102 protein-coding genes, 1 tRNA gene and 1 pseudogene (1 of these 104 only partly in view) are annotated in these 113,283 nt (G+C 72.9%); 54 read left to right on the forward strand and 50 right to left on the reverse strand.

The genetic code is table 11. The features are described from left to right. Positions 1–48: 48 nt before the first annotated feature. A complete protein-coding gene (locus ACL02R_RS13625) occupies positions 49–282 on the reverse strand; it encodes a hypothetical protein (protein ID WP_412797145.1) in 234 nt (77 codons plus the stop codon). 116 nt (positions 283–398) lie between these two features. On the opposite strand from ACL02R_RS13625, the gene ACL02R_RS13630 reads away from it, so the two are divergent. Further along, complete coding sequence (locus ACL02R_RS13630) at positions 399–977, forward strand: TetR family transcriptional regulator (protein WP_412797146.1); 579 nt, start codon at positions 399–401, stop codon at positions 975–977. A 191-nt stretch (positions 978–1,168) separates the two neighbouring features. On the opposite strand, the gene ACL02R_RS13635 is transcribed toward ACL02R_RS13630, so the two are convergent. Together ACL02R_RS13635 and ACL02R_RS13640 are read right to left on the reverse strand one after the other, a co-directional pair. Then, complete coding sequence (locus ACL02R_RS13635; protein ID WP_412797147.1) at positions 1,169–2,557, reverse strand: polysialyltransferase family glycosyltransferase; 1,389 nt, start codon at positions 2,555–2,557, stop codon at positions 1,169–1,171. Next, the gene (locus ACL02R_RS13640; protein ID WP_412797148.1) at positions 2,554–3,528 is read right to left on the reverse strand and encodes a glycosyltransferase family 2 protein; all 975 of its coding nucleotides are present in this window, start codon (positions 3,526–3,528) and stop codon (positions 2,554–2,556) included. The genes ACL02R_RS13635 and ACL02R_RS13640 overlap by 4 nt, the downstream gene beginning before the upstream one ends. Positions 3,529–3,692: 164 nt before the next feature. Between ACL02R_RS13640 and ACL02R_RS13645 the strand changes: the two genes are divergently transcribed. Further along, positions 3,693–4,688, forward strand: a complete 996-nt coding sequence (locus tag ACL02R_RS13645; RefSeq protein WP_412797149.1) for a glutathione S-transferase family protein — start codon at positions 3,693–3,695, stop codon at positions 4,686–4,688. A 56-nt stretch (positions 4,689–4,744) separates the two neighbouring features. After that, positions 4,745–5,326: a YdeI/OmpD-associated family protein gene (locus ACL02R_RS13650; RefSeq protein WP_412797150.1), complete on the forward strand. Its 582-nt coding sequence runs from the start codon at positions 4,745–4,747 to the stop codon at positions 5,324–5,326. Between the two features lie 3 nt (positions 5,327–5,329). Here ACL02R_RS13650 and ACL02R_RS13655 read toward each other — a convergent pair whose 3' ends face one another. Further along, a complete protein-coding gene (locus ACL02R_RS13655; RefSeq protein WP_412797151.1) occupies positions 5,330–5,695 on the reverse strand; it encodes a PH domain-containing protein in 366 nt (121 codons plus the stop codon). Between the two features lie 103 nt (positions 5,696–5,798). Here ACL02R_RS13655 and ACL02R_RS13660 point away from each other — a divergent pair, with 103 nt between their 5' ends. Further along, entirely contained in the window at positions 5,799–6,269 is a 471-nt protein-coding gene (locus tag ACL02R_RS13660; RefSeq protein ID WP_412797152.1) for a DIP1984 family protein, read from the forward strand. Positions 6,270–6,531: 262 nt separating this feature from the next. Continuing rightward, positions 6,532–7,026 carry a hypothetical protein gene (locus tag ACL02R_RS13665; protein ID WP_412797153.1) on the forward strand — a complete coding sequence of 165 codons (495 nt, stop codon included), beginning with the start codon at positions 6,532–6,534 and terminating at the stop codon, positions 7,024–7,026. A 491-nt stretch (positions 7,027–7,517) separates the two neighbouring features. Here ACL02R_RS13665 and ACL02R_RS13670 read toward each other — a convergent pair whose 3' ends face one another. Next, complete coding sequence (locus ACL02R_RS13670; RefSeq protein WP_412797154.1) at positions 7,518–8,117, reverse strand: TetR/AcrR family transcriptional regulator; 600 nt, start codon at positions 8,115–8,117, stop codon at positions 7,518–7,520. 139 nt (positions 8,118–8,256) lie between these two features. On the opposite strand from ACL02R_RS13670, the gene ACL02R_RS13675 reads away from it, so the two are divergent. Next, entirely contained in the window at positions 8,257–9,045 is a 789-nt protein-coding gene (locus ACL02R_RS13675) for an SDR family NAD(P)-dependent oxidoreductase (protein WP_412797155.1), read from the forward strand. Between the two features lie 320 nt (positions 9,046–9,365). After that, positions 9,366–10,055, forward strand: a complete 690-nt coding sequence (locus ACL02R_RS13680; protein WP_412797156.1) for a glycoside hydrolase family 11 protein — start codon at positions 9,366–9,368, stop codon at positions 10,053–10,055. 349 nt (positions 10,056–10,404) lie between these two features. Here ACL02R_RS13680 and ACL02R_RS13685 read toward each other — a convergent pair whose 3' ends face one another. From ACL02R_RS13685 to ACL02R_RS13700, 4 genes are all read right to left on the reverse strand, one after another. After that, complete coding sequence (locus ACL02R_RS13685) at positions 10,405–10,848, reverse strand: SUKH-3 domain-containing protein (protein ID WP_412797157.1); 444 nt, start codon at positions 10,846–10,848, stop codon at positions 10,405–10,407. 69 nt (positions 10,849–10,917) lie between these two features. Next, positions 10,918–11,361 (reverse strand): SUKH-3 domain-containing protein, encoded by a 444-nt coding sequence (locus ACL02R_RS13690; RefSeq protein ID WP_398841959.1) that lies wholly within the window; start codon positions 11,359–11,361, stop codon positions 10,918–10,920. Positions 11,362–11,363: 2 nt separating this feature from the next. Beyond that, positions 11,364–13,187, reverse strand: a complete 1,824-nt coding sequence (locus tag ACL02R_RS13695) for an RHS repeat-associated core domain-containing protein (protein WP_412797158.1) — start codon at positions 13,185–13,187, stop codon at positions 11,364–11,366. 93 nt (positions 13,188–13,280) lie between these two features. Next, positions 13,281–15,869 (reverse strand): DUF6531 domain-containing protein, encoded by a 2,589-nt coding sequence (locus tag ACL02R_RS13700; protein WP_412797159.1) that lies wholly within the window; start codon positions 15,867–15,869, stop codon positions 13,281–13,283. A 163-nt stretch (positions 15,870–16,032) separates the two neighbouring features. Here ACL02R_RS13700 and ACL02R_RS13705 point away from each other — a divergent pair, with 163 nt between their 5' ends. Beyond that, a complete protein-coding gene (locus ACL02R_RS13705; RefSeq protein ID WP_412797160.1) occupies positions 16,033–16,986 on the forward strand; it encodes a TIGR03621 family F420-dependent LLM class oxidoreductase in 954 nt (317 codons plus the stop codon). 92 nt (positions 16,987–17,078) lie between these two features. Here the strand turns inward: ACL02R_RS13705 and ACL02R_RS13710 are convergent, their stop codons facing one another. After that, on the reverse strand, positions 17,079–17,897 hold the full coding sequence (locus tag ACL02R_RS13710) for a hypothetical protein (protein ID WP_412797161.1): 819 nt from the start codon (positions 17,895–17,897) through the stop codon (positions 17,079–17,081). A gap of 341 nt (positions 17,898–18,238) precedes the next feature. Here ACL02R_RS13710 and ACL02R_RS13715 point away from each other — a divergent pair, with 341 nt between their 5' ends. Genes ACL02R_RS13715 through ACL02R_RS13730 form a run of 4 tightly spaced genes read left to right on the forward strand, consistent with a single transcriptional unit; the run spans position 18,239 to position 22,377 of the window. Further along, complete coding sequence (locus ACL02R_RS13715) at positions 18,239–18,988, forward strand: (5-formylfuran-3-yl)methyl phosphate synthase (RefSeq protein WP_412797162.1); 750 nt, start codon at positions 18,239–18,241, stop codon at positions 18,986–18,988. 13 nt (positions 18,989–19,001) lie between these two features. Then, positions 19,002–20,399, forward strand: coding sequence for an aldehyde dehydrogenase family protein (locus ACL02R_RS13720; protein WP_412797163.1), 1,398 nt, complete (start codon positions 19,002–19,004; stop codon positions 20,397–20,399). After that, entirely contained in the window at positions 20,396–21,502 is a 1,107-nt protein-coding gene (locus tag ACL02R_RS13725; protein ID WP_412797164.1) for an NAD(P)-dependent alcohol dehydrogenase, read from the forward strand. Before ACL02R_RS13720 ends, ACL02R_RS13725 begins: the two co-directional genes overlap by 4 nt. Continuing rightward, positions 21,499–22,377, forward strand: a complete 879-nt coding sequence (locus tag ACL02R_RS13730; protein WP_412797165.1) for a class I SAM-dependent methyltransferase — start codon at positions 21,499–21,501, stop codon at positions 22,375–22,377. The genes ACL02R_RS13725 and ACL02R_RS13730 overlap by 4 nt, the downstream gene beginning before the upstream one ends. Before the next feature lie 71 nt (positions 22,378–22,448). Here ACL02R_RS13730 and ppdK read toward each other — a convergent pair whose 3' ends face one another. The 4 genes from ppdK to ACL02R_RS13750 all read right to left on the reverse strand — a co-directional run bounded on the left by ppdK (position 22,449) and on the right by ACL02R_RS13750 (position 29,869). Then, complete coding sequence (gene ppdK / locus ACL02R_RS13735; protein ID WP_412797166.1) at positions 22,449–25,193, reverse strand: pyruvate, phosphate dikinase; 2,745 nt, start codon at positions 25,191–25,193, stop codon at positions 22,449–22,451. A 660-nt stretch (positions 25,194–25,853) separates the two neighbouring features. After that, positions 25,854–27,380 carry an ABC transporter substrate-binding protein gene (locus tag ACL02R_RS13740; RefSeq protein ID WP_412797167.1) on the reverse strand — a complete coding sequence of 509 codons (1,527 nt, stop codon included), beginning with the start codon at positions 27,378–27,380 and terminating at the stop codon, positions 25,854–25,856. Between the two features lie 22 nt (positions 27,381–27,402). Beyond that, positions 27,403–29,271 (reverse strand): hypothetical protein, encoded by a 1,869-nt coding sequence (locus ACL02R_RS13745; RefSeq protein WP_412797168.1) that lies wholly within the window; start codon positions 29,269–29,271, stop codon positions 27,403–27,405. A gap of 524 nt (positions 29,272–29,795) precedes the next feature. Next, positions 29,796–29,869, reverse strand: a tRNA-Gly gene (locus tag ACL02R_RS13750). A 137-nt stretch (positions 29,870–30,006) separates the two neighbouring features. Between ACL02R_RS13750 and ACL02R_RS13755 the strand changes: the two genes are divergently transcribed. Further along, entirely contained in the window at positions 30,007–30,204 is a 198-nt protein-coding gene (locus ACL02R_RS13755; RefSeq protein ID WP_412797169.1) for a hypothetical protein, read from the forward strand. Here ACL02R_RS13755 and dcd read toward each other — a convergent pair. From dcd to ACL02R_RS13770, 3 genes are read right to left on the reverse strand one after another with little or no spacing between them, the layout of a single operon-like run. Next, positions 30,158–30,733, reverse strand: coding sequence for a dCTP deaminase (gene dcd, locus ACL02R_RS13760; protein WP_412797170.1), 576 nt, complete (start codon positions 30,731–30,733; stop codon positions 30,158–30,160). The genes ACL02R_RS13755 and dcd overlap by 47 nt on opposite strands. A 33-nt stretch (positions 30,734–30,766) precedes the next feature. Further along, entirely contained in the window at positions 30,767–31,444 is a 678-nt protein-coding gene (locus ACL02R_RS13765) for a YIP1 family protein (RefSeq protein WP_412797171.1), read from the reverse strand. Positions 31,445–31,446: 2 nt separating this feature from the next. Further along, complete coding sequence (locus ACL02R_RS13770; protein WP_412797172.1) at positions 31,447–33,642, reverse strand: (Fe-S)-binding protein; 2,196 nt, start codon at positions 33,640–33,642, stop codon at positions 31,447–31,449. Positions 33,643–33,843: 201 nt separating this feature from the next. Between ACL02R_RS13770 and ACL02R_RS13775 the strand changes: the two genes are divergently transcribed. The 9 genes from ACL02R_RS13775 to ACL02R_RS13815 all read left to right on the forward strand — a co-directional run bounded on the left by ACL02R_RS13775 (position 33,844) and on the right by ACL02R_RS13815 (position 42,972). Then, complete coding sequence (locus tag ACL02R_RS13775; protein ID WP_412797173.1) at positions 33,844–34,824, forward strand: LCP family protein; 981 nt, start codon at positions 33,844–33,846, stop codon at positions 34,822–34,824. A 106-nt stretch (positions 34,825–34,930) separates the two neighbouring features. Further along, positions 34,931–35,575 (forward strand): NADPH-dependent F420 reductase, encoded by a 645-nt coding sequence (locus tag ACL02R_RS13780; protein WP_412797174.1) that lies wholly within the window; start codon positions 34,931–34,933, stop codon positions 35,573–35,575. A gap of 25 nt (positions 35,576–35,600) precedes the next feature. Then, a complete protein-coding gene (locus ACL02R_RS13785) occupies positions 35,601–36,368 on the forward strand; it encodes a peptidoglycan recognition protein (RefSeq protein WP_412797175.1) in 768 nt (255 codons plus the stop codon). Continuing rightward, positions 36,365–37,615: a PP2C family protein-serine/threonine phosphatase gene (locus ACL02R_RS13790; protein WP_412797176.1), complete on the forward strand. Its 1,251-nt coding sequence runs from the start codon at positions 36,365–36,367 to the stop codon at positions 37,613–37,615. The genes ACL02R_RS13785 and ACL02R_RS13790 overlap by 4 nt, the downstream gene beginning before the upstream one ends. Before the next feature lie 114 nt (positions 37,616–37,729). Next, on the forward strand, positions 37,730–39,595 hold the full coding sequence (dnaK, locus tag ACL02R_RS13795; RefSeq protein ID WP_362957314.1) for a molecular chaperone DnaK: 1,866 nt from the start codon (positions 37,730–37,732) through the stop codon (positions 39,593–39,595). Continuing rightward, on the forward strand, positions 39,592–40,359 hold the full coding sequence (grpE, locus tag ACL02R_RS13800; RefSeq protein ID WP_412797177.1) for a nucleotide exchange factor GrpE: 768 nt from the start codon (positions 39,592–39,594) through the stop codon (positions 40,357–40,359). Before dnaK ends, grpE begins: the two co-directional genes overlap by 4 nt. 42 nt (positions 40,360–40,401) lie before the next feature. Further along, positions 40,402–41,595 (forward strand): molecular chaperone DnaJ, encoded by a 1,194-nt coding sequence (dnaJ, locus tag ACL02R_RS13805; RefSeq protein WP_412797178.1) that lies wholly within the window; start codon positions 40,402–40,404, stop codon positions 41,593–41,595. A 4-nt stretch (positions 41,596–41,599) separates the two neighbouring features. Next, on the forward strand, positions 41,600–42,052 hold the full coding sequence (locus tag ACL02R_RS13810) for a heat shock protein transcriptional repressor HspR (protein WP_362957323.1): 453 nt from the start codon (positions 41,600–41,602) through the stop codon (positions 42,050–42,052). A gap of 92 nt (positions 42,053–42,144) precedes the next feature. Continuing rightward, on the forward strand, positions 42,145–42,972 hold the full coding sequence (locus tag ACL02R_RS13815) for an alpha/beta hydrolase fold domain-containing protein (RefSeq protein WP_412797179.1): 828 nt from the start codon (positions 42,145–42,147) through the stop codon (positions 42,970–42,972). A 268-nt stretch (positions 42,973–43,240) separates the two neighbouring features. Here the strand turns inward: ACL02R_RS13815 and ACL02R_RS13820 are convergent, their stop codons facing one another. Next, positions 43,241–44,443 (reverse strand): hypothetical protein, encoded by a 1,203-nt coding sequence (locus tag ACL02R_RS13820; protein WP_412797180.1) that lies wholly within the window; start codon positions 44,441–44,443, stop codon positions 43,241–43,243. Positions 44,444–44,526: 83 nt separating this feature from the next. Between ACL02R_RS13820 and ACL02R_RS13825 the strand changes: the two genes are divergently transcribed. The 3 genes from ACL02R_RS13825 (at position 44,527) to ACL02R_RS13835 (ending at position 47,741) form a co-directional block, all read left to right on the forward strand. Further along, positions 44,527–45,546 carry a LacI family DNA-binding transcriptional regulator gene (locus ACL02R_RS13825; RefSeq protein ID WP_412797181.1) on the forward strand — a complete coding sequence of 340 codons (1,020 nt, stop codon included), beginning with the start codon at positions 44,527–44,529 and terminating at the stop codon, positions 45,544–45,546. 243 nt (positions 45,547–45,789) lie between these two features. After that, complete coding sequence (locus ACL02R_RS13830) at positions 45,790–47,220, forward strand: glycosyl hydrolase (RefSeq protein ID WP_412797182.1); 1,431 nt, start codon at positions 45,790–45,792, stop codon at positions 47,218–47,220. 131 nt (positions 47,221–47,351) lie between these two features. Continuing rightward, the gene (locus tag ACL02R_RS13835) at positions 47,352–47,741 is read left to right on the forward strand and encodes a hypothetical protein (RefSeq protein ID WP_412797183.1); all 390 of its coding nucleotides are present in this window, start codon (positions 47,352–47,354) and stop codon (positions 47,739–47,741) included. Positions 47,742–47,760: 19 nt separating this feature from the next. Here ACL02R_RS13835 and ACL02R_RS13840 read toward each other — a convergent pair whose 3' ends face one another. The 4 genes from ACL02R_RS13840 to ACL02R_RS13855 all read right to left on the reverse strand — a co-directional run bounded on the left by ACL02R_RS13840 (position 47,761) and on the right by ACL02R_RS13855 (position 51,725). Then, positions 47,761–48,423, reverse strand: coding sequence for a phosphatase PAP2 family protein (locus ACL02R_RS13840; protein WP_412797184.1), 663 nt, complete (start codon positions 48,421–48,423; stop codon positions 47,761–47,763). A 62-nt stretch (positions 48,424–48,485) separates the two neighbouring features. Further along, positions 48,486–49,238, reverse strand: a complete 753-nt coding sequence (locus tag ACL02R_RS13845) for an SDR family NAD(P)-dependent oxidoreductase (protein WP_412797185.1) — start codon at positions 49,236–49,238, stop codon at positions 48,486–48,488. Next, positions 49,235–49,660, reverse strand: coding sequence for a VOC family protein (locus tag ACL02R_RS13850; protein ID WP_412797186.1), 426 nt, complete (start codon positions 49,658–49,660; stop codon positions 49,235–49,237). The genes ACL02R_RS13845 and ACL02R_RS13850 overlap by 4 nt, the downstream gene beginning before the upstream one ends. Before the next feature lie 64 nt (positions 49,661–49,724). Next, positions 49,725–51,725 (reverse strand): N-acetylmuramoyl-L-alanine amidase, encoded by a 2,001-nt coding sequence (locus ACL02R_RS13855; RefSeq protein ID WP_412797292.1) that lies wholly within the window; start codon positions 51,723–51,725, stop codon positions 49,725–49,727. 315 nt (positions 51,726–52,040) lie between these two features. Between ACL02R_RS13855 and ACL02R_RS13860 the strand changes: the two genes are divergently transcribed. After that, positions 52,041–52,850, forward strand: coding sequence for a trypsin-like serine peptidase (locus ACL02R_RS13860; RefSeq protein ID WP_412797187.1), 810 nt, complete (start codon positions 52,041–52,043; stop codon positions 52,848–52,850). On the opposite strand, the gene ACL02R_RS13865 is transcribed toward ACL02R_RS13860, so the two are convergent. After that, entirely contained in the window at positions 52,756–53,553 is a 798-nt protein-coding gene (locus ACL02R_RS13865; protein WP_412797188.1) for an alpha/beta fold hydrolase, read from the reverse strand. The genes ACL02R_RS13860 and ACL02R_RS13865 overlap by 95 nt on opposite strands. After that, positions 53,550–54,356, reverse strand: a complete 807-nt coding sequence (locus tag ACL02R_RS13870) for a nucleotidyltransferase (RefSeq protein ID WP_412797189.1) — start codon at positions 54,354–54,356, stop codon at positions 53,550–53,552. Before ACL02R_RS13870 ends, ACL02R_RS13865 begins: the two co-directional genes overlap by 4 nt. Before the next feature lie 158 nt (positions 54,357–54,514). Between ACL02R_RS13870 and clpB the strand changes: the two genes are divergently transcribed. From clpB to ACL02R_RS13885, 3 genes are read left to right on the forward strand one after another with little or no spacing between them, the layout of a single operon-like run. Continuing rightward, positions 54,515–57,112: an ATP-dependent chaperone ClpB gene (gene clpB, locus ACL02R_RS13875; RefSeq protein ID WP_412797293.1), complete on the forward strand. Its 2,598-nt coding sequence runs from the start codon at positions 54,515–54,517 to the stop codon at positions 57,110–57,112. Between the two features lie 46 nt (positions 57,113–57,158). Next, entirely contained in the window at positions 57,159–57,719 is a 561-nt protein-coding gene (locus ACL02R_RS13880) for a YbjN domain-containing protein (protein ID WP_412797190.1), read from the forward strand. Continuing rightward, on the forward strand, positions 57,716–58,006 hold the full coding sequence (locus ACL02R_RS13885; RefSeq protein WP_362957371.1) for an MTH1187 family thiamine-binding protein: 291 nt from the start codon (positions 57,716–57,718) through the stop codon (positions 58,004–58,006). Before ACL02R_RS13880 ends, ACL02R_RS13885 begins: the two co-directional genes overlap by 4 nt. Before the next feature lie 121 nt (positions 58,007–58,127). Here ACL02R_RS13885 and ACL02R_RS13890 read toward each other — a convergent pair whose 3' ends face one another. From ACL02R_RS13890 to ACL02R_RS13905, 4 genes are all read right to left on the reverse strand, one after another. After that, entirely contained in the window at positions 58,128–58,310 is a 183-nt protein-coding gene (locus ACL02R_RS13890) for a hypothetical protein (protein ID WP_412797191.1), read from the reverse strand. 383 nt (positions 58,311–58,693) lie between these two features. Beyond that, complete coding sequence (locus ACL02R_RS13895) at positions 58,694–59,041, reverse strand: hypothetical protein (RefSeq protein WP_412797192.1); 348 nt, start codon at positions 59,039–59,041, stop codon at positions 58,694–58,696. An 18-nt stretch (positions 59,042–59,059) separates the two neighbouring features. Further along, a complete protein-coding gene (locus tag ACL02R_RS13900; RefSeq protein ID WP_412797193.1) occupies positions 59,060–63,535 on the reverse strand; it encodes a polymorphic toxin type 30 domain-containing protein in 4,476 nt (1,491 codons plus the stop codon). Between the two features lie 321 nt (positions 63,536–63,856). Next, positions 63,857–64,252, reverse strand: coding sequence for a hypothetical protein (locus ACL02R_RS13905; protein WP_412797194.1), 396 nt, complete (start codon positions 64,250–64,252; stop codon positions 63,857–63,859). Between the two features lie 622 nt (positions 64,253–64,874). On the opposite strand from ACL02R_RS13905, the gene ACL02R_RS13910 reads away from it, so the two are divergent. The 3 genes from ACL02R_RS13910 (at position 64,875) to ACL02R_RS13920 (ending at position 66,267) form a co-directional block, all read left to right on the forward strand. Continuing rightward, positions 64,875–65,756 (forward strand): helix-turn-helix domain-containing protein, encoded by an 882-nt coding sequence (locus ACL02R_RS13910; RefSeq protein WP_412797195.1) that lies wholly within the window; start codon positions 64,875–64,877, stop codon positions 65,754–65,756. Further along, entirely contained in the window at positions 65,740–65,943 is a 204-nt protein-coding gene (locus tag ACL02R_RS13915) for a DUF397 domain-containing protein (RefSeq protein ID WP_412797196.1), read from the forward strand. Before ACL02R_RS13910 ends, ACL02R_RS13915 begins: the two co-directional genes overlap by 17 nt. 123 nt (positions 65,944–66,066) lie before the next feature. Continuing rightward, entirely contained in the window at positions 66,067–66,267 is a 201-nt protein-coding gene (locus tag ACL02R_RS13920; RefSeq protein ID WP_412797197.1) for a DUF397 domain-containing protein, read from the forward strand. Positions 66,268–66,294: 27 nt separating this feature from the next. Here the strand turns inward: ACL02R_RS13920 and ACL02R_RS13925 are convergent, their stop codons facing one another. After that, a complete protein-coding gene (locus ACL02R_RS13925; RefSeq protein ID WP_412797198.1) occupies positions 66,295–67,500 on the reverse strand; it encodes a helix-turn-helix domain-containing protein in 1,206 nt (401 codons plus the stop codon). Positions 67,501–67,725: 225 nt separating this feature from the next. Next, entirely contained in the window at positions 67,726–68,598 is an 873-nt protein-coding gene (locus ACL02R_RS13930) for an alpha/beta fold hydrolase (protein ID WP_412797199.1), read from the reverse strand. Positions 68,599–68,723: 125 nt separating this feature from the next. Between ACL02R_RS13930 and ACL02R_RS13935 the strand changes: the two genes are divergently transcribed. Then, on the forward strand, positions 68,724–69,152 hold the full coding sequence (locus ACL02R_RS13935) for a MarR family transcriptional regulator (RefSeq protein ID WP_412797294.1): 429 nt from the start codon (positions 68,724–68,726) through the stop codon (positions 69,150–69,152). A 64-nt stretch (positions 69,153–69,216) separates the two neighbouring features. Here the strand turns inward: ACL02R_RS13935 and ACL02R_RS13940 are convergent, their stop codons facing one another. The 5 genes from ACL02R_RS13940 to ACL02R_RS13960 form a co-directional block, all read right to left on the reverse strand. Next, positions 69,217–69,816 (reverse strand): DUF1707 SHOCT-like domain-containing protein, encoded by a 600-nt coding sequence (locus ACL02R_RS13940; RefSeq protein WP_412797200.1) that lies wholly within the window; start codon positions 69,814–69,816, stop codon positions 69,217–69,219. 98 nt (positions 69,817–69,914) lie between these two features. Beyond that, positions 69,915–72,038 carry an MvdC/MvdD family ATP grasp protein gene (locus ACL02R_RS13945; protein WP_412797201.1) on the reverse strand — a complete coding sequence of 708 codons (2,124 nt, stop codon included), beginning with the start codon at positions 72,036–72,038 and terminating at the stop codon, positions 69,915–69,917. Position 72,039: 1 nt separating this feature from the next. Continuing rightward, complete coding sequence (gene tgmA, locus ACL02R_RS13950; RefSeq protein ID WP_412797202.1) at positions 72,040–72,294, reverse strand: putative ATP-grasp-modified RiPP; 255 nt, start codon at positions 72,292–72,294, stop codon at positions 72,040–72,042. 59 nt (positions 72,295–72,353) lie between these two features. Continuing rightward, the gene (locus ACL02R_RS13955) at positions 72,354–73,448 is read right to left on the reverse strand and encodes a methyltransferase domain-containing protein (RefSeq protein WP_412797203.1); all 1,095 of its coding nucleotides are present in this window, start codon (positions 73,446–73,448) and stop codon (positions 72,354–72,356) included. Next, positions 73,449–73,604, reverse strand: coding sequence for a hypothetical protein (locus tag ACL02R_RS13960; protein WP_412797204.1), 156 nt, complete (start codon positions 73,602–73,604; stop codon positions 73,449–73,451). It abuts the gene before it with no gap. Positions 73,605–73,885: 281 nt separating this feature from the next. On the opposite strand from ACL02R_RS13960, the gene ACL02R_RS13965 reads away from it, so the two are divergent. Together ACL02R_RS13965 and ACL02R_RS13970 are read left to right on the forward strand one after the other, a co-directional pair. After that, complete coding sequence (locus ACL02R_RS13965) at positions 73,886–75,055, forward strand: serine hydrolase domain-containing protein (protein WP_412797205.1); 1,170 nt, start codon at positions 73,886–73,888, stop codon at positions 75,053–75,055. Between the two features lie 144 nt (positions 75,056–75,199). Further along, positions 75,200–75,877 carry a hypothetical protein gene (locus ACL02R_RS13970; protein WP_412797206.1) on the forward strand — a complete coding sequence of 226 codons (678 nt, stop codon included), beginning with the start codon at positions 75,200–75,202 and terminating at the stop codon, positions 75,875–75,877. A 7-nt stretch (positions 75,878–75,884) separates the two neighbouring features. On the opposite strand, the gene ACL02R_RS13975 is transcribed toward ACL02R_RS13970, so the two are convergent. Further along, positions 75,885–76,466 (reverse strand): TetR family transcriptional regulator, encoded by a 582-nt coding sequence (locus ACL02R_RS13975; RefSeq protein ID WP_412797207.1) that lies wholly within the window; start codon positions 76,464–76,466, stop codon positions 75,885–75,887. Positions 76,467–76,566: 100 nt separating this feature from the next. Between ACL02R_RS13975 and ACL02R_RS13980 the strand changes: the two genes are divergently transcribed. Further along, entirely contained in the window at positions 76,567–77,466 is a 900-nt protein-coding gene (locus ACL02R_RS13980) for an SDR family oxidoreductase (protein WP_412797208.1), read from the forward strand. A gap of 51 nt (positions 77,467–77,517) precedes the next feature. On the opposite strand, the gene ACL02R_RS13985 is transcribed toward ACL02R_RS13980, so the two are convergent. Then, positions 77,518–78,225 (reverse strand): DUF4232 domain-containing protein, encoded by a 708-nt coding sequence (locus ACL02R_RS13985; RefSeq protein ID WP_412797209.1) that lies wholly within the window; start codon positions 78,223–78,225, stop codon positions 77,518–77,520. Between the two features lie 198 nt (positions 78,226–78,423). Further along, on the reverse strand, positions 78,424–79,002 hold the full coding sequence (locus ACL02R_RS13990; protein WP_412797210.1) for a TetR/AcrR family transcriptional regulator: 579 nt from the start codon (positions 79,000–79,002) through the stop codon (positions 78,424–78,426). 52 nt (positions 79,003–79,054) lie between these two features. On the opposite strand from ACL02R_RS13990, the gene ACL02R_RS13995 reads away from it, so the two are divergent. Both ACL02R_RS13995 and ACL02R_RS14000 read left to right on the forward strand, forming a co-directional pair. Beyond that, positions 79,055–79,861 (forward strand): class I SAM-dependent methyltransferase, encoded by an 807-nt coding sequence (locus ACL02R_RS13995; protein WP_412797211.1) that lies wholly within the window; start codon positions 79,055–79,057, stop codon positions 79,859–79,861. Positions 79,862–79,895: 34 nt separating this feature from the next. Beyond that, the gene (locus ACL02R_RS14000; protein WP_412797212.1) at positions 79,896–80,372 is read left to right on the forward strand and encodes a MarR family transcriptional regulator; all 477 of its coding nucleotides are present in this window, start codon (positions 79,896–79,898) and stop codon (positions 80,370–80,372) included. A 93-nt stretch (positions 80,373–80,465) separates the two neighbouring features. Here the strand turns inward: ACL02R_RS14000 and ACL02R_RS14005 are convergent, their stop codons facing one another. The 5 genes from ACL02R_RS14005 to ACL02R_RS14025 form a co-directional block, all read right to left on the reverse strand. Further along, a complete protein-coding gene (locus ACL02R_RS14005) occupies positions 80,466–81,485 on the reverse strand; it encodes an ABC transporter ATP-binding protein (RefSeq protein WP_362957455.1) in 1,020 nt (339 codons plus the stop codon). After that, positions 81,482–82,624: an ABC transporter ATP-binding protein gene (locus tag ACL02R_RS14010; RefSeq protein WP_412797213.1), complete on the reverse strand. Its 1,143-nt coding sequence runs from the start codon at positions 82,622–82,624 to the stop codon at positions 81,482–81,484. Before ACL02R_RS14010 ends, ACL02R_RS14005 begins: the two co-directional genes overlap by 4 nt. Beyond that, positions 82,624–83,631 carry an ABC transporter permease gene (locus ACL02R_RS14015; RefSeq protein WP_412797214.1) on the reverse strand — a complete coding sequence of 336 codons (1,008 nt, stop codon included), beginning with the start codon at positions 83,629–83,631 and terminating at the stop codon, positions 82,624–82,626. Before ACL02R_RS14015 ends, ACL02R_RS14010 begins: the two co-directional genes overlap by 1 nt. Before the next feature lie 12 nt (positions 83,632–83,643). After that, complete coding sequence (locus ACL02R_RS14020; protein WP_412797215.1) at positions 83,644–85,155, reverse strand: ABC transporter permease; 1,512 nt, start codon at positions 85,153–85,155, stop codon at positions 83,644–83,646. A 216-nt stretch (positions 85,156–85,371) separates the two neighbouring features. Then, a complete protein-coding gene (locus tag ACL02R_RS14025; RefSeq protein WP_412797216.1) occupies positions 85,372–87,135 on the reverse strand; it encodes an ABC transporter family substrate-binding protein in 1,764 nt (587 codons plus the stop codon). 399 nt (positions 87,136–87,534) lie between these two features. Between ACL02R_RS14025 and ACL02R_RS14030 the strand changes: the two genes are divergently transcribed. The 10 genes and pseudogenes from ACL02R_RS14030 to ACL02R_RS14075 all read left to right on the forward strand — a co-directional run bounded on the left by ACL02R_RS14030 (position 87,535) and on the right by ACL02R_RS14075 (position 96,228). Then, entirely contained in the window at positions 87,535–88,107 is a 573-nt protein-coding gene (locus ACL02R_RS14030; RefSeq protein ID WP_412797217.1) for a DUF2617 family protein, read from the forward strand. After that, positions 88,104–88,856, forward strand: a pseudogene (locus tag ACL02R_RS14035) (spermidine synthase); the annotation flags it as partial. The gene ACL02R_RS14030 and the pseudogene ACL02R_RS14035, both read left to right, overlap by 4 nt. A 94-nt stretch (positions 88,857–88,950) precedes the next feature. Continuing rightward, the gene (locus ACL02R_RS14040; protein WP_412797218.1) at positions 88,951–90,006 is read left to right on the forward strand and encodes an SRPBCC domain-containing protein; all 1,056 of its coding nucleotides are present in this window, start codon (positions 88,951–88,953) and stop codon (positions 90,004–90,006) included. 149 nt (positions 90,007–90,155) lie between these two features. Then, positions 90,156–90,947, forward strand: coding sequence for an aldose 1-epimerase (locus ACL02R_RS14045; RefSeq protein WP_412797295.1), 792 nt, complete (start codon positions 90,156–90,158; stop codon positions 90,945–90,947). 48 nt (positions 90,948–90,995) lie between these two features. Then, the gene (gene pyrE / locus ACL02R_RS14050; RefSeq protein ID WP_362957475.1) at positions 90,996–91,532 is read left to right on the forward strand and encodes an orotate phosphoribosyltransferase; all 537 of its coding nucleotides are present in this window, start codon (positions 90,996–90,998) and stop codon (positions 91,530–91,532) included. 206 nt (positions 91,533–91,738) lie between these two features. After that, on the forward strand, positions 91,739–92,761 hold the full coding sequence (gene fbaA / locus ACL02R_RS14055) for a class II fructose-bisphosphate aldolase (RefSeq protein WP_412797219.1): 1,023 nt from the start codon (positions 91,739–91,741) through the stop codon (positions 92,759–92,761). A gap of 64 nt (positions 92,762–92,825) precedes the next feature. Further along, positions 92,826–93,239, forward strand: a complete 414-nt coding sequence (locus tag ACL02R_RS14060) for a DUF3151 domain-containing protein (protein WP_362957481.1) — start codon at positions 92,826–92,828, stop codon at positions 93,237–93,239. A 96-nt stretch (positions 93,240–93,335) separates the two neighbouring features. Continuing rightward, entirely contained in the window at positions 93,336–94,187 is an 852-nt protein-coding gene (locus tag ACL02R_RS14065) for a tryptophan 2,3-dioxygenase (RefSeq protein ID WP_412797220.1), read from the forward strand. A 14-nt stretch (positions 94,188–94,201) separates the two neighbouring features. Continuing rightward, positions 94,202–95,452: a kynureninase gene (gene kynU, locus ACL02R_RS14070; protein WP_412797221.1), complete on the forward strand. Its 1,251-nt coding sequence runs from the start codon at positions 94,202–94,204 to the stop codon at positions 95,450–95,452. Between the two features lie 11 nt (positions 95,453–95,463). Then, the gene (locus tag ACL02R_RS14075; RefSeq protein WP_412797222.1) at positions 95,464–96,228 is read left to right on the forward strand and encodes an alpha/beta hydrolase family protein; all 765 of its coding nucleotides are present in this window, start codon (positions 95,464–95,466) and stop codon (positions 96,226–96,228) included. Here ACL02R_RS14075 and ACL02R_RS14080 read toward each other — a convergent pair. The 4 genes from ACL02R_RS14080 to ACL02R_RS14095 all read right to left on the reverse strand — a co-directional run bounded on the left by ACL02R_RS14080 (position 96,138) and on the right by ACL02R_RS14095 (position 102,054). Further along, the gene (locus tag ACL02R_RS14080; RefSeq protein ID WP_412797223.1) at positions 96,138–98,048 is read right to left on the reverse strand and encodes a class F sortase; all 1,911 of its coding nucleotides are present in this window, start codon (positions 98,046–98,048) and stop codon (positions 96,138–96,140) included. The genes ACL02R_RS14075 and ACL02R_RS14080 overlap by 91 nt on opposite strands. Before the next feature lie 686 nt (positions 98,049–98,734). Next, the gene (locus ACL02R_RS14085; RefSeq protein WP_412797224.1) at positions 98,735–99,295 is read right to left on the reverse strand and encodes an LPXTG cell wall anchor domain-containing protein; all 561 of its coding nucleotides are present in this window, start codon (positions 99,293–99,295) and stop codon (positions 98,735–98,737) included. 171 nt (positions 99,296–99,466) lie between these two features. Beyond that, positions 99,467–101,137, reverse strand: coding sequence for an ABC transporter permease (locus ACL02R_RS14090; protein WP_412797225.1), 1,671 nt, complete (start codon positions 101,135–101,137; stop codon positions 99,467–99,469). Continuing rightward, positions 101,134–102,054: an ATP-binding cassette domain-containing protein gene (locus ACL02R_RS14095; protein ID WP_412797226.1), complete on the reverse strand. Its 921-nt coding sequence runs from the start codon at positions 102,052–102,054 to the stop codon at positions 101,134–101,136. Before ACL02R_RS14095 ends, ACL02R_RS14090 begins: the two co-directional genes overlap by 4 nt. Positions 102,055–102,145: 91 nt before the next feature. On the opposite strand from ACL02R_RS14095, the gene ACL02R_RS14100 reads away from it, so the two are divergent. Then, positions 102,146–102,670 carry a GbsR/MarR family transcriptional regulator gene (locus ACL02R_RS14100; RefSeq protein ID WP_412797296.1) on the forward strand — a complete coding sequence of 175 codons (525 nt, stop codon included), beginning with the start codon at positions 102,146–102,148 and terminating at the stop codon, positions 102,668–102,670. A 51-nt stretch (positions 102,671–102,721) separates the two neighbouring features. Here ACL02R_RS14100 and ACL02R_RS14105 read toward each other — a convergent pair whose 3' ends face one another. Continuing rightward, entirely contained in the window at positions 102,722–103,489 is a 768-nt protein-coding gene (locus ACL02R_RS14105) for a diacylglycerol kinase family protein (RefSeq protein WP_412797227.1), read from the reverse strand. 132 nt (positions 103,490–103,621) lie between these two features. Here ACL02R_RS14105 and ACL02R_RS14110 point away from each other — a divergent pair, with 132 nt between their 5' ends. Next, a complete protein-coding gene (locus ACL02R_RS14110) occupies positions 103,622–104,908 on the forward strand; it encodes an adenylosuccinate synthase (RefSeq protein WP_412797228.1) in 1,287 nt (428 codons plus the stop codon). Positions 104,909–104,997: 89 nt separating this feature from the next. On the opposite strand, the gene ACL02R_RS14115 is transcribed toward ACL02R_RS14110, so the two are convergent. Further along, a complete protein-coding gene (locus ACL02R_RS14115) occupies positions 104,998–107,214 on the reverse strand; it encodes a serine/threonine-protein kinase (RefSeq protein WP_412797229.1) in 2,217 nt (738 codons plus the stop codon). A gap of 181 nt (positions 107,215–107,395) precedes the next feature. Then, positions 107,396–109,342, reverse strand: a complete 1,947-nt coding sequence (locus ACL02R_RS14120; protein WP_412797230.1) for a protein kinase domain-containing protein — start codon at positions 109,340–109,342, stop codon at positions 107,396–107,398. 226 nt (positions 109,343–109,568) lie between these two features. On the opposite strand from ACL02R_RS14120, the gene ACL02R_RS14125 reads away from it, so the two are divergent. The 4 genes from ACL02R_RS14125 to ACL02R_RS14140 form a co-directional block, all read left to right on the forward strand. Further along, positions 109,569–110,237, forward strand: a complete 669-nt coding sequence (locus ACL02R_RS14125) for a GntR family transcriptional regulator (protein WP_412797231.1) — start codon at positions 109,569–109,571, stop codon at positions 110,235–110,237. Between the two features lie 82 nt (positions 110,238–110,319). Further along, the gene (locus tag ACL02R_RS14130) at positions 110,320–110,970 is read left to right on the forward strand and encodes a hypothetical protein (protein WP_412797232.1); all 651 of its coding nucleotides are present in this window, start codon (positions 110,320–110,322) and stop codon (positions 110,968–110,970) included. A gap of 208 nt (positions 110,971–111,178) precedes the next feature. Continuing rightward, the gene (gene purD / locus ACL02R_RS14135; RefSeq protein ID WP_412797233.1) at positions 111,179–112,429 is read left to right on the forward strand and encodes a phosphoribosylamine--glycine ligase; all 1,251 of its coding nucleotides are present in this window, start codon (positions 111,179–111,181) and stop codon (positions 112,427–112,429) included. A gap of 253 nt (positions 112,430–112,682) precedes the next feature. Then, positions 112,683–113,283 carry the beginning of a hypothetical protein gene (locus ACL02R_RS14140; RefSeq protein ID WP_412797234.1) on the forward strand. It continues 968 nt past the right edge of the window, so 601 of the gene's 1,569 nt are visible here — the first part of the coding sequence; the start codon lies at positions 112,683–112,685; its stop codon lies beyond the right edge, outside the window.

A 113,283-nucleotide genomic window follows, 5' to 3' on the forward strand; every position in this document is an offset into this window, starting at 1 on the left:
TGACCGGCGAGGTCCGACGGGTCGCGGCCGGGCGGGCTCCGTGAGTGGTCACCGGAAGAGCCGTTGGCGGGCGTCGGCCTTCATCAGTACCGGGACGAGACCGTAAACGGCCGTGGGGACGACGATCGCGGTGAGGACCAGGGTCTCCAGCGGCAGCGGCAGGCCGCCGAGGACCGAGCCGAGCAGGCCGAGCGCGACAGTGATGGTCGGGTAGACGGCCAGCCACGTGATCAGCGCACGGCGGTGGACGGACGGGGCGGCGGGAGCGGTGTTCGCGGACATGCGTGCGTCCTGTTCGGAGGGGCCGGATTCCTGATATCCAACCGTTGAGTTGGGAGTCTGGCACATGGTCGCGCCGATGTCCAACCGTACGGTTGGGGATGGGGTAGTCTCGGAGCATGGCCTGGGACACAGCACGCACCCGACAGCTTCTGCTCGACGCCGCGGTCGGCGAATTCGCGGAACACGGCCCCGAGGGAGCCCGCGTCGCCCGTGTGGCCACCCGGGCAGGTGTCAACAAGGAGCGGATCTACCAGTACTTCGGCAGCAAGGAGAAGCTGTTCGGCGCGGTACTGGAAGCCGAGCTGGCGAAGATCGCGGCCGCCGTGCCGCTGACCGCTGACCAGGGCGCCGACCTCGGCGACTACGCGGGTCGGCTCTTCGACTACCACCGCCGGCACCCGCACTTCGTGCGCCTGCTGGCCTGGGAGGGCCTACAGAGCCGGGGCCCCGTGGCCGCCGAGGCCGAGCGCACCGGGCACTACGTCGAGAAGGCGGCCGCCCTGGCCGAAGCCCAGGAGGCCGGCACCCTGGCCCGGGACATCCCGCCGGGCCAGCTGGTACACGCGGTCATCTCGCTGGTCGCGTCCTGGTTCACCATGCCCCAGCTCGCCCGCATGCTGGTCCCCGCCGCCGGCGAGGACGAGGACGCCCAGCGGGAAGCCCTCGTCACCCTGGTGCGCCGCCTCGCCGCCTGAACCCTCGGGGAACACCTGTACGCAGGGCGACGCCAGGCCGGTGGCCGTAGCACCCAGGTACCGTCCGCGAAGAGACCACCCTGTTCACGCCCCCTGTGACGACGGACCCTGGTGCCCTCGCACGGCGGCGCCCGCTGCGTGTCCTTCCCGGCGAACTCCGGCCCGCGCCCGGCGCCCGGCGGGCGCCCCCGTCAGCTCTTCCCCACCGTCCTGGCCCGTACCTTCCGCACCAGCCGCAGCGCCGCCCGGCGCCCCGGCATCTGACCGGCGACACCCGACGCGAAGCCCCCCGGCAGCGCCAGTGCCGTCAGCTTGCTCCGCCTGACGTACCGCGCCGCCAGACCGCCCTGATGCTCCGCCAGCCACTGCTCCGCCCCGCCCCGCAGCGGCGCGTGCATCCGGGGCTGCATGGTGTACCCCAGTACGCGCACCAGCGCCCCGAGCGCCGCGCCCGCGTCCTCCGGCGTCCCCGGCAGGGTCTCCAGTCCGCCCGTCAGCGCCTCGATGTCCGGCACGTACGCGTCCACGAGCGAGACGGGCACCCGGTTGCTGTTCTGGAACGGCCGCAGCCGCCCGAGCACCAGGTCCGTGCCCACCCGCGCGATGGGAATCCCGTAGTACACCGACGCCGTCAGCATCGCCGTCGAGAAGCAGCCCACGACCAGGTCGGGACCGACCCGGTCGAACACCGTCTCCGCCAGCATCGGCGTGTCCAGCACCGTCAGCCGTACGCCCGCGTCCGCCGCCGCCTTCTCCAGCGCCTTCGAGTACTGCGCAGGCGCCGTCGGGTGCGGCTTGAACACCACGTGCGCGCACCCCGCCCGCGCCGCCCCGCGCAGCATCCGCTCGTGCAACCCCTCCTCCTGCGCAGCCGAGAGGATGTTCAGCGCCGCCAGATACTGCCCGAGGATCACTGCGGTCCGTTCACCCGGTACGCGCCGCGCCACGGCCGGTTCCGCGCACGCGCCGCTGATCTCGTCCAGCACCGCCCGGAACGCCGCGTCCGGCACGATCTCCGCGGGCGCGCCGAACTCCGACAGCAGCAGCGGCGTCAGCCCCGGCAGCAGGTCGAGGTGCAGCAGCCGTTGCACGCGGCAGGCCGTGGGCCACAGCAGCCGCTCCCGCGTGGGCCCGTAGCTCATCAGCCCGTCCGCGTACACGTGCACGTCCGCGTCGGCGAAGATCTCGGCGAGCGCCGCCGCCGGTTTCGCGTGCACCGACTCCACGACCAGGTCGAGCGGCCCGTTGCCCAGGTCCCACGCCACGCGCAGCAGCCGCTGCCACGCCGCGGTGTCCGTCTCGGGGGGCGCCCACAGGGACGGGTGGTTGGGGAAGACCGTCTCGTTCCAGTCGACCACGGTGTCGAAACGCGCCGCGATCGCGGCCCAGCCGGTCATCTCGTCCAGCGTGGCCGCCGCCTCGGGGACGGCCGCGTTGTTCGTCACGAGCAGGACGCGCCGCCCCGGCTCGAACATGCCCGCGTCCAGCGCCGCGGCGAGCGTCGCGGCGCCGTATAGCGTCGAGACCTCGAAGACCTGGGTGCGCCCGGTCCGCCCTGTCAGCCCTGCCCCCGCGTTCACGCCGCCGCCGCCTTCCGCGTCGCCCGACCGGCGAGCCGCCGCAGGACGCGCCCGCGCTCGTCGCCCATCGCCGTCAGCACCGGATCGAGCAGGTCGGGCGGCATCCGCCGCAGCGCCGCCGTCGCCTCCCGGCGCAGCCGCTTGGCGGCCTCCGGCTCGTACCCGGACGCGTTCGCCGTGTGGAAGGCGATCATCGCGCAGTACGTCCGTACGATCTTCGGCATGAAGCGGTCGGCGGCCGGGTGCGCCGCGACCTCCGCCATGATCAGGTCGTGCGCCGGGAGGAAGTCGAGCTGCCGCTCGTCCCGGATCTGCGTCAGCGACCCGCCGACCCCCCGCCGGTAGAACACCCCCAGCAGCCCCACCGCCGCGAAGCTCCGCGCCCGCAGGTGCAGCTGCCAGCCGAACACCCGGTCCTCCGCCGTCCGCAGCTCCGGCGCGAAGCGCAGCCCGTCGTCGAAGACCCCCCGCCGGTAGATCCCCGCCCAGACGAACGGGTAGTCCACCATCGTCTTCGCGTTGGCCGGGAGCACGCCGTCCAGCGGGTCGAGCGGCACGTCGCGGCGCGGCGCGGGCGCCCGTACGACGAGCCGCTCGCGGCCCGTTGCCTGGACGTGGTCGGTGCGCACGAAGTCCACGCCGAGCCGCTCGGCCGCCGCCAGCAGCCGCGCCAGGTAGCCGGGCGCGTACCAGTCGTCGCCGTCGAGGAAGGCGAGGTACGCGCCCTCCGCCGCGTCGATGCCGGTGTTGCGCGCCCGCGAGATGCCGCCGTTGGCCGCGTGCCGGACGACCCGGCTGCGCGGCGGGAGCGCGTCCGCCCGGCCGAGGATGCCGGCGGTTGCGTCGGTGGAGTGGTCGTCGACGAAGATGAACTCGATGTCATCCGTCGCGTTGCGGGCGAGGCTCCGCAGCGTGGTGGACAGGAAGTCCTGCACGTTGTGGCAGGTCACGACGACGGAGAGCTTCGGCACCACGCGACGGTAGACGCCGCCGCGCCACGGCGGGGCAATCCGGGGTGACCGCGAGGTGAACCATGCGTGCACACTCGGGTGTGAACCCACCGGGAACGGGCACCCGCACTGCCCTGACCGGCGGACCTCGACCGACCGACCGACGACGCGGGGAGCACACGGCGATGGGCGACACGGAGGACGGCGTCGGCAACGCCGCGTACGGCCGGAAGAAGTTCAACCGCTCCCGCAGCCACTTCACCGACCGCGTCACCGCCGACAGCCGCGACGGCTGGCCCGTCGAGGCGGGCCGCTACCGGCTCGTCGTCAGCCGCGCCTGCCCCTGGGCGAGCCGCGCCCTCGTCTCCCGCCGCCTCCTCGGCCTGGAGGACGCCCTCTCCCTCGCCGTCGCCGACCCGATCCAGGACGACCGCAGCTGGCGCTTCACGCTCGACCCCGACGGCCGCGACCCCGTCCTCGGCATCCACCACCTCAGCGAGGCGTACGACGCGCGCGAGACGGACCACCCCGGCGGCGTCAGCGTCCCCGCGCTCGTGGACATCCCGTCCGGCCGCCTGGTCACCAACGACTACCAGCGCCTCACGCTCGACCTCGCCACCGAGTGGACGGACCTCCACCGCCCCGGCGCCCCCGACCTCTACCCGGAGCCGCTGCGCGCCGAGATCGACGAGCTGATGGAGGGCGTCTACCAGGACCTCAACAACGGCGTCTACCGCGCGGGCTTCGCGACGGAGCAGGACGAGTACGAGGCCGCGTACGCCGACGTGTTCCGCCGCCTCGACCTGCTGTCCGTACGCCTCGCCGACCGCCGCTACCTGGTCGGCGACACGATCACCGAGGCCGACATCCGCGCGTTCACCACCCTCGTGCGCTTCGACGCGGTCTACCACGGCCACTTCAAGTGCAACCGCAACAAGCTCACCGAGGACCCGGTGCTGTGGGCCTACGCGCGCGACCTCTACCAGACGCCCGGCTTCGGCGACACGGTCGACTTCGACCACATCAAGCGGCACTACTACCAGGTCCACACGGGCATCAACCCCGGCGCCATCGTCCCCGCCGGGCCCGACCTGTCGGGCTGGCTCACGCCGCACCACCGCGAGGACCTCGGCGGACGCCCCTTCGGCGACGGCACCCCGCCTGGCCCGCCGCCCGCGTGACACGGCGCGGGTGATGAGGACAGAAGTCGTCCTGGTCCGGGCGTAGCGTCGTGGGCATGAGCGCTGATGACGACGAGACCGCCGAGTTCGCCTCGGCCACCGAGTTCGACGCCTGGCTGGAGGAGCACCACGCGTCCTCGTCAGGCGTCTGGCTGCGGCTCCGCAAGAAGAAGCCGGGCGCGGCGCCCGCGTTCGACTACGCGCAGGCACTCGAAGTCGCCCTGTGCCACGGCTGGATCGACGGGCACAAACGCTCCGTCGACGACACATACTGGGTCCAGCGCTTCACGCCCCGCCGCCCCCGCAGCAGGTGGTCGAAGGTGAACCGCGAGAAGGCCACGGCCCTGCTCGCGGCGGGCCGCGTACGCCCCTGGGGCCTCGCCGAGATCGAGCGCGCCAAGGCCGACGGCCGCTGGGACGCCGCGTACCAGGGCATGAAGGACGTCACCGTCCCCGACGACCTGGCCGCGGCCCTCGCCGCGAACCCGGCCGCCGCCGAGTTCTTCGCCGGCCTCGACAAGCAGAACCGCTACGCGGTGCTGCACCGCGTCGAGGAGGCGAAGAGACCGGAGACCCGCGCCCGCCGCATCACGACCTACGTCGAGATGCTGGCGGACGGCAGGAAGCTCCACCCCTGAGCGTCAGCGGGCGACGTACTTCGTGAGGATCGCCTGGACCTCGTAGATGTCGACGCCCTTGGTGAACTTCTTCGTGATCGGCGTCGGGTTGCTGGAGATCCAGAGCTTCAGCTCCGCGTCCAGGTCGAACGTCCCGGCGGTCTCCACCGCGAAGTGGGAGATGCTGCGGTACGGGTACGAGTGGTACTCCACCTTCCGGCCCGTCACGCCCTGCTTGTCCACGAGGATCAGCCGCCGGTCCGTGAACAGCAGCGTGTCCCGGATCAGCACGAACGCGGCGTGCACCTGCTCGTCCTCGCCCAGCAGCCGCGCGTACTCCTCCCGCGCCGCGACCGGGTCGACCGTGTGCGCGTTTCCGAACAGTGCCATTCCTGCCCCCACCTCTCAAGTCGTACGTCTGTGCTCTTTATACCGCGCGCCGAAGCCCGTGGTCTGCCATGATGCCGGGCATGCGACGAAGGGGGGAGGGCGCGTGAAACTCGCGGAGGCACTGGCCGAACGGGCCGCCGCCATGCGGCAGGTGGAGCAGCTGCGCGCCCGCGTGAAGGGCAGCGCCCGGTACCAGGAGGGCGACGAGCCGCCGGAGGACGCGGCGGCGCTCCTCGCCGAGACCGGCGAGGTCCTGACGCGTCTGGAGACGCTGATACGCCGCGTCAACCTGACCAACGCCACGGTCGCGGTCGAGGGCGTGGGCACCCTCACCGACGCGCTCGCCCGCCGCGACGTCCTGCGGCTGCGGCACTCCGTCCTCACCGACGCCGCCGACGCCGCAGCGGGGCGCGACCAGCACGGCCCACGGCGCCAGCTGCGCTCCGAACTCCGCATGCTCGCCGCCCTCCCCGTCGCCGGGCTGCGCGCCGAGGCGGACGCGGTGGCCAAGGAGATACGCCACCTGGACCTGCGCATCCAGCAGGCCAACTGGGAGGCGGACCTGCTGGACTGACCCACGGGCGGGACGAGGACGCGGAGCAGGTAGGCGTCCGGGAGGCGGTGCACAGCCGCGACCGGCGGAATCCGGTCACTCCTGGTAGACGTGCAGGGCCATGTCGGGGTTCGAGTCCCCAGCACACAGCGCATGCCCCGCACACGGCACAGGAGGACAGTGCACACGGCACACCTCATCACCATGTGCAGCTCCCGGACACCGAGGGCGGGCAAGGGGTTCCACGCGTCCCCCGCCGCGCGCCGCCAGCGCGCGCGGCGCCATGCCGTACGCCGCCCGGAAGCGGCGCGAGAAGTGGTACGCGCCGGCGAAGCCGCTGCGGACGGCGATCGCCCGCAGCGTCGGCCAGCCGCTCCGGCGGGACGGGCCGCGCGATCCCGTCCGCCCACGCGTCGCGCACCGCCCGCGCCGTCGCGACGACCGGCGCGGGCAGCGCGGCCGTACGGTCCCCCGCCGGTTCCGGGCCCGCCACGAACGTGCCAAGCAGCAGCCGCAGCGTCTCCCGCGCGTGCTCCCGCCGGCCGGGCGGGCACGCCCCGCGCACATCGAGCGCACGAGCGACCACCCCGCGTCGTCCAACGGGCCCGCGACCGGCCGGAAACGGACGTACGCGTGCCGCGTCGTCCCGTCCGGGTCCCAGTGGAACGTGTCCCGCATGCCGGGCCGCACGAGCAGGTGCGTCCCCGGCGCGAGCGGCACGGCGTCCCCGCCCGCCGTCCAGGTGGCGCGCCCGCGCAGGACCCGCACGAACGCGTGACTGCGCGCGTCACGCGGCCCGGACGACGAGCCGGGCGGGTAGTCGGCGACGGCCGGGCCGGGTCCCGGCAGCAGTTCGACGGCCCAGGGGCGACCGGTCAGGGTGCCTCACCTGTCGCGGCCGCCGTCCCGGTCGGGGCGGACACGCGGGCGGCGGACGTCCTCGGTGCCCTTCCAGGCGTACGGGTCGCGTCCGGCGGCGCGGACGGTATCGCGGAAGCCGGCGCGCGCCCCCCACGCCGGCCGGCGGCGGCTCCCAGGGCAGCGGCGACTCGGCGTGCCCCGTCACAAGGCATCGGGCCGCCGCAAGGCCGGGTGGGCTGTCGGCCGGCGGTCCCGGGCGACCAGCCGGTCATGAGCCGGACGCGCCGCCTCGCGGTGCGCTTCGCGGGCGGTGAGGTGCACGGTCTGCGGTCCTCCGCCGTCACAGGACGGCCGAAGCCGTCTTCCTGAGTGAAATGAGGTCATGGTGCCCGCACCATGACGAGAGGCTCACCCCGCCGCCGTCCTGAGCCGGCCGATGTGCCAGTCCAGCGCCGCCTCCAGGTGCGTCGTGCGTCCCGTCGAGAGCATGATCGACACCCCGCCCTGGATGCCCGCCAGCAGCGCGGTGGCGGCCTCGTCCACGTCCAGCGACGCCGGGACCTGCCCGCCGTCCCGCAGCGCGCGGATGCCCGTCGCCAGGTGCTCCTGCCACCGTTCCATCAGCTGCACGACGATGGCCCGCGCTCCCGGCGTCGAGCGCCCGACCTGCGCGAACAGCGAGCTGAGCGGGCACGTGTCGCCCTGGGCGCGGTAGCGCTCCACGACCGCGTCGCGCCACCGGTGCCAGGCGTCCCAGGAGTCGAGGCGGCCGAGGTGCGGCTGCTGGTCGGCCAGCACGCGGTCTGCCTCGTGCGCGGCCACGGCGAGCAGCAGGTCGTCCTTGCCGCCGGGGAAGTAGTGGAAGAGCTGGCTCTTGCTCGTGCCGGTCCGCGCGCGGATGTCGTCGAGGGTGGTGACGGCCGGGCCGTGCACGCGCAGGACCTCGGCGGCGCCGGCGACGATGCGGGCGCGGGTGGCCTCGCCCTTGGGGGTCAGGACGCGTTCCATCGGGTGGTGCCCTCCTCGGCCGGCTGGACCGTACGGTCCACCGTACCGCCATTTCTGGACTTGCCGGTCCATTTTCTGCGACGCATCGTGGGACCGCGCCCCCGGCACCGCGCCCCGGGCCCACGAAGGGACACGAACGATGGAACTGAAGCTGCACGGCAAGCGCGCGCTCGTCACCGGGTCGAGCGGCGGACTGGGCGAGGAGACCGTCAGGCTGCTGGCGGCCGAGGGCGCGTCCGTCGTCGTCCACGGCCGCGACGCGGCCCGTACCGCCGCCGTCGCCGAGGCGGTCCGCGCGGCGGGCGGCAGCGCGACGACGGCCGTGGGCGACCTCGGCACGGACGAGGGCGCCGACGCCGTGACCGCCGCCGCCCTGGCCGGCGGCCCGGTGGACATCCTGGTCAACAACGCGGGCCGCTACGACATGTCCGTCGACTGGACCACCACCACCCCGGCCGACTGGGCCGACATCTACAACACCAACGTCATCTCCGGCGTCCGCATGATCCAGCGCCTCGTCCCCGCCATGCGCGCACGCGGCTGGGGGCGCGTGATCCAGGTCGGCAGTGTCACGGGCGAACTGCCGCAGACCACCCAGCCGCACTACGCCGCCTCCAACGCGGCCCGCGCCAACCTCGCCAGGTCCCTCGCGCGCGAGCTGCGCCACACGGGCGTGACGTCGAACGTCGTCGTGGCGGGCGGCATCCTCGTCCCCGGCGCCGTGGAGCGGCTGACCGCCGTGGGGCGCGAGCGCGGCTGGGGCGACACGTGGGAGGAGATCGCGGCGAACCGCGACACGGCGTTCGCGGCGAACGATGTCGGCCGCATCGGCGAACCGCGCGAGTACGCCGACGTGATCGCCTTCCTGGCGAGCCCGCTGTCCGCGTACATCACCGGTTCCGCGCTCCGCGTGGACGGCGGCTGGTGACGCCGGAAGCCCGCTGAAAACTTTTCGGAACGCGCGCCGCCCGCCGACCGGTCAACGCCCCGCCGCTCGCCGCGCCGCCGCCCGCGTGGGCGCTCCACCAGCCCATACGCTCAACCGCCGCCCCCGCCACCCTCCCATTTCTTCCGGAATGCTTGCGGAAACCGTTGACAACCCCCCGCGCCGTTTCCACACTGTGGCATGTCCAGGTCACCCAACGGGGTGGCCGGGTCCCGGCAGGCCGCCGCGGCGTGGGACGACGCCGACGCGCGGCCGCCACCACGCCGCCGGTGCCCCGCACCGGCCTCCCCGAGGAGGAACCCTTGCACCAGGACGACTCCCCTCTCGTCCGCCCGACGAGCCGCAGGAACTTCATCGGCGGCGCGGGCGCGCTCGCCCTCGGCGCCTCCGCCCTCGTGGTCCCCGGCACCGCGCACGCGGACACGACCATCACGACCAACCAGACCGGCACGCACGAGGGTTACTACTACTCCTTCTGGACCGACGGCGGCGGCTCCGTCTCGATGACCCTCAAGTCCGGCGGCAACTACACCACCCAGTGGAGCAACGTCGGCAACTTCGTCTGCGGCAAGGGCTGGAGCAACGGCAGCCGCCGCACCGTCAACTGGTCCGGCAACTACAGCCCCAACGGCAACAGCTACCTCTGCCTCTACGGCTGGACGTCCAACCCGCTCGTCGAGTACTACATCGTCGACAGCTACGGCACCTACCGCCCCACCGGCGAGTTCCGCGGCACCGTCTCCAGCAACGGCGCGACGTACGACATGTACCGCACCATGCGCTACAACGCCCCGTCCGTGGAAGGCACCAAGACCTTCCCGCAGTACTGGAGCGTCAACCAGTCGAAGCGCACCAGCGGCAGCATCAACACCGGCGCCCACTTCGACGCCTGGTCACGCGCCGGCATGAACCTCGGCAACTTCAGCTACTACATGATCCTCGCCACCGAGGGCTACCAGAGCAGCGGCTACGCCAACATCTGGGTCAGCTGACCCGCCCCCGGGGCAAGGCCCTGCCGACGGGCCTTGCCCCACCTGGCCGGGCCACAGGGGACCGCGCGGCCCGTTGAGGGAGAAGCCGAAGCCACCCGGCACACTCCCCACCGCGATCCCGGCCTGCGCCACCGACACGGCCACGGACCCGTTCAGCACCGGGCCCGCGGCCACACCGCGGGCGAACCACACGCTGCCCTCACCGTCCTCGCGCGGCACCCCGGCCGGCACGTCCGCCCACCGGTCCGCCCGCCGACCAGCAGCGCGGAGCAGATGCTCCGCGCTCACCGACCACCGTGAGTCCGGGGTTGCTGCCACGCGGACACGTCCTTCGTGCGGGACGACCTTCTCACCGGTACCCGACGGCGAGCTTGTCCACTGTCTGGTCGCCGCTCTCCGCGAAGAACTCGACGTGATCGCGGTCCCGGTAGACGGAACCGTCCTGGGCCATACCGAGGAACAGGTTCCTATGGTCCATCTCTCCGATGGGGTACAGGGCCTTGCCGCTCTCCTCACTCATGTACCCGTAGATGTCGGCCTCCCATTTCGCTTCCAGCCGATCGAACGAGAAGGGGCCGAGCGCCATAGTGACACCTTTCCCTGACACGTCGAAGGCGAGGCCGCCGAACTCGGCCAGGAAGATACGCGCCCGTTCGTGTATCTCGAACCCGTCGCTCTCTTCGAGGGACCTTTCCCACTCTTCCGTCGGCACCCGGCGCTGCGGGGTCCAGCCCGCCTCTCTCAAGACACGCTCCGCGGTCGGCGACCAACGCCTCGCGCTGTGGTCGTCCATGTCAGGAAGATCCTGCGGCCCGTCTTCGTCGACCGCCGCTCGCTGGCGCCCCCACGCTTGAATCAGGCGTCACCGGATTCCTTCCACGAGCTTTTCCAGCGCCCGGTCTCCGTTCTCGGCGTATTCCGAGACGCTGTCCATGCCCAGGAACACCCTGCCGTCGGCTGCCATGCCGATGTACAGATTGCGGCGTCCCATCATGCCGAGGGGGTAGAGGTTGGTTCCCGCTTCCTCGCTCAGCACGTCGAAGATCTCGTCTTCCCCTTCAGCCAGAGTCGGATCGATTTGGAAATCAGCCTTCAACGCGCTGATGCCCGGCCCACGTGCCTCCACTTCCAAGCCTCCGAACTCGGCCAAGAAATCACGCGCCGCCGGATGCATGGCAAAACCGCCGCTTCGGGAAAGCAGCTCCTCGTACGACTCAACGCCCACAGCGCGTCCCGGTGACCACCCGGCTCCACGCAGAACACGTTCCGTCTCTTGCGACCACCGCGCATTCCCGGGTGCTGTCATTCCTACGTCACTCCTGTGATGCCGAACTGGTCAAGTACATGGGCACACGACGGACAGATCACCTTAGGATCGCCGTGTACGTCGTTGCCTACGGCGCGGACTTGGACGGCAGCCATCGTCCCACCTCGGGGATCGACCCCTGCGTTGAGCGCGTTCGTTAGGGCCTCGGCCTCGCCGCATCGCCCATGCTGGTTGCCTGGCAGACGGATATTCTGCGGGACCCTGTCGTACGCCGCCCGCACGTCCGGGTGCAGGTTGTGGTCGCCGCCGCCCTTGATGCTCGCGCCGTTGAAGACGTGCTGGTTGCCGGCCGCGTCCGTCACGGCCAGCCCGGCGGAGCTGGTCGGCCGTGTGTGCTTGTTGGCGCCTGGGCGGGCCTGCTCCAGATTGGCCCGCTCCCGCGCCGCGGCGAGGGAGCGCTCGCAGTCCGGGGCGAGCCCGAACGGGTCCACGGCGGTGTGCGGGTTCGTGACGTACGCGCGCGGGTTGGGGCCCGGGGCCAGTCCCAGGGGGTCGAGGGTGACGTACTGGCCGGTGTCGGGGTCGTAGTGGCGCTGGTAGTTGTAGTGCAGGCCTGACTCGGGGTCGGCGTACTGCCCCGGGAAGCGGAGGGGGCAGTACGCCCGCTGGTCGTCGGCTCGGTCCAGTGGGGCGCCCCAGGCCGTGGCCCGTCGATGCCACGCGACCTCGCCCGTCTCGTCGAAGAGTTCGGTCGGCGTGCCGACGAGATCGGCGACGATGCCGTAGAAGCGTTCGTCGATCCACTCCCGCGGCCGGTCCCGGAGCGCGCTGCTCTCGATCTGGGTGACGGGCGTGAACCGGTCCTGCTCCCAGTCCCAGACGGTCCGCCGGAGACCGCCCCCGGCGGTGCTCTCGGTCTGTTCGGCGGGGACGAAGCGGTCCCAGTGGAACAGTGTCTCCGCCTCGACCGTGACGCCGTCGGCGGCCATCCGCCGCTTGGCGACGCGGCGGCCGAACGGGTCGTGGAGGTAGGTCCAGCGGGTGCCTTCCGGGGTGGTCAGCGCGCTGAGCCGGTCCTGGCTGTCCCATGTGTAGTGCCAGACGTCGGCCCTGCGGGACAGGCGTTTGCGGCGGCGCACCACGACGCGGCCCTGGGCGTCGTGCTGGTAGCCGATGTCGGAACGGCGGCGCCACGGACGGCCCTCGTCCCGGAACAGCTCGGTCTCGGCGAGGTCCCCGGCGGCGTCGTACGCGTACCGCTCCGTCCAGCCCTCCGCCCGTACTCCGGTGATCCGGCCGCGGTCGTCGAGGTCGATGGAGCGGTCCCCGGCGAGGCGGTCGGTGACCGCGGTGACCGCGCCGTCCGGACGGTACGTGTACGCGCGCTGTTGCAGGGACCGGGCCGCCGGGCCGTGGCCGGTCCGCAGGGTCTGCGCGGCGAGCAGTCCCGCGTCGTTCCAGGTCTGGCTGAGTCCGGCTCCCCCGACACGACGCTCGACCTCGCGGCCGTCGCCGTCGTAGGCGAACGTCACGCGGCGTCCGGCGGTCTCGACGGCGGTGGGCTGGTCGCGGTCGTCGTACTCCCACCGGCTCTCATGCCCGGACGGCGTGAGGCGCCTGACCCGGCGGCCGCGCGCGTCGTACTCGGAGCGTACGGTGGCGCCGTTGCACGTCTCGGCCAGGATGCGACCCAACGCATCGCGTTCGTAGGACAGTTCCACGCCCGGGGCATGGGCCTCCCGCACCTGGCCCATCAGGTCGTAGGCGAAGGTGGTCACCCCCTCGGGGGCACGCTGCTCGACGACCTTTCCGCGGTGGTCGCGTACGAAGTGGACGGTCTGCCCGATGGAGTTGGTGCGCTCCAAGAGCTGGCCGACGGCGTCGTGGCGGTACCTGTGCGTCCGCCCGCCGAAGTCGGTCTCACGGGTCAGCCGGCCGACGGGATCGTACTCGTAGGTTCACTCGGCACCGGCGCCGTTGGTGACCGAGGTGACACGCAACTCGCCGTCGTACGCGAAGTCGAGCCGGGTGCCGTCCGGGTCGATCCTGCTGCTGAGCAGGTCGAGCCCGTAGTAGGTGAAACGGGTCGACGCGCCGCTGGACCCGATGTGCTCCAGCAGGTTGCCCTCGCCGTCGTAGTGGCGGTGCTCGGCGCTGCCGTCCGGGTGGACGCGTCCGGCCGGCAGACCCTCCGTCGTCCAGCGTGAACGGGTGACCCGTCCGTCCGGGGCCGTGGTCACCACGACTCTGCCGAACGCGTCCCGCTCCAGCCGCGTCACCGCACCCTCCGCGTCGGTGGCGGCCACGGGCATGCCGGTCGCGTCGTTCTCCAGGTGCGCGCTGCGGCCGGCGGCGTCGGTGAGGGTGACGACGGACCCGGTGCGGTCGAACGTGTAGTCGATCCGGCCGCCGGTGGGGTCGGTCTCGGACGTGAGGTTGCCCCGCTCGTCGTACGTCATCCGCCAGGCCCCGCCGTCCGGCTGGGTGACGGCGACCGGTTTGCCCAGGCTGTCGTTCTCCTGGGTGTGGCGGGTCCCGTCCGGCTCCACGAGCGCCGTGAGGTGACCGTCGCCGTCGTACTCGTAGCGCGTGGTCCGGCCCAAGGGGTCGGTCAGCGAACGCAGGCGGTCGAAACGGTCGTGCACCCGGGTCGTCCGATGGCCCAACGCGTCGGTCTGCTCGACCAGTTGGTAGCAGTCGTTGAACTGATAGACGGTGGTGTGGCCCAGAGCATCGGTGAACGTGGTGCGGTGGTCAGCGGTGTCGTAGGCGATGCGACTGCTGAGCAGCCCGTCCATGCCCTCGGTGGCGACGCAGCGCCCACTGTCGTCGTACAGGTAGTGGTACCAGACGGCGTTGCGGTCCTGCCATCTGTTGATGCGACGGCGCTCGTCGTAACTGAACTCGGTCGCCTTCTCCGAAGAGTTGTAGACGTGGGTGAGGTCGCCTCGTGCGCCGTACTCGAAGCGCCGCAACAGCGGTCGCCCGTCGCCGTTGTGGAGGCGCAGCGCCGTGACGCGCCCGCCATGCGTGGTGACACCGATGTGATAGCCGCCGTCGTGGATGACGTCGGTGGGCGCGCCCTGGTCGTCGTACTCCACTCGGATGCGGTTGCCGTTGCGGTCGGTGATCGCGACGAGGGGGAGTTCACCGCCCGGTCGTCCCGCGACGGAGGCGAACCGGAGGAACTCACCCGTCCGCGTCCGCTCGATGACGAGCCCGGTGCCGGGCCCGTCCTCCCACCGCAGAGGCCAGCGCGGTCCCTCGACGGGCAGGACGTGCACCCCGGCCTCGGGGCGCGGATAGTCCAGGATCATGCCGTCGTCGGTGACGAGGCGCAGACCGGCCGGGTCGAGCAGCAGACGTTGGTCCAGGGTCGATGTCCAGGACGGGCCGAACCAGCCGCCGGACCGGAAGCGGGACCGGTGGTGGCGCCGCAGGACGAGCGGCAGCGCGCCGGGCAGTTCGACGTCCGTCTCGGACATGACCATCTCGCCCGTGGCCATGTCGATGGGGTCGGTGCGGCAGACCAGGCCGTCGGCGCCACGGCCGGAACGGCGCAGGCTGCGCCCCAGCCCGAGCGCGCCTTGGCGGATGCCGCGCAGGCCGGTGCGGGCGGCGGTGAGGCCGCCTCTCAGTCCGCGGGCGAGGCCGCCGAGGGTGGTGAGGCCTTTCATGCCGGGGATGCAGTCGAGTGTGGCGAAGGCGACGTCGAGGAGGCCTGCTTCGCCTCTGGCGTATTTGATGAGTGTGTCGGTGAGGACGACGAGTGCGGCGGCGAGGACGACCCAGGCGAGGGGTCCGCCGATGATCATGACGACGACGCCGAGGACGGCGACGATGACCTTGCAGACGTTGACGATGGTGTCCCAGTTTTCCGTGACCCAGTGCACGGCCCGCTGCCACCATTTGCGGTTGTGGATACCGGCGTCGGACGCCTCGTCGATGTCACGGGCCGCCTGCTGTGCGGCTTCTTCCCGCATCTCCTTGGCCTGGCGGGCGAGTTCGCGGGCGGCGTCCAGGGATTCCTGCGCGGTGTCCACGCGGGCCTGCGCCGCGTCGCGGGCGTCGTTCGCGGCCTGGCGGTCGCGGGTGGCGGCGCGGACCTCGGCCTCGTCCGGTGGCGGCGCGCCCGCCCGTTCCCCCTCGCGCTGGAGGCGTTCGGCCTCGTCCCCCGCTCTGCCGACCCAGTCCTGCGCGCTGTTCAACGAGCCCTGCGCGGCGGTGAGATCGGCCTGGGCGGCGATGGCCCGGTCCAGGGCGCGGTCGGCCTGGCCTTGGGCGGTCTGGAGTTTCGGCCAGTACGTCTGTAATGCCTGGGCGCACAGGTCGTAGGAGTCCCGCAGCTTCTCCAGGTTGCCGGGGACACCGTCGAACTCGGAGCGGAAGGCCTCGGCGGACAGGCCGGCCCAGTCCCGCACCGCGCGGTCGGAGGCGAGATCCCGGATCTTCCCCAGCGCCTCGGCGACATCGTCGGAGAACGTCTGCAACTCGTCCGCCAGCTCGCGGACTTCCTCCGGGTCACCCGGTGTCGGATCGGCGTCCATTCCCGCCGGAGACCAATCAGAAGGCCGTCCCACGATCTTCCCCCCAAGTCCGCGTCCCAAAGGCTCAGTACACTACTTAGAGCAATCACGCATGGCAATGTGTTACATCGGTGCGCGCGGCAAGCCCCTGGTGTTCGCCACCCATCGCGGGCACGATGACGCGATGCGTCCCTTTCGCTTCCTGACCTCGGTCGGCGAACTGCACGACGGACCCGGGCTGGCCGCGTTCGCCCGCCGTGCCGAGTCGATCGGCTACAGCGCCCTGATGGCGCCCGACCACCTCCTCGCCCAGTACGCGCCGGTGCCCCTCCTCACCGCCGCCGCGGCGGCGACCGAGAAGCTGCGCGTCGGCACGTTCGTCTTCAACACCAACCTCCGGCACCCCGCCGTCCTGGCGCAGGAACTCGCCACGCTCGACCGGCTCTCCGGCGGCCGCCTGGACATCGGCATCGGCGCCGGCTGGAACAAGCCCGAGCACGACGCCATCGGCATCCCCTTCGAACCCGTCGGCACACGCGTCGCCAGACTCACCGAGGCCGTCCAGGTCCTCAAGGGCTGCTTCGCCGACAAGGAGTTCTCCCTCGACGGCGAGCACTACACGATCACCGCGTACGACGCCCGGCCCAAGCCCGTCCAGCGCCCCCACCCGCCGCTCTTCATCGGCGGCGGCGGGAAACGCCTCCTGACCCTGGCGGCCAGGGAAGCGCGGATCGTCGGCCTGGCACCCCGCCTCGGGAAGGACGCGAACGGGCTGCCCGCCCTCGACGCCCCGAGCATCACCCTCGCCGCCACCGAGGAGAAGATCCGCTGGGTCCGCGAGGCGGCCGGCGACCGCTTCGCCGAACTGGAGCTGAACACCTACCCGACCGGCGGTCCCATGGTCATCACCGACAACGCCAAGGCCGAGGCCCGCCGCCGGGCCGACGACCTGCGCCGCCGCACCGGCACCACCCTCACCACCGAGGAAGTCCTCGCATCCCCCCACGTCTTCATCGGCACCGTCCCCCAACTGGCCGAGAAGCTCACCTTCCTCCGCGCCCACCTGGGCATCACGTCCTTCCTGCTCCCCGACACGGAAGCAGCGGCTCCCCTCATCGAGTCGCTGGCGGACAGCTGACCGGACGCGACAACGGCGGGCGCACACCGGTCGTCCCCCGGTGTGCGCCCGCCGCTTCGCCATCGGCCCCCGTACGGTGGCCGGGCGCGGTGTCAGGCGCCGATGTCGCCGGTGCGGAAGTCCGCGATGTCCAGGACCTGGGCGGCGGGCGGCTCCTCGAACTCGACCGGCTCGCCGTACTGGCTCAGCTCGATCTCGACATCCGTACCGCCCTGCACGGTGCGGACCAGCAGCGGGTACGGCTCGCCCTCGGTGGCGATGAGCATCGTCACCTCGTTGCCGTCGTCGTCGGGGCCGGTGAGGGTGACCACCGGCGTGCCGTTGTAGTCGGTCTCGGGGCCGACCTCGTCCGCCCCGCCCGAGCCCTCGTCGGAGCCGAGCTGGGACTGCATCGCCGACAGCGAGCAGGCCCCGGCCATCTGCGAGAACTCCGCGTCGCTCATGTGCCCGTACAGGTACCTGCCCTCCAGCAGGCTGAGCGCCGCCTGATCCGCGACCGCGAGCTGCGACTGCCAGAACGCGGCGTCCGGCCTCATCCAGACCTCGTCGTTCTCGCGGACGAGCAGCTCGACGGAGCCCCCGTCCCCCTGGGTCACGGAACCCTGGCAGGACCCGTCCTGGTCCATGTGGAGGTCGAGGCCCATGCCGATCACCTCGGGGTCCGTCAGCGTCCTCATCCGCAGGGACGTGGCCGAACCCAGCGCCTCCTGCGCACGGTCCGACACCTCCTGCGGGGACAGGTCCGCGAGGGATTCGCCGTCGGCCTCCCCGCCACCGCCGGTGCTCTCCTGGCCGCCGTCCGCTCCTCCGGAACCGGAGTCGGAGTCGCCGTCACTGCCGCAGGCGCTCAGCGCCAGCAGCCCCGCGGCCGCCACCGCGACCATCCGCGCCCGACGTGTCGTTGCGTTCATATGTTCCCCCTTATTCCGTGCTCATCTGCTGCGACTCGATCATTGCGTGCATGCCTCGGCTTCCCCAAGCGGGACCGGCCATCCGTCACGAAACCAGTACACCGGCACGCCCCGCCTCGGCCCGATCCGCAGTCTCGCTACGACCCGGCACGCACGGACCGGCCCGCGCATCTTCACACACATGCGCCCGGCGCACCGCGTGTCGGCGAGCGCTCCCCGGAGACACCGCACGCTCTACCGGTCCCCCCGGACGGCGGAAAGGATGAGCACACCGCACCTCGACAAGGTCGTCCGCGCACCTGCGCCCCGGGCAGGCGGACATGCGGTGGAAGGAGCCCACGGTGTTGCTTCTCATCTCCCCGGACAGCGTCGAGGAGGCACTCGACTGCGCGAAGGCGGCCGAACACCTCGACATCGTCGACGTCAAGAAGCCCGACGAGGGCTCGCTCGGCGCCAACTTCCCCTGGGTCATCCGGGAGATCCGCGACGCGATCCCCGCCGACAAGCCCGTCTCCGCCACCGTCGGGGACGTCCCGTACAAGCCCGGCACGGTGGCCCAGGCCGCCCTCGGCGCGGTCGTCTCCGGCGCCACGTACATCAAGGTCGGCCTCTACGGATGCACGACGCCCGGCCAGGGCATCGACGTCATGCGCGCGGTCGTCCGGGCCGTCAAGGACCAGCGCCCCGAAGCCCTCGTCGTCGCCTCCGGCTACGCCGACGCCCACCGGATCGGCTGCGTCAACCCGCTCGCCCTGCCCGACATCGCCGCCCGCTCCGGCGCCGACGCGGCCATGCTCGACACGGCGGTCAAGGACGGGACGCGGCTGTTCGACCACGTCCCGCCGGACGCCTGCGCCGAGTTCGTACGGCTGGCGCACGCGTCCGGTCTGCTCGCCGCCCTCGCGGGCAGCGTCAAACAGGCCGACCTCGGCCCGCTGACCCGCATGGGCACGGACATCGTCGGCGTACGCGGAGCGGTCTGCGAGGGCGGCGACCGCGATGCAGGAAGGATTCAGCCGCACCTGGTGGCGGCCTTCCGGGCGGAGATGCACCGGCACGCCCGGGACCACGCGGCCGACGTCCCCGCCTGACCCGGCCACCGGCATGCCGCCCCCCGAACGCGCCCCCGCCGCGCGTTTCCCCGTCGCCGACCCGGCCACCGGCGAGGCCTTCGACGAGGCCCCCGACCAGCACCCGGACGAACTGGACGCCGTGGTCGGCCGGGCCCACCGGGCCTGGCACGGCTGGCGCGCCGACCCCGCCGCCCGCACCACCGCGTTGCGCCTGGCGGCCGACACCGTCGAGTCGGCCGCCGACCGGCTCGCCCGGCTGCTCACCCGCGAACAGGGCAAGCCCCTCGCCGAGTCGCACGCGGAGACCGCCCGCACGGCCGCCCGCCTGCGCTACTTCGCGGACCTCACCGCCCCCGAGACCCGGCGGATCACCGACGGCAGGCCCGTCCACAGCGAGATCCGGTGGCGGTCCGCCGGACCGGTCGCCGCGATCGTGCCGTGGAACTTCCCCCTCCAACTCGCGGCGGCGAAGTTCGCGCCCGCGCTCGCGGCGGGCAACCCCGTCGTCCTCAAGCCGTCCCCGTACACCCCCCTCGCCACCCGCCTGCTCTGCTCCCTCCTCGCCGACGCCTTCCCCGAGGATGTCCTGACCGTCGTCACCGGCCGCGAGCCCCTCGGCGCCCGCCTCGCCGCCCACCCGGGCATCCGCCACGTGACGTTCACCGGCTCGGTGCCCACCGGGCGGGCCGTCGCCGGAGCGGCGGCGGCCTCGCTCGCCCGCGTCACCCTCGAACTGGGCGGCAACGACGCCGCCGTCCTGCTGGACGACGCCGACGTGGACCGGATCGCGGACCGGCTGTTCTGGGCCGCGTTCCGCAACTGCGGGCAGGTCTGCATGGCGGTCAAACGCGTCTACGCCCCCGCCCGGCTCCACGCCGAGGTCGTCGAAGCACTCGCCCAGCGCGCGAAGGCCGTCACCGTCGGGCCAGGACTCGACCCCGCGACCCGCCTCGGCCCGCTCAACAACGCCCCGCAGCTGGCCCGCGTCGAGAGCATCACCGCGCAGGCCCTCGCGGACGGCGCGCGGGCGGCCGCCGGCGGCCACCGGCTGGACCGGCCCGGCTGGTTCTTCGCCCCCACGGTCCTCACCGGCGTCCCGCCCGGCAGCCGCGTGGTGACCGAGGAGCAGTTCGGTCCGGTGCTGCCGGTGCTGCCGTACCGCGTTCTCGACGAGGCCGTCCACGCGGCCAACGGCACCGGCTTCGGCCTCGGCGGCTCCGTGTGGGGCACCGACCTCGACCGCGCCCAAGCGGTCGCCGAACGGCTCGAATGCGGCACCGCCTGGATCAACCACCACGCCGAACTGTCCCTCGCCCAGCCCTTCGCGGGCGCCAAGGACAGCGGCGTCGGCGTCGCGGGCGGACCGTGGGGCCTGTACGGGAACCTCCGGCCGTTCGTCGTCCACCGCCCCCAGGAGCCGTGCGGATGAGATGCAAGGCGGCCGTACTGCGGTCGTACGAAGGCCCGTTCGCGGTCGAGCACGTGACCCTGCCCCCGGAACCCGCCGCCGGGGAGATCCTGGTCGGGATCGCGGGCACCGGGATGTGCAGGACCGATCTCGCGGTCCGCCGCTCGGCCGGCCGCAGCCCGCTGCCCGCCGTGCTCGGCCACGAGGGGGCCGGGGTCGTCGTGCGGACGGGCGGCGGCCCGGACGGCGCGATCGGCGTCGGCGACCACGTCGTCCTCAGCTTCGACTCCTGCGGACACTGCCGCAACTGCCTCCGCGCCGCACCCGCCTACTGCGAGTCCTTCGCCGCCCGCAACCTCTTCGGCGGACGCCGCGAGGACCCGCCGCGGCTCACCGACGACGCCGGGAGAACGCTGGCCCCCCGCTGGTTCGGCCAGTCCTCGTTCGCCGAGTACGCGCTCGTCCCGGCCCGCAACGCCGTCCGGGTGGACCCCCAACTGCCCCTCGAACTGCTCGGACCGCTCGGCTGCGGCTTCCTCACCGGCGCGGGGGCCGTGCTCAACACCTTCGCCCTCGGCCCGGACGACACCCTCCTCGTCCTCGGCGCGGGAGCCGTGGGCCTGGCCGCGGTGATGGCGGCGACCGCCGCCGGTGCCCTGACCCTGGCCGTCGACCGGCATCCCCAACGGCTCGACCTGGCCGCCCGCTTCGGCGCCATCCCCCTGCCCTCCACCACGCCAGGACTGCCCGAACGCATCCGCCGGCTGACCGACGGCGGCGCGGCGTACGCGCTCGACACCACCGCCTCGCCCGCGCTCATCAACGACGCGCTCCTCGCCCTGCGCCCCCTCGGCGTCCTCGGCCTGGTGGCACGGCTCCACACCCCGCTCCCGCTCGACCCCGGCACGCTCGACGGAGGCCGCAGCATCCGCCACATCTGCGAAGGGGACGCCGTACCCGGCCTGTTGATCCCCCTGCTGACCGGACTGTGGCAGACCGGACGCTTCCCCTTCGACCAACTGATCCGCACGTACCCGCTGGCCGACATCAACGAGGCCGAACGCGACTGCGACGCGGGCCGCGTGGTCAAACCCGTCCTGCTCCCGAACAGAGGAAGCCCATGACCTCACCACACCCCGAGCTGGAGGGCGTCGGCCTGACCGCCCTCCTGGTCGCCGCGGCACGGGCGATCGAGGCCCACCGCGACGACGGCCTGGCCCGGGACGTCTACGCGGAGCACTTCGTACGCGCGGTTCCGGCGTGCGCGGACTGGCCGGTGCGCATCGAGCAGGTCCCGGACGGCGACGCCGACCCGCTGTGGGGGCGCTTCGCCGGCTACTTCGCCCTGCGGACCAGGGTCCTGGACGACTTCCTCCTCGGCGCGGTCCGCACGGGCGCCCGCCAAGTCGTCCTGCTGGGCGCGGGCCTGGACACCCGGGCCTTCCGCCTTGACTGGCCCTCCGACTGCGTGGTCTTCGAGATCGACAGGCCGGGCGTCCTGGCGTTCAAACACGACGTCCTCACGAGTCTGTCGGCCATCCCCCAGGCGAAACGCATCACCGTACCGGCCGACCTGTGCGACGACTGGCCCACGGCACTGACCACCGCCGGCTTCGACCCGGCCACCCCGAGCGTGTGGCTGGCCGAAGGAGTCCTCTTCTACCTGCCGCCCGCCGCCGAGACACGCATCATCGAGACGGTGCACCACCTGACCACGGCAGGCAGCGCTCTGGCCTTCGAAGCCAAACTGGAGAAGGACCTCCTCCAGTACCGCGACAGCACGATCTACACGTCAACACGGCAGCGACTCGGCATCGACCTCCTCGCCCTCTTCACACGCGACCCCCGCCCCGACTCGACCGGAACCCTGACCTCCAGAGGCTGGTCCACACAGGTCCACACCCCCTTCGACTTCACCCACCACCACGGCCGCGGCCCCCTCCCCGAACCGAACGACGCCCTGGAGGGCAACCGCTGGGTCTTCGCCCACAAACCCTGACCCGCACGAGGCGGACGGGCCGGCCGGTGAGGGTGGGCCGGGGCGGGGGCTCGGCAGGGGTGGTTCCGGGGTCAGGCCGTGGTGTCCGTCTGCGGGTTCGCGGCGGCGCGGGCGGCCTCCAGGCGGGCGACGGGGATGCGGAAGGGGGAACAGGAGACGTAGTCGAGGCCGACCTCGTGGAAGAAGTGGACGGACTCGGGGTCGCCGCCGTGCTCGCCGCAGACGCCGAGCTTGAGGTCGGGGCGGATGGCGCGGCCGGCGCGGGCGGCGTCGGCGACGAGCCTGCCGACGCCGTCGCGGTCGATCGTCTCGAAGGGCGAGACGCCGAAGATGCCCTTCTCCAGGTAGGCGGTGAAGAAGCTCGCCTCGACGTCGTCGCGGGAGAAGCCCCACACGGTCTGGGTGAGGTCGTTGGTGCCGAAGGAGAAGAACTGCGCGGCCTCGGCGATCTGCCCGGCGGTGAGCGCGGCGCGCGGCAGCTCGATCATCGTGCCGAGCGAGATGCCGAGGGCGGTGCCGGTCGTGGACTCGACCTCGGCGATGACCTTCTCGGCCTCCTCGCGGACGAGTTCCAGCTCCTGGACGGTGCCGACGAGCGGGATCATGATCTCGCCGCGCGGGTCGCCCCCGGCCGCGCGGCGGTGCGCGGCGGCCTCCGCGATGGCCCGTACCTGCATCGTGAACAGGCCGGGGACGACGAGGCCGAGGCGGACGCCGCGCAGGCCGAGCATCGGGTTCTGCTCGTGGAGGCGGTGGACGGCCTGGAGGAGGCGGAGGTCGTTCTCGTTGGCGTCCTCGCGGGACTCCGCCAGCGCGACGCGTACCGACAACTCGGTGATGTCGGGGAGGAACTCGTGCAGGGGCGGGTCGAGGAGGCGGACGGTGACGGGCAGTCCGTCCATCGCCTCGAACAGCTCGACGAAGTCCTGCTTCTGGAGCGGCAGAAGCTGCTTGAGGGACCCCTCGCGCTCCTTGTCGGTGTCGGCGAGGATCAGCGCTTCGACGAGCTTGCGGCGTTCGCCGAGGAACATGTGCTCGGTGCGGCACAGTCCGATGCCCTGGGCGCCGAAGCGGCGGGCGCGCAGCGCGTCGGTGGCGTTGTCGGCGTTGGCGCGCACGCGCAGGCGGCGGGTGCGGTCGGCGTAGGCCATGACGCGGTGGACGGCGGCCACGAGTTCGTCCGCCTCCTCGGCCCCGGCGTGCATCCGGCCCTCGAAGTACTCGACGACGGGCGAGGGCACGACGGGTACCTCGCCGAGGTGCACACGGCCGGTGGAGCCGTCGATGGAGACGAGTTCGCCCTCCTCGACGACGGTGCCGCCCGCCGTGGTGAACCGGCGGCGCTTGGTGTCCACCTCCAGCTCCTCGGCGCCGCAGACACAGGTCTTGCCCATGCCCCGGGCGACGACGGCGGCGTGCGAGGTCTTGCCGCCGCGTGAGGTGAGGATGCCCTCGGCGGCGAGCATCCCGTCGAGGTCGTCGGGGTTGGTCTCGCGGCGGATGAGGATGACCTTCTCGCCGGAGCGTGACCACGTGACGGCGGTGTACGAGTCGAAGACGGCCTTGCCGACGGCGGCGCCCGGCGAGGCGGCGATGCCGCGCGCGACGCACGTGGTGGTGGCCTTCTCGTCGAAGCGCGGGAACATGAGCTGCGCGAGCTGTGCGCCGCTGACGCGCTGGAGCGCCTCGGCCTCGGTGATGAGGCCCTGGTCCACGAGCTGGGTGGCGATACGGAACGCGGCGGCGGCGGTGCGCTTGCCGACCCGCGTCTGGAGCATCCAGAGCTTGCCGCGCTCGATGGTGAACTCGATGTCGCACAGGTCCCGGTAGTGGTTCTCCAGGGTCGCCATGATGCCAAGGAGCGCGTCGTAGGAGGTCTTGTCGAGGGTCTCCAGGTCGGCGAGGGCGACGGTGTTGCGGATGCCCGCGACGACATCCTCGCCCTGCGCGTTCTGGAGGTAGTCGCCGTAGACGCCCTGGTGGCCGCCGGCCGGGTCGCGGGTGAAGGCGACGCCGGTGCCGGAGTCGGAGCCGAGGTTGCCGAAGACCATGGAGCAGACGTTGACGGCGGTGCCGAGGTCGTGCGGGATGCGCTCCTGGCGGCGGTAGAGCTTGGCGCGGTCGGTGTTCCACGAGTCGAAGACGGCGTGGATCGCGAGGTCCAGCTGGTCGCGCGGGTCCTGGGGGAAGGGCCGCCCGGCCTCGCGGACGACGAGCTTCTTGTAGCGTGTGACGAGCTTCTTGAGGTCGGCGGCGCCGAGGTCCATGTCGCTCGCCGCGTTCTTCGCCTTCTTCGCCGCCTCCAGCTCCGCTTCGAAGAGTGCGCCGTCCACGCCGAGGACGGTCTTGCCGAACATCTGGATGAGGCGGCGGTACGAGTCCCAGGCGAAGCGCTCGTCGCCCGCCTGCGCGGCGAGCCCGGCGACGGAGGCGTCCGAGAGCCCTATGTTGAGGACGGTGTCCATCATGCCGGGCATGGAGAACTTGGCGCCGGAGCGGACGGAGACGAGGAGCGGGTCGTCGGTCCGGCCGAGCTTTCTGCCCATCGCGGCCTCCAGCGCGGCGAGATGCGCGCTCACCTCGGCGCGCAGGGCCGCCGGTTCCGCGCCGCTCTCCAGGTATGTCCGGCACGCCTCGGTGGTGATGGTGAAGCCGGGCGGGACCGGCAGCCCGAGGTTCGTCATCTCGGCGAGGTTCGCCCCTTTGCCGCCGAGGAGGTCCTTCAGGTGGCGGTTGCCCTCGGTGAAGTCGTAGACGTACTTCGGCGTCCCGGCTCGGCCGCCGGCCTCGGGGTGCTGCTGCTGTGTGGTCGACACGGGACCGGCTCCCTCACGCTCGCTGCCCTGACGGCGAGGAACTTACCCAGATCCAAGGCGATCCGGCACCAGGACCGGTAGGTCCACCGGCCGCAACACGCCGCTCGCCAGGGGATCGAAAGCGGCGGGCAGGGCGGGGGCGGCGGAGCTCCGCGCTTCAAGGCTTTGAAGCGGGACGTGAAGCTCGGCTCCATTCTGCTCATATGAGCGGAGGTTCATCTCATCTGTGTTCACTTCCTTGAAGTAGCCACGACTGGCACTCGGTGCCACCCTTCGAAAGATGAAAACCAAGACTTCCGCTCATCTGAGATGCCCACTTCTCATATGTGGCGCGAATCACGTGCCCTCTCGGCCTTTCTGCCCACGATGTGAGACGCGCGGCGCGGAGCCGAGAGGGCGCAGGCCGGGGAGCGGCGCGGGGGCGACACCGAGTGCCAGGACGCGTCAGGGCGGGGTCGGTGCTCACACAGCGTGTCCAACGTGCCGGAAGTCCTCGAACACGAAGGACAGAGCCCGGCCGCCTGAGGACAGACGTCAGCGAGGTGGGAGCCAGGGCGTGACCCCGCCGGCCGCCTCACCGTCCGGCCCGGCCCGCCGGGGGATTCGCGGCATCCCCCGGCGCGGGGAACAAGCACCGGGCTCCGAGGACGAGAGCCGAGCTCAGGGCACCGGGGTGGTGTACAGCTCGGGGCGTGTCGGGCCGGGTGGGGTCTCGATGATCGGGACGGGTTTGCCGCCCGGGTCGCCCTGGCGGTCGGTGGTGAAGTGCAGCGTTCCGCTGGCGGCCTCCACCGCGTTGCTCAGATGCAGCAGGAACAGCGCGTCCTCGACCCGGGCGCTGGTCATCGGGGACTGCGGGTCCTGGGCGTGGCTGACCCGGACGGCGCGGATGGCGGTCGCCATCGCGTCGTGGTTGGCCACGGCGTACCCGTCCGCCAGGGCCGCCGGCACGTCCTCCACGTACGTGATGTGCGTGTCGTACTGCTCGAAGAAGCCGCGGAACCCGGGCGGCGCGTCCGCATCGGGGCCGAAGCCCCGGGCCCAGGCCGGGTCCATCGCCGACGCCTGGACGATGGTGATGTTGTTCTCGGCGAGGCGCGCTTCCTCCTCCACACTGACCACGGGGCCGGTCTCCACGAAGAGCAACGCCATCGGCTCGTCCCGGCAGGCGCGGCTGTGCAGGGATTCGACGAACGCGTGCAGGTCGCCGGTGCGGCCTGCGAAGAGCACCATGTCCGCCGCGGCCTGGCAGATGTTCCGCACCGCGGCGTCGAACAGGGCGGCCGGGGCGTCCCGGTCCACCGTGGTGCCCTGGAAGGGCTGGGCCGGGTTGGTGCCCAACTCGTCGGCCATCAGCGCGCGGAACGCCTCGGTCAGGGTGGCCACGTGCAGGTCGGGCTCGTTCTCGTCGTAGACCAGGACGGCCTCGTTCAGCTCCTCGTGGTCCCGCACGTACTGGCGCAGCGCCGTGACGAAGTCGGTGTTGCTCGCGGTGACGCGGATCAGGCCGGGGACCGTCGCGGAGTTCAGCCCGTCCGCGCTGGCCGACGAGGCGACGACGGGGATGCCGTGGTCCGCCAGCCGCTCGGCGGCGGCCTTGCTCTGGTCGGTGCTGATCGACAGGCCGACCACCGCGACCAGCGGTTCCGCGTCGTCGGCCATCGACACCAGCCGGTCCACCGCGGGCTCCCACTGCTCGTGCCGGCTGCCCACGTTGGCGAGGTGCAGCTGGATCTGCGGCGCGGGATCGCCGAGCTGCCGGGTCTGGTTGGCTCGCATCTGGGCGGTGTACGCGCCCTCCAACGCGTGCAGGACCCGCCGCGGGGCCTGCGGGCCGGTGTCGTCCGGGGTCAGCGTCGCCAGCAGCCCCACTTTCACGTACGCGTCGCCCTGCTCCGCCACCCGGTCGTTCTCCGCCTTGATCAGCTCCTGGACCTCGCGGAACCGGTCGGCCAACTCGTCGTCGCCGGTGGGCAGGAACGCGGGAGAACCGTCCGTGACCCCGAGACACTCGTCGCCGCGCCGCGTCAGGTCGGCGCCGCCGCAGTCGAGCCGCCCCGGCAGCCACACCACCAGGAAGGCGGCGACCACGGCGACGGTGACGCCCACCGCCAGCAGCAACAGCCTGGTGCCGCGGCGCGGAGGGTTCGGGAACTCGCCGCTGCGGGCCGCACGCGGGAAGGACATGCGCTCTCCTCGGACATCGGCGTCAGGTCCACCACTGCGCCTGCTGCTCGTACTCGGACACAGCACGCTGAAGTGCCACCAGACCGTCCGGCGACTGCGGGGCCAGGGCGCTCAGCGTGCTGGCGATCTGGGCGTAGAGGAACTCCCGGGACACGCCGCACAGCGGATCGTGGACGATCCGCAGCGCGGCCAAGAGGTGAACGACCTGGGTGGCCGTGGCGTCGAGGGAAGCGGTCGGCGTGCCGTTCACACACTCGTGGAACAGGGTGTAGGGGTCCCACAGATGCCGCTCCGCCGAGCCGAGGGGTGCGGCCGCGGTGGCGCGCAGCAGGTCCAGCCACTCCTGGCCCGGAGCGGTCGGCAACAGCCGGGCCAGCTCAAGCGCCACGTCTGTCAGCTCGTCCATGGCCAGCCGGTGGTACAACTCCCCGGCGCGGTCGCCGCGCTCCCGGCAGAAGTCGCGCAGCCGCCGATGCACGGTCGTCCAGTCCGCCGGATGGTCCGGCGACCTGGCGGCCAGGCGGCGCAGCAGTAACTGGCGCAGCACCGCCGCACCGGTCTCGCCCTCGGTCGCCCAGGGCGCCGCCCGCCGCACGCGGTCGCCCAGGATCGCGTCCACCAGATCCGACTGGTGGCTGAGCCACAGCCCGGTGGTCTCGTCCCGGGCCGCGGCGCAGGTCGCCAGGGCGGCGGCCATGGGCTCTTCGGCCGCCCCCAGCCGGAACAGCAACCACTCCTCGGCGGTGGCGTCGGGACCGGGGGCGCCGGGGGCGGTGGCGGGCGGCATGGTCGCGGTCATCTCGGCGGCCGGCACGGGCTGGACGAGTAACTGCCCGACGCCGTCGGCCGGATAGGGCGGGCGCGCGGCGACCGTGGCCAGGACCCCGACCGCCTCGGGATGGCCGGTGGTGAAGTCGTGCACGAGCCGGACCAGCCGCCGGTTCACCCGGCCGCGGTTCGAGGCGCCGTCCATGAGGTGCTGGATGTCCGCCCGCGTCAGATCCGGCAGCCGGTAGCGGAGCCAGGCCGGGTACCCGTCGCCCGGCTCGCGTGAGCCGCCGGCCATCTCCTCCAGCCGGGCCACCGGCCCCTCCGACATCTCCGGGATCGAGCTCCGGCCCGTGACGACCACGGTCAGCGGTTCGGTGCGGTCCGCCGACTGGAGCGGAGGACGTGCCTCCAGCAGGCGGCGCAGGAAGACCCGGCCGGTCGGCTGGTCCGCGTTGTCGAGCAGGAGCAGTGGGGTCTGGAGCCCGCGCACCCGCCGCGGGCAGTCCCGCAGATCGGCCAGGAACGCCTCGCAGAGCAGGCCCGCCACCCGGTCCCGGGCCGCCTCGCCGTGCGGGCCGGCCGGGTCGTTGCGGGCTTCCCGCGCCCAGGCGTTCAACTCGACCAGGGTGTCCACGGCCTTGTCGGTCAGCCCGCGGTCCCGGTGTCCGAACCACCGTTGCGAGCGGCTGGTGAAGGTGAAACCCACCAGCGCGGCCAGCGCGTTGAGCGGTAACCGCAGCAGCGCGACGAGGAAGCCGAGCTGGATCTCCACCTGCGGCGGCTCACCGGTGATCTCGCGCAGGAACCGCTGCGGCCAGTTCCCGCTGCGCCGCTGCCGCAGCAGCTCGGACACCGCCTCGCGCGCCCGCTCGAAGTCGTAGAGGTCGAGGTTCTGTTCGAGCACGAGCAGACCGATGAGCAGCCGGGGGAAGCGGAGTCTGTCGTACCGCGGCCGGTACCGGGTGAGCTGCCCGGCCAGGGTGGACAGGGTGTGCGGGATGTCGTCGTGCCGGGGCTCGGCGAAGTCGACGCGCCCGTACGGCACATGCTGGTCGAGCCGGGCGGCCAGGTCGTCCAGGAACAGCGTCTTGCCGCTGCCGTGTCCCCCTTCGAGGAACACGATGGGACGGTGGTGCTCCGATGGCAGTGGGTAGGACGGCTGGATCAGCGCGTGTACCCCCTGGACCGCCGCCTGTCGCTCGAAGACCGGCTGTCTCGCCCCCGCCATGTGATCCCTCCGGTGCCCGCCGGCACAGGTCGACTGACGTCCCATCACCCTAGCGGCGCCGCCGTCGCGTGACAGGCTTCGGGCGACTCTGTGGCGATACGGTGACTTACCGGTGTCTTCCGCCGACGGACACCCGGGGGACGGATGGTGCCCCTGCCTGCTGGTACGCCTTCGGCCGCGCGGAACCCGGATGGTCACGGGGCGCGGACGCGGCCGGCGCCGGTCGCGCCCGCTGCACAGCAGGACCGCGGACCTCCGCCGCCCGGGACTTCGTCCGGAGATCGACGGAGCCCTGCACGCACCCGTACCGGCGGAAGAAGTCGGCCAGACCACTTCCGGCACGCGGCATCGAAGGGGCCCCGGTGAAGACAACGGCCCAGGCTGGGGATCATGTCCCTGACCTGGGCCTTAAGCGTTGGAGCGGGCGACGAGAATCGAACTCGCGCTCTGAGCTTGGGAAGCTCATGTTCTACCATTAAACTACGCCCGCGTCGGACGGTGCTGTGCAGCGTCCGGGATCACTTTACCCCATCGAGGCGGGGGTGGGACAGCGCGGAGTGGCGGCGTGGGAGTGGCCTGTGGGTCCCCTAGGGTGGCGGTCGTCGTCGAGCCGGGGAGAGGGAAGCGTTGCAGATCGCTGTCACCGTTGTGCGCTGTGCCGAGGGGCACGAGTTCGGTACCACTCGGTTTCCCATGCAGCAGTTGGGGAGTGAACGGATTGGTCCGGGGCGGTTGTTGAGGTGTCCCCGGTGTGCGCGGTTGCGGAGTGCCGTGCCGGTCAGATCGATGTCCGGTGGAAGTTCAGGTACGAACGTGACGGCGTAGGGCCGCGCTGGCCCTGGTAGCGGGAGCCGACCCCGGCCGAGCCGTAAGGGCGTTCGGCCGGGGAGGTCAGCCGGAAGAGGCAGAGCTGGCCGATCTTCATCCCGGGCCAGAGTTTGATGGGGAGCGTCGCCACGTTCGACAGCTCCAGCGTGACGTGGCCCGAGAAGCCCGGGTCGATGAAGCCGGCCGTCGAGTGCGTCAGCAGGCCGAGGCGGCCCAGGGAGCTCTTGCCTTCGAGCCGGGACGCGAGGTCCTCCGGGAGGGTGATGACCTCGTATGTGGAGGCCAGCACGAACTCGCCCGGGTGCAGGATGAACGGCTCGTCGGCCGGGGGCTCGATGGTGCGTGTCAGCTCCGGCTGCTCCACCGAGGGGTCGATGTGGGGGTACCGGTGGTTCTCGAACACCCGGAAGTAGCGGTCGAGGCGGACGTCGATGCTGCTCGGCTGGATCATCGACTCGTCGAAGGGGTCGATGCGCATGCGGCCGAGGTCGATTTCGGTCCGGATGTCCTTGTCTGACAGAAGCACGGACCCGAGGCTACCCGAGGCGGCCGGGGCCGGTCAGATCGTCCCCAGCTTGATGAGCATCAGCAGGGCGAGCAGCTGCACCACGGAGGCGCCCAGCGCCCGGGGGCGGCTGATCTCGTGGGAGGCGCTGACCATCAGCGTGAAGAGCGCCCCGGCGCCGAGCCACGTCGCCCAGCCGACGACCTGCACGAGGGGCGCGCCGCCGCCGAGGAAGAGGGCCAGGGCGAGGCGCGGTATGTCGGTGACGCACATGATCAGCATCGCCAGGCCCGCCGTGGGCGCCCAGATGCCGTTGCCGCCGAACTGGCGCGCCAGGTTGTGCGTGACAGTGCTGAGGACGAGGGCGCCGAGGACCATCGCCACGCCCGTCCCGATGAGGTAGGGCGCGACGGTGGAGGCGGTGCTGTCGAGGACGGTGTCCCTGGCGTCCTCCAGGCCGAGGACGGCGAGCATGCCGTACAGGAACGTGACGATCAGCGCCGGGACCCACATCTGGTAGTCCCGCATCCGCATGAACGTGTCCTGCGGGCGCGTGACGATGCCGGTCAGCAGCTGCCGCCACGGGAGCGGCGGCAGCGCGGGCGGCTGCGGCGCGGGGCCGGTGTCCGGGCCGGGCGGCGGATAGGCGTAGCCCTGGTCCGGCGTGTTCGGGTACGGCTGCTGTCCGTACGGCGAGTACTGGTCGTCGGGCTGTCCTGTGTATCCGGCCACGCCTATGAACGTACCGCCTCCGGAGTGGTGTGGTCGCCGGGGAGTGCCTCCGTCCGGACGGATTCCAGCAGGAGTTGCGCCACATCGACCACGCGCAGGGACTCCTTGGCGGCTTCGGCGCTCTTCTTGCCGTTCACGGAGTCGCTGAGCATGACGAGGCAGAAGGGGCAGGCGGTGGAGATGATGTCCGGGTCGAGGGAGAGGGCCTCGTCCACGCGCTCGTCGTTGATCCGCTTGCCGATGCGCTCCTCCATCCACATGCGCGCGCCCCCGGCGCCGCAGCAGAAGCCGCGCTCCTTGTGCCGGTGCATCTCCTCGTTCCGCAGGCCGGGGACCTTGCCGATGATCTCACGGGGCGGGGTGTAGACCTTGTTGTGGCGGCCGAGGTAGCAGGGGTCGTGGTAGGTGATCAGGCCCTCGACGGGGGTGACGGGCACGAGCCTGCCCTCGTCCACGAGGTGCTGGAGCAGCTGGGTGTGGTGGACGACCTCGTACGCGCCGCCGAGCTGGGGGTACTCGTTGGCGATCGTGTTGAAGCAGTGGGGGCAGGTGGTGACGACGCGGGTGGCGCCCGCCGCGTCGAGGGCCGCGACGTTCTGCTCGCCGAGCTGCTGGAACAGGAACTCGTTGCCCAGGCGGCGGGCGGAGTCGCCGGTGCACGCCTCGTCGCCGCCCATGATCGCGAACTTCACGCCCGCGATGTGCAGCAGCTCGGCGAACGCCTTGGTGGTCTTCTTGGCGCGGTCCTCCAGGGCGCCCGCGCAGCCGACCCAGTAGAGGTACTCGACGTCCGCGAGCGACTCGACGTCCTGGCCGACGACCGGCACCTCGAAGCCGACCTCCTTGGTCCACTCCAGGCGCTTCTTCTTGGCGAGGCCCCAGGGGTTCCCCTTGCGCTCCAGGTTCTTCAGCATGGTGCCGGCCTCGCTGGGGAAGGCCGACTCGATCATGACCTGGTAGCGCCGCATGTCCACGATGTGGTCGACGTGCTCGATGTCCACGGGGCACTGCTCGACGCAGGCGCCGCAGGTCGTGCAGGACCACAGGACGTCGGGGTCGATGACGCCCTGCTCCTCGGCGGTGCCGACCAGCGGCCGGTCCTGGGCGGGGAGGGTGCCGGTGGCGGGGGTGTCCGGCGTGGCGGCGCTCGCGCCGGCCAGCAGGTAGGGGGCCGTGGCGTGGGCCTGGTCGCGCAGCGACATGACGAGCAGCTTGGGGGAGAGGGGCTTGCCGGTGTTCCACGCGGGGCACTGCGACTGGCAGCGTCCGCACTCGGTGCAGGTGGAGAAGTCGAGCAGGCCCTTCCAGGAGAAGTGCTCGATCTTCGAGGCGCCGAACCGGGTCTCCTCGCCGCCCTCCTCCTCGAAGACCGTCTCGAAGTCGATCGGCTTGCCGCCGGACGTCATCGGGAGCAGGGCGCCGAGGGCCGGGGCGCCGGACGCGTTCCGCTTGAACCAGATGTTGGGGAAGGCGAGGAAGCGGTGCCAGGCGACGCTCATGTCGACGCGGAGGCCGACCGTGATGGCCCAGACCATGGTCGTCGCGAGCTTGATCATCGCGACCAGGTAGACCAGCGTCTGGAGCGTGCCGGTGGAGAGGCCGTCGAACGCGGCGACCAGCGGGTAGCTGACGAAGTAGGCCGCCTCGTATCCGTCGATGTGGTGCAGGGCGCCTTCCAGGCCGCGTAGCAGCAGGATGCAGACGCCGATGGTGAGGATGACGTATTCCACGAAGTACGCCTGCCAGGCCGTGGAGCCGGTGAAGCGCGACTTGCGCCCCGGCCGGGAGGGGAGGCTGAGGAGCCGGATCACGATCAGCGTGAGGATGCCGAGCGTCGTGCCGGCGGCGATGAACTCGACGTACACCTCGTAGGGCAGGAAGCCGCCCAGCACCGGCAGTGTCCAGTCCGCCGCGAACAGCTGGCCGAACGCCTGGACGATGGTGAGGCCGAGGGTCAGGAAGCCGATGGCCACGAACCAGTGCGCCACGCCGACGACGCCCCACTTGTTCATCCGGGTGTGGCCGAGGAACTCCCTGGCCAGGGTCAGCGTGCGCCGCCCCGGCTGGTCCGTCCTGGTGCCCGCGGGAACGGGGGCGCCCTGGCGGATCACACCCACCAGCCGTACGACGGCCCGGCTGATCAGGGCGACGGCGACCGCGGTGAGCACCAGCGAGACGATGATCGCGGCGAGTTGCATGAGACGGCTCCTCGGGACGGCAGCGTGACCCGGCGGGTTGGTGAGGGAGTGAGGTGGGCGGGCAAGTTTTACTAGGTAGTAACTTATCCCATCGGTCGTCCCTTACGCTGCCCACTTTGGTCTAGGTCCTTTCGGGCGAAGGTATCGGCAGATCATTCCCAAAGTCACAGGCCTCAGGGCCCGGACGCGCACGATGGGCACATGGCGTTCCATATGACGCGCGGGCAGAAGGTCCTCTGGTGGTCGCTGCTCGCCTTCGGCGTACTGCTCGCGGCCGGCGCGGGCGTCGCGCTGTGGGCCTACCAGCGGCTCGACGGCAACATCCGCACCGACCACGCCGCCGCCGAGGCGCTGGACGAGGACGCGGCCGAACGCCCCAGGCCGGCCGCCGGCGAGGCCAGGAACATCATGGTCATCGGCGACGACTGGGGCTCCGGCACCGGGAACGCCCGCTCGGACACGGTGCTGCTCCTCCACCTGTCGGGCGACGGCCGCCGCGCCGAGCTGGTCGGGGTGCCGCGCGACATCGTCGTGGACATCCCGGGCTGCCGCGGCGAGGACGGCGGCACGACGCGGGCGCAGCGCGCGCAGTTCAACTGGGCGTACCAGTTCGGCGGCGCGGCCTGCACGATCCGCACGTTCGAGCGGATGACGGACATCCGGGTCGACCACCACCTCGTGATCGGCTTCGACGGCTTCGCCCGCCTCGTGGACGCGCTCGGCGGCGTCGAGGTGGAGCTGGCGGAGGCCGAACGCGACCCGAACGTGGGCCACGACCTGCCCGCGGGCCGCCACCTCCTCGACGGCGAGCAGGCCCTCGCGTACGTCCGCGCCCGCGTCTACGTCGGCGACGGCAGCGACCTCAACCGGATGGCGCGGCAGCAGGAGTTCCTCGGCCTCGTCTACGACCGGCTCACCGCGCAGGGCACGCTGGCCAACCCGACGCGGCTCTACCCCGTCCTGTCGGCCGTCACCTCGGCGATCACCGCCGATCCCGGGCTCGACTCGCTGAACGAGCTGCGCGGCCTGGTGACGGACGTGCGCGCCGTGCCGGACGGCGGCCTCACGTTCCACACCGTCCCGACGGTCCCGCACCCCACCCGGGCGAACCGGCTCGCCCTCGACCAGCCCGCCGCCGGCGATCTCTTCGCCGCGCTGCGCGAGGACGCGCCCCTGGGCTGAGCACGGGCGCGTGGCAGGCGTCACGCGCCCGTCGCACGCCCCCTACCTGCGCGTACGCGGTTCCCGCCGAGATGCGGGTCCCGGGGGCCCATGCTGGCATGGGGACATGATCGTGACGATTGTCGGTGCGGGCGCCATGGCCCGTGGCATAGCCGCCCGCGCCCTCGCGGGCGGCCACACCGTCCGGCTCGTGGACCACTCGCACGAGAAGGCCGCGGCCCTGGCGGGCGAGCTGCGCAAGGACGCCCCCGACGGGGACGTGCGGCCCGCCGACTCCGACGCGGTGGAGGGCGCCGACCTGGTGGTCCTGGCCCTGCCGTACCCGGCCGGGCGCGAGGCGGTCGCCGAGTACGGGGGCGCGCTGGCCGGCACGGTCGTCGTGGACATCTGCAACCCGGTGGACTTCGCCACCTTCGACTCCCTGGCCGTGCCGCCGGGGACCTCGGCGGCCGAGGAGATCGCCGCGGTGGCGGCGCCCGGCGTGCCGGTCGTGAAGGCGTTCAACACCACTTTCGCGAGCACGCTGCGGACGGGCCGGGTGGCCGGCCAGCCGCTGGACGTGCTGATCGCGGGCGACGACGAGGACGCCAAGCGGTCCGTCGCGGAGCTGGCCGCCTCGGGCGGCCTGCGACCGCTGGACGTGGGTCCGCTGCGGCGTGCACGCGAGCTGGAGGCCTTCCAGTTCCTGCACATGGCGGCGCAGGAGCGCCTCGGCCTGAACTGGTCGAGCGCCGTCAAGATCCTGCCCTGAACGGCCGGGTCGGGAGGGCTTCGCTATGTGGTCGTGGTCGCGCCGGGCGCTCGTCTGGGCAGCCGTCATACCGCTCGCCCTGCTGGTGACGTGGGACGCCCCGCGTCTGGCGGGCGACGCGGAACCGTCGCGCCCGCGCGCCGCCGAGCGGATACTGCCGCCCGTGCAGCAGCAGGCGCCCGCGCCCGTGGTCGTCACGCGGGACAGCTGGGGGGCGGACGAGGACCTGCGCACGGAGCCGGTGACGTACACGGGCGCCGCCCGCGCGGTCTTCATCCACCACACCGACCATCCGGACGACTACGACTGCGCGGACGCGCCCGAGATGCTGAAGTCCATGCAGGCCGACCACGTCACCCGGATGGGGTGGGACGACGTCGGCTACAACTTCGTGGTGGACAAGTGCGGCACCATCTACGAGGGTCGCGGCGGGGGTTACCAGCGCTATGTGATGGGCGCGCACACCACCGGCTTCAACGGGGACAGCGTGGGCATCGCGGCGCTCGGCGACTTCCTCGCCGGGGAGTCCGTGCCGGACGCGCTGATCACCGGGATCGCCCAGGTGGCCGCCTGGAAACTGCGCCCCGGGGCCGATCCGCGCGGACACGTGCGGATGGTGTCGACGAACGACGCGAGCCGCGTGCCGGAGGGCGAGGAGGCCGATCTGTCGGTGATCTCGGGGCACCGCGACATCGTGGAGACCCACTGTCCGGGCGACGCCCTGTACGCGGAGCTGCCCCATATCAGGGAGGAGGCGGCCCGGCTGCGGGTCGCGTCCGCCAGGAAACAGTGAACGTCCACGGCCTCTCCCGCCCGGGGCGCGGCGGCGGCCCCGGCGCCGAGAACCCCACCGGGCTGCTGCGCCTGCCGCTGCCCCGCTGGCTGCGCTTCCTGCCGCTGGTCCTGCTGGTCGTCGGCGGAGTCACGCAGGCGATGGTGCCCAGCTGGGTGCAGCTGGGGTTCTTCTTCGCCGCGCTCCCGCCGCTGAGCGGCCTGGTGTACTCGCCGCGCCAGACGGCCCTGCTGGGGGCCGCCGTACTGGTGCTGCTCACCCTGCCGATCACCCGCCCTCCGCACATCAGTGACGGTGACGACGCGGCGGTGGCGGGGATCGTGCTGTTCAGCGTCCTCGTGTCGTGGGTCAGGTCGCGCTACACACGGGACCTGATCCTGGTGCGCGACGTCGCGGAGGCGGCCCAGCGCGCGGTGCTGCCGCCGCTGTCGGAGCAGGTGGGTCCCGTCACATGCCGCGGCCTGTACCGGGCGGCCCAGATCGGGACGCTGGTGGGCGGGGACTTCTTCGACGTGCGGGAGGGGCCGTACGGGGTGCGCGCGGTCGTGGGGGACGTGCGCGGTCACGGGCTCGCGGCGGTGGGAACGGTGGCTGCACTCCTGGGGGCCTTCCGCGAGGCGGTGCTCGACGAGAGCGAGCTGCGGGGTGTGGCGGCGCGGCTCGACCGGCGGCTGCGCGTGGACGCGGCGAGCGGGATGTGGCGCAGGGAGAACGCGTCGGGGCAGGGCGCGCGGAACGGGGAGGCGGCCGACGCGGAGGAGGAGGTTGGCGCCGAGGCGGTGGGGGCGGAGTTGTTCGCGACGGCGCTGCTGATCGAGTACGCGGCGGACGGGCGCGAGGCGCGTGTCGTGCAGTGCGGGCACCCGCCGCCGCTGCTGCTGCGGGACGGCGGCGTACGGGAGGTGGGCGCCGAGTCGGCGCCGCCGCTGGGACTCGGCTCCGAGGTTGCCGGCCCACCGGCGGTGGCGTCCGTATCCTTGCGGGCGGGCGACGTGCTGCTCGGCTACACCGACGGGGTCACCGAGGCGCGGAACGACGCGGGGACCTTCTACCCGCTGGCGGAGCGGCTGCCGGGACTGATGGGCGGGACCACGCCGATGCCCGCCGGGGTGATCGACCTGGTCTGGCGGGACCTGACGGGCTTCGCCCACGCCCTGGAGGACGACGTCGCGATGCTGGCGCTCTGCTTCGGCGCCCCGGAGAACACGTCGGAGAACGCGCCGGAGGGCGGTCCGCGCCCGACCTGAGCATCCCGGTGGGACAAGAGTTGAGCCGACCGGGCTCAGGTCATTTGACTGAGCGTTCCGGCTGAGGCAGTCTTGAGTCAGATCCGCTCAAGCTCACAGCTGGAGGAAACCGAAATGGCACGTGCGGTCGGCATCGACCTGGGCACGACGAACTCCGTCGTCAGTGTGCTTGAAGGCGGTGAGCCCACCGTCATCACCAACGCCGAGGGCGCCAGGACCACGCCGTCCGTCGTCGCCTTCGCGAAGAACGGCGAGGTGCTCGTCGGCGAGGTGGCCAAGCGCCAGGCGGTCACCAACGTGGACCGGACCATCCGCTCGGTGAAGCGCCACATGGGCACCGACTGGAAGATCGGGCTCGACGGCAAGGACTTCAACCCGCAGCAGATCAGCGCCTTCATCCTCCAGAAGCTGAAGCGCGACGCCGAGGCGTACCTGGGCGAGAAGGTCACCGACGCGGTGATCACCGTCCCGGCGTACTTCAACGACCACGAGCGCCAGGCCACCAAGGAGGCCGGCGAGATCGCCGGTCTGAACGTCCTGCGCATCGTCAACGAGCCGACGGCCGCCGCCCTCGCCTACGGGCTGGAGAAGGACGACCAGACGATCCTCGTCTTCGACCTCGGCGGCGGCACGTTCGACGTCTCGCTGCTGGAGATCGGCGACGGCGTCGTCGAGGTGAAGGCCACCAACGGCGACAACCACCTCGGCGGCGACGACTGGGACCAGCGCATCGTGGACCACCTGGTCCGCCAGTTCGCGAACGCCCACGGCGTGGACCTGTCCAAGGACAAGATGGCGCTCCAGCGCCTGCGCGAGTCCGCCGAGAAGGCGAAGATCGAGCTGTCCTCGTCCACCGAGACGGGCATCAACCTGCCCTACATCACGGCGTCGGCCGAGGGCCCGCTGCACATGGACGAGAAGCTCACCAGGGCGCAGTTCCAGCAGCTGACGGCCGACCTGCTGGAGCGCTGCAAGGTCCCGTTCCACAACGTCATCAAGGACGCCGGCATCCAGCTGTCCGAGATCGACCACGTGGTCCTGGTCGGCGGCTCGACCCGCATGCCCGCCGTGGCGGAGCTGGTGCGCGAGCTGACCGGCGGCAAGGACGCCAACAAGGGCGTGAACCCGGACGAGGTCGTCGCCATCGGCGCCAGCCTCCAGGCCGGTGTCCTGAAGGGCGAGGTCAAGGACGTCCTGCTGCTCGACGTCACCCCGCTGTCCCTCGGCATCGAGACCAAGGGCGGCATCATGACGAAGCTGATCGAGCGCAACACCACGATCCCCACCAAGCGCTCGGAGATCTTCACCACGGCGGAGGACAACCAGCCGTCGGTGCAGATCCAGGTCTACCAGGGCGAGCGCGAGATCGCGGCCTACAACAAGAAGCTCGGGATGTTCGAGCTGACCGGCCTGCCCCCGGCGCCGCGCGGCGTGCCGCAGATCGAGGTCACCTTCGACATCGACGCGAACGGCATCATGCACGTGTCGGCGAAGGACCTCGGCACCGGCAAGGAGCAGCGGATGACCGTCACCGGCGGCTCGGCGCTGCCGAAGGACGACATCGAGCGCATGATGCGCGACGCCGAGCAGTACGCGGACGAGGACGCCCGCCGCCGCGAGGCCGCCGAGACGCGCAACCAGGCCGAGCAGCTCGTCTACACGACCGAGAACTTCATCAAGGAGAACGCGGAGAAGGTCCCGGCCGACGTCAAGGACGAGGTCGAGGCGGCCGTGGCCGACCTGAAGGAGAAGCTCAAGGGCGAGGACACCGCGGCCATCCGCGAGGCGTCCGAGAAGGTCGCGGCGACCAGCCAGAAGCTGGGCCAGGCCCTGTACGCCGACGCGCAGGCGGCCCAGGCCGCGGGCGGCACCGGCACCGAGAGCGCGCCGGGCGGCGCGGCCGGCGGCCAGGCCGACGACGATGTCGTGGACGCGGAGATCGTGGACGACGACAAGCCGAAGGGTGGTGCCGGAGCGTGACGAAGGACCCCCAGGGTTTCGGCAAGGAGCCCGACGAGGTCCAGGACGCCGAGGCGGGCGCCGAGGGGCGTTCCGCCGAGGCGGACGGGGGCGACGCGGCCCCGGCCGGGGCGGCGGACGCCGCCCGGGAGTCCGGTGCCCGGGACCCCGACGACCTGAAGGACCTCAAGGACCTGGGCGACCTCGGCGGGCTCGGCGCGCTCGGCGACAAGGACGCCAAGGACCTGCCGGGCCTCGGCCTCCAGGACGCGGCGCTCACCGCGCAGCTCGACCAGACGCGGACGGCGCTCGCCGAGCGGACGCAGGACCTCCAGCGACTCCAGGCGGAGTTCCAGAACTACCGCCGCCGTGTGGAGCGCGACCGGGTCGCCGTGAAGGAGGTGGCGATCGCCAACCTCCTGAACGAGCTGCTGCCGGTGCTCGACGACATCGGCCGCGCCCGTGACCACGGCGAGCTGGTCGGCGGCTTCAAGCAGGTCGCCGAGTCGCTTGAGGTGGTGGCCGCGAAGATGGGCCTCGCGCAGTTCGGCAAGGAGGGCGAGCCCTTCGACCCGATGATCCACGAGGCGCTGATGCACAGCTACTCGCCGGATGTCAGCGAGACGACCTGCGTGCAGATCCTCCAGCCTGGGTATCGCATCGGCGAACGGACCATCAGGCCCGCCCGCGTGGGCGTGGCCGAGCCGCAGCCGGGCAAGCCCGCGGACGCGCAGGACGACGGAACGCAGGAGAAGGACGGTGGCGGTGCCCCGGACGAGGGCTGACGCCACCGGACCCGGACGGGCAGGGAAGGAGGGACGCCGGGGATGAGCACCAAGGACTTCATCGAGAAGGACTACTACAAGGTCCTCGGCGTCCCCCGGGACGCCACCGAGGCCGAGATCAAGAAGGCCTACCGCAAGCTCGCCCGGGAGAACCACCCGGACGCCAACCGGGGGGACACCGCCTCCGAGGAGCGGTTCAAGGACGTCTCCGAGGCGTACGACGTGCTCGGCGACGCGAAGCGCCGCAAGGAGTACGACGAGGCCCGCGCGCTGTTCGGCGCGGGCGGCTTCCGGCCGGGCGCGGCGGGCGGCGGTGCCGGCCAGCAGTTCAACTTCGACCTGAGCGACCTGTTCGGGGGCGCCCAGGGCGCCCCCGGCGGGGGCACCACGGGCGGGGCGGGCGGCTTCGGCGGGGGCATCGGGGACGTCTTCGGCGGCCTCTTCAACCGGGGCACCGGCACCCGTACGGCGCCCCGCCGCGGGCAGGACATCGAGTCCGAGGTGACGCTCAGCTTCACCGAGGCCGTGTCCGGCGCGACGGTGCCGCTGCGGATGTCGTCCAGCGCCGCCTGCAAGGCGTGCCAGGGCACCGGCGACCGCAACGGGACGCCGCGCGTGTGCCCCACGTGCGTCGGCACCGGGCAGGTCAGCCGGGGCGGCGGGGGCGGCTTCTCGCTCACCGACCCGTGTGTGGACTGCAAGGGCCGCGGCCTGATCGCGCAGGACCCCTGCACCGTCTGTCGCGGCAGCGGCCGGGCGACCAGCCAGCGGACCATGCAGGTCCGCATCCCGGCGGGCGTGGACGACGGGCAGCGCATCCGGCTGCGCGGCAAGGGCGCCCCCGGTGAGCACGGCGGCCCCGGCGGCGACCTCTATGTGACCGTCCACGTTGACGAGCACCCCGTCTTCGGACGGCGTGGCGACAATCTGACGATCACCGTGCCGGTGACCTTCCCGGAGGCCGCGCTCGGTGGTGAGATCAAGGTGCCGACGCTCGGCGGGCCGCCCGTCACGCTGAAGCTGCCGCCCGGCACGCCGCCGGGCCGCACGATGCGTGCGCGCGGCAAGGGCGCGGTGCGCAAGGACGGCACCCGGGGGGACCTGCTGGTCACCGTCGAGATCGCCGTACCGCGCGAGCTGGGCGACGACGCGCGCAAGGCACTGGACGAGTACCGCACCGCGATGGCGGGGGAGGACCCTCGGGCAGGGCTGTTCGAGGCCGCGAAGGGAGAGTGACGAGATGGACGGCCGGCACGGACAGAGCGGCAATCCCTACGAACTGACCGAAGACACCCCGGTGTACGTCATCTCCGTCGCCGCACAGCTCTCCGGGCTCCACCCGCAGACGCTGCGGCAGTACGACCGGCTCGGCCTGGTCTCGCCCGACCGCGCCGCCGGGCGCGGCAGGCGCTACTCGGCCCGGGACATCCAGCTGCTCCGGCAGGTGCAGCGGCTGTCCCAGGACGAGGGCATCAACCTGGCCGGGATCAAGCGCATCATCGAGCTGGAGACACAGGTCGCCGCCCTCCAGGCGAAGGTGGCCGAACTCCAGCAGGCCGTGGAGGGCGCGGCCCTCGCCATGCGGCAGGCGGAGGCGCAGGTGCACGCCTCGTACCGGCGCGACCTGGTGCCGTACCAGGACGTGCGGCAGTCCGCCGCCATCGTCGTGTGGCGCCCCGACCGGGGCCGCTGAGACGCCCGCACTTCCGCGCGCCGCCGTGCCGTATCGTTACGGCACGGCGGCGCGTCCGCGTCTGCGTCCGCGGGGCAGGGAGGGCGAGGGGTATGGGAACGACACCGGACGTGCCGCGCGCACGCGCCGAGATCCAGGGCGCGGTCGTCCACGAGGCGGTCACCTACGCGGAACGGCGCGGGTACCGGCCGCTGCTGCTCGACCTGCACGTACCGGCGGGGGCCGGGCCCGTGCCGGTGGTCGTCTGGATACACGGCGGCGCGTTCTGGGAGGGCGACCGCCGCCACATGCCGCCGACCGTCGCGCCGGGCGCCGTCTTCGACGCGCTGACCGCCGCTGGTCTTGCGGTCGCGACCGTGGACTACCGCCTGTCGGGCGAGGCGTCCTTCCCGGCGCAGCTGGACGACGTGCGGGCCGCCGTGACGTTCCTGACCGAGCACGCGGACCGCTACGGCCTCGACCCGCGCAGGATCGGCGTCTGGGGCGAGTCGGCCGGGGGCACGCTGGCCGGGCTCACCGCCCTGACCCACCCCGGCATCGGCGCCGCCGCCCTCTGGTACGCGGTGAACGACCTCGCTACCCCCGCCCTCGCCGACCCCGCGAGACCGGAGGCCGTGCTCTTCGGCGACCTCCCGCCGGACGAACTGCGGGCGCGGGCCACCGAGTGGAGCCTGGAGAACAAGGTGACCGCCGACGCACCGCCGTTCCTCCTCGTGCACGGCACCGACGACGTGCCGGTCCCCGTGTCGCACAGCGAGCGGCTGCACGCGCGGCTTGAGGCCGCCGGGGTGCGGGCGGAGTACCTGCCGGTGCGGGGCGCGGGGCACATCTTCGAGAACTCCGACCGGGTACCCGAGCTGATCGGGACGACCGTCGCCTACCTGGCGCAGGAACTGGCGGCCCCCGCGCTACGGGCCTGACGCGCCCGCCGTCGCCGGTGGCGGCCCGATCGGGGTCCGTCTTCGGGACGGCTTCCTGCCCGTGCCCCTGAAACACGCTCGCCGCGTCGCCGGATCGCCCGGGTGCGGGCCGGAGGTCGTCTGTCCGCCGGGGCGTGTCGTGTGGGCGGCCAGCGGGTCGTGTGCGGCGAGCCGGTGGTGAAGTCCGGCGTCGCGGGGGTGGTCGCGGACCGGTCGTGCGACCGTCCGGGGCGTGGGGCGTGGGGCGTGGGGCGTGGGGCGTGGGGCGTCAGGGGAGTGGGGTCCAGTGGGCCAGGACGTCGTTCCAGTCCGCGATGTCCTCCGGGTCGCCGCGCCAGTGGCCGAGCGTGTGCACGGAGGTGGCCGTGTCGCGTACCCAGACCGTCGCGTCCGGTGTCCAGCCCGCCAGGACGGTGAAGCCGTCCCCGACCGGCAGTGCCAGGCCGAACGCGGCGAGGCAGGCGCCCACGGTGACGTGCACGCCGTCGTAGTGCGCCGCGAGCGCCTCCCAGTCGGGCAGGTACCAGGGGCCGTCGCGGTCGGTCCACGCGCGCCATTCGCCGTCGTGCGTGCCCGTCACGTCGCGCGGGAAGCGGGCGACGAGCTCCCGCCAGTCGTCGGGACCGCGGATCTCGGCGACGCGCGCCGCCGGGTCGATCTCCAGCCGCTCCACCCGCACATCGGTCTTCGGCGGCGGGAAGCCGCTGTCCTCGAAGCGGACGAACTCGACGCTCGGCAGGCCGGGACGCCCGCCGGTCGTCGCGGTGCCGCGGGCGAAGCCGGGCGCCGACCACCAGCAGGCGCCGGCGTTCCGCCGTCCCGGGGGCGGGCGGCGGGTCAACCCGGCGGCGTGCCGCGCGCGTTCCTCCGCCATGGCGCGGCGTACGGCCGCCTCGACGCCGTCCTGCGGCGCGGCCCCGGGCCCGGGGCCCTCCACGACGAGCCGCCGCTGGTCGGCGCGCGCCAGCGGCGCCCACCACCCGGCGGCGGCGGGCGAGGCGGCCAGCGCGGCGGCGAGGGGGCGCAACTCCTCGGCGGCGCGCCCGCTCAGCTCCCACAGCTCCGGGTCGCCGCCGCGGAAGCCGAACAGGAACGCGACATCGGCCAGCGCCAACAGGGCGTGCCGCTCGTCCAGTTCGCGCAGCCGCTGCCAGGCGCCGCGCGTGACGCGCTCGCGCAGCACGCCCCGCACCTCCTCGGCCGGCACGTCGCGCGGCCGTCGCCCCTCCGGCGGCACCACCCGCCGGAACGTGCCGTCCAGCACGTCGTACGCCAGCCGCCCGGACCCCGGTACGTCCCCCAGTCCCAGCGCGCGGAACAGCGTCTCGGCGGCGGAGCCGTCCCCGGCCCAGTCCTCGTCCGGCGCGTCGAGGAACGTGAGGAGCAGCTGCCGTCCCAACGGCCCGCCGAGGAGCAGCAGTTCCGGTGCGGCGGGGTCGGGCGGAGCGGCGTTCTCGTGGGACGCGTTCATGGTGGCTCATCGTACGAACGGAAGTGCGGTACCGCGATAGGCTCGACACATCAGCGTAGGCCGCGTTCCCGGGGGAGACCGGCGTGACCGAACCCCGCACGACCATCCGGGACGTCGCCCGCCGCGCGGGGGTCTCGCGGGCCGCCGTGTCCCTGGCGTTCAACGGCAAACCGGGCGTCTCCGAGGCGACCCGCGCCCGTATCCTCGACGTCGCCCGCGCCATGGGCTGGGAGCCCAACCTGTCGGCCAGGGCGCTCAATCGCCGCGAGACCGGGACCATCGGCCTCGCCATCTGCCGCCCGGCGCGCCAACTGGGCCTGGAACCCTTCTACATGGAGTTCATCTCCGGCATCGAGAGCGTCCTGGGCGAGCGTTCGGGCGCGCTGCTGCTGCGGCTCGTGCGCGACGTGGCGGAGGAGGCGGAGCTCCAGCGGCACTGGTGGCGTTCCGGGCAGGTCGCGGGCTCGGTGCTGGTGGACCTGCGGCGCGACGACCCGCGCGTCCCGGCGCTCGGCGCGCTCGGGCTGCCCGCCGTGGCGGTCGCGCACCCGTCGCTGACCGGCCCGTTCACCGCGCTGTGGACGGACGACGGGGCCGCCGTCACCGAGGCGGTGCGCTACCTCGCCGCGCTCGGCCACCGGACGATCGCCCGCGTCGGCGGCAGCGCCGAGCTGGGCCACAGCGCCATCCGGCGGGACGCGTTCGCCCGCGCGACGGCGGAACTCGGGCTCGACGGCGGGCGGCAGACCGACACGGACTTCTCCGGCGCGGACGGCGCCCGCGCGACCCGTTCGCTCCTGGCGGGCCCCGCGCGGCCGACCGCGATCATGTACGACAACGACCTGATGGCCGTCGCGGGCCTCTCGGTCGCGGGGGAGATGGGCCTGCGGGTGCCCGAGGACGTGTCGCTGCTCGCCTGGGACGACTCGCAGCTGTGCCGCCTGACGCGGCCGACGCTGTCGGCGATGAGCCATGACGTGCACGCGTTCGGCGCCGAGGTCGCGCGGACGCTCTTCGAGGTGCTGGCGACGGGGCGCGCGGCGTCCCGGCAGGTGCCGACGCCCGTCCTGACGCCGCGCGCGTCCACCGCACCGCCCGGCTGAGGCGGGTACGCACCGGCGGACGGCCGCCGCGGCGAGCCCGGCCCGTTCAGTCAAGGTTCAGTAAAGCGCTGACCGAAGCCCCGTGATTGCAGGGCGAATTCAGCTTGACCGGTCTATGGACGCGGCCCCGCGCCGTCACTACGTTGTCCGCACACCGGCGGCTCCCGGCCCTCGCGCCGGGGGCCCGCCGGCCGCACACCGCTCTCCCTCGTACCGCGACGAAGCCGAAGAGAAGGGGCTCCCGTGCGTGGAATCCGTGGCGGGCTGCTGGCCTGCCTCACCGCCCTGCTGGCCGTGGCGTTCACGGTCGTGTCACCGCCGTCCGACGCCGAGGCGTTCCCCGCCCGCACGCGGCAGGACGTGCTCACCTACCTCCGCTCGATCACCGGGACGTCCGTCGTCTCCGGGCAGCACAACAAGGAACCGGCGTCGCAGCCGGGCCAGTACACGCAGCAGGTCCGCGACATCACCGGCCAGTACCCGGGCCTGTGGGGCGGCGACCTGATGTTCAACCCGCAGGACGTCGCCAACCGGCAGCGGATCGTGGACCAGGCGAAGACGGAGTGGGCCAACGGCTCGCTCGTCTCGCTCACATGGCACGTCTGCCCGCCGACCACCGGCAGCGGCTGCGCGTTCGAGGGCGGGGTCAAGTCCCGTATCGGCGCCGACCAGTTCCGCCAGGTCGTCACGGACGGCACGGCGCTCAACGCCGCGTGGAAGCGGCGGCTCGACGAGGCCGTGCCGTACCTGCGGCAGCTGCGCGACGCCGGGGTGCCCGTCCTCTTCCGGCCGCTGCACGAGATGAACGAGTCGTGGAACTGGTGGGGCGCCCACCCCGGCCAGGACGGCGGTGCGCGCCTCTTCCGCATCACCCGCGACCACCTGACCGCCCAGGGCCTCGACAACCTCATCTGGGTCTGGAACGTCCAGGACAACCCGGCGGGCGACTGGGCCTCCTACTACCCGGGCGACGCGTACGTGGACGTCGTCTCGCTCGACGTCTGGTACAAGGCGCACCCCAGCCAGGCCGACTACCAGCAGATCCAGAGCATCGCGAACGGAAAGCCCATCGCCATCGGCGAGATGGGCAAGGTGCCGACCGCCGCGCTGCTCGACAGCCAGCCGCGCTGGGCGTGGTTCATGATCTGGTCCGAGCAGTTGCGCGGCGACAACTCCAACGCCGAGATACAGGCGGCGTACTTCCACCCGCGCGTCCTCAACCAGGGCGAGGTCGGCCCGGTCAACTCCGGTGGCGGCGGCACAGATCCGGGGACGGGTACGGGCACGGGCGCCATCCGCGGCCTGGCGGGCAAGTGCGTGGACGCGCGGGCCTCCGGGACGGCCGACGGCACGCCCGTACAGCTCTACACGTGCGCCACCGGCGTCGCGCAGACGTGGACGGTCGGCGCCGACGGCACGATCCGCAACCCCCACGCGGGCCGCTGCCTCGACGCGGTCGGCGCGGGCACGGCGAACGGCACGCTCGTCCAGCTCTGGGACTGCAACGGCTCGGGCGCGCAGCAGTGGCAGTACGTCGCGTCGTCCGGCGCGCTGCGCAACCCGCAGTCGGGCCGCTGCCTCGACGTGACGGGCAACAGCTCGGCGGACAGCACACGGCTCCAGCTGTGGGACTGCACCGGCGCCGCCAACCAGCGCTGGACACTGCCGGTCTGACACCCGGCGGACGCGCCCGCCCGCCCGGCCGCCGGGCGGGCGCGTCCCGCTGTCTCCTCCGTACGGAAACACCCGGGGCCCGCCTTGGCCAGCATCCGGACGAGATGCCCCCGATTCGCGGACGGAACAACATGAGATACCCGAAGAGGGTGGTGGCGACCGCCGGTGCCGCGGCCATCCTGCTCGCCGCCCCCGCCGCGTCGGCCGACCCGTACGTGCACTGCCAGGAGGCCGGGCCCTCGGCGGCACCCGCGGGCGCCGCCTGCTTCAGCGGCTACGGCGACAGGATCACCGTCCTCGACACCCTGGCGGACGGCTACCGCGTGGTGGGCGACTGGCAGACGGACTACGGGCGTTCGGGCGAGTGCCACAACGTGAACGGCGCCGACTCCGTCCCGGTGACCCGCGACTACAGCATGCGGGAGGACAGCGGGATGCGCTTCCGCGCCCGCACGCGCGACGGCCGCCAGGGCATCGACCACGCCTGCTCCTACTGGACCGAATGGATGAACATCGGCTGACCGCCGTCGAAGACACGCCCTACGCCCGTGCCCCCTCCGCCGCCCGGTCGTCCGCAGCACGGTCCAGCGCGGTGCCGAGCGGTGGGAGGACGAGGCAGGCGGCGGCCGTCGCGAACAGCCAGCCGGCCACGATGTCCGTCGGCCAGTGCACCCCCAGCCACACGCGGCTGACCCCGACCGCCACCGCCCACACCGCCGGGACGCCGTACGCCACCGCGCACGGCAGCCGGGTGCGCCGCGCCAGCACCGCCGCCACCCCGAACGCGACCATGGCGGACGTCGCGGCGTGCCCCGACGGCATCGCCGGGTTGTTCACGTGGATCAGCCAGTCCGCGACCGGCGGGCGGGGCCGGGCGAGCGTCGTGACGAGCAGCAGCCGTACGGACTGCGCCGCCAGCAGCGCCGCCGCGCCGGCCAGCGCGCCCAGCCACCGGGCGCGCGGCATGGACAGCGCCCCGGCGAGCGCGGCGACGACGAGGGGCGGCACACCGCTGCCGGTGCTGGTCACGGCGCGCCAGAACTCGTTCCAGCCGCCGGTGCGCCGTTCCACCGCCGCGTCGTGCAGCGCGTCGTCCACGGGGAAAGGCGCCCCGTCGCGCACCGCGACCGTGATCATCAGCGCAGCCAGCAGGGCGGCGGCCACGGTGGCGACGGTCACGGTGACACGGCGTGATCGGGTCATGCTCGGCAAGCCTAGGGCAGCCACCGCCCCCGGGGAAGGCGGCCGAGAAGGTAAAGGAACGGTCAGGTCCGCAGGTAGGAGGCACCGTTCACGTCGAGCACCGCGCCCGACGACCACACCGCATCGGGCGACGCCAGCCACCGCACCGCCGCCGCGACCTCCTCCGGCGCCGCGACCCGCCCGAACGGGCTCTGCGCCCGGATCGCCGCGCCCTCCGCGCCGCCCAGCCGGTCCGCGACCCGTTCGGTGTCCACGAAACCGGGCGCCACGGACGCGACAGCGATCCCGTGCGGCGCCAGCGCGACGGCCAGGGACTGCCCGAGCGCGTGCAGCCCGGCCTTGCTCGCCCCGTACGCCGGGTGGTCGGGCTCGCCGCGGAAGGCGCCGCGCGAGCCGACGTTGACGATCCGCCCGCCGGCGCCGCGCGCGATCATGTGGCGCGCGGCGCAGTAGGAGGCGTGCGCGGCGCCCGTCAGGTTGACGTCCAGGGTCGTGCGCCAGGCGGCGACCCAGTCGTCCCAGCCGGTGGTGGCAGGCGGGTGGGCGCGCATCTCGGCGGCGTTGTTGACCAGCACGTCGATGCCGCCGAGCGCCTCGGCCGCGTCGGCGACGAGGCGGCGCACGGCCTCGGGGTCGGTCAGGTCGGCGCCGAGCGCGGTGTGGCCCTCGCCCGGCAGGGAGCGCACGGTCTCCTCGGCGTCGGCGCGGCGCGTCCCGTAGTGCACGGCCACGCGGTCGCCGTCCGCCGCGAAGGCCGCCGCGACGGCCCGGCCGATGCCGCGCGAGGCGCCCGTGACGAGCACGCCGCGCGTCATCGCGCGAACACCTGCGCCTCGTCCGAGAACGCCTTGAACTCCAGCGCGTTGCCCGCCGGGTCGAGGAAGAACATCGTCCACTGCTCGGCCGGTTCCCCGGCGAAGCGCAGGACCGGTTCGATGACGAACTCGGTGCCCGCCGCGCGCAGCCGCTCGGCGAACGCGTGGAAGTCGTCCACCGCGAGCAGCAGCCCGAAGTGCGGGACGGGAACGTGGTGTTCGCCGACCGTGCCGTGCCCGGCCGGCCCGCGCGGCGGGCCCGGCACGACGTGCGTCACCACCTGGTGGCCGCGCAGGTCCCAGTCCACCCAGCCGTCCGTGGAGCGGCCCTCGGGCAGGCCGAGCACGCCGCCGTAGAACGCGCGTGCCCGCGCGAGGTCGTCCACGGGGATCGCCAGATGGAAGCCGGGCCTGCTGGTCATGGGCGTGCTGCCTTTCGTCGTACGGTCCCCCGGGCGTTCCTATCACCGCCCGGGGGACGCCGCGTCAGCGGCCCGGCGACGACGACCAGCGCAGCTCGACATCGGCGGCCCGCACGTACGCGACGCGGTGCCCGAGCTGGATCTGGAAGTAGTCCTCGCCGCGCACCACCTGGTGCCCGGCCGGGTCGTACGTCACGGCCCGGTAGTACTCGCTCGGCGTCCGCAGTCCGACCGCGTACGCCTGGTCCGCCGGGACGCGGTACGACAGGGGGCTCACCGCCTGCACCGGCACGCCCGGCGGGTACGCGGCGGCCTCGGGGTACGCGCGGCCGTACACCGGGATCGTCTCCGCGCCGTCCCTGCCGGTGACGACCCAGCCCTGCGCGTCGTACGCGGTGCGGTCGCGCGCCGGGTCGTGGAACCACGCCTTCGCGCCCAGGTACCAGATGGCCGTCCAGTCGCCCCGCCGCTCGGCCACGGCGAAGCGCTGGCCCGCCGTCGCCCGCGCGCCGATGTCGTTGACGCCGGTGGACGACGCGCCGCCGCCCGGGTGCGTGCCGGGGTCGGCGACGAGGGGCGCGTCGGCGCTCGGCGCGGTGTGCAGGCGCACGGCGGCCGAGCCGTGGGGGGCGCACGCGCTGCCCGCGCCCGCGCAGCCGGTGAACTCCGGCGTGTGCTCGTCGTACTCCGGCGCGATGGTGACGAGGCCGCCGCGCGGGCCCGCCGTGGGGTGGAAGGGCGCGCCGAGCAGCGCGAAGTAGTGCGACCAGTCCCAGTACGGGCCGGGGTCGGTGTGCATGCCGGGGATGCCGCCGGTCGTGGTGCCCTGGACGTTGTCGTGGCCGAGGATGTGCTGCCGGTCCAGCGGGATGTCGTACGTGCGGGCCAGGTAACGGACGAGGCGGGCGGACGTGCGGTACATCGCCTCCGTGTACCAGGCGTCCGGCGCGGTCAGGAAGCCCTCGTGCTCCAGGCCGATCGACTTGGCGTTCACGAACCAGTTGCCCGCGTGCCAGCCGACGTCCTTGGTCGCGAGGTGCTGCGCGATGTGGCCGTCCGAGGAGCGGAGGCTGTAGTGCCAGGAGACGTAGGTGGGGTCCTGGACGAGGTCGAGCGTCGTCTCCCAGGTCGCCTCGGTGTCGTGGATGACGATGTACTCGATCTCCTGCGAGTCCTCGCGGTCGGCGAGGTCGTAGTTGCCGTAGTCGCCGCCGCCCAGGTCCTCGTAGGGGGCGGGCAGCCACTCGCAGGAGACGGTGCGGGGGCACTCGACGTTTGGGTCGCGCGGCGCGTGCGGCAGGCCGAGGGCGTCGGCGCCGGCGGTGTCGGGGGTGACGTCCCGGGGGGTGAGGACGACGCGCTGGCCGCTGTCGGTGACGCGTTCCTCGCCCGCCGCGATGACGGCGTACACGTCGTCCGCGAAGACCTCGGCGGCGTCCTGGGTGTCCGCGCCCGCGTACGCGGCGACCGCGCCGTACCAGTCGGCCGGGTCGTCGCTCGCCGGGGCGCCGAGGTCGCGCTGCGCGGCGGCGAGGAGGGCGGCGCCGCCCTCGACGTTGGCGGCGGCGCTGGTGCGCAGCTCGGCGGGGGCGAGGCCGGTCAGTTCGGCGGCGCGCGCGAGGGTGCCGGGCGTGGCCGTGGTGGCGGTGGTGGCGGCGGTGGCGGCGGTGGTGGTGGCGGCGGTGGTGGTGTGCGCGTCGGCGGCTGGGGCCAGCGGCCGGGACGTGTCGCCGCGCGGGTCCTCGGCGCCGTCGCCGTGGTGCGCGTCCTGCGCCGCGAGCGCGGTGCGCACGTCGGTCAGGTGCATCGGCCCGTAACCCCCGGAGACACTGGCCGCGCCCGCGTGCGCGTCCCAGCGCGACTGGAGGTAGGAGACGCCGAGCAGCACGCTCTCCGGCACGTCGTGGCGCTGCGCGGCGGCGCGGAATGCGTCCTGGAGCGCGCCGTCGTCCGACGCGGCGCCCGCGGGCGGTCCGGTGGTCAGCAGGGGGATGGCCAGGGCCGCGGCGGTGGCGGCGCCGAGCAGGCGGTGGGGGCGGACGGGTCCTCGCAAGGCGGCCTCCATCGGGTGGGGCGGTCGGTGCGGCGGGGCGGTCGGGGAAGGCATGTGCATGCTCATGGCGGACGGACGGGACGTCAATGGACCCGTGATACACGGGCGTTGCACGTCACGGGTGGTACGCCACGGTTTCGCGGGGCCGTGTCCGCCGCCTGCGCCCCGGCAGTGGTGTGGACCAGTGGCCCGATGGGGGACACGCCGCGCCTTTGCCCGATCTTTACCCGCGTCACCCCGTTGACCCGCCGTCAACGCGCGTCGCCCCGTCATTCGTTCAGCGGACCGTCGCTGGACACGGACGCACGGTGATCACAGGGTGTCCCTATGAACCGCCTGCGCCAGGGTGCCGCGCTGAAGCGCGCGCTCCCGCTGATAGCCGCCACGGCCGCCCTCGGCCTGACCGCGCCGCCCGCGCTCGCCGAGGCCGCGCCCTGGGAGGAGGGCCCGGTGGGGACGGTCGGCAAGCTCGTCTGGGACGCCGGGGGAGGACAGCTCGGCATGTGCTCAGGCTCGGTCGTGGACGCCCCCAACGGCAGCGTCGTCGCGACCGCCGCCCACTGCGTCCGCACGCGCGAGAACCCCGAACCGCCCGCCGAGGTCTGGTTCGTGCCCGGCTACGACCACGGCAAGGACACGTACCAGCGGGACGGCTGGCGCGTCACCGGCTTCCACACCCCCGACGGCTGGGACACCTCCCGCGACACGACGGAGATCCTCCACCACGACTACGCCTTCCTCACCCTCGCCGAGAAGGACGGCGTCACCGTGCAGGCCGCCCACGGCGCGAACCGGCCCGTCTTCGAGCCCGTCCCCGAGGACCGCGACGTCGCCGCCCTCGGCTACCCGGCCGTCGCCCCGTACGACGGCGAGTCCCTGCACTGGTGCGCGGGCCCCACGGACGTGCTGGACGCCGCCGAGGCGGACGAGGCGAACGTCGGCGGGCTGATGCTGGACGGCTGCGACCTCACCGCCGGGTCGAGCGGCGGCCCCTGGCTCCAGGACTGGGACGCGGAGACGGGCAGCGGCGCGCTGGTCGCCGTCATGTCGGTCGGCAGCGGCGAGGGCCAGGTCGTCGGCCGCCCCTTCCCCGCCGAGGCCGCCGACCTCCTCGCGACGGCGGGCGCCGCCCCCTGACCTGCCCCGGCACGCGCGCCGCGAGGAACGGGAGCACCCCCGGCAGCACGTCCGCGGACCGCTCCCACCCCGCGCGGTGGCCGGCGTCCGGCACGGAGAAGAACGCCGCCCGGACGCGCGCTGCGGCCGCCCGCATCGGCCCGTGCCACGGGTCGGCCGTGCCGCGGTACATCAGCGTCGGCACCCCGCCGGCCGCGAGCCCCGCGTCCAGGCCGCGGTCGCGCCAGAACGCCGCGTAGTCGGCGCGCAGGGCCGCCGGACCGGCCGCGTCGATCACCGCCGCCTGGGCTGGATCGGCGTACGCGCCCTGCCGCAGCAGCGCGAACGCGTCGGTGTCGGCGGGCAGTCCGAGCTGCCGCAGCGTGGCCGCCAGCGCCGAGGCCAAGCCGTCCGCCGGGTCCCAGGCGCCCGCGACGACGGCCGTGCACCGCTCGGGCGCGTGCAGGGCCATGCCGAGGACGGCGGTGACGTGCCCGACGCGCCGCTCCAGGGCGTACGCGGCCGGGTCGTGGGGCGCGTCGCCGGCGCCGAGCCCCAGCGGATCGACGGCGACGACGGTGTGGTCCGCGCGCAGCCGCGCCGCGTACCCGGTGGCATCCCAGTGCGCGCCGGTCTGGAACATGCCGGGGTGCAGGACCAGCACCGGACCCTCCCCCGACACCTCGGGCGGGTGGCGGCGTACGGCCCGGCCCGCCGCGTTCACGCGCCGCGCGGTGCCTTCACGCCGTGCGTCGCGGTGTACTCGGCGGCCAGCCAGGGGCCGAGGTCCTCGGTGAACGCGCGCAGGACCGCCGGGTCGGCCGACGGCGTACGGGCCAGGGCGGCGGCCTGCCGCATCTGCGCGGCGCGGGCCGGGTGGTGGGCGGCGAAGAGGTCGGCGGACAGCGCCAGGTCGCTCGTCCAGCCGCCCCAGCGGGGCATCACGAGCGTGAACCCCGTCCGTACGAGCCGCCGCGCCACGCCCCGGCACAGGCGCCGCCGCTCGTCGTCCGTCACGGCCTCGGCGGCGCGGGCGCGCCAGCGGGGGAGGGCGAGCGCGAGGTCGCCGTTCGTCTCGCAGGCGAGCAGGGTGGTCGGGCGGTAGGCGGGCAGGTCGCGCGCCAGGTCGGGGCCGAGGAGCGGCGTGCACAGGCAGGCGACGAAGAAGCCGAGGTCGTGCCGTTCCCGATCGCTCAGCACGGCCGCCGCGCCGACCGTCACGATCCCCACGCCGTCCACCTGCGGGAACGCGCGGTCGAGCGCCGCCTCCACGGCGCGGGCCGCGGTGTGGTCGGCGCCGGTGGGCGCGTCGCGCAGGGCGGCCAGCAGGTCGAGGTCGGACACGCCGGGGACGGCGGTGCCGCGCGGGACGCTCCCGTAGAGGTACGCACTGTGCAGGCGCCCGCCGAACGCGGCGGCCAGCCGTTCGCGCGCCGCCGCCACGACCGGCGCGAACGCGGCGGGCACCCGCTCCACCGAGCCCTCCCGCGCGATCGTCCCGTCCGCCCGCAGCCCCGACACATCCATCCCCCCACCCTGCCCCCGGCGCCGTCCCGCCGCCCACCGGTTTTCACCGGGGAAGGCTTGGCGAGAACCTGGTTGAGTGGAATAGACTCAACTTATCGCACGTTGGATCTGGCAGACCCAACCGCCTACGGATCTTCTGCATGGAGGAGTACCGCCCCGTGAACGCCGAGCTGACCAACAGGAGCCGGGACGCGATAAGCGCGGCCAACGACCGCGCGCTCACCGACGGCCACCCCGACATCACCCCGGCCCATCTGCTGCTCGCCCTGCTCTCCGGCCGGGACAACGAGAACATCCAGGACCTCCTGGCCACCGTCGAGGCCGACCAGGCGGCGCTGCGCTCCGGCGCCGAGCGGCTCCTCGGCGCCCTGCCCAGCGTGCAGGGCGCCTCCGTCGCCAAGCCGCAGCCGAACCGCGAGCTGCTCGCCGTCCTGTCCGACGCCGCCCAGCGCGCGCAGGAGCTGGGCGACGCGTACATTTCCACCGAGCACCTGCTGATGGGCCTGGCGGCCAGGGGCGGGCAGGTCGCCGAGCTGATGAAGGGCCAGGGCGCGACGGGGAGGAAGCTGCTCGACGCGTTCCAGGCGGGGCGCGGCGGGCAGCGCGTGACGAGCCCCGACCCGGAGGGCACGTACAAGGCGCTGGAGAAGTTCGGCACCGACTTCACGCAGGCCGCCCGCGAGGGCAAGCTCGACCCGGTCATCGGCCGTGACCACGAGATCCGCCGCGTCGTCCAGGTCCTCTCCCGCCGCACCAAGAACAACCCCGTCCTGATCGGCGAGCCCGGCGTCGGCAAGACCGCCGTCGTGGAGGGCCTGGCGCAGCGCATCGTGAAGGGCGACGTGCCCGAGTCGCTGAAGAACAAGCGCCTCGTCTCGCTCGACCTCGGCGCGATGCTGGCGGGCGCGAAGTACCGGGGCGAGTTCGAGGAGCGGCTGAAGTCCGTCCTGGCCGAGATCAAGGACAGCGACGGGCACGTCATCACGTTCATCGACGAGCTGCACACCGTCGTCGGCGCCGGGGCGGGCGGCGACTCCGCCATGGACGCGGGCAACATGCTCAAGCCCATGCTGGCGCGCGGCGAGCTGCGGCTCGTCGGCGCGACGACGCTCGACGAGTACCGCGAGCGCATCGAGAAGGACGCCGCGCTGGAGCGCCGCTTCCAGCAGGTCCTGGTCGCCGAGCCGACCGTCGAGGACAGCATCGCCATCCTGCGCGGCCTCAAGGGGCGCTACGAGGCGCACCACAAGGTGCAGATCGCCGACTCCGCGCTCGTCGCCGCCGCGACCCTCTCCGACCGCTACATCACCGCACGCTTCCTCCCGGACAAGGCCATCGACCTCGTGGACGAGGCCGCGTCCCGCCTCCGCATGGAGATCGACTCCTCGCCCGTCGAGATCGACGAGCTCCAGCGCGCCGTGGACCGGCTGCGCATGGAGGAGCTGGCGCTCGCCAGCGAGTCCGACGCGTCCTCCCGCGAGCGCCTGGAGCGGCTGCGCCGCGAGCTGGCCGACCGCGAGGAGGACCTGCGCGGCCTCACCGCGCGCTGGGAGAAGGAGAAGGAGGGCCTCAACCGCGTCGGCGAGCTGAAGGAGCGCCTCGACGAGACGCGCGGCCTGGCCGAGCGCGCCCAGCGCGACGGCGACTTCGAGGCCGCCTCCAAGCTGCTCTACGGCGAGATCCCCGCCCTGGAACGCGAGCTGGCCGCCGCCTCCGAGGCCGAGGCGGAGGCCGCGACCGCCACCATGGTCAAGGAGGAGGTCGCCTCCGACGACATCGCCGACGTCGTCTCGTCCTGGACCGGCATCCCCGCCGGACGGCTCCTCGCGGGCGAGACCGAGAAGCTGCTGCGCATGGAGGACGAGCTCGGCCGCCGCCTGATCGGCCAGCCCGAGGCCGTGCGCGCCGTGTCGGACGCGGTGCGCCGCAGCCGCGCCGGGGTCGCCGACCCCGACCGGCCCACCGGCTCGTTCCTCTTCCTCGGCCCGACCGGCGTCGGCAAGACCGAGCTGGCCAAGGCGCTCGCCGACTTCCTCTTCGACGACGAGCGGGCCATCGTCCGCATCGACATGAGCGAGTACGGCGAGAAGCACTCCGTCGCCCGGCTCGTCGGCGCGCCCCCCGGCTACGTGGGGTACGAGGAGGGCGGCCAGCTCACGGAGGCCGTGCGGCGGCGCCCGTACTCCGTCGTCCTGCTGGACGAGGTGGAGAAGGCGCACCACGAGGTCTTCGACGTCCTCCTCCAGGTCCTGGACGACGGGCGGCTCACGGACGGCCAGGGCCGGACGGTGGACTTCCGCAACACGCTGCTGATCCTGACCTCCAACCTCGGCTCGCAGCACCTGATCGACCCGCTGGCCAAGCCCGACCAGCGGCGCGAGGAGGTCCTGGCGGCGGTGCGCGCCGCGTTCCGCCCCGAGTTCCTGAACCGGCTGGACGAGCTGGTGATCTTCGACGCGCTGACCGGCGACGAGCTGAGCCGCATCGCCCGCCTCCAGGTGGACGCCCTCCAGCGCCGCCTCACCGACCGCCGCCTCACCCTCGACGTCACCGAACCGGCCCTGCGCTGGCTCGCCGACGAGGGCCTCGACCCCGCGTACGGCGCCCGGCCGCTGCGCCGCCTCGTGCAGACCGCCATCGGCGACCCGCTGGCCCGCATGATCCTGGCCGGCGAGGCGCGCGACGGGGACACCGTACGGGTGGACGCGGGCCCGGACGGCGGCCTGGTCCTGCTTGCGGCGGACGGGGAGGCGTGAGGGAGTATGGAAAACGCCCCCGCCGCCGTACGAAGGGACCTCATCCGTGTCTGTCGATCCGTCCGCGATCCCGAATTTCGGTGGCCAACCGGAACGGAAGCCGGGTGACCAGCCCGCGGCGCGCAAGCCGACCGCCCCGATCATGCCGAACGCCGAGCTGGTCAAGCAGCTCCTCGAACGCATGAAGCTGAAGTACGTCGTGGACAAGCAGGGCGACGTCGTCGCGCCCTGGAAGGACTTCAGGACGTACTTCATGTTCCGGGGCGAGAAGGCGCAGCGGATTCTGTCCGTCCGCACCTTCTACGACCGCAAGCACAGCATCGACGACAAGCCGCTGCTGCTGGAGACCGTGGACGAGTGGAACCACACCACGCTGTGGCCCAAGGTCTCCACGCACACCAACGACGACGGCACCGTCCGGCTGATCGGCGAGATCCCGATGCTGATCGGCGCCGGTGTCGGCTTCGACCACTTCATCGCCAGCGTGGCGAGCTGGGTGCGGGCCGGGATCGAGTTCGACAAGTGGCTCGTGGAGCGGCTCGGCCTGGAGAAGGACATCGAGTCGGACGGCGGCGACGGTCCCGCCGCGGAGGGGGACGCGCCGTGATCGTCGCGTTCTCGGTCACCCCGATCGGCACGGGGGAGGACGTGGGCGAGGCGGTCGCGGAGGCGGTCCGCGTCGTCCGCGCCTCGGGCCTGCCGAACCGCACCGACGCCATGTTCACGTCGCTCGAAGGCGAGTGGGACGAGGTGATGGACGTGGTGAAACGGGCCGTGCAGGCCGTGGAGGCACGCGCCGGCCGGGTGAGCCTGGTCCTGAAGGCCGACATCCGCCAGGGCGTCACGGACGGCCTGACCAGCAAGGTCACCCGCGTGGAATCCCTCCTCTCCTGACCCCACCCCCCACCCACCCGGCCCGCACCCCCACCGGGGGCGCGGGCCGTCCCGGTCCCGGAGAGAGCAGCACGCGTCGCCGTGGACGCCGGGAGGACAGAGGTTCCCTGCCTCGTCCTGCTCAGGAGTCGGGAACTGCCGTCCTCCACCACGGAGCCAGAGCGTTGACCGTGATCCGCACCTCCGAGGTCGAGGTGAACGTGGCCTGCTCCCGGGCGGCGTCCCAGGCGATGTCCATGAACGGGTTCGCGTTCTCGACGTACAGCACCCATTCCAGGAACCGTCGCCGCCGTCGCCGCAGCACAGGACGCGTCCCTCGGACTCCAGGGCGAGCCGGCGGGTGGTGTCGATCTCGGTCACCCATCCGGGGTCGGCGCTGAGGTGGGCCCGCAGGTCGAACGGTTCGAGGATCTCGACCCCCGTCGGCGTCCCGGGCGCCGGCCGGGCCGCGTACGAGACTCCGGTGGCGAGGTACGGCCCATCCTTGATGGGGACGGTCCCTTCCCTCCACAGCGAGACGATGGTGGTCATCTGCGGCCTCCTGGGCATTGCACGGTCGGGGCCTCCGGAATCCCGTGCTGGATACCACGCCGCCCGCACGCCTGTCGCGCGGGTCATGGAAACGTCGCCGAACCAGCACGCGTCGCCGTGCTGGGCCGTTCCATTCTTGGCCGGACGGCTCCTCCTTCACGTTTCCGAGTCGAGCGCGTATTCCTGTTTGAGATAGTCCAGATACTCGGCCTCGGAACTGGTCAGCGAACTCTCGTCCACACCGGTGAGAGCCGCCAGTACGACGCCCTGCAAGCCTCCGGTCGAATCCAGCTCGCTCAGGGCGTGCAACTCGCTCTCGCGGCATGTGGTGTCGCTCTCGGTCGCCGCTGCCGCGGCCAGTACCCCCGCCACGGTCAGCAATTCGCCGGGTCCGAAGGCCGTTACCCAGTCGGTCACGGTTCCACAGGCTTCATCCCGTTCAACGGGTGACGACGAGGTCAGGCCACGGATCAGCGCCAGCAGCGCCGGACTGCCTACAGCCATACGGGCACCTCCAGGGCATCACAGGCCGACGAATCCAGACGGCCAGGGAATGTGTGTGTCGTTCGCGGCAGTCGGATTGTAGTTGGAGCTTTCCGGTTTGTGGACTCCGGGAGGATAAAGGTTTCCTGTCTCGTCCTGGTATTTCTGTCCGAACTGAATGCGGAAAGTCTCGCCTGACGCGGAATTCGAGCCGGGCGGTGCCGTACCGTCCGGGCCATGAATTCTCATGCGGACGGTCCTGCTCTGGGAGTCCACCCATTTGAACTCAAGGCCGTACTGCGATCCGCCGTTGGGATGAGGCGTCAGCTCGCGGACTTCCGCGCTGTCCGGCACGACCGACATGGGATCGCGTCCGCGCAGGTCCCAGGGGCCGGGGCCGGCGGGCGAATCGACTCCTGGATGCGCGGCCAGGCCGAGCGGATCTACCCATGCCCGGGGGTCACTGACATAGCCGTAAGGGTTCGGCGCAGGGCCGAGACCGAGGGGATCAGGTGAGGAGTAGCGGGCGATGGCCGGGTCGTAGTGCCTGTGAACGTTGTAGTACCAGCCCGTTTCCGCGTCCGCGTACTGACCGGGAAACCTCAGCGGTGTCACTGTCCCGTTCCGGGAGGTGCTCCGGTCAGCTCCCCAGAGGGTCGCTTCCCGCCGCCACGCCACCGCTCCTGACTCGTCGATCAGTTCGCTCGGGGCACCCACCACGTCCGTGACGATGCTGAAGAACCGTTCGCCGAGCGCGTCCTGTTCGATCTGTGCGATCGGGCGCAGGCCGTCGTGTGCCCAGGCCGTCGCCGCCCTGTCCCCGGGGCGCTCCGCATACCTCGTTTCCTGCTCGATCAGGGTCTGCCCCGACCAGACGAAGCGGACGGACTCCTCCACCGAACCCTCGGTGCCTACACGTTCTTTGGCCGAGCGGCGCCCCAGCGGGTCATACCGGTAGCGCCACACCGTGCCGTCCGGTGTGGTGACGGAGGCGAGACGGTCCTCGGCATCCCACGAGTAGCGCCAGAGGGAGGGCTTCTTCGACAGGTAGGAGACCCGGCGGGTGACAGTGCGTCCAGCGGCGTCGTAGGAATACCGGACGCGTCCAGCTCGCGTGATCCTCGTCCCCTCGTAGTCGCGCCGTCCTACCGCCTCAGCGGCTCGCCCTCCGGTCCACAGGGCGGACAGTTGATTTCCGTCGCCGTCGTACCGGTACTCCTCCCGGTGCGCCGGACCGGTCACGCGGGACACCCGACCGGTCGCGTCAAGCCCATAGGAGGTGGTGCGTGTGTCCTCCCGCACGGAAGCGATGAGGTTGTCCGGCTGGTAGTCGTACTCTCGCCGCAGGAGCCGGTGCGTCCGGAAAGTCGATGTCTGGGCCGTGGGGCGACCGGACAGATCCCATGTGTGGCCGATGGACAGGTGCTCGTCCACGCGCCTTTCGACCTCACGCCCCAGCGCGTCGTGGCGGAAGGAGATGACGTGCCCGGCCGTCGTGAGCGAGGCGAGGCGCCCCTGGTCGTCATAGGCCCAGGAACTCGTCAGGCCACTCGGCGTCGTCCGCGTGAGCGGGCGCCCCATGGGGTTGTAACTGTGCTCGACGGCCTGTCCGTCCACGGTTTCGCGCAGTACACGGCCTGAGGCGTCCCTGTCGATGACCAGTTCACTGTCTGTGCTCCGCGCGCTCAGGAGACGGCCGACCGGGTCGTAGGCGTAGCGGGTGAGCGTGTTTTCTACGCGCTTTTCGGTGATGTTGCCCCTCTGATCACGCGTGAACGTGACCGTTTCACCCAGGGCGTTGACCCGCTGCACGAGAGACCCTGAGGCGTCGAGGACGTAGGAGACGGTCCGTCCGTCGAAATCCGTCTCGGACACGAGCCGGCCGACAGGGTCGTACTGATAGGCCCAGGTCCCGCCTTTGTCGTTGCGTACCTGGGTCACCCGAAGTTCTGTGTCCCTGAGGAACGTGTGCTTTGTGCCATCGGTTTCGGTACGGGTGAGGGGGAGGTCGAACGCGCCGTAGGTGAAGCGGGCGACACCGCCCATCTCGTCGGTGCAGGCGAGGAGATTGCCCTCGGCATCCCACTCGTACGTCCGCACGCCCCCCGAGGGGTCCATGAACCGCAATGGCCGCCCGTCGGTATCCCGCTCGATGCGGCGTGTTCCCCCGAGGGGGTCCGTGTGCTCCACCACCCGCCCGAACGCGTCATGCGCAAACACGTGACGCCGGCCCGCCGTGTCCGTGACGGCGATGGCCAGCCCGGCCGGATTGCGCTCCACACGGGTCGTGGCGCCCGTCGGATCGGTGACGGCGATCAGGGCGCCTCGGCTGTCGAGGATGTAGGAAGTGCGGTTGCCCATGGGATCGGTGAGGGATGCCAGGGCGTCACCGTCATACGTCTGCCGCCAGAGCGCTCCGTCCGCCTTCCTGAGTGCGACGATCCGCCCGTGGCTGTCGTACTCGGCCGTCGTCCGTGACATGTCGGGGTGGACCACGTCGGTCAAGCTGCCGTGTTCGTCGTACTCGTGGCGTGTGGTGTTGCCGAGGGGGTCGGTGGTGGTGAGGGTGTGGTCGTAGCGGTCCCAGGTGTGGGTGGTGGTGTTGCCCAGGGGGTCGGTCTGTGCGGTGAGTTGGTAGCTGTCGTTGAACTGGTAGGTGGTGTCGTGGCCGAGTGAGTTCGTGACGGTGGTGCGGTTGTTGTCCGTGTCGTAGGTGTAGCGGTATTCGAGTGCGCGGTCGGTGCCGGTGGTGAAGACGCAGCGGCCTTCGGGGTCGTACTCGTAGGAGTACCAGTAGCCGTTGCGGTCTTCCCAGCGGGTCATACGGTGGTCGTCGTCGTAGGCGAACTTCAGGGGCAGGCCCGACGAGTTGATGATCTCGGTGAGGTCTCCGGCGCCGTTGTGGCCGTAGCGCACGAGGGTCGGCTGCTCGGGGTGGTTGAGCAGGCGGAGTTCTGTGACATGGCCTTGGCTGGTCGTGACGCCGATGTGGTAGCCGCCGGAGTGGTGGATGTCGGTGGGGTCGCCGGAGTTGTCGTAGGCGAGGTGGATGCGGTTGTTGTTGCGGTCGGTGATCGCGATGAGGGGCAGCTCGGCGCCGGGGCGGCCGGGGATCGGGGCGAAGTGGAGGGTGTGGCCGGTCTCGCGCTGGTGGACGGTCAGGGGCGCCTGGGGCCGGCCGTCCCAGGCGAGGGTCCAGCGGGGGCCTTCGACGGGGAGGACGGGCTCGCCGGGGAGGGGGCGGGGGTAGAGCAGGGTCATCCCGTCGGCGGTGAGGAGGCGTGCGCCGTGTGCGTCGAGGAGGAGGCGCTGGTCGAGGGTGGAGGCCCAGGAGGTGCCGAAGCGGCGGCCGTGGCGGTAGCTGGAGATGTGGTGCCGCTCGATGATGAGAGGGAGGACGCCGGGGAGTTCGACGTCGGTGGCGGACATCAGCAGTTCGCCGGTGGCGACGTCCACGGGATCGCCGCAGGCGTTGCGGCCGTTCATCGGCACACCCTCGGCGCGTGTACGGCGTCCGAGGCGCAGCGCGCCTTGGCGGATGCCGCGCAGGCCGGTGGCCGCGAGGCCGCGCATGCCGCGGGCGAGGCCGCCGAGGGTGGTGAGGCCTTTCATGCCGGGGATGCAGTCGAGTGTGGCGAAGGCGATGTCGAGGAGGCCTGCTTCGCCTCTGGCGTATTTGATGAGGGTGTCGGCGAGGACGACGAGTGCGGCGGCGAGGACGACCCAGGCGAGGGGTCCGCCGATGATCATGACGACGACGCCGAGGACCGCGACGATGACCTTGCAGACGTTGACGATGGTGTCCCAGTTTTCCGTGACCCAGTGCACGGCCCGCTGCCACCACTTGCGGTTGTGGATACCGGCGTCGGACGCCTCGTCGATGTCACGGGCCGCCTGCTGTGCGGCTTCTTCCCGCATCTCCTTGGCCTGGCGGGCGAGTTCGCGTGCGGCGTTCAGGGAGTCCTGGGCGGTGTCCACGCGGGCCTGCGCCGCGTCGCGGGCGTCGTTCGCGGCCTGGCGGTCGCGGGTGGCCGCACGTACCTCCGCCTCGTCCGGTGGTGGGGCGCCCGCGCGTTCGCCTTCGCGCTGGAGGCGTTCGGCCTCGTCCCCCGCTCTGCCGACCCAGTCCTGCGCGCTGCCCAACGAGCCCTGCGCGGCGGTGAGATCGGCCTGCGCGGCGATCGCGCGGTCCAGCGCGCGGTCGGCCTGGCCTTGGGCGGTCTGGAGTTTCGGCCAGTACGTCTGTAATGCCTGGGCGCACAGGTCGTAGGAGTCCCGCAGCTTCTCCAGGTTGCCGGGGACACTGTCGAACTCGCTGCGGAAGGCTTCGGCGGACAGGCCGGCCCAGTCCCGCACCGCGCGGTCGGAGGCGAGATCCCGGATCTTCCCCAGCGCTTCGGCGACATCGTCGGAGAATGCCTGCAACTCGTCCGCCAGCTCGCGGACTTCCTCTGGATCACCCGGTGTCGGATCGGACTCCATGTCCACGGGCGACCAGTCGGCGGGGCGGGCCATGTTCTCTCCTGCGGGGTGGGAGGGAAGCGCGCGTTCTCAGGAGAAGGACGCCGCGGGACACGGCGCAGTTCTTTCCTGGCGGGACTTGCGTGAACCCAGTGCGACGGTGTGAGTACGGCCCGCGTCCCCGGGTGGGGCGCGGGCCGTCGTGGGTCACCGGGCCACGGCGCAGCTCGCCATGGCGAAGAGCGGCGCCCCGATGACCAGGGCGCAGCCCACGGTCGCGAGCAGGCGGGAGAGGAACATGGCACTCCTTGCACGTCGGTCCTGCCGTCGCTGAGTCAACGGCATTGCTGCCTGGGAGAGTTACGGCAGCCCGATTTACGGCCCGACGTCGCCCCGCCGGGCGAGCGCCCACAGGTCCGCCACGGCGGCATCCGCCTCGGCGCGCGCGGCCTCGCGCTCCGCCGCCGTCACCCGGTCGTCGGCGGCGCGCGCCAGCGCGGGGAACAACCGGTCGCTCACCGCCCGCAGCTCCGCCGTGCCCAGCCCGGCGATCCGCGCGACGAGCACGTCGGGGACGAGGCGCGGCCAGTAGTGCGCCTCGCCCCAGCTGGTCCACGGCTGGGCCCCGAGCGGCACGATCCGCGCGGCGACGCGGCAGGGCTCGCAGGCGTGGTACGTCCACCCCGCCCCCGACCCGGCGGCGACGGCGGCCACGGCGACGAGCGCCCCGTCGACGGCCCCGCAGTACATGCAACGGGGAAGCAGGCTCATGCGGCCGTCTCCTCACCGGCGATGCGGCGGGGCCTCGCCAGGCGCGCATGCGTTCGAGCGGTAGCGGAATCGGGGGGAGTCGTAGTGATTACGAACATTGTGAGGTGGTGCAGTGAATATGTACGCAGAGTAGTGACGGCACGGTGACGGCCGCAGGGGAGGAAGAACTGCCGAAAGGCCCGCAAGAGGCGGTGCACGGGTGCGTCACATCCCCTTCAGCAGTCGCAGATGCGCCGTGATGGCCTCGTTCAATTCGACTCAGCGGGCGGTGAGTTGAGCTGAATCGTCCGGCCTCTGCGCCTCGTCGGCCGCGTCGTTCGGCGCCGTGGTCTCGTCGGTGGTGTCGGGGGTCGGTTCGTCGGGGTGTGGCGTGCTCATGACTTACTCCGCAACGTCCCGGAGTGATCTCCGGAAGGAATTTCAGAAAGACCAAGCGTGATGAGTTAGGTGCGCTCGGCGACGTACGATCACCCTGACGGCGCAGCCAGAGTTGGTGCAACAGTCGGGGCGGGAATTCCATCCCTGTAGACACCAGCTCGTTGACTGCCGTTGCAGATTGGAGTACTCGACACTTCCGTTTGTTGGACGCCGAGTATTCCACGGCAGATGGAGGGGTGATCGTTTGATTGCGGAGCACATGACGGGATCGACCGTTCCGCGCAGGCAGTTGGGGCGGTATCTGCGGGATCTGCGGATGCAGGCGAGTGTGACGGTGCGTGCGGCGGCCCGGGAACTGGAGTGGTCCGAGCAGAAGATTTGGCGCATTGAGACCGGCCAGGTGTCGATGCGAGTTCTGGATGTGCGGGCCTTGTGCGAGATGTACGGTGCGTCGCCGGACATGACCGAAGCCCTGAAGGGCCTCGCCCGCGAGACCAAGGCACGCGGCTGGTGGCACGCGTACAGCGACGCGCTGCCGGATGGCTTCGACCTTTACGCAGGACTGGAGGAAGCGGCGTCCGAACTCCTCTGGTACGAGGACAAGCTCATCCCGGGATTGCTGCAAACCCCGGACTACACGGCCGACATCATCCGCGCTCATCGACCAGACCTGTCGGAAGCGGCGGTTGATCGGCGGACCCAGCTGCGCATGGATCGCCAGGCCATACTGAGGCGTCCTGTCGGCGCTCCGGAGCTGCGGGTTGTTCTGAGCGAGGGCGTACTGCGTCAGCTCGTCGGCACCCCTCGCTTGATGGCCGGGCAGCTTGCGCATCTGGCGTATGTAGCGGCGAATGCGAACATCCGACTTCGTGTTGTACCTTTCGGCGTGTGCAACCCAGGAGGTCTCGCCGGTACGTTCACCATTCTCCGATTTCCGGAGGGGCGTATGGCCGAGCTGCCGACTGTCTATGTGGAAGGCTTTACGGGCGGGCTGTTCCTGGACAAGCCCGAAGAGATCGAGCAGTACGACACGGTGTTCCAGAAAGTCTGGGGCGCAGCACTGGACGATCAGGAGTCAATCTCTTTGATCGCTGAGTTGGCGAGGAAATATGAGCAAGTTCAGTGATGGTATCCGGTGGCGGAAGTCCACCTACAGTAACGGTGATGTGCAGTGTGTGGAGGTGGCGCGTGCCGTAACCGCCGTGGGCGCGCGCGACACGAAGGACGCCGGTCGCGGTCCTGAGCTGTGGATGCGCCCCGGCAGTTGGGCGGCGTTCGTCGGCTCGGTGAGCCGGGGGACCCTCGAAGGCTGATCGCGCTGAGCAAGGCGCCCCTGGGCCTGCACCCGGGGGCGCTGTTCGTTTTCCCCGTTTGTGGCCGCCGATCGGTGGGGCAGATTCCCGGGGAAGGATGTAACCGCGCCGAGGGAAGCGGTAATGCCCGTGCAGACCACGCCCAACTGGCAGAAGTCCAGCTACAGCAACGGTGACGTCCAGTGTGTCGAGGTGGCACGCAGTGCTACCGCCGTAGGTGCGCGTGACACAAAACTTGCCGGTCGCGGTCCTGAGCTCTGGGTATGCCCCGGCAGTTGGGCGGCGTTCGTCGGCTCGGTGAGTCGGGGGATCGGCCAGGGCTGAGACGGTGGTGCGGCGCGGAGCCCTGAGTCAGATGCCGCACCAGTTCGCCAGGTCGCGCAGGCGGGCGGGGGCGGTGCGGTGTGCGCGGAGGAGCGTGCCCACCGTCTCGTGGACGCCCGGGTGGTAACGGGTCTGCTGCGGCGCGATGCGCCGGGCCTCCTCCAGTGAGCGCAGCGCGTCGTCGGGCCTGGCGGTCCATGCCTCGGCGCGGGCGCGCGAGGCCCAGTACACGCAGGCACGGGCGGCCGGGTAGCCCTCCGGAAGTCGCAACTGCTTGGCGTCCCGCAGCGCTCTGGCGTGCCGGTCCATGTCGGCGCTGGCGGACATGGCGTGAATGACGACGTTCGCCGGGCCGAAGACGAGTCCGTAGTCGGGCAGTTCACCGGTCCGGGAGGCGAGGCCCCGGGCCTCGGCGAGCCAGTCGTCGGCCGTCGAGCCGTCGCCGCTGTGGCGGGCCATGACGGCGGCCTGGAGGTGGAGCGCGCCGCGCACGGCGTACGTCGGGGGCGTGCCGTCGTCCTCCAGGTCCCGCAGCGCCTGCTGCACGAGGCGGAGCCCCTTGTCGTGGCGTGCGGCGTCGGCGAACAGGCGGGCGCGGTCCCAGCGTTCGATGGCGACCTGGCGCGGGTCGCCGGAGTGCGGGGCGGCGGCCGCCATCCGGCCGAGGGCGTGGCGGGCGAGGTCCACGTAGCCCAGCCTGTGGGCCACCACATAGGTGGTGCGGCCGAGTTCGGCTTGCAGCCAGTGGGCGCGCTCGCGGTCGGCACCTGGCCGGTCGTGCAGCAGCGCGGCGGCGTTCACCTCGGCGATCAGCGCAGGCAGTTCCCCCGCCATGTCGAGCGACCTGGCCTGGGCGCGGCCGAGGCTCAGCCGCCGCACGTCGGCGGCCAGTTCGGCGAGTGCGCGGGGCGGCGGCTCGTCGTCGGCCGGGGGGATGTCCCAGTCGTCCAGCGCGCTGCCGATCGGCGCGAGGAGGGCGTCGAGCTGGTCGCGCTGGATCATGTGGACGTACGGCTGGCCGTACAGCACCGAGGTACTGACGCTCAACGCGCGGGCGAGGGCCGCGACGATGGTCGGGCTCGCGTACCGCTTCCCCTTCTCGACCCGGGAGATCTGCGCGGCGGACACATGGGCGCGCGCACTCAACTCCCGCAGGGAGTAACCGCGCAGGACGCGCAGCGCCTCGATGCGGCTCCCGACGCCCTCCACGGGCGTCGCAGGCTGGACCGCCATGGGTGTGACTCCTCGTGCCACGACCGGTACCGACGTCTCGACGGTACCGCTGAGTCGTGCCGGGTGAGTTCGCGGAGCGGTCGGCCTGACCGCTCGAACTCCCTTCCCCGTATGCGTCGCCGCGCGGCCCGTTCGGCAGCGGCTGATGAACATCGAGCCCGACTGGCGGAAGTCCAGTCACGGCAACGGGTGAGGGGAACGCGTGGAGGTGCCGAGGGCCGGGGGTCAGCCGGCCGGCCGTTCCAGAAAGTCGGAGAGATGACGGTCGGTCCCGGGCGGGATGGCGTGCGGTAGTGCGTGGTGGGACACCCCCTCCAGCACGGTCGTCACGACGTGTGGGAGCAGTGCTGCGGCGCGAGCCGCCGCCTTGGAGGAGTTGTGGGTCCTGCTGTTTTCGGCGAGGAGCAACAGGACCGGCAGGTTCAGGCCGCGCAGGGCGTCCGGTGCCGGGCGGGGTCCGGTGACGGGCCGGAGAGCGGGGAACCCGGCGGCCGCCTCTTGCAGGGCGAGCCAGTCGGGATCGAGGGTGCAACCCCTGGTCTCCCACTCCAGGAAGGCGCGGACCCGGCGGGGTGTGGGCCGCAACAGTGACGGCAGTGCGTGCGTCAGGTAGGCCGGACTGAGCCCGGTGAAGCACTGGGTCGGGTCCAGAAGAGCCAGGCGGCGTACCCGGTTGGGTGCGCGTACGGCGTGATGCAGTGCGATCCAGGCTCCGTACGAGTGTCCGCCGAGGTCGGTCTCGGTCAAGCCGAGGCCGTCGAGGAGCGCGTCCAGCCAGGCCGACAGGTCGGCGACCGTACGGGCGCGGCGGTCCCGGTCGGGGACGCTGCGTCCTGGGGCGCCGATCAGGTCGACGGCGAACACCCGGTGGGTGCGGGACAGTGCCGCGGCCTGGGCGTACCAGGACGCGGAGGTCGCACCCCCGCCGCCTGGCAGGAGGACGAGCGGGGGTCTGCCGGCCGGGCCGCACACGTTGACGTGTGTCGTGCCGAAGGGGGTGGGAACGGTCGCCGTCTCGCGAGCGGCAGGCCATTTGGCCATGACCTTGTCGTAGGCCACGAGGAAGTTGTCGGCGTCGTATGTCTCGCGAGCGTTCATGTACGGGCGACTCCCCTATTATCTCGCTCAGCAAGATACCTGCTGAACGAGATGATGTGTGGAGGTGGTCCGTGCCCGGCCTGGAGGGTGAGGAACTCGTCGAACCAGCCGCACCGGGGCCCGAGATGGAGATCGTCCACCTGCTGCGCGCGGTCGCCGTCGATCTGGGCAGGCACAGTGCGCGGTTCGCCCAGCGCAACGGCATGCACCCCACAGACGTGCGTGCGCTGATCGCCCTGATGGACGCCGCCCGCGCCGGCGAGCAGACCACGGCGGGGCGCCTCGGCTCGGCGCTCGGGCTCAACTCGGCAGGAAGCACAGCGCTGGTCGACCGGCTGGAACGGGCCGGGCATGTGCGCCGGGTGCGCGATCCACGGGACCGTCGCAAGGTCACCGTCGAAGTGGACGAACAGGCGGTCGCCCTGGGCTGGAGCCACTTCGGACCGCTCATCGAGCGGGCGTTGGGCCTGCTGCGGGGGTACGACGAGCGGGAGCTCGCCGCGATCAGGAGCTTTCTGACCGGGATGCGGGAGGCGGCCGGTGAGGGCGTATGACCGGAAGTTCCCGGTCACGGCCAGTCGTTGACGGCCGTGACCGGGATGATCCGGAAGACGGGCCTCAGGCCAGCTTGCGGCGTTCGCGGCGGTTGGGGTGGCGGATGGTGACGCCGCCCATGCCGCCGGAGCCGGTGAGGCGGATCAGGGGGGTTCCGGGGAGCCGGTCGGGCGTGGTCTCGTCCTTGAAGCCGCCGAAGCTCGGGTCCATGCCGCCGGTCTCAGCGGCCCAGCCGTCGGGGATGACGATCGTGACGCCGGACGTCTCCCCGTACGCCTCCACCGCGACCTCCTTGAGGCGCGACTCGACCCGGGTGAAGTCGATCTTCACGCCGCCCAGGCCGCCGTGGGCGATCACATGCCCGGGGACCTCCCAGCGCGCGGGGCCGCGTGACGCCCCGGACATGCCGCCCTTCAGCACCAGCGGCGGGCGGCTCACCGGGGACTCCGGCTGCGGCAGGTCGGCGGTCAGGACGGCCAGTTCGCCGAACGTCCTGGACCGGAGCGCCTTCTCCACGCGTTCGCCCAGCTCGTCGAGGTCGATGCGCCCCTCGGCCGCCGCGTCGCGCAACTGCTCCACCACCGCTTCCCGGTCGTCGTGCGAGGCACGGAGCGGTGCGGGGGAAGCGGGACGCGGAGAGGGTTCCGGGGGCTCGACGGTCATGCCGCAAGGATAAGCAGCCACCCTCCGCCGGCTCCGCGGGGTGGTTCGGCTCCGGGGGTACACGATCGCCGCCGGTCGCTCGCCCGCGGTGCAGCCGGTCAGGAGCCGTTCAACGGTCGCCGCTGCTCCATCGGCAGGCGCGCCCCGTCCGGGGCCGTCAGCCACAGCTCGTGGCGCCCCTCGGTGTCGACGTGCAGGCCGCAGGAGGTCAGCGGGGGCCGGCTGTGGTCGATCCACGTCTGCAACGTGACGTGCAGTTCGTCCCACAGACGGCGCGGTCCGTGCTGGACGACGCTCACCGTACCGGGCTCGCGCCGCTGCGCCCTTGCCCAGGAACCGGAGGCGTGATCGGCCAGCACGTACTCCGTCCGCTTTCCGGCGACGAGCGTCACCTGGTGCACGTCCGGCAGCATCAGCGACCGGAGGAACACCGGCATCCTCTCTTCGAGGTCGTCCCAGCAAGCGAACGGCGTCACCTCCCGGTGCCCGCCTCCCCCCGCCAGGGCGAGGGTCTCCCTCGGGGTGGGCTGTAGTTCGTCCGGCGCGCGGCGCGCGGGCATGAAGCTCGCGTAATCGATGAACGGCCCCGACGCCGTGCCGTCCGGCCGCACGGTCAGCCGCGCCAGGCCGAATCCCACGCTCGCCAGGATGACGCCGCGTGGCCGCACCTGCCGTAGCCACGCAGTCGGCACCCGTGCCACACCACACGTGGCGATCAGCCGGTCGTACGGTGCCCGCCCAGGGCAGCCTTCCAGGCCGTCGCCGCACACCACGACCGGCTGGTGGCCCACCTGTTCGAGGGACTTCCGTGCCGCCGCGACCAGGCGTGGGTCCAGATCGACGGTGGTGACGAGTTCGCTGCCGAGCCGGTGGCACAGCAGTGCCGCGTTGTAGCCCGTGCCGGTTCCGACCTCAAGCACCCTCATGCCGTCACGGACTTCGAGCGCCTCCAGCATCAGGCCCATGAGGCTCGGGGCCGTGGACGAAGATGTCGCCGTGCCGTTGGCGCCGGTCTGTGTGAGCAGCGGGGCGTCCTGGTAGACGGCGGCCAGGGCCTCGTCGCGCGCGTCGCGCGCGTCGCACTCGTCCAGGTCCCAGGTGCGGTGGTTCCCGTCCGGAGAGGGGATGGCGAAGCGGCGGAGGAACGCCTCACGGGGGACGGCACAGAAGGCCTCCCGCCACGCGGAATCATGCAGGAAGCCGCGCTCGGTCAGGTCCTCGACGAGACAGCGGCGCGCGTCCTGGGAGGCGGTGGGGATGCGGATCATGGGTGCTCCGGGGCGAGTTCGTCCGCCAGTGCGGCGGCGATGGGAAACATCTCGTGCAGCCAGCCCCACTGGCCGTTGGGATTCAGGTCCCCTGTGAACGTCCAACCTCCCGTCCGGGGTCACGATCCAGTCCGGCGCGGCGTAGACGAGGCCGAAGTGGTCCATCATCCTGTGGACGCCGTCGGCCACGTCCGGCGGCACGTCCACCGGTGAGTACGACAGCGCGTCGTGCGCTGCCCGCCAGTCGATGGGAGCGCCGGGCGGTGTACGGACACGTGCCGCGAAGAGCCGCCGGCCGACCACCGTCATCCGCACGGGGTAGGCGCACGGCACACGCGCCTGGAACTGGTGGATCGTCCGCGCGACACCCGGCGTGATGTCCTCGGCCGTCACGGTATCCGCCCACAGAGCGACCCGTTCACCGGTGAGACGTCCCGGGCCGCCGCGCAGCGGTTTGGAGATGACGCCTTCCGGGTGGGAGTGGCAGAACTCCCGTGCCCGCTGTGGGTCGTTCGTCAGCAGGGTCTCCGGTACGGCCACTCCGCACCGGGCGGCGACGGCCAGTTGGGCCGGTTTGTGGTCGGCGGCCTTGTTGCGGAGCGGATCGTTCACCCACCGCACCCCGGGCAGGGCCGCCAGGACGCCGCCGAAGCCCGCCTCGGCTTCGGCGGCGGCCCACCGCCGTTCCGTGGCGTCGAGCGCGGGGTGCGGCTGGTGGGCGGCCGGCTTGCGCCACCACACGGACGTCACCTCCTCCAGCGCGACCGTCCAGTACCCGTTCGTCCACGCACCCGACCAGGAGCCGCCCGCCAAGCGCGCGTCCTGCACAACCCTCTCCGGCACGTCGGCCAGGTCGAGCCGCGCCACCCGGACGTCCCGCTCGGCCAGTTCCAGGATCACCAGGTCCGCGGTGAGATCCTGGTCCCTCGTGATCACCACCACGGTGGCCGTCACGTCAGTCGGTGTCCGTGGACCACTGGTGGTCGTGCTGCGTGTTGACGTGCGTGGTGCCGGGGTTCTCCCCACTGTGGTCGTGGTCTTCCTCGTGTTCCTGCTTGTTGCCCATGCGAGGCGCCCCGCACGGGCAGAGGTTGACCTGTCCCACCGGGTCGTACACCAGATTGGCCGGCAGTGCCGCCGCCCCCTCGTCCGGGAGAACTGTTACGCGGCTCAGCCCGAAGGGCCGCTCGCTCGCTGTCAAGCTCGTCATGGCGTCTTGCTCCTCGTCTCGGGAAAGGGAGCGGTCCGCTCTGATCGGATGCGACCGCTTCAGGGGCGGACCGGGGTGGCCGGGGTGTGGAGCCAGGGGGTGTGGGTTCCGTCCGGGGTGATGGTCAGGCCGAAGTGGGTGAGGGGTGGTTCGCCTGCGGTGGTCCACCAGGCGTACGCGTCGAGCAGTTCGTCCCACAGGCGGCGGGTGCCCGCCTGGCGGATCTCCACCGGGCCGCCGCCGCGGCGGACGGCGGCCGTCCAGCTGGCGTCGGTGAGGCTGTAGAGCCACTGCGTGTGCCCGTCGCCGTGGGCCTGGACCGCGTGGGTCACGTCCGGCAGGCGCAGCCCGGCGAGGAAGCGGAACGGGTGCCACAGTTCGTGCGGCGGCCACACGTCGCCCGTGCTGTCCGTGAACGGCAGGCCGTCCGGGTAGCGCGGGACGGCGCGGCGCTGGGCCCGCAGCTTCATGAACGCCACCAGGTCCACGAACGGCCCGCTCGCGCCGCCGCCCGGCCCCACCGTCAGGCGCGCCAGCCCCTCCCACCTGCTGTACGGCGTGCCCCAGGGGGTGAGGATCAGCCCGCCGGGCCTGACCTGGCGTGTCCAGGCGGGGGGTACGCGGCTCAGCCCGGCCGTGGCGATGATCCGGTCGAACGGGGCGGCGTCGGGGGCGCCTTCCGCGCCGTCGCCGACGACGAGGTCCGGGCGGAGGCCCGCGCGGGCGAGTGCCGTCGCGGCGTCGGCGGCCACCCGTGGATCGATCTCGACCGTCGTGACGTTCCGTTCGCCCAGGCGGTGGGCGAGCAGCGCGGCGTTCCAGCCCGTTCCCGTGCCGATCTCCAACACGCGCATGCCCGGCGTCACTTCGAGGGCGCCCAGCATCGCGGCCACCAGCGACGGGCGGGACGCGGAGCTGGTCGCGTCGCGCCCGGGGCCAGGGCCGGTGTGCCGGCCGTCGTCCCACTGGACGACGGCCGGCACGTCCGCGTCCGCCGCGCGCCGCCAGGCCCGCGGGTCCGCCGCGCGATCGGCCACCGTGAAGCTGTCCGTCGCCAGATCGTGCGGCCAGAACACGTCGGGCAGGAACCGGGCGCGCGGCAGTTCGGCGAACGCCCGCTCCCAGCCGGGCGGCACGGGGAACGCGGAGGGCATCTACCGGCCGTCCTCGTCCTGTTCCGACTCGCGGCGCTTTCCGGTGCCCGACGGTGTGTTGCCGTCGCTGGTCGGCTCGGCGTCCGGGACCCACGGCTGGCCCGGCAGCCGGTCGTCCTCAGAACCCTCGTCGCCACCGGCGTGCTTGCCCGCCATACGAAACCCCCTCCTCTGTCGCATTCGAGCACAATCTACGTGTAGCGCGCGGGCGCACGGGAGGCGCGCCGGGAGCACGGCCCGCGCTCGTCCGGGGGTGCGCGCTACGTCGTACGCGCCGGGCGTCTCGGGGTTGTGTGTCGGGGTGCCCCCCGGGACTTCCCTACCGTGGCGCGGGGGGCGCGTCAGGGGGATGCCGGATGGATCGGGGCCGGCGCCGTTGGTGGGATGGCCGTGGGCCGCGCACGGGCGGGGCCCGGTACGGGAGAAGGGACATCACCATGCGTGCAGCGAGGAGGCCGCGGGGCAGAGCCGCCCTGGTCGGTCTGGCCGCCGTCGTCGTCACCGCGTCCACCGGGCTGACGGCCGCCGCGAGTCCACGGGCGGCCGATCCGCTCCAGGACCAGGTGGACGCGGTCCACGCCACCGGGGTGGTCGGGGTGGCCGCCGAGACGACAGGGCCGGGAACGCGCGACAGCGCCCGCGCCGGTACGTCCGTGGCGGGCACCGGGCTGCCGATGCCGCGCGACGGCCGGTTCAGGATCGGCAGCGCCACCAAGACGTTCACCGCCGTCGTGGTGCTCCAACTCGTCGGCGAGGGGCGGCTGTCGCTGGACGACACCGTCGAACGGTGGCTGCCGGGAGTGGTCCGGGGCAACGGGAACGACGGCCGCGCCGTCACCGTGCGGAACCTCCTCCAGCACACCAGCGGTATCCACGAGATCGTGCCGGACATCCCCTCGCTGACCAGCGCGGACGGGTACCGGGCGGAACGGTTCCGCAGCTACAGCCCCGAGGAACTGGTGGACCTGGCCATGCGGTACCCGCCGCCCGACGACTTCACCCCGGGCGAGGACTGGTCGTACTCCAACACCAACTACACGCTCGCCGCGATGATCGTCGAGAAGGTCACCGGCCACAGCTGGGAACGCGAGGTGGGTGACCGCGTCATCCGCCCGCTGGGCCTGCGCGACACGAGCACGCCCGGCACGTTCCCGCTCATCCCCGGCCCGCACGCCCGGAGTTACACCGGCTTCGACGCCGACACCGGCACGGGCGCCGGTACGGATGTCACGGTGCTCGACGCGAGCATGGCCGTCGGCTCCGGCTCGGTCATCAGCACCGCGCACGACCTGAACCGCTTCTGGACCGCCCTGTTCGGCGGCGACCTGCTCGCCCCCGCGCAGCTCGCCGCCATGACGGACACCGTGGACGCGCCCGAACTCGGCGCGCGCTACGGGCTCGGCATCGGCGAGATCCCGCTGTCCTGCGGCGGCAGTTACTACGGCCATCCCGGCGAACTGCTCGGCTACCGCACCTGGGCCGGCGCCACTCAGGACGGCAGCCGCAGCGCCGTCGTGTACGCCACCAGCGACGGCGGCGAGGCCACCCAGGAGGCGATGGGCGCCCTCGTGGACCGGGCGCTGTGCGACGACACCGGTTCCCGGTGAGCGGTGGACGCCCGTAACCGACGTGCCTGGGCGGGGAGTTGTGACTTCCGCGCTCTGCGGGCCAGACGACGGCGCCACCGGATAGTGTCGGCGTGAGGGCGGGGCCCGCCCTCACGCACACGAGCATCCGGGAGGGAGCGAGACGTGGCGACGGATGTCCCCGGACAGCGTGTTCTCGACCTCCTGGACAAGGCGATCGGCGTCCAGGCCCCCCTGGTGCGCAGGAACATCGCCCGTGCCCGTCAGCGGAACCCGGACGCGACACCGGCCCAGGCGATTCGCAGCCTGGAGCGCATGTACGTCAGTGCCTTCACCGGCACGGGCGCCGCGGTCGGCGGGACGGCGGCCGTGCCCGGCGTCGGCACCGGTGTCGCCCTGTCGCTGTCGGCGGGCGAGGCCCTCACGTCCCTCGGCATGAGCACCCTCTTCGTGCTGTCCCTCGCCGAGGTCCACGGCGTTCCCGTGGACGAACTCGAACGCCGCCGGACGATCGTGATGGGCATCATGCTCGGCGAGACCGGCTCCGCCACCGTCGCCAAGGTCGCCGGGCGTACGGGGCGGCACTGGGGGCGCCAGGTCGTCGGCCGGGTGCCCGCCGAGGCGTTGCGGCGGATCAACAGGGCCCTGGGCAGGCACTTCGTCACGAAGTACGGCACCAGGCAGGGGATCATCGTCCTCGGCCGCGTGGCGCCGTTCGGCATCGGCGCGGTGATCGGCGGGAGTGCCAACGCAGCCCTCGCCGCCGCGACCGTGCGTGCGGCTCGCCGCGCCTTCGGCCCGCCCCCGGAGGCCTGGCCGGAGGCCGGGGACCCGCTGGGCTGAGCCGGGCCTACTCCGGGGGCGCCGGGGCGGCGGTCAGGGCGCGTAGTTCGTGGAGTACGGACTCGGCGATCTCCGTGAAGGGGCGGTGTTCGTCGTCGGCGATCCACTGGGTGAAGGCCAGGCCGAAGACGGTGATGCCCGACTGCGCCGCCAGGGACGCCGGGAGGTCGCCGATGCCGCGTGCGCGCAGGGCGTCGGCGAGTGTGGCGGCGAGGCCGGCGAGTTTGAGCAGTTCGCGTTCCTGAAGTGCCGGGTTCCGGTCGATCACGGACTGCCGTGTGCGGGAGTGGGGGCGGCGTTCCTCCGGGAAGAACGCGGCGGCCGAGCGCAGCGCGCGGGTGACGAGCTCGACCGGTGCCGCGCCGTCCGGCGCCGCCGCCACGCCGGAGAGGAACGCGTCGGCGAGCAGCCGCTGCCCGTGGAAGAGCGCCTCGCGCTTGTCGCTGAAGTGGCGGAAGAACGTGCGCTCGGTCAGGCCGACGGCCCTGGCGATGTCCGTGACGGTGGTCTGCTCGAAGCCGCGCGCGGCGAACAGTTCGAGCGCGGCCTCTTGCAGCCGCTCCGCGGTTCCCGGTTCCCAGCGCGCCATACCGAAGAGTGTAGTGATGGCAGTGACTGACGTGGAGAGGTACGGTGATGTCGGTGGCTGACGTCAGTCACCGACATCACCACGCGAAGGAGTCACCCCGATGCATGTCTTCGTCACAGGCGCCTCCGGCTGGATCGGCTACCCCGTCGTCGGCGAGCTGCTCGCCGCCGGGCACGAGGTCACCGGCCTGGCACGGTCCGACGCCTCGGCCGACGCGCTCCGGCGGGCCGGGGCCGCGGTCCGCCGCGGCGATCTCGACGACCTCGACGGCATCCGCGCCGGCGCCGAGACCGCCGAGGCCGTCATCCACCTCGCCAACAAGCACGACTGGTCCGACCCCGCCGTGTCGAACGCCGCCGAGCGCGCCGCCGTACAGACCATCGCGGACACGCTGGAGGGCAGCGGGCGCCGGTTCCTGCTCGCGTCGGGCGTCGCCGGGCTCGGGCAGGGCGGGAAGCCGGCCACCGAGGCCGACGCGTCCCCGGCGCACGGCCCCGACTCGCCGCGCGGCGGCAGCGAGAACCTCGCGCTGGAGTACGTCGACCGCGGCGTGCACACCGTGAGCCTGCGCTTCTCGCCCACCGTCCACGGCATGGGCGACCATGGGTTCATCGCCGCCGTCGCCGCCGTCGCCCGCGAGAAGGGCGTCTCCGGCTACCCGGGCGACGGGACCAACCGCTGGGCCGCCGTCCACCGCGGCGACGCCGCCCGCATGGTCGCGCTCGGCCTGGAGAAGGCCCCGGCGGGCAGCCGTCTGCACGCCGTGGCCGAGGAGGGCGTCCCGACCCGCGCGATCGCCGCGGCGATCGGCCGCGCGTTCGACCTGCCCGTGGCCTCGATCGCGCCGGACGACGTGCAGGACCACTTCGGGTGGATCGGCGCGTTCTTCGGCCGCGACCTGTCGGCGAGCAGCGCCGCCACCCGGGAGCTGCTCGACTGGACGCCCACCGGGCCGACGCTGGTCGAGGACATCGACGCGGGCGCGTACGCGGCGGGCTGAGCGTCACGCGTCCCGGCGCAGGGACCCGGCGGCGGCGCGGTGCGGGGGATGTCACCAGATGAGGGCCAGATCCGGCGACGACTGCCAGTAGGTGACCTGCGCGGAGGAGTCCATGTACTGCTCGCCGTCGGGGAGCGCGACCTCCGTCAGGTCGCCCGTGCCCTGGTCGTCGGGGCCGGAGAACTGGACGCCCAGGCTGGTCGCGATGCGGGTGTCCGGCGCCTCGCCCGTCGGGTCGGAGGTGAGGATCGCGGCGTACGCGGACTCGCCGGGCGCCAGGCCGACGACGGCCTGCGGCGTGCTGTCCTCGATGCGGGGCGTGGGGGCCTGGGCGTCGTCGAAGCGGAGGTAGGGCGCGTACCAGGCGAAGCACGTCTCGGTGCCGGTGTTGGTCGCGGTGAGCAGGACGTGGTTGATCGGGCGCTCGACCGGCGTGACGGTCAGCTGGGTGTTCGCGTCGGTGCAGGGGACGGTGTCCTCGGCGGACTCGCCGGCGCCGCCTTCGAGCGTGCCGTCGCCCGGGGTGCGCGCGCCGGGGTTCTCCTCCGCGCCGTCGCCCTCGGCGCCGTCCGCCGTCGCCTCGTCGTCACTCTCCGGGTCCGCCGGCATCTGCACGCTGGGCGACTGCGGCGCGGTCCCGCCGATGCCGCCCGTCTCCTCGTCGTCCTGGCAGGCGGTGAGCGTCAGTGCGAGGGTGGCGCCGAGGGCGGCGGCGACGGCGCGGAGACGGGTACGGCGGCGGGGGGCGCTGGTGGTCACGATGTCTGCTCTCTCGTCGGTCGGACCGGGCCTGGCTGGCCGGACGACCGCAGCTTGTGCCCGTTCCCGTCCCACCATCCAGCGGGCGCCGCCGGTTCGGGTCGCTGGGACGGTTCCACGGCCCTGACCTGCGTGAACGGCCCCGCCTCGAATGCCGGGACGGGACGCGGCGAACGCGGGAACGCCCTTGGAACGCCGTCAGGGGAGGAGCGTCGCCACCGTCCGGCGCAGCTCCTCCCGGGTGGGCGGCGGGGTGGTGCGGTCGGCGTGGAGGAGGTGGGCCGTGCCGGTCAGGGTGGGGGCCAGGACGTCCACGGCCGCGTCGGCGGGGAGGCGGCCGCGGTCGCGTTCGTCGGCGAGGTACGCGGCGAGGGCGGCCGTCGCCTCGGTGAGCACGGGGATGCCGGCCGGGGTGGTGGCGCGCAGGCGGGCGCGCAGGTCGTCGCGGAAGGTGATCAGGGCGACGAGCGCGACCGTCACCGGGGTGAAGAAGCCGGTGAGGGCGTCCGTGACGTTGCCGGCGACGGTGTCCGTCCCGGCGCGGGCGCGCAGGGCGGTGGCGGCGGCCTCGGCGGGGGCGGCGGCGCGTTCCTGGACGAGGGCGGCGAGGAACGCGTCGAAGTCGGCGAAGTGCCGGTGCAGCACGCCCTTGGCGCAGCCCGCCTCGGTGGTGACGGCGCGGCTGGTCAGCGCGTGCGGGCCGGCGCGGAGCAGGAGGCGCTCCGCGGCGTCGAAGAGCTGGCGTCGCGCGTCGCGCAGGGCCACTCCGGTCGGCATCGCGGGGTCCTTCCGGTTGACGAGTGGGCGCGCGCCCATTCATAGTGGGCGCATGCCCACCCTACCGTCGGAACCCTCCCGCCGCTCCCATGAACTGCGCGCCGTCGCCGAGTCGTTCGGCACGGACGCCGCGCGCTACGACCGCGCCCGCCCCCGCTACCCCCAGGCCCTCGTCGAACGGATCGCCGCCGCAGGACCGGCCGTGCTCGACGTCGGAACGGGCACCGGCATCGCCGCCCGCCAGTTCCGCGCCGCCGGCTGCCGCGTCCTCGGCGTCGAACCCGACCCGCGCATGGCCGGCGTCGCCCGGCGCCTCGGGGCGGAGGTGGAGGTGGCGGCGTTCGAGGAGTGGGAGCCGCGCGGACGCGTCTTCGACGCCGTGGTGGCCGGCCAGGCGTGGCACTGGATCGACCCCGCGGCAGGGGCGGCCCGCGCCGCGCGGGCGCTGCGCCCCGGCGGGCTGCTCGCGCCGTTCTGGAACGTCTTCACCTTCCCCGCCGCGCTCGGCGACGCCGTGGCGGACGTCTGCCGCCGCGCGCTGCCCGGCGCCCCGTTCGACGCCGGGGCGATGGGCCGGGGCGACCTCGGCGCGTACGGCGCGCTGACGGACGCGGCGGCCGCGGGCGTACGGGCGAGCGGCGCGTTCGGCGAGCCCGAGCTGTGGCGCCACGACTGGGAGTGGACCTACACCCGCGACGCCTGGCTCGACCAGCTGCCGACGCAGGGCGCGTTCACCCGGCTCCCGCCGGACGCGCTGGCGGCGGTGCTCGACGGCGTCGGGGCGGCGATCGACGCGGCGGGCGGCTCGTTCACCATGCGGTACGCGACCGTCGCCCTCGTCGCGGCGCGCGGCGCTTGACCTCAAGCGAGCTTGAACTCCTACGGTCTGTCCCATGACCGACCAGCACACCGCCGAGACCGACGCCGAGACCGCAGCCCAGCCCGTCGCCTACTGGACCGGACTCGCGTACGAGGCCACCATCGCGTTCATCCGCGCCGAACAGGCACGACTCGGCTTCACCCAGCCCCAGTACTGGCTGCTCCGCAACCTCTCCCCGCACGACATCTCGCCCGACGGCCACGGCATGACCCTCGCCGCACTCCACGACGCCATGCGCACCTACCTCCGCCCCGAGGACGACCTCGCCGCCGAGGCGGAGGTCCTGCTCGGCCGCGGCTGGCTCACCCGCGACGGCGACGGGCGGCTGTGGATCACCGACGACGGCGAGGCGGCGCGCGCCCGCCTCAAGGAGCACACCCCGCGGATACGCGACCTCATCCACGCGGGCATCGACGACGCCGACTACGTCACCACCGTCCGCGTCCTCCAGCGCATGATCCGCAACACCGGCGGCACCCCGGCCACCTGACCGCACACAAGCGGAAACGCCCCCCGCCCCGGCTCGTGACCGGGTGCGGGAGGCGTTCCCCTGGAGCCCGTGGAAGACTCCGCGCGCCGTTCCTCAGACGGCCGCGACCGTGACCGGCGCCGCCTCCTCCGCGAAGTGGCAGGCGACCGGGTGACCCTGGCCCCGGTCCTTCAGGACCGGTTCCTCCGTGGCGCAGATGTCCTGCGCCTTCCAGCAGCGCGTCCGGAAACGGCAGCCGCTCGGCGGGTCGAGCGGGCTGGGCACGTCGCCGGTGAGGACCGTACGGCGCCGCTTGCGCTCCTTCTTCGGATCCGCCAGCGGAGCCGCCGACAGCAGCGCCTGCGTGTACGGGTGCGACGGGCGCTCGTACACGTCCTCGCGCGTCCCCGTCTCCACGACCTTGCCGAGGTACATCACCGCGACGCGGTCCGAGATGTGCCGCACCACGGACAGGTCGTGCGCGATGAACACGTACGCCACGCCCAGGCGGTCCTGGAGGTCCTCCAGCAGGTTCACCACACCCGCCTGCACCGACACGTCCAGCGCCGACACCGGCTCGTCCAGCACCAGCAGCTTCGGGTTCAGCGCGAGCGCGCGGGCGATGCCGATGCGCTGGCGCTGGCCGCCGGAGAACTCGTGCGGATAGCGGTTGCCGTGCTCAGGGCTCAGGCCGACGAGCGACAGCAGCTCGGCCACGCGCTCCTTGCCGCCGTCCCGGTACAGGCCCTGCACCTTCAGCGGCTCGGCGATGATGTCGTTCACCGGCAGCCGGGGGTTCAGCGAGGCGTACGGGTCCTGGAAGACCATGCCCGCCTTGCGCTGCACCGGGCGCAGCTGGCTCGCCGAAAGACCGGTGATCTCCTGGCCGTCGAACGTGACCGAGCCCGACGTCGGCTTGATCAGCTGGAGCAGGGCGCGGCCCGTCGTGGACTTGCCGCAGCCGGACTCGCCGACGACGCCCAGCGTCTCGCCCTCGTTCACCGACAGGGACACGCCGCTGACCGCCTGGACCTGCCCCACGACACGGCGGATCAGACCGCCGCCGCGCACGGGGAAGTTCACCACCAGATCGGTGACGTTCAGCAGTTCCTTCGTCTTCGTCAGGGTGGTCATCGGCCCTCCTCGGGAGAGCGGAAGAACGCCGTCGCGTCCTCCGCGGCGGCCAGTCGGTCGCTGTGGTGGCAGGCGGCCAGGTGGCCGTCCTGCGTCTCGGTCAGCTCGGGCTCGCTCTCGCGGCACACGTCGGTGGCCAGCGGGCAGCGGGGCGAGAACGGGCAGCCCTTGGGCAGGCTGATCAGCGACGGCGGCGTGCCCTTGATGGGACGCAGCCGCCCGGCGCGTTCGCCCTCCAGGGACGGGATGGAGCCCAGCAGACCGGCGGTGTACGGCATGTGCGGCTCGTAGAACACCTGGTCCGTCGAGCCGACCTCGACCGGCTTGCCCGCGTACATCACGAGCGTCCGGTGCGCCATGCCCGCGATCACGCCGAGGTCGTGGGTGATCATCAGGATCGCCGCGTTGACCTCGTCCTTGACCTCAAGGAGCTTCTCCAGGATCTGCGCCTGGACGGTCACGTCGAGGGCCGTCGTCGGCTCGTCGGCGATGATCACGTCCGGGTCGTTGATGATCGCCATCGCGATCATCACGCGCTGCCGCATGCCGCCGGAGAACTCGTGCGGGTACGCCTTCAGCCGCTTGTCGGCCTGCGGGATGCCGACCAGGTCGAGCATCTCCCTGGCCCGCGCGAGCGCCTGCTTGCGCGGCACGAGGTGGTGCGCGAGCACGGCCTCGGCCAGCTGGTCGCCGACGGTGCGCACCGGGTTCAGCGACGTCATCGGGTCCTGGAAGATCATGGCGATCTTCCGGCCGCGCAGCGAGCGCTGCTCCTTGGGGCGCAGCGCCAGCAGGTCCTGGCCGCGGTACCTGATGCTGCCGCGCACCCGGGCGTTCTTCGGCAGCAGGCCCATGACGGCCATCGACGACACCGACTTGCCCGAGCCCGACTCGCCGACGATGCCGAGCACCTCGCGGGCGTGCAGCGTGTAGTCGATGCCGCGCACGGCGCGCACCAGGCCGTCGTCCGTGGGGAACTCCACCGTCAGGTTCTCGACGGTGAGGATCGCCTCGTCCGACGGCGGCTTGGCCTCCGCGAGCGTGCGGGCGTTGTGCACCTCCTCGGCGGCGTCGGTCACCGGGGTGTCGGCGTCCGGCGCGGGCGCCGGGGTGTTCACGGGGGGGATCATGGAAGACATCAGTCACGCACCCGGGTCTGTCGGGGATCGAAGGCGTCACGCAGGCCGTCGCCGATGAAGTTGACCGACAGCGCGATGGCGATGATGAACGCGCCCGGCCAGTAGAACAGCCAGGGGCGGACGGTCAGAGCCGTGCGGTAGTCGTTGATCTGGCGGCCGAGCGAGGTGTCCGGCGGCTGGACGCCCAGGTCGAGGAACGACAGCGCCGACTCGGTCAGCACGGCGCTCGCGATCGCCAGCGTCGCCGACACGATGATGATGCCCATGGTGTTGGGCAGGATGTGCTTGAAGATGATCCGCCGGGCCGGGGTGCCGACCGAACGGGCCGCCTCCACGTACTCCTTCTCCCGCAGCGACAGCACCTCGCCGCGCACCAGGCGCGCGATCTGCGTCCACAGGCACAGGCCGAGGAAGAGCGCGAAGAGCACGACGCCCTTGCCCGCCACGATGGAGCCGATCAGACCGGCGATCAGCAGCGTCGGGATGGCGATCACGACGTCCGTGACCCGCATCAGGACCGACTCGATCCAGCCCCGGAAGTACCCGGCGGCGGCACCGATGACCGTACCGACGAGCGTCGAGACCAGGCCGACGATGACCGCGATCATCAGCGACACCTGCGTGCCGCGCATGGTGAGCGCGAAGTAGTCGCGGCCGATGTTGTCCTGGCCGAACGGGTGCTCGCCCAGGTGCACGCCGCCGCCGCCGAGGAACGACGGCAGGACCGACAGCGTCGGGCCCGCGTCGCCGCTCACGGAGCCGGTGGCGGTCGGGGACTTGTCCCACCAGCCGGGGATCGGCCCCATGCCGATCGAGCTGACGGACAGCACGACGACCAGGAGGAAGAGGAACATCCCGAACAGGGCGCCGCGGTGCCGGAAGAACCGGCGCCTGATCAGCTGGCCCTGGGATCGGGCGACGATGGTGAGTCCGAGCGCGGCGGCGTCCGCCGCACCCGGTGCCGCCGGGGCCGTTTCCGCCCCGGCCGGCTGCGCGTTGCGCGTCATGGCCAGTCTCCTTTACGACAGGCGGATACGGGGGTCGAGGAAGGCGTACGCGATGTCCGCGACCATGTTGAACACGACGATCGCGCCACCGCTCACGACGTAGAACGCCATGATCGGCATCGGGTCGCCCTGGGCGATGCCCGTGAACAGCAGGTTGCCCATCGCCGACCAGCCGAAGACCTGCTCGGTGACGACGGCGCCGCCGACGATCGTGCCGATGTCGTAGGCGACCAGCGTGGTGATGGGGATCAGGCCGTTGCGCAGGACGTGGCGGGTGACCACGGCGCGCTCGCTCAGGCCCTTGGCCCGGCCGGTGCGCACGTAGTCCTGGTTCATGACCTCCAGCATGCTCGCGCGGGTGTAGCGCGAGTACGTGGCGAGGGAGATCAGGACCAGCGCCAGGGTCGGCAGCGCGAGGTGGCCGAACGAGTCGAGGCCGCTCTCCCAGAACGAGCCGTCGTAGTTCGGCGTCTCGGCGCCCACCGTGGAGATCGGCCGGTTGCCGACCGAGTCGCTGTAGCTCTTGAACGACTGGAGCATCCGGTCCGTGAAGATCACGGCGCCCGCGAACAGGCCGGTGAGGATCGCCGCCGGGATGGCGTTGCGCCGGTACAGGTCGCCGCCGAGGAACCAGCCGAGGGCGAAGCAGACGCCGATCGTCACCAGCGCGAGCAGGACGATCGTGATCAGCTGCGGGTCGTCGAGGACCGGGTCGAGCGCGAAGTACGCGATGATGCCGAGGACCGCGGCGGCCAGGGACGCCTGGAGCGGCGGCTTCCATTCGAGGCCGCTGACCAGCGTCGTGAAGCCGATGGCACCGCCGATCGCGGTGAGCGCGACGACGATGGGGCCGAGGCCGGGGTCGGAGAACCACTCGGTGGCCGACAGCACCCACAGCAGAACCGCCATCGCGGCGGTGGAGCTCACGAAGGCGGTGATGCGGGAGCGGCGGTCGCCGACGACGACGCCGCCGCAGAACAGGCCGGTGATCAACGCGATCCCGCCGATGAACAGCGGTGAGATCTGCGGATCGGCCAGCCAGTCGTTGAAGTCGAGGGCGAGGAACTGCTTCAGCAGCGTGCCGACCCAGAACAGGGGCAGCGAGAAGCAGATGAACGCGATGAACGTCACGGTCTGGTCGAGCGCCGAGTACTGCCGCAGCGCGGATATGACGCCGATCGTGATGCCGATCACGATGGCGAGGACCGTGGCGCCGGTGATGAGCTGGATGGTCGCGGAGAACGCGTTCTCCAGCATGGAATTGACTTCTTGCCCCTGGCGGTTCACGCCGAGGTTTCCGGTGAGGGCGTCGCCGAGCCAGCGCAGGTACCGCAGGAGGATCGGATCATCGAGGCTCATGCGCTCGGTGATGGCGCGGATGGCGCTCTCGCGCGACGAATCGGGAAGCTGGCGTGCTTCGGCGAGCGGGTCCCTGACGTTGGTCGAGAGGATGAAGACCAACACCGAGGCGGCGAGGAAGACCCAGATCGAGACGAAGAGCCGCCGCGCAATGAAGACGAGCATGGTGCGCTGACTCCAGGTTGTTCAGGGGGCGGGGGGCGGACATGGCGGTGGAGGAGCCGCCGGACGCGGAGCGGGGCCGGAGGACTCAGGCCCCCCGGCCCCGCCCGGCGTGTGGATGGTGCTGCACGTGCCGGGTGCTGATGGCGTACGCGTCACGCGGTGTCCGGTGCGGCGGGCCGGCGGGCCGGCCGCACCGGACGGTGCGCTAGGCGTCGATCAGGACTTGCTCCACTGGTCCGCGTTCCAGGTGATGCCGTTCTGGGACGGGTTGGGGATCACGTTCTCCACGCTCTGGCCCCAGGCGGTGATGCCCGGGTGCTGGTACAGCGGGATGGTGACCATGTCCTCCCACAGCAGCGCCTCGACCTGGGCGGTCAGCTCGACGGCCTCGGCCTCGTCGGAGGTGCGCAGGACCTGGTCGAGCAGCTCGTCCATCTCCGGCGAGGAGTAGCAGCCGTTGTTGTTGCCCTTGCCCTCGGGGGAGCACTCGTTGACCGTGCGGAACGTCGAGTTCCAGCCGGCGCGGTCCGAGGAACCGGCCCACGCGAACATGGCGACGTCGAAACGGTTCTGGGCCAGGGCGCCGTTGGTGTCGAAGAAGTCGGCGGCGGGCTGGAAGTCGACGTCGAAGCCGGCCTCGTCACACGCGGACTTGATCAGCGCACCGGCGTCGACGCGGCGCTGGTTCTCCAGGGTGCCGAGGACGACCGTGGTGCCGACCGCGTCCTCCTCCTCAAGGATCTCGCGGGCGCGCTCGATGTCCTGCACGCCGTACTCGTCGATCGTGGCCTGCGAGGCGTCGACCGCCTCCTGGTAGCCCGGGTCCCAGGGCGCGACGTTCCGGACTTCCTTGACCGTGCTGTCCGGGACGACCGGGCGGATCAGGTTCTCGACGAGCTGCTCACGCGGCACGCAGAGCGAGAACGCCTGGCGCAGCGCCAGGTTGTCCGCGAAGACACCGTCGTTGAAGTTGAAGTCGAGGTGCTCGTAGGTGTACTCGTCCGCGACCTCGCTGGCCACGTTGGACGCGGCCTGGATCTGCTGGGCGATGTCCACCGTCGGCTGCGGCTCGATGATGTCCACCTCGCCGTTCTGCAGCGCCTGGACCTGCTCCTCGTCCGGGATCGTCCGGAAGACGATCGACTCGGAGGCCGGCGCCTCGCCCCACCACTCGGGGTTCACGGTCAGCGTGACGGACTGGTCCGGCACGTACTCGGAGACGATGTACGGGCCCGAGGACGGTATGAGGGCCGCGTCCGGCAGGGCGCCGGAGACGAGCCAGCCGTTGTTGTAGAACTCGGCGGCGGCCTCCAGGGCGGACGCGTCGTCGCCCTGGAGGGCGGCGATGAAGTCCTCCTCGGAGGAGAAGCCACCCTGCTCGGACACGACGTGTGCGGGCATGATCGCGTTGTTGCCGTGGCCCGGACCGGCGGTCAGCCAGTCGGCGAACGGCTCGGTGTACTCCAGGGTGAACGACTTCTCGCCGGGCGCGCACTCGGGACGGACGGTGTCCTCGATGCCCTGCGTGCCCACCGCGGAGAAGATGCCGTCGAACGCGCCGGACTGGACGGTCCACCACAGGAGGATGTCGTCGCAGTCGATCGCCGTGCCGTCGGACCACACGGCGGCGTCGTTGATCGTGTAGTTCACGGTCAGCGGGTCGTCGGAGACCTTCTCGAAGGTGCCGAAGTCCTCGTTGGGGACCGGCTGACCGTCTTCGTTGCCGTACGTCCAGAAGCCGGAGATCACCTGCTCCATGACCTGGCCGTTCGCGACGCTGTTCGCGCCCGCGGTGGCGTTGTTCCAGCTCTGCCACGGCTGCGCCATGGCGTAGGTCACGGTGCCACTGGGGCCGCCGGACGCGCCGGTGCTCTCGTCGTCGCCTCCGCTGTCGTCGTCGCTGCTGCTGCAAGCGGAGAGGGCGAGGGCTCCTCCCAGCGCAGCCGCGACGAGCTTCGACGTTCTGCCGAATCGGGTCATCTTCGGGCCTTCCACGGTGTCATGCCTTCTGGTGTGAAGTTGGGCTGAGCTTCCTCACAGAACTGGGCGCGAACAAGTGCGCCCGGGTGACCGTTGTGCAGCCGAGATGTGAAGCACGCTGACCTGTTATCTGCAAAATGGTGGATATCCGTAAAAAGTCGGGCATTCGGCATGTGGCTTCGGGAGTCTCCGCGCGTTGACTTTGCATATCTGTTCGCTATGCGTGCGGGCGGCGGGTGAACAGGTGAGCCACCCTGCCCCCGAGGGGATGGAAACCTGGTGAAGTTGGGCCAAAAGCCTGTGGACCCCCTCTCATCCGTGGTTCGGTGGAGTCGTTGTCTCCGGGGGGCGGGTCTCGCCGCCGCACACCCTCTACTGCGCGCACGCGGGGGCCGACCCATGCTCACCACGATCACCACCACGTTCACCGACACCCGGGCCGGCGACCTCGCCTGGGCGCTCGGCCGGGAACCGCTCCCCTCGCTCGCGACCCTGGAGCTGCGGCTCGCGGGCGTCCGCGTGGAACTGCGGGTGCTGGGGGCGTCGCACCAGGTCCTGCTGGAGGGCGGCGGGGGGCGGTTCTCGGAGACCGTCGCGTGCATGCCGGGCAGCAACACGCCGCTGCCCCTGGGGGTGTCCCGGCGGCTGGACAACTTCGAGTACGAGTTCGCGGCGCGGGTCGAGAGCCTCAGCCCCGGGTCGTTCGCCGGGCGGGCGCAGGAGTTGCTCGCGCTGGTCGCGGAGCATCCGCACGGGCTCGCGGCGATGTTCCCCGGCGATCCGAACGCCTTCACGGCCCTGCTCGCGCAGCGGCGCGGCGGGCAGGTGCACTGGCGGACCTGGCACGCGTACCCGCAGGAGCAGTGCCTCGTCGCGACCCGAACACGCGTGACCGGCGCGACAGATGAGCCGGATTCCACTCCTGTGGGTGACAAGGCGAACCCGAGGTGTGACGTAACGTTCGGTTCATGATCGACACGTACGACACCGAGCGGCCCGCGGCGGACCGCTCTGCGGCGGCCGTGCTGCCCGTGTCGGCGGGGGCGGGACGCTGTGTGGTCCTGGCGGCCGTCTTCGTCTGCGCAGCGTGCGGCCTGGTCTACGAACTGGAGCTGATCGCCCTCGCCGACTACTTCGTCGGCGACACCGTGACGCACACCTCCGTCGTGCTCTCCCTGATGGTCTTCGCGATGGGCATGGGCTCCCTCGGCGCGAAGCGGCTGCGGGCCCGCGCGTCGGCCGGTTTCGGCCTCATCGAGGCGGGGCTCGCGCTCATCGGCGGCTGCTCCGCGATCACCCTCTACCTGTGCTTCCTGCTCTTCGGCGAGGCGCGGCCGGCCATCGTCTGCCTCTCGCTGGCGATGGGCGTGCTCATCGGTGCCGAGATGCCACTGCTGATGACGCTCATCCAGCGCGTCCGCCGGCAGGACGCCGGGCGCGCCGTCGCCGACCTGTCGGCGGCCGACTACGTGGGGGCGCTGCTGGGCGGCCTCGCCTTCCCCTTTCTTCTCCTGCCGATTTTCGGCCAGTTGAGCGCCGCGCTCTTCACGGGTGTGGTGAACGCGCTGGCGGGTGCCCTGCTGGTGCTCTGGCTCTTCCGGGACGACCTGTCCCGCCGCGCCCGCCGGACGCTGCTCGCGCTGAACGCGGCGGTGATCGTCGCGCTGCTGGCCGGGGCCGCCTTCGTCGGCCCGCTGGAGCGGGCCGCCGAGCGGGCGCTGGAGGAGCGCCGGGACGCCGGCACCGGCGTGGAGGGCGCGGCGTGCGATCGACAGATAAGTGATCCGATCACCGTGTGTGGGTAGGCTCCGCGCCATGGCCATGGAGCACGAGGTCTACGTCCCCCTGTCCGCCACCGTCGTGCGCCGCGCGTTCACGGACCCGGTGCGGGTGGCCCGCTGCGTCCCCGGGCTTCAGCTGGCCGCCGGGGAGAAGCCGCCGCCGGACACGCCGGGACCCGACGCGCCGTCCCTGCTGCGCGGCAGGCTGCGGCTGCGCGTCGGCTCCTCCACGATCACCTACCGCGGGACGCTCACCGTCACGGAGCGTGGCGAGGGCGTCGCGGTCGAGGGCAAGGGCGAGGAGGCCAGGGGTGACGGCTCGGTCCATCTGGTCCTGACCGTGGTCCCGCGCCCGGTGGCGGACGGCTCGGGGACGACGCTCGCGTTCGGCGCCACCGTGGACGCCGCCGGGCGGCTGGCCGAGGTGGAGCCCGACCGGCTGGAATCGGTCGGCCGCCGCGTGCTGGACCGTTTCGCCGAGACGCTGGCCGACGAACTGCTGCACGAGTCCGTGACGCCGCCCCCCGGCGGCATCGGCGAGCCGGACGACAACGAACGGGCCATCCCCGGCATCCCGGCCGCGAGCGGACCCGAACCGGAGCCGGGGCACACCCCGTCCGCCGTCGAGCCGGAGGCGGCCGCGCCGCAGGAGGCGCCCGACGAGGAGCTGCGCCCGTCCGACCCGCTCGCCCGCCCGCTCGGCGGCGCGGCGGACCGCGGACCGCTCAACGGCAGCGGCCCCGACGGCGACCCGGCCGCCGTCCACGGCGAGGACGAGCTGATCGACGAACTGGCCGACGACGAGCTGACGCCCGAGGAACTCGCCCTCGTGGAGGACGGCGACCCGGCCGCCGTCGGCGCCGACGCCCCCGAACCCGAGGCGGACTTCGCGCGGCGCACCATGATCGGCCGCAGCGCCGAGGAAGTGGACCACGCCCCGCCGCGCGGCCGGTACGCCCCCGAGCCCGCGCCCGGCCGGGTCGCGGGCCCGTCCGCCGTGCTGCGCTGGGCGGCGCCCGCGGCGGCCGTGGCCGTGGCGGGCGCGGTCCTCGTCGGGGTCCTGCGCCGCCGGTACACGGCGGGCCCCTGAGGCCGTGTCCGGACGACCGGAACCGGCCTGTCTAGGATTTACCTACAGCGGATCGTTATCGTCATGGAGTGACCACCCATGACACCCAGCGCCACGGCGCCGCAGGACAGGCCGGCGCCGCACAGGACAGTGCCGCGTCCGCCGGGGAGATCGTGCTGCGCGCCGGGGACACCGAGCTGACCGTCCGCCCCGACCAGGGCGCCCGGCTCTCGTCCCTGCGGATCGCCGGGACCGAGGTGCTGCGCCAGGGCGACCGGTACGGCTCGTTCGTGATGGCCCCCTGGTGCGGCCGGACGCGGGACGGCCGGTTCACCGACGGCGGCACCGTCCACCAGCTGCCGCGCGACGCGGGCCCGCACGCCATCCACGGCACGGTCAGGCGCCGCGCCTGGCGCACCGTGCGCGCCGACGCCGGCTCGGCCGCCTTCCTGTGCGACCTCACCGACCCCTGGCCCTGGCCGGGACGCGTCACCCAGCTCGTGGAGCTGGCCCCGGACGGCGGCGGGCTGACGCTCACCCTCGGCGTCGAGACGCTGGGCGACTCGTTCCCCGCCCAGGCGGGCTGGCACCCCTGGTTCCTGCGGGCGCTCGCCCCCGGCGGCCGTGACGTGGAGATCGGCTTCGACGCCGCGTGGCAGGAGGAGCGCGGCGAGGACCATCTGCCGACCGGTCGGCGGATCGCCCCGGAACCCGGCCCGTGGGACGACTGCTTCGGCATGCCGGACGGCGTGGACGTCACCCTCACCTGGCCGGAACTGCTGGAGCTGAAGGTCGCCAGCCGCGCCCCCTGGGCCGTGGTCTACGACGAGATGGCCGAGGCCGTCTGCGTCGAGCCGCAGTCCGGGCCGCCGGACGGGCTCAACAGCGCGCCGCGCCGGGTCACCGAGCTGGAGCCGCTGGAGATCTCCACCACCTGGACATGGCGCTCCCTGGCGCCCTGACGGGGGACGGCGTCCCGCGCCGGACGGCCTGGCATAGGGTCTCGTGCCATGAGCGTGCGTGATGAGCTGCTTGAGCAGATCAAGGAGAAGGCCGTCGTCGAGGGCAGGGTCGTGCTCTCCTCGGGCCGCGAGGCCGACTGGTACGTGGATCTGCGCCGGATCACGCTGGACGGCGAGGCCGCGCCGCTGGTCGGCCGGGTGATGCTCGACCTCACCGCCGATCTGGACTACGAGGCGGTGGGCGGTCTGACGCTGGGCGCCGACCCGGTCGCCGCGGCCATGCTGCACGCGGCGGCGGCGCGCGGACGCCGGCTGGACTCGTTCGTCGTGCGCAAGACCGAGAAGACGCACGGCCTCCAGCGCCGGATCGAGGGCCCCGACGTCGCGGGCCGCCGGGTGCTGGCCGTGGAGGACACCTCCACCACCGGCGGCTCGGTCCTGACCGCCGTCACCGCGCTGCGGGAGGCGGGCGCCGAGGTCGTGGGCGTCGCGGTGATCGTGGAACGCGGCGCCGCCCCGGCCGTCGAGCAGGCCGGGCTGCCCTACTACCGGGCCTACGACCTCGCCGACCTCGGCCGGGCGTGACCCCAGCCGGCCCACCGTCCCCGGGGGCGCGACGCGCCGGTACCCACCTGCGGTGATCACGGACGGTAGTTGTTTCACGTGAAACGGCTCCCGGGGCGCCCGGGTCGCGACCGGCCGTCTGGGAGGATAAGCGCGACGATGACGTCGTTCTCCAGGCTCCCCTGATCTCCAGAGCCGTCGCACCGTACACATCAAGGAGCGGACAGATGCCCATCGCGACCCCCGAGGTCTACAACGAGATGCTCGACCGGGCGAAGGCAGGCCAGTTCGCCTACCCGGCCATCAACGTCACCTCGACGCAGACCCTGCACGCCGCCCTGCGCGGCTTCGCCGAGGCGGAGAGCGACGGCATCGTCCAGATCTCCACCGGCGGCGCCGAGTTCCTCGGCGGCCAGTACAGCAAGGACATGGTCTCCGGGGCGTCGGCGCTCGCCGAGTTCGCGCACATCGTGGCCGAGAAGTACCCCGTCAACGTCGCGCTGCACACCGACCACTGCCCCAAGGACAAGCTGGACGGCTATGTCCGGCCGCTGCTCGCCCTCTCCAAGGAGCGGGTGGACCGCGGGGAGAACCCGCTGTTCCAGTCCCACATGTGGGACGGCTCGGCGGAGACCCTCCAGCACAACCTGGAGATCGCCGAGGAGCTGCTCGCCCTCGCCGCCGCCGCCCGCATCGTCCTTGAGGTCGAGATTACCCCGACCGGCGGCGAGGAGGACGGCGTCACCCACGAGATCAACGACAAGCTCTACACCACCGTCGACGACGCCGTCCGCACCGCCGAGGCCCTGGGCCTGGGCGAGAGGGGCCGCTACCTGCTGGCCGCGTCCTTCGGCAACGTCCACGGCGTCTACAAGCCGGGCAACGTCGTCCTCCGCCCCGACCTGCTGAAGGACCTCCAGGAGGGCGTGGCCGAGCGCTTCGGCAAGCAGTCCCCGTTCGACTTCGTCTTCCACGGCGGCTCCGGCTCCTCCGAGGAGGAGATCGCCACCGCCCTGGGGAACGGCGTGGTCAAGATGAACCTGGACACCGACACCCAGTACGCGTTCACCCGCCCGATCGTGGACCACGCCTTCCGTAACTACGACGGCGTCCTCAAGGTGGACGGCGAGGTCGGCAACAAGAAGGCCTACGACCCGCGCAGCTGGGGCAAGCTGGCCGAGGCGGGCATGGCCGAGCGCGTCACCCAGGCGTGCGCCCACCTCCGCTCCACCGGCACCCGCCTGAAGTAGGCACGCCCGCCGCGGGTCCGGGACGCCGCCGCCGCGGTCCGGGACGTGGGGCAGACTGGACGGCATGGCCATTCACGAGAACCTGCTCGGGGGCCCGCCCCCGACCCATCTGCCCGACGACCCGGAGCCGCGGGGCCTGCTCGCCGCCGGCACGGCCCCGGCCGAGGTGGCCGCCGCCCACCCGGCGTCCTCCCTGGCCTGGGCGCAGCTGGCCGACGACGCGTTCGCGGACGGCCGCACCGTCGAGTCGTACGCCTACGCGCGGACCGGCTACCACCGCGGCCTGGACGCGCTCCGGCGCAGCGGCTGGCGCGGCACCGGCCCCATCCCGTGGGAGCACGAGCCGAACCGCGGCTTCCTGCGCGCCCTGCACGCCCTCGCCCGCGCCGCGCAGGCGATCGGCGAGGAGGAGGAGTTCAAGCGCTGCGCGCAGTTCCTCCGCGACAGCTCGCCCACCGCGGCCGACACGCTGTCCTGACGCACACCACGGCCGTTCGAGGCGCCCCGCCCCCCGTCGGGCGGGGCGCCTTGTCGCGTGCGGGACCGTACGCTGGCGGGGGAGGAGGCAACAACGATGTCGCACCCCGACGCACACCCCGATGCCCCGCGCCCGGACACCACCGGGCCCACGCTCGACTTCGGAGCGGACGCCACGCCCTACGAGGACTACGTCCACGCCGAGACCCTGACCCACCTCCAGCAGACGCTCACCGACGACCCGGGCGAGCCCGCGTTCCTCATCACCACACAGGTGATGGAGCTGTGGTTCACGCTGCTCGTCCACGAGTGGCGCACCGCCTGTGCCGCGCTGCGCGCCGGTGACATGCCCACCGCGCTCGCGGCACTCGACCGGTCCGCGCACGAGCTGCGGGCGCTCAACGCGTCCTGGGAGCCCCTGGCACGCCTCACGCCCCGCCAGTTCAACGCCTTCCGCCCCGCGCTCGGCGACGGCTCCGGCTTCCAGTCCGCGATGTACCGGCGCGTGGAGTTCCTGCTCGGCGAGAAGTCCGCGTCCCTGCTCGTGCCGCACCGGGGCAGCCCCCGCGTGCACGCCGAGCTGACCGAGGCGCTGCACGAGCCGAGCCTCTACGACGAGGCGCTCGCCGTCCTCGCCCGCCACGGCCTCGCCATCCCGCCCGAGGTGCTGGAACGCGACCGCACCGCGCGGTACGAGCCGCACCCCGCCGTCGAGGCCGCCTGGCAGCGCGTCTACGCCGAGGAGACCCCGCCGCTGCTGCCGCTCGGCGAGGCGCTCACCGAGGTGGCGGAACTGGTCTGGCGCTGGCGCAACGACCACCTGGCCGCCACCCGCCGCGCGATGGGCGGCAAGCAGGGCACCGGCGGCTCGGCCGGGGTCGCCTGGCTGGAGAAACGGGCGCGCCAGCCGGTCTTCCCCGAACTGTGGACGGCGCGTGGCCTCGTCTGATCCCATCGGTTCCCATGGCTGAACCGACAGCTCCCGAACCGACTGCGCCCGACCCGACAGCGCCCGACCCGACACCCGACGCGCGGGCCGCCGCGCTCGACGCCGCCGATCCGCTGCGCGACCGGCGCGCCGCGTTCGTCCTGGACGACGACACCGTCTACCTCGACGGCAACTCGCTCGGCGCCCTGCCCCGCGCCGTCCCCGGGCGCCTCGCCGAGGTCGTCACGCACGAGTGGGGGCGGCTGCGCATCCGCTCCTGGACGGAGTCCGGCTGGTGGACCGCGCCCGAACGGGTCGGCGACCGCATCGCGCCGCTCGTCGGCAGCGGCCCGGGGCAGGTCGTCGTCGGCGACTCGACCAGCGTCAACCTGTTCAAGGCCCTGGTCGCGGCCGTGCGCACGGTGCCCGACGACCGGGACGAGATCCTCGTGGACGCCGCGTCCTTCCCCACGGACGGCTACCTCGCCCGGTCCGCCGCCCGCCTCACCGGCCGCGCCCTCCGCCCCGTCCCCGCCGGGGGGATCGCGGCGGCGGCCGGCCCGCGTACGGCGGTGGCGCTGGTCAACCACGTCGACTACCGCACCGGCGAGCTGCACGACCTGCCCGGCATCACCGCCGCCGTCCACGCGGCGGGCGCCCCCGTCGTCTGGGACCTGTGCCACAGCGCGGGCGCCGTCCCCGTCGGGCTCGACGCGCACCGCGTGGACTACGCCGTGGGCTGCACCTACAAGTACCTCAACGGCGGCCCCGGCGCCCCCGCGTTCCTCGCCGTGCGCCCCGACCGCCTCGCCGCGTTCGACTCACCGCTGCCCGGCTGGAACTCGCACGCCGACCCGTTCGCCATGGCCGCCGACCACACCCCGGCGGACGGCGCGGCGCGCGGCCGCGTCGGCACGCCCGACATCCTGTCGCTGCTCGCGCTCGACGCCGCCCTCGACGTCTGGGACGGCGTGGACATCGCCGCCGTCCGCGCCAAGAGCCTCGCCCTCACCGACTTCTTCCTCGACCGCGTCGCCGCCGAACTGCCGCCCGGCACCGCCCCGTCCGTCACCCCCGCAGACCACGCGCGGCGCGGCAGCCAGATCGCCCTGCGCCACCCGGACGCGGCGGCCGTGACGCAACGCCTGATCGCGGCCGGCGTCGTCGGCGACTTCAGGCCGCCTGACCTGCTGCGCTTCGGCTTCACGCCGCTGTACACCTCGTTCGCCGACGTCCTGCGCGCCGTCCGCGTCCTGCGGCGCGTCACCCTGGGCGCGGAGGGGTGACGGCCGGGGGCGTGCCGCAGGACGACCTGGAGCTGGCCGAGCTGCTGACCCCGCCGCCCGGCGGCACCGGCGCGCCCGACCGCACGCTGCGCTACGGGCCGCACCCCTCACAGGTCGTGGACCTGTACGGCGGCCCCGGCGCGCCCGGCGTCGTCCTGCTGCACGGCGGCTTCTGGCGGGAGGCGTACGACCGGACGCACCTCGTCCCGTTCGCCCGCGCGCTGGCCGGGCGGGGCACCGGGGTGGCGCTCGTGGAGTACCGCCGCGTGGGCGGGGGCGGCGGCTGGCCCGCGACGCCCGACGACGTGACGGCCGCCCTCGACGCGCTCGCCGCGCTCCCCGGCGCCCGCCCCGCCGTCCTCGCCGGGCACTCGGCGGGCGGCCACCTCGCCCTGTGGGCCGCCGCCCGGGACACCGGGCGGGTGGCGCGGACCGTGGCCGTCGCACCCGTCGCCGACCTGGCCCGCGCGCACGAACTGCGGCTCAGCCGGGGCGCGGTCGCGGAACTGCTCGGCGACCGCACGGCCGCACTCCTGCCCCTCGCCGACCCGATGGCCCTGCCACGGCCGCCCGCGCCCGTCCTGCTGGTCCACGGCACGGCGGACGGACAGGTGCCGCCGCACCTGTCCGAGTCGTACGCGCTGCGCCACGACGCCCGACTCGTACGGCTGCCGGACGTCGGGCACTACGCGCCGTTCACCCCCGGCACACCGGCCTGCTCCTGGCTGCTGTCGGAGGTCATGGGCGGCGGGAGCGTGCCGGTCAGCCGGGCGTAGGCGACGATGTTCGAGTCGTAGCCGCCGTCCTGCGTCCACCGGCCGCCGCAGGTGATCAGGCGCAGCTGCGGCGTGCCGACCGCGCCGTACACGCGCTCGTCGGGGAAGTCGCTCTTCGGGTACTGCTCGACCGAGTCCACGGTGAACACGGCGGTCTGGCCGTCCTCGCGTTCGATCTCGATGTTCTCGCCCGGCCTGAGCTGCCCGAGCCCGGCGAACGCGGCGGGGCCCGTGTAGGTGTCCAGGTGGCCGACGACGATGGCCGCGCCCTGCTCGCCGGGCGAGACACCGCCCGAGTACCAGGCGGCGCGCATCGCGTCCTCCTCGGCGGGCGACGGCGGGCCGCCGTCCGTGCCGAGCGCCGCGCCGAAGACCTCCACGTCCGTGCCGAGCTGCGGGATGTGGATGCGCTCCGGCACCGACCTGGCCAGCGGCGGGGCGACGAAGGCGGACGGCTGCCCGACCGCCCCGAGGTCGGCCGTCGAGCCCGCGTCGGGCGCGGCGCCCGGCGCGTCCACCGCGCCCGGCCTGGACACGCCGTCCGCGATGTCGCTGGACGAACGCGCCTCCCGCACGCCCGCGTCGTCCGGGCCGGTCGCGAGCAGCCCGGCCACCACGGTCGCGGTGACCGTCGCGACGGCGGCGAGTGTCTCCCAGCGGCGGGTGCGCAGGGCGAGGCGCTGGTGGCGCGTGGCGCGTCTGCCGCTGCGCTTCGCCTTGCGGGCACGGCGTGCCTTGGCCGCCGCCTTGGCGCGGGCGCGGACGGCGGGGCCGTGGCGGCGTGCCAGGCGTACGGCGCGGACGGCGACCGCGATCCAGCCGAGGCGGCCCGCCAGGCGGGGCGCGACGCGGAAGGCGACGCGGCGGCCGAGGCGGCTGCCGATGCCGGGGAGGCCGAGGAGGAGGATCTGGAGGGCGATGAACAGGGGCGCGGGGACGCGCCGCCTGCGCGCCGCCCCGGCCTGCGCGGGGACGGGCGCCTCGGCGGTCCGGGGCTTGGCAGGCTGCGTGTTCTCGGTCTGGGCGGGGGCCTGGGGCGTGGCGGGCGTGGGCTTCGCGGGGGTGGCCTGGGCCTCCGGCCCGGCCTTGCGGTGACGGCCGGCACCGGGCGCCGGGGCGTGCCGTCCCGCCGGGGCCGGTGCGGCGGGGCCGCCCGCCTTGCGGTGGCGTCCCGGCCGTTCGGCCGCGCCGGTGGGCTTCTTGCCCGGCCCGGCCGCGTGCCGGGGCCCGCGCTTCGCCGGGGCCGCCGCCTCGGGGACGGCCGCGCGCCGCAGGCCGAACCGGCTCCTGCCGCGCGGCTTCGGGGACGTGCCGGGCGGCGGCGCGAGGACGGGCACGGCGCCGTCGCTCCGCGACCCGGGCTTCTCCCCCGCCGAGGCGGGAACGGTGGGCGCCGCCTGGGGAGCAGCGGACGGCGCCAGCGGAACGGGCGCCGCCTCGCCGCCCTTGCGGCGCCTGAGCCACCGGCGCTTCCCGCCGTCGTCGGCCTTCTCGGCCTTCTCGGCCTTCGCCGCGTCCGCCGCGCGCCCGGCCGGTGGCGTGACGGCCCGCTTCCCGCCGCGCTCCGACGGCGCGGTGCCAGGCGTCTTCGCACGGTCGCTCGTTCCTGCCGCACGCCCGGGGGGAGGCGCGGCGGAAGCGCTGCCGCGCGGCTTGTCCGCACCGGCTTCTCGCGTGCCGGAGCCCTGGGGGTCTTCGGCGTGCTGCGCCCGACCGGTGTCGGCGTCTGCCGCCGGGCCCGTGGCGTCGCTGGACCCGCGCGCGGAGCGGGGCGTCCTCGCCGCGCCGCTCGGGGGCGTGTCCGCACCGGTCTCGTGCACGTCGGAGTTCCGGCAGCCTTCGGCGTTCCGTGCCGGTGCCGCGTCGGCGTCCGCCGCACCTCCCGCAGGAGGCGTGTCGGGCCCGCCGCCTCGCGGTTCGTCCGCACCGGCGCGCTTCGGGCGTCGGGGCCGGGAGGTCTTCTCCACGTCCGGGCCCTGTCCGTCTCCGGCGCGCCGTGCCGGTGCCGCGTCGGCGTCCGCCGCACCTCCCGCAGGAGGCGTGTCGGGCGCGCCGCCTCGCGGCTTGTCCGCACCCGCCGCACCGTCCGCACGGGATGCCGGGCCGGGGCGCGTCCTGCGTGCGGCGTGTGGTGTCTTCGCCGTGTCCGGCGCCCCGGTGCGCTGCGTGCGCCGGGGCTGGGAGGCCTTCCGCGCGTCGTCGGGGCCCTGCCCGCCGTCGGCGCTCCGCGCCCGTGCCGCGTCGGCGGCGGGCGTCGCCGTCCGCCGTCCCGGCAGGGGTGTCGGCGCCGGGGGCGGTGTCAGGCGCCGGGCGCGGCGCGGGCGCTTCCCCGCGTCCGGGAGGAGCTGCCCCCCGGTGAGGGGCTCGGGGTCTCTGCGCGGCCCGAATGACAGGCGGGACCGGCGCCCCGGGGTGTCCCCGGGGGCACCGTTCCGCATGTTCCGCGGCACCCGCAGCGCTCGCGGCCTCCGCAAGAGCCGCAGGAACTCAGGCACGTCGCTGCTCCTCAGTAGTGGTTTCCGGTGGAGCGGCGGCGGCGCGCCAGGAAGACGTAGCCCGCCGAGCCCGCGATGGCGACCGCGCCACCGACCGCGAGCGCCGTGGCCTGCGTGCCGCCCGAGGTGCCGGAGCCCTGGTTCGACCCGCCGAAGCCGGCGGCGGCGCCACCGCTGGGCGTGGCCGAGGTGAAGGTGAAGTTGGTCGTCAGCGTCGTGCCGTCGTTGCAGCGCACGGTGACGGGGTAGCTGCGGCCGGTCTGGAGGCCGCTGGACTTGATGCGGCCCGTGCCCGTCCACTGGTTGCCGCTGGTCTGCCGCAGGGTGATCTTCTGCTGGAACGCGTCGGAGGTGGCCGAGCCGCTCGGCTGGCAGGTGACCCGCACGGTGACCGAGGTGTTCGGGCCGCCCGAGCTGGGCGAGATCGAGATCGGGGACGTGTTCCAGGACGGCTTGTCGTCGTCGTGGGCGAGGGCGGGGGCCGCCGGTCCCAGCGCGAGCAGGGCGGTGGCGGTGGCGGCGGCGAGCCTGCGCGCGCCACGGGAACGCGGGTTCCTGATGGACGTCTTCATGGACGCTGTTCCTCCGGGTCGTCTGCCGCACGCGAGAAGGCGTGACGGCCTGTGACCTATGCGAACAGCGTGTGACCGGGAGCGCATCCGGAGTGCGTCCCTGCGGGTGCCGGACCGCCCTCCTGGAGCATCGGACGGTCCGGCGCGCGGGCGCGGCGCCCGCCCCCGGCGTCACTTCATGTCCACGTCCCTGCGCCGCAGTCCGGCCAGTCCCGCGGCGATCAGGCACGCGGCGACGGCGGTCAGCAGCGTCAGCGGCAGCCAGCGCCACTCGGCGGCCGGCACCTGCGGCACATGGCCGATCGGCGACAGGTCGCCCAGCACGTCGGGCAGGCTCAGCAGCTCGCCCAGGTAGACGGCGAAGAACGCGTACGCCGGTACGGCCCAGGCCGCCGCCGACGCCTTCGGCAGCCAGCCGTACAGCACCAGCGCCGCACCCGCCGTCACCCACAGCGCGGGCGCGTACGCGAGCGAGGCCAGCGTCAGTTCGCCGAACAGCGACCAGTCGTCCGCCGACGCCGCCCCCGACAGCCCGAAACCGGCGCCCGCGAGCAGCATCACGAGCGTGCCGCCCGTCAGCGCGACCGCCAGGTGCGACCCGGCCCACCGCGCGCGGGACAGCCCGGTGGCGAGAACGGGTTCCGCCCGCCCCGCGCCCTCCTCGCCGCGCAGCCGCAGCACGGCCTGCACGACGTACAGCGACGCCACGATCGCGAGGACGCTCATCACGACGGACGCGAACGCCTCCAGCAGGCCGGAGCCGCCGAGCCGCAGCACCGACTCGCGCAGCCGCTCGTTCTCCGCCAGCAGGTCGTCCGCGTCGCCGAGCACCGAGCCGTACATCAGGCTGAACAGCAGCGCGCCCGCGGCGAATCCGGCGAGCACGCCCCGCTGGAGCCGCAGCGCGAAGCCGACGGGCCGCAGCAGCCCGGCGGACGCCTCGGGCCGCCCCGGGCGCGGCGGGCGCAGGCCCGCGCCGACGTCGCGGCGGGTGCTCAGCGCGTACGCCCCCGCCGCCGCCGCGACGGCGAGCGCCACGGCGGGCAGCAGCGGCCACCACCGGTCGTCCACGTACACGTACGTCCGCTGCGCCCAGCCGATCGGGGACAGCCAGGAGAACGCGTCCGCCCCCACGTCGCCCACCGCCCGCAGGGCGAACGCCAGGCCGAGCGCGCCGAGCCCGAGCCCGCTCGCGCCGCGCGCGAACGGGCTGATCTGCGCCCCCACGGCGGCCAGCCCCGCGAAGACCACCCCGGACGCCGCGCAGGCCGCGCCGTACAGCAGCGAGCCGCCCGCCGTGACGCCCTCGGCGTCCGCCCCGGCCATCCCCGCCGCGAGCAGCGCGCCCACGGCGAGCGACGCGCCGACCGCGACCGTCAGCGCCGCCGTCAGGTGGGCGTGACGGCCGACGGCGGCGGCGCGCAGCAGTTCCGCGCGGCCCGTCTCCTCCTCGGCACGGGTGTGCCGGACGACGGTCAGCACGCTCAGCACGCCCACGGCGAGCGCGAGGTAGCCGAGCATCTGCTGGCCCATCATGGGGCCGTACGTGTAGTCCCCGGCCAGGTAGCGCTCGGGCCCGGTCATGGCGAGTCCGGCCGCGCCGCCCATGGTCTCGGCGAGCCCGGCGCGGGCCCCGGCGTCCGCGTACTCGGTGGTCAGGCTGGACAGCGTGAGGCTGTTCACGGCCCACAGCGCGGCGATCCACACGGGCAGCCGCACGCGGTCGCGGCGCAGCGCGAAGCGCAGGAGGACGCCGGTGCCCGCGAGTGCGCCGCCCGCGCGCCGTGGCGGGGCGGCGACGGTGGGCCGTGGCGCGGTGGCGGGGGTGGTGGCGGCGGTCATCGGGCGGCCTCCGCCGGTTCGCGCAGGTCGTCGCCGTAGTGCCGCAGCATCAGTTCCTCCAGCGTCGGCGGGTGGCTGACGAGGCTGCGGATGCCGAGGGCGGACAGCGCCCGGACGACGCCGTCGAGGTGGGCCCCGTCCACGGTGAGGCGCACGCGGCCGTGTCCGGCCCGTACGTCGTGCACGCCGGGGAGGTCCCCGAGCCCGTCGGCCGGGCGCTCGGTCTCGGCCTCGACGGTGGTGCGGGTGAGGTGGCGGAGGTCCTGGAGCGTGCCGGACTGCACGGTGCGGCCGAGGCGGACGATGCTGACCCGGTCGCACAGCTTCTCGACCTGGGCCAGGATGTGGCTGGACAGCAGGACCGTCCTGCCCGCCGCCTTCGCCTCGGTGATGACGTCCTGGAAGACGACCTCCATCAGCGGGTCGAGCCCGGCGGTCGGCTCGTCGAGCAGGAGCAGTTCGGCGTCGGAGGCCAGGGCGGCGACGATGGCGACCTTCTGCCGGTTGCCCTTGGAGTAGGTGCGGCCCTTCTTGCCGGGGTCGAGGCCGAAGCGCTCGACCAGTGCGTCGCGCCTGGCCCGGTCGAGGCCGCCGCGCAGCCGCCCGAGGAGGTCGATGGCCTCGCCGCCGGTGAGGTTCGGCCACAGTTCGACGTCGCCCGGCACGTAGGCCAGCCGCCGGTGCAGCGTGACGGCGTCGTGCCACGGGTCGCCGCCCAGCAGGGAGACGGAGCCCGCGTCGGCGCGCAGCAGGCCGAGGAGGACGCGGATGGTGGTGGACTTCCCGGCGCCGTTGGGGCCGAGGAAGCCGTGGACCTCGCCGGTGCGGACGGTGAGGTCGAGCCCGTCGAGGGCGCGGGTGCGGCCGAAGGTCTTCACCAGGCCGGAGACGGCGATGGCGGGGGGTGCCTCTGTCATGCGACAAGCCTAGGCTTCGTTCACAGATTTCTGAAGTTAAGAAAATGACAAGTGTGCCGGACGCTCCGGAGGGTGGCAGGATGAACGGGTGATCGATCCTCACCCGACGCCGTCAGGCGACGCCGGGCCGCATCCCGGCGAGGACGCGTACCCGGCGGCCGTCGCCGCGTTCGTGGAGCGCTTCGCGGCGGATCTCACCGAGGCCGGGATGCCCCGCATGCCCTCCCGCGTCTTCGCCTGCCTGCTCGTCTCGCGGGACGGCGCGCTCAGCTCGGCCGACCTGGCGCAGCGGCTGCGTATCTCCCCGGCCGCCGTCTCGGGCGCGATCCGCTACCTCGCGCAGGTCCGCATGGTCAGCCGCGAGCGCGAGCCGGGGTCGCGCCGCGAGCGCTACCGGCTGCTTCCCGACGTCTGGTACGAGGCCATCGCCAGCCGGGACACCGATCTGCTGCGCTGGGTCGGCACCCTCAAGGAGGGCGCGCGCACGGCGGGCGAGGACGGCCCGGCGGGGCAGCGGCTGACGGAGACGGCGGAGTTCCTCCAGTTCCTCATGGACGAGCTGCGCGGCGTCCTGGAGCGCTGGCGCGTACGCCAGGCGGAGCGCGGCGGGGCGTGACGGGGCGTAACGGAGTGTGATGGAGTGTGACGCCCGGACGGGCGGCGTGCGTCAGCCCGACAGCGCCCCCTCGGCCGCCGGTGCCGGGACCGTGAGCCGCAGCGCCTTCGGCCGGACGGTCCAGGTCCGCGCCTCGGTCGGCCCCAGGTCCACCGCCCCCGCGCGGTAGCTGAACGCGGCCCCCGACACCGTCACCGACCGCACCCGCACCCGTACGTCCGCCGCCTGACCGCGGCACGGCCGGACCACCACCTCCGCCAGGCCGTCCGCCGGACGCACCGACACCCCCGCGACCGGCCGGTCCAGGTCCGCGAGCACCCGCCCGTCCGCCTCCACCCGCAGCCGGTGCCGCCCGGGGCGCGTGCCGCGCTGCCACAGCCGGGGCCGCCGCGCCGGGATGCCCAGCGGGCCCGGTACCACGCCGCCGGCGTCGTCGAGCAGCAGGTCCACGCGCCGTTCACCCCCGCGCAGCACCGCGCGCGACGCCGCCACCGGATCGGTCGGCACCCCCAGCGTCCGCGCCACCGCGAGCAGCGGCACGGGCCCCACCGGCACCATCGCCAGCGGCCCGCCCGCCACCGCCGGGCCCGCGCCGTCACCGTCCCGCAGCAGCAGCGCGAGCGCCGCCAGCAGCGTACGGTCGTCCCCCACGATCACCACCCGGTGACTGCCCCGCCTGGCCAGCACCCGCTTCATGGCCTGCGGCTGGTCGAGCACGCAGACCTTCACCACGCTCGCCCCCGCGCACAGCACATCCCTGGCGATCCGCACCGATTCCCCGTCCGTCCGCCGGGCTGTCGGGTCGATGACGATGAGCACCTGACTGTTCGCCTCCCGGCTGCGTCTCCCGTAAGCTCTCTTTGCAAGAGCCCCTGCCGCGATTGCGTCAGGGGTTTCGTCGATCCGGGGCAGCCCTTGCGTAGATGCCCCGCTCGGAAGGGGTGTACGCCTGTGCCCGCACTTGTGCTGCTCGGTGCCCAGTGGGGTGACGAAGGCAAAGGCAAGGCGACCGATCTGCTCGGCGGGTCGGTGGACTACGTGGTGCGTTACCAGGGCGGCAACAACGCGGGCCACACCGTCGTCGTCGGCGACCAGAAGTACGCGCTCCACCTGCTGCCGTCCGGCATCCTCTCGCCGGGCTGCACCCCCGTGATCGGCAACGGCGTGGTGATCGACCCGAGCGTCCTGCTGTCCGAGCTGGCCGGGCTGAACGAGCGCGGCGTGGACACCTCACGCCTGCTGATCAGCGCCAACGCGCACCTGATCACCCCGTACCACCAGACGCTCGACAAGGTCTCCGAGCGCTTCCTCGGCAAGCGGAAGATCGGCACGACGGGGCGCGGTATCGGCCCGGCGTACGCGGACAAGATCAACCGGCAGGGCATCCGCGTCCAGGACTTGTTCGACGAATCGATTCTGCGCCAGAAGGTCGAGGCCGCGCTCGACCAGAAGAACCAGCTGCTCGCCAAGCTCTACAACCGCCGCGCCATCGCCGCCGAGCAGGTCGTCGAGGAACTGCTGGGCTACGCCGGGCAGCTCAAGGGCTATGTCCGCGACACCGCGCTCGTCCTCAACGACGCCATCGACGAGGGCAAGGTCGTCCTCTTCGAGGGCGGCCAGGGCACGCTGCTCGACGTGGACCACGGCACGTACCCGTTCGTCACCTCCTCCAACCCGACGGCCGGCGGTGCCTGCACGGGCACCGGCGTCGGGCCGACGAAGATCACGCGCGTCATCGGCATCCTCAAGGCGTACACGACGCGCGTCGGCGCCGGGCCGTTCCCGACCGAGCTGTTCGACGAGGACGGCGAGCGGCTGCGCAGGATCGGCCACGAGTACGGCGTGACGACCGGCCGCGACCGGCGCTGCGGCTGGTTCGACGCCGTCATCGCCCGCTACGCGACGCGGGTCAACGGCCTCACCGACTTCTTCCTCACCAAGCTCGACACCCTCACCGGCTGGGAGCGCGTCCCCGTCTGCGTGGCGTACGAGATCGACGGCCGCCGCGTCGAGGAACTCCCGGCCAGCCAGACCGACTTCCACCACGCGAAGCCGGTCTACGAGTACCTGCCCGGCTGGAGCGAGGACATCTCCAAGGCCCGCAGCTTCGACGAACTCCCGGCCACCGCCCGGAGTTACGTCCGCACCCTGGAGGAGCTGTCCGGCGCGCCGGTCTCCGCGATCGGCGTCGGCCCGGGGCGCGAGGAGACGATCCAGATCAACTCGTTCCTGTCCTGACCCGGACGGAAACGCCGGACGGGCCGGGCCCTTGAGGTGCGTACACCTCCAGGACCCGGCCCTTGCCCGTCGTGCGCCGTGCGCCGTGCTCAGCTGAGGTTCAGCGTGAACGAGTTGGACGGGTTGCCGAACTCGGTCAGCTCGATCGCCGGGGCGTCGTCGAGCGAGCCGGCGGCCGCCGACCAGTCCACCTCGTAGGGCGGCAGCGGCTCGCACGACGCGTCGGCGGAGACGCCGGGACCGACGACGAGGTGGGTCCCGCTGATGCCGCCGGAGACCATCGGGGCGTCCCACTCACAGGTGCCGTCGCTCCAGGTGATGGCGGTCTCACCCGAGGCCACGCGGTTGCCGAGCGTCGCGGAGATGTCGGAGTTGGCGTAGGTGTTGGTGTAGACGGCCACCGGCATGCCGTCGGAGCCGATGCCCATGTCGGCCATCTCCAGCGTCGCCGACCAGTTGTACTCGGTGCCGTTCGACCCGGTCCACTCCAGCGAACCGCCCGACGCCGTGATGGTCTGCTCGTCGTAGGGGCGGCAGGAGATGTCGTCGGGGTAGGTGGCCGTGGTCTCCTCGGCCTCCAGCGTGATCTCGTAGTCCGAGGCCGAGACGAGCGTCGCGGTCTCGACGCACAGCAGGCCGGGCTGCTGGTCGCCGTTCTCGTCCTCGAAGGCCGCCTGGAGGGTGTACGCGGTGGCGACGGTCTCGCCCGTGTCGCCCTCGGACAGTTCGACGCGGACCAGCAGGCCGTTGGACGTCGAGCCCTCCCAGGCGCCGGTCATGGCGTACGGCACCGAGCCGTCCGTGTTCGGCGGCGCCGGGTCGTCGGTGGGGTCGTCCGTCGGCTCGTCGGTCGGGTCCTCGGTCACCGTCGGGTCGGCGGTCGGCCTGGTCGTCGGGTCGTCGTCGGGGTCGTCGTCGCCGCCGCCGGCGAGGACGACGCCGCCCACGATGATGGCCACGGCGACCACGGCCGCGATGGCGGCGATCAGGACGTTGCGGTTCTTGTTGCCGTTCCCCGCGCCGGGGCCGCCGGGGCCGCCCGGGTAGGCGGTGGCGCCGTACGGGTTCGTCGGGTTGGGCCCCTGCGGGTAGCCGTACGCCTGCGGTTGCTGCTGCTGCGGGTAGCCGTAACCGGCGGGCGGCGGTGTCCCGTACCCGGCCGGGGGCGGGGTGCCGTACCCGGGCGGCGGGACCGCCGAGGTCTGGGTCGCCATCGCGTCCATCTGCCCGGCCGCCGGCGGCGGGGGCGTCGCGTCCGGCGGCGGTGTCGCCGCGGCGGCCGGCGGGGTGAACGGCGGCGGCGGGGTGGACTGCTGGAGCGGCGCCGACTGCGGCAGCGGCGTCACCGGCGGCGCGTCGGGCATCGCGGGCGGCGGCGAGGACTGCGGGAGCGGCGGCGTCTGGAGCGGGTCCTCGGAGTCGAGCAGCTCGACCGCGTGCCGTCCGAGCCGCGCCACGAGGGCGCCGGGCAGCCAGGGTTCGTCCTCGTCCCCGGGTATGTCCGTGAACTGAAGCAGCTGGTCGAGCGAGGGCCGCTCCGCCGGGTCCTGCGCGAGGCAGCTCTCGATCAGCGGGCGCACGGCGTCCGGCACGCCGTCCAGGCTCTGCTGGCCCTGCACGATGCGGAGCATCAGCGCGGTCATGGCGCTGTTGACGTCGCCGAACGGGGTGTTGCCCGTCGCCGCGAAGGTCAGCACCGAGCCGAGGCAGAAGACGTCGCTCGCCGCCGTCAGCGTCTCGCCGCGGCACTGCTCGGGCGACATGAAACCGGGCGAACCGACCGCCGAGCCCGTACGGGTCAGCCCCTCGCCGTTCGACTCCAGGGCGCGGGCGATGCCGAAGTCGATGACGCGCGGGCCGTCGATCGTGATCATCACGTTGGACGGCTTGAGGTCCCGGTGGATGAGGCCCGCGGCGTGGATGTCGCGCAGCGCCCGCACCAGGCCGTTGGCCAGGATGAAGAGGGTGCGCTCCGGCAGGGGGCCGTACGTGGTGCTGACCACCTCGTGGAGCGACGGGCCCGCGACGTAACCGGTGGCGACCCACGGCGTCTCCGCCTCGGTGTCGCAGCCGAGGACGGGCGCGGTCCACTCACCCCCGACGCGGCGCGCGGCCTCGACCTCGTGCTGGAAGCGCTGGCGGAACTCCGGCTGCGCCGCCAGCTCCGGCTGGACGAGTTTCACGGCCACGGTGCGTCCGCGGTCCGAGCGCGCGAGGTAGACGCTGCCCATCCCGCCGGCACCCAATTTCCCCAGGAGCCGGTACTGGCCCACGCGTTGAGGATCTGTCGGCCCGAGCGGTTTCATGCTGTGTTACTCCTCTTCGCTCCGGTAAGGCCTCATGAGAATACGGGGGCCCCTCCACACAAGGGAGGACAACGGCACAACCGCCGCCGGTTCCCGATCCGATCGTGTGTTTGGGTCCGGTGTCAACTCGTGACATTCGCCCCCGCGGGGAACGGGCGTGCCGCCACTCCGCGTGTCGTGCTCATGTCGCCGAGTAGAGGTTGGGGTCCTCGTCCGGTTCGTTGATCCAGCGGATCGCGAGCTTCCCGTCCTGGGTCAGCCACATGCGGAAGGCGGTGCTGATGAAGCAGTCGTCACTGTTGTCGTCGCCCGTGAGCACGTCGGGGCTCATCAGGGCCACGCCGCCGTCGACCGAGACGAGCGAGTTCTCCCAGGTGCAGCGCTGGACGGCGGTCTCCTGGGTGTACGTCATCAGCACCTCGCCGATGTCGCCCTCCTCGATGGTGATCTCGCCGGTGCCGTCCCCGTCCTCGTCGGTGAACGCCCCGCCGTACGAGCCGACCAGCGCGTCCGGCATGGCGCCTGGCGTCGCTTCCGTGGTCGGGGTGAGCGTCGCGCGCCGGCTGCCCGCCGTCCACTCCAGCCCGCCGTCGTCGGTGAGGCGCAGCGTCTGCGCGCGCTCGCCGCCGGAGCAGCCGGGGGCGTCCTCCGGCACGCTCGACTCGACGGCCGTGGTGAACTCGACGGGGTCGCTCTCCGGCGTCATCACCAGGTCGTAGGTGCACAGGGTCTCCGGCGTGAGGACGCTGGCGGTGCCGGAGAGGTCGTCGCCGTCCTCGGTGATGTCGAAGCGCAGCAGCGTCGGGTCGGTGTCGGGGTTCTCCTCCTCGCCGTGCCAGGCGCCGACGTAGTCGTCCAGCCCGTCGCCGCCTCCGCCCCCGCCGCCCCCGCGGCTCAGCAGGGCGCCCACGGTCACCAGTGCCACGACGGCCGCCGCGGCGCCGGTCAGCACGGCGATCCGCTTCCCCCTGCGGCGCGGCGCGGTCGGCGGCACGGCGTACGGGGCGCTGCCGGTCGGGCCGAACGCGCCCGTCGCCGGTCCGAACGCGCCGCCCGTGCCGACGGGCCCGGTGTAGGGGCCGGAGGGCGAGGGGATCGACGGCGAGGACAGCGACGAGGCGGGCGGCGGGGCGCCCGTGGTGTACGCGCCCGACGGCGCCGCCGGGGTGACCGGCGCGGCCGGGGTGACGGGCCCGCCGAAGCCGACCGCACGCCGTCCCGGTACGCTCGCCGGCGCCTCCGAGTCCAGCAACTCCACTGCCTGACGGCCGAGTTGGGCTATCAGCGGCGCGGGGAGCCAGGGATCGCGCGACGGCTCGACCGCGGTCATGCCCGCCAGCTCGTCCAGCGTCGGCCGCTCCGCCGGGTCCTTGGCCAGGCAGCGCGCGACGACGTCGAGCAGCGCGTCGGGCAGGTCGGTGAGCCGGGGCTCCTCCTCCGCTATGCGGAACATCAGGATGTGCACGCCCGACTGCGGGTCGCCGAACGGCGTGCCGCCGGTCGCCGCGTACGCGACCAGCGCGCCGAGGCAGAAGATGTCGCTCGCGGGGGTCAGCCGCCGGCCCCGCACCTGCTCGGGGGACATGAACGCGGGCGAGCCGACCGTCACGCCCGTCCTCGTCAGCCCGGCGGACGCGACGTCGAGGGCGCGCGCGATGCCGAAGTCGATGACGCGCGGCCCGTCGATGGTCATCAGGACGTTGGACGGCTTGAGGTCGCGGTGGACGAGGCCCGCGCCGTGGATGTCGCGCAGCGCGTGGACCAGCCCGTTGGCCAGCAGGAGCGTGCTGCGCACCGGCAGCGGCCCGAAGTCGCGGGTGACGACATCGTGCAGGGAGGGCCCCGCGATGTACCCGGTGGCGACCCAGGGCATCTCCGCCTCGGTGTCCGCGTCGAGGACCGGCGCCGTCCACCGGCCGCCCACCCGGCGCGCCGCGCTGATCTCGCGCTCGAACCTGGCCCGGAAGTCCGGCTCCTGCACCAGTGACGGGACGATCGTCTTCACCGCCACGGTACGGCCGCGCTCGGAACGGGCCAGGTAGACCTGCCCCATACCGCCGGCGCCCAGCCGGGCGAGGAGTCGGTACGGTCCTATGCTGCGCGGGTCACGCGGCGTGAGCCGGTCCATCTGGTGCTGTCCCCCGGTTGCTGAGTGCGCGCTTACCCTCCCGAGGATAGGTGTGGGTGCCGACACCGCTCCTGCCGGTGCCTCGGGAACCCGGGAGTGCGCGGGAGCACGGGAGGGGGCGCACGGGCGGGCGCCGTTCGCCCCCGACTCCGCCGGAGCCGCGCCGATATCGGCGCGATTGACTGTATACGGTCAATTAGTTACCTGCCCTGTACCCTGGGCTGCCGTGATTCGACGGAGCACCTTGCGGGAGCAACTCGCCGACGCCCTGCGGGAAGAGATCCTGGCCGGACGGCTCGGTCCCGAGGGCGAGTTCACCGTCCGCGAGATAGCCGAGCACTACGGCGTCTCCGCGACGCCCGTCCGCGAGGCGCTGGTCGACCTGTCCGCGCAGGGCCTGCTCGACGTGGAGCGGCACCGCGGCTTCCGCATACGCCGGTTCACGCTCGACGACTTCCGGCACATGGTCGGGGCGCTCGCCATCGTCACCGACGGCCTCCTCGCCACCGACGGCGTGCTCGACCCCGACCGCGCGCACCACGACGCGTTCACCTCCGTACGCCGCCGCGCCGCCGCCGCCCGGCAGGCCGCCACGGCGGGCGACCTGGACGTCCTCATCGGCTACGACCTCCGCTACTGGCGCGAACTCGACGCGCTCACCGGCAATCCGCACATCGGCGAGTTCCTCGACCGGCTGCGGGTGCGCTGCTGGGCGTTCACCGTCTTCTTCCTGCGCCGCAGGCCCGAGCTGACCGCGCACCTGTGGGCCGGACACCTCGAACTCGCCGACGCCGTCGAGCGCGGCGACCGCGCCGCCACCGAACGCCTCCTCGCCGCCCACCGCGCGCACATCCTCGCGCTGGCCACCCGTCTCGCCGCGCACCCGGGGCCCTGAGCGCGGTGCCAGGCTCTACGCTGGCGGTAACCGCGCGCACCCGTTCGTGCCCGCGTCTCCGCGACCGAGAGCGAGCCGTTACATGGCCTGTGACCTGTGGCTGGTGCCCCTCGTCGACGTGCTGTGCCACAGCCCCGACAACCCCTTCGCCGAGGAACTCGCCGAGTACGACCGGGCCCTGACCGAGGCGGGCGCCCCGCCGGTCCCGGTGTACGGCTACGTCCCCGGCATGTCGGGAACGGTCGCGCCCGTCGCGGGCTTCGACTACGCCGCGCTCCACCTCCTGCGCCGCGCCTACCTCCTGCACCTCAGCGGCCTGCCCGTCACCCCGGTGAAGGAACTCGACGGCGACTACCAGCAGTTGCTGGAGATGTTCGAGAGCGCGGCCCAGCAGTCGCACCTCGTCTGGCACTTCGACCACGCGGGCGCCTACGTCCCCGTCGACTTCCCGCACCCGCTGGTGAACGAGTCGCTGCTGTCGGGCGGCGGCCCGCTCGGATCGAGCCACGGCCTGCTGCGCGAACTGGAGACGGTCGCCCCGCTGCTCGACATCGACCCCCTCAACCCCCCGCCCGCCCCCGCGCCGCCCGCGGGACCCACCACACTGGACGAGCCCGCCGCGGGACCGACGGCCGCCGACGGCCCGTACGCGCGGGAGCGCCACGTCTGGCTCGGCCTGCACGCGGCGGCGACGCGCAGCCTGGCCCAGGGCTCGATGATCGTCTTCAGCTGACCGTCCCCCACCGCGACCACCACTGCGCCGGATGGCCTGACTTCGCCTCCCCCGGACGGCCGCACGGCCCCCGCCGCCCGCCACCCCGCCGACCCCTTCAGGCCACCGCGGGCACGCCACACGCACACCGCCGGGGCCGTCAGCGCGCCGACTCCCCGGGCTTCACCCGAAAGACTGGCGTCGGCCGCGCCGCCGTTAGGCTGCCCCTGTGAACATCCTCGTCATCGGCGGCGGCGCCCGCGAGCACGCCCTCTGCCACGCCCTCTCCGCCGACCCGGCCGTCGGCGAACTCCACTGCGCCCCCGGCAACGCGGGGATCGCCGCCGTCGCGTCCACCCACCCGGTGGACGCCCTCGACGGCAACGCCGTCGCCGCCCTCGCCCGCCGCCTCGACGCCGGACTCGTCGTCGTCGGCCCCGAGGCCCCGCTGGTCGCGGGCGTCGCGGACGCGGTGCGCGCCGCGGGCATCCCGGTCTTCGGGCCGTCCGCCCAGGCCGCGTACCTGGAGGGCAGCAAGGCGTTCGCCAAGGAGGTCATGGCCGCAGCCGGCGTCCCGACCGCCCGCAGTTACGTGTGCGCCACCGCCGCCGAGTCCGACGCCGCACTCACCGCCTTCGGCCCGCCCTACGTGGTGAAGGACGACGGCCTCGCGGCGGGCAAGGGCGTCGTGGTGACGGGCGACATCGCCGTGGCCCGCGCGCACGCCAGGGGCTGCGACCGCGTCGTGGTCGAGGAGTACCTGGACGGTCCCGAGGTCTCGCTGTTCGCCGTCACGGACGGGGAGACCGTCGTCCCCCTCCAGCCCGCGCAGGACTTCAAGCGCGCCCACGACGGCGACGAGGGCCCCAACACCGGCGGCATGGGCGCCTACTCGCCGCTGCCCTGGGCCGACCCGAAGCTCGTCCAGGAGGTCATGGACACGGTCCTCCAGCCCACCGTGGACGAGATGCGCCGCCGCGGCACCCCGTTCTCCGGGCTGCTCTACGCGGGCCTGGCGCTGACCTCGCGGGGCGTGCGGGTCGTGGAGTTCAACGCGCGCTTCGGCGACCCCGAGACGCAGGTCGTCCTCGCCCGGCTGCGCACCCCCCTGGCGGGTGTCCTGCTCGCCGCCGCCACCGGCACGCTCGCCGACCTCCCGCCGCTGCGCTGGAGCGACGGCGCCGCCGTGACGGTCGTGGTCGCCGCCGAGGGCTACCCCGACGCGCCGCGCGCCGGTGACCCGATCGAGGGACTCGACGCCGTCGCCGCCGAGGACGCGCCCCACGCGTACGTCCTGCACGCCGGCACCCGCCTGGACGACACCGGCCGGGTGGTCAGCGCGGGCGGCCGCGTCCTGTCCGTCACCGCCACCGGCGCCGACCTCGCGCAGGCCAGGGACCGTGCCTACCGCGCGGTCGGCCGCGTAAGCCTGGCGGGCTCGCACCACCGCACGGACATCGCCGCGCGCGCCGCCGGCTGACCCCGCCGGGCCCCGGAGCCCTGTCAACCGCACACCTGGCCTTCCCCAAAGCCCCACCATCGAGTGACGTTCCGCTGACCGGCTGACGTGTTCACTGTGCCCAACTAGGGTGCGGCGCAGCGTTATTCACCTTTTCCCCGGCCGCCGGCCACCGCGCGCCGCGGCGATTGGATCACCGCGCGTTGCGATGTCGGTGGCCGGTGCGACAGTGGGACACAGGTTCGGGGCGGGTCGGGAAGGCGGAGGGCAGGGCATGGTGGAGCGTCGGACGCGTACGCCGCGGGCGGGCCGCTCCGCGCGGGAGCACGCGCTGGCCGTGCTCCGCGTGCGGAACGGCGCCCTCGCCGTCGCCCTCATCCCCGCCGCCGTCGCCGTCGTCCTCTTCACCACGGGCACCGGCGCGCCCGCCGTCCGCGCCGTCGTCGTCGCCCTGGCCGCCGCGACGGCCGCGCTCGGCGCGCTGACCGGCGCCCTCATCGCCCGCGCCCGCCCCGCCGTCACCCCCACCGTGGACGTGCCGGAACGCGCCGCCCCCGCCCTCCACCGGCTGATACGCGAGCTGGCCGCCCGGCTCGATGTCCCGGTCCCCGGCGGCATCGCCCTCACCCCGGACTGCGACAGCTGGCTGGAGGAGCCCCCGCGCGGCGGCCCCCCGTCGGCGCCCGTCCTGGTCATCGGCTCGCCGTTCCTGTGGTGGCTGCGCGTCGCCGAGCTGCACGCGCTGCTCGCCCCCGTCGTCGCCGGGACGGGCCCGGCCGCGCACCCCGACATCGCCGCCGCACGCCGCTGCGTCCGCGCCTGGGACGCCGCCGCGGCCCACACCGCCCCCGCCCTGCGGCACCCGGCGCGCGCCT

It is taken from the genome of Streptomyces sp. MS19, assembly GCF_047200595.1.
Taxonomy (GTDB): Bacteria; Actinomycetota; Actinomycetes; order Streptomycetales; family Streptomycetaceae; genus Streptomyces.

Bases quoted from the DNA above. Each gene is read 5' to 3' on its own strand.
- ACL02R_RS13625 (WP_412797145.1), bottom strand. From the start codon at position 282: ATGTCCGCGAACACCGCTCCCGCCGCCCCGTCCGTCCACCGCCGTGCG.
- ACL02R_RS13630 (WP_412797146.1), top strand. From the start codon at position 399: ATGGCCTGGGACACAGCACGCACCCGACAGCTTCTGCTCGACGCCGCG.
- ACL02R_RS13645 (WP_412797149.1), top strand. From the start codon at position 3,693: ATGGGCGACACGGAGGACGGCGTCGGCAACGCCGCGTACGGCCGGAAG.
- ACL02R_RS13650 (WP_412797150.1), top strand. From the start codon at position 4,745: ATGAGCGCTGATGACGACGAGACCGCCGAGTTCGCCTCGGCCACCGAG.
- ACL02R_RS13655 (WP_412797151.1), bottom strand. From the start codon at position 5,695: ATGGCACTGTTCGGAAACGCGCACACGGTCGACCCGGTCGCGGCGCGG.
- ACL02R_RS13665 (WP_412797153.1), top strand. From the start codon at position 6,532: ATGCCGTACGCCGCCCGGAAGCGGCGCGAGAAGTGGTACGCGCCGGCG.
- ACL02R_RS13670 (WP_412797154.1), bottom strand. From the start codon at position 8,117: ATGGAACGCGTCCTGACCCCCAAGGGCGAGGCCACCCGCGCCCGCATC.
- ACL02R_RS13675 (WP_412797155.1), top strand. From the start codon at position 8,257: ATGGAACTGAAGCTGCACGGCAAGCGCGCGCTCGTCACCGGGTCGAGC.
- ACL02R_RS13685 (WP_412797157.1), bottom strand. From the start codon at position 10,848: ATGGACGACCACAGCGCGAGGCGTTGGTCGCCGACCGCGGAGCGTGTC.
- ACL02R_RS13690 (WP_398841959.1), bottom strand. From the start codon at position 11,361: ATGACAGCACCCGGGAATGCGCGGTGGTCGCAAGAGACGGAACGTGTT.
- ACL02R_RS13700 (WP_412797159.1), bottom strand. From the start codon at position 15,869: ATGGACGCCGATCCGACACCGGGTGACCCGGAGGAAGTCCGCGAGCTG.
- ACL02R_RS13705 (WP_412797160.1), top strand. From the start codon at position 16,033: ATGCGTCCCTTTCGCTTCCTGACCTCGGTCGGCGAACTGCACGACGGA.
- ACL02R_RS13710 (WP_412797161.1), bottom strand. From the start codon at position 17,897: ATGAACGCAACGACACGTCGGGCGCGGATGGTCGCGGTGGCGGCCGCG.
- ACL02R_RS13720 (WP_412797163.1), top strand. From the start codon at position 19,002: ATGCCGCCCCCCGAACGCGCCCCCGCCGCGCGTTTCCCCGTCGCCGAC.
- ACL02R_RS13725 (WP_412797164.1), top strand. From the start codon at position 20,396: ATGAGATGCAAGGCGGCCGTACTGCGGTCGTACGAAGGCCCGTTCGCG.
- ACL02R_RS13730 (WP_412797165.1), top strand. From the start codon at position 21,499: ATGACCTCACCACACCCCGAGCTGGAGGGCGTCGGCCTGACCGCCCTC.
- ACL02R_RS13740 (WP_412797167.1), bottom strand. From the start codon at position 27,380: ATGTCCTTCCCGCGTGCGGCCCGCAGCGGCGAGTTCCCGAACCCTCCG.
- ACL02R_RS13770 (WP_412797172.1), bottom strand. From the start codon at position 33,642: ATGCAACTCGCCGCGATCATCGTCTCGCTGGTGCTCACCGCGGTCGCC.
- ACL02R_RS13775 (WP_412797173.1), top strand. From the start codon at position 33,844: ATGGCGTTCCATATGACGCGCGGGCAGAAGGTCCTCTGGTGGTCGCTG.
- ACL02R_RS13780 (WP_412797174.1), top strand. From the start codon at position 34,931: ATGATCGTGACGATTGTCGGTGCGGGCGCCATGGCCCGTGGCATAGCC.
- ACL02R_RS13785 (WP_412797175.1), top strand. From the start codon at position 35,601: ATGTGGTCGTGGTCGCGCCGGGCGCTCGTCTGGGCAGCCGTCATACCG.
- dnaK (WP_362957314.1), top strand. From the start codon at position 37,730: ATGGCACGTGCGGTCGGCATCGACCTGGGCACGACGAACTCCGTCGTC.
- dnaJ (WP_412797178.1), top strand. From the start codon at position 40,402: ATGAGCACCAAGGACTTCATCGAGAAGGACTACTACAAGGTCCTCGGC.
- ACL02R_RS13810 (WP_362957323.1), top strand. From the start codon at position 41,600: ATGGACGGCCGGCACGGACAGAGCGGCAATCCCTACGAACTGACCGAA.
- ACL02R_RS13815 (WP_412797179.1), top strand. From the start codon at position 42,145: ATGGGAACGACACCGGACGTGCCGCGCGCACGCGCCGAGATCCAGGGC.
- ACL02R_RS13820 (WP_412797180.1), bottom strand. From the start codon at position 44,443: ATGAACGCGTCCCACGAGAACGCCGCTCCGCCCGACCCCGCCGCACCG.
- ACL02R_RS13835 (WP_412797183.1), top strand. From the start codon at position 47,352: ATGAGATACCCGAAGAGGGTGGTGGCGACCGCCGGTGCCGCGGCCATC.
- ACL02R_RS13840 (WP_412797184.1), bottom strand. From the start codon at position 48,423: ATGACCCGATCACGCCGTGTCACCGTGACCGTCGCCACCGTGGCCGCC.
- ACL02R_RS13845 (WP_412797185.1), bottom strand. From the start codon at position 49,238: ATGACGCGCGGCGTGCTCGTCACGGGCGCCTCGCGCGGCATCGGCCGG.
- ACL02R_RS13850 (WP_412797186.1), bottom strand. From the start codon at position 49,660: ATGACCAGCAGGCCCGGCTTCCATCTGGCGATCCCCGTGGACGACCTC.
- ACL02R_RS13855 (WP_412797292.1), bottom strand. From the start codon at position 51,725: ATGGAGGCCGCCTTGCGAGGACCCGTCCGCCCCCACCGCCTGCTCGGC.
- ACL02R_RS13860 (WP_412797187.1), top strand. From the start codon at position 52,041: ATGAACCGCCTGCGCCAGGGTGCCGCGCTGAAGCGCGCGCTCCCGCTG.
- ACL02R_RS13870 (WP_412797189.1), bottom strand. From the start codon at position 54,356: ATGGATGTGTCGGGGCTGCGGGCGGACGGGACGATCGCGCGGGAGGGC.
- ACL02R_RS13895 (WP_412797192.1), bottom strand. From the start codon at position 59,041: ATGGCTGTAGGCAGTCCGGCGCTGCTGGCGCTGATCCGTGGCCTGACC.
- ACL02R_RS13900 (WP_412797193.1), bottom strand. From the start codon at position 63,535: ATGGCCCGCCCCGCCGACTGGTCGCCCGTGGACATGGAGTCCGATCCG.
- ACL02R_RS13905 (WP_412797194.1), bottom strand. From the start codon at position 64,252: ATGAGCCTGCTTCCCCGTTGCATGTACTGCGGGGCCGTCGACGGGGCG.
- ACL02R_RS13915 (WP_412797196.1), top strand. From the start codon at position 65,740: ATGAGCAAGTTCAGTGATGGTATCCGGTGGCGGAAGTCCACCTACAGT.
- ACL02R_RS13920 (WP_412797197.1), top strand. From the start codon at position 66,067: ATGCCCGTGCAGACCACGCCCAACTGGCAGAAGTCCAGCTACAGCAAC.
- ACL02R_RS13925 (WP_412797198.1), bottom strand. From the start codon at position 67,500: ATGGCGGTCCAGCCTGCGACGCCCGTGGAGGGCGTCGGGAGCCGCATC.
- ACL02R_RS13930 (WP_412797199.1), bottom strand. From the start codon at position 68,598: ATGAACGCTCGCGAGACATACGACGCCGACAACTTCCTCGTGGCCTAC.
- ACL02R_RS13935 (WP_412797294.1), top strand. From the start codon at position 68,724: ATGGAGATCGTCCACCTGCTGCGCGCGGTCGCCGTCGATCTGGGCAGG.
- ACL02R_RS13940 (WP_412797200.1), bottom strand. From the start codon at position 69,816: ATGACCGTCGAGCCCCCGGAACCCTCTCCGCGTCCCGCTTCCCCCGCA.
- tgmA (WP_412797202.1), bottom strand. From the start codon at position 72,294: ATGACGAGCTTGACAGCGAGCGAGCGGCCCTTCGGGCTGAGCCGCGTA.
- ACL02R_RS13955 (WP_412797203.1), bottom strand. From the start codon at position 73,448: ATGCCCTCCGCGTTCCCCGTGCCGCCCGGCTGGGAGCGGGCGTTCGCC.
- ACL02R_RS13960 (WP_412797204.1), bottom strand. From the start codon at position 73,604: ATGGCGGGCAAGCACGCCGGTGGCGACGAGGGTTCTGAGGACGACCGG.
- ACL02R_RS13965 (WP_412797205.1), top strand. From the start codon at position 73,886: ATGCGTGCAGCGAGGAGGCCGCGGGGCAGAGCCGCCCTGGTCGGTCTG.
- ACL02R_RS13975 (WP_412797207.1), bottom strand. From the start codon at position 76,466: ATGGCGCGCTGGGAACCGGGAACCGCGGAGCGGCTGCAAGAGGCCGCG.
- ACL02R_RS13980 (WP_412797208.1), top strand. From the start codon at position 76,567: ATGCATGTCTTCGTCACAGGCGCCTCCGGCTGGATCGGCTACCCCGTC.
- ACL02R_RS13990 (WP_412797210.1), bottom strand. From the start codon at position 79,002: ATGCCGACCGGAGTGGCCCTGCGCGACGCGCGACGCCAGCTCTTCGAC.
- ACL02R_RS13995 (WP_412797211.1), top strand. From the start codon at position 79,055: ATGCCCACCCTACCGTCGGAACCCTCCCGCCGCTCCCATGAACTGCGC.
- ACL02R_RS14000 (WP_412797212.1), top strand. From the start codon at position 79,896: ATGACCGACCAGCACACCGCCGAGACCGACGCCGAGACCGCAGCCCAG.
- ACL02R_RS14005 (WP_362957455.1), bottom strand. From the start codon at position 81,485: ATGACCACCCTGACGAAGACGAAGGAACTGCTGAACGTCACCGATCTG.
- ACL02R_RS14010 (WP_412797213.1), bottom strand. From the start codon at position 82,624: ATGTCTTCCATGATCCCCCCCGTGAACACCCCGGCGCCCGCGCCGGAC.
- ACL02R_RS14015 (WP_412797214.1), bottom strand. From the start codon at position 83,631: ATGACGCGCAACGCGCAGCCGGCCGGGGCGGAAACGGCCCCGGCGGCA.
- ACL02R_RS14020 (WP_412797215.1), bottom strand. From the start codon at position 85,155: ATGCTCGTCTTCATTGCGCGGCGGCTCTTCGTCTCGATCTGGGTCTTC.
- ACL02R_RS14025 (WP_412797216.1), bottom strand. From the start codon at position 87,135: ATGACCCGATTCGGCAGAACGTCGAAGCTCGTCGCGGCTGCGCTGGGA.
- ACL02R_RS14030 (WP_412797217.1), top strand. From the start codon at position 87,535: ATGCTCACCACGATCACCACCACGTTCACCGACACCCGGGCCGGCGAC.
- ACL02R_RS14040 (WP_412797218.1), top strand. From the start codon at position 88,951: ATGGCCATGGAGCACGAGGTCTACGTCCCCCTGTCCGCCACCGTCGTG.
- pyrE (WP_362957475.1), top strand. From the start codon at position 90,996: ATGAGCGTGCGTGATGAGCTGCTTGAGCAGATCAAGGAGAAGGCCGTC.
- fbaA (WP_412797219.1), top strand. From the start codon at position 91,739: ATGCCCATCGCGACCCCCGAGGTCTACAACGAGATGCTCGACCGGGCG.
- ACL02R_RS14060 (WP_362957481.1), top strand. From the start codon at position 92,826: ATGGCCATTCACGAGAACCTGCTCGGGGGCCCGCCCCCGACCCATCTG.
- ACL02R_RS14065 (WP_412797220.1), top strand. From the start codon at position 93,336: ATGTCGCACCCCGACGCACACCCCGATGCCCCGCGCCCGGACACCACC.
- kynU (WP_412797221.1), top strand. From the start codon at position 94,202: ATGGCTGAACCGACAGCTCCCGAACCGACTGCGCCCGACCCGACAGCG.
- ACL02R_RS14085 (WP_412797224.1), bottom strand. From the start codon at position 99,295: ATGAAGACGTCCATCAGGAACCCGCGTTCCCGTGGCGCGCGCAGGCTC.
- ACL02R_RS14090 (WP_412797225.1), bottom strand. From the start codon at position 101,137: ATGACCGCCGCCACCACCCCCGCCACCGCGCCACGGCCCACCGTCGCC.
- ACL02R_RS14095 (WP_412797226.1), bottom strand. From the start codon at position 102,054: ATGACAGAGGCACCCCCCGCCATCGCCGTCTCCGGCCTGGTGAAGACC.
- ACL02R_RS14115 (WP_412797229.1), bottom strand. From the start codon at position 107,214: ATGAAACCGCTCGGGCCGACAGATCCTCAACGCGTGGGCCAGTACCGG.
- ACL02R_RS14120 (WP_412797230.1), bottom strand. From the start codon at position 109,342: ATGGACCGGCTCACGCCGCGTGACCCGCGCAGCATAGGACCGTACCGA.
- ACL02R_RS14130 (WP_412797232.1), top strand. From the start codon at position 110,320: ATGGCCTGTGACCTGTGGCTGGTGCCCCTCGTCGACGTGCTGTGCCAC.